General features: G+C 44.4%; 97 protein-coding genes. 47 read left to right on the top strand and 50 right to left on the bottom strand.

Annotated features, from left to right (window positions below; genetic code table 11):
- Nucleotides 1-125 precede the first annotated feature (125 nt).
- Nucleotides 126-533, bottom strand: coding sequence for a hypothetical protein (locus tag JC525_RS12355; RefSeq protein ID WP_198816108.1), 408 nt, complete (start codon nt 531-533; stop codon nt 126-128).
- A 162-nt stretch (nt 534-695) separates the two neighbouring features.
- On the opposite strand from JC525_RS12355, the gene JC525_RS12350 reads away from it, so the two are divergent.
- Nucleotides 696-1,013, top strand: a complete 318-nt coding sequence (locus JC525_RS12350) for a hypothetical protein (RefSeq protein ID WP_198816107.1) — start codon at nt 696-698, stop codon at nt 1,011-1,013.
- Between the two features lie 354 nt (nt 1,014-1,367).
- Here JC525_RS12350 and JC525_RS12345 read toward each other — a convergent pair whose 3' ends face one another.
- Nucleotides 1,368-2,240: an EamA family transporter gene (locus JC525_RS12345; RefSeq protein WP_198816106.1), complete on the bottom strand. Its 873-nt coding sequence runs from the start codon at nt 2,238-2,240 to the stop codon at nt 1,368-1,370.
- A gap of 432 nt (nt 2,241-2,672) precedes the next feature.
- Between JC525_RS12345 and JC525_RS12340 the strand changes: the two genes are divergently transcribed.
- On the top strand, nt 2,673-3,521 hold the full coding sequence (locus JC525_RS12340) for a hypothetical protein (RefSeq protein WP_198816105.1): 849 nt from the start codon (nt 2,673-2,675) through the stop codon (nt 3,519-3,521).
- 2 nt (nt 3,522-3,523) lie between these two features.
- On the opposite strand, the gene JC525_RS12335 is transcribed toward JC525_RS12340, so the two are convergent.
- The 3 genes from JC525_RS12335 to JC525_RS12325 form a co-directional block, all read right to left on the bottom strand.
- Nucleotides 3,524-4,567 carry a methionine synthase gene (locus JC525_RS12335; RefSeq protein ID WP_198816104.1) on the bottom strand — a complete coding sequence of 348 codons (1,044 nt, stop codon included), beginning with the start codon at nt 4,565-4,567 and terminating at the stop codon, nt 3,524-3,526.
- Between the two features lie 139 nt (nt 4,568-4,706).
- The gene (locus JC525_RS12330; RefSeq protein WP_198816113.1) at nt 4,707-5,684 is read right to left on the bottom strand and encodes a DUF1852 domain-containing protein; all 978 of its coding nucleotides are present in this window, start codon (nt 5,682-5,684) and stop codon (nt 4,707-4,709) included.
- A gap of 282 nt (nt 5,685-5,966) precedes the next feature.
- On the bottom strand, nt 5,967-6,230 hold the full coding sequence (locus tag JC525_RS12325) for a DUF7218 family protein (protein WP_012519143.1): 264 nt from the start codon (nt 6,228-6,230) through the stop codon (nt 5,967-5,969).
- A gap of 375 nt (nt 6,231-6,605) precedes the next feature.
- On the opposite strand from JC525_RS12325, the gene JC525_RS12320 reads away from it, so the two are divergent.
- Nucleotides 6,606-7,787, top strand: coding sequence for a pyridoxal phosphate-dependent aminotransferase (locus tag JC525_RS12320; protein ID WP_198816103.1), 1,182 nt, complete (start codon nt 6,606-6,608; stop codon nt 7,785-7,787).
- 226 nt (nt 7,788-8,013) lie between these two features.
- Here the strand turns inward: JC525_RS12320 and JC525_RS12315 are convergent, their stop codons facing one another.
- The 4 genes from JC525_RS12315 to trhP form a co-directional block, all read right to left on the bottom strand.
- Nucleotides 8,014-9,189, bottom strand: coding sequence for a saccharopine dehydrogenase family protein (locus JC525_RS12315; protein ID WP_198816102.1), 1,176 nt, complete (start codon nt 9,187-9,189; stop codon nt 8,014-8,016).
- A gap of 135 nt (nt 9,190-9,324) precedes the next feature.
- Nucleotides 9,325-10,542, bottom strand: coding sequence for an aminotransferase class I/II-fold pyridoxal phosphate-dependent enzyme (locus tag JC525_RS12310; RefSeq protein WP_198816101.1), 1,218 nt, complete (start codon nt 10,540-10,542; stop codon nt 9,325-9,327).
- A gap of 117 nt (nt 10,543-10,659) precedes the next feature.
- Nucleotides 10,660-10,905 (bottom strand): YfhL family 4Fe-4S dicluster ferredoxin, encoded by a 246-nt coding sequence (locus JC525_RS12305; RefSeq protein ID WP_198816100.1) that lies wholly within the window; start codon nt 10,903-10,905, stop codon nt 10,660-10,662.
- A gap of 3 nt (nt 10,906-10,908) precedes the next feature.
- On the bottom strand, nt 10,909-12,405 hold the full coding sequence (trhP, locus tag JC525_RS12300; protein ID WP_198816099.1) for a prephenate-dependent tRNA uridine(34) hydroxylase TrhP: 1,497 nt from the start codon (nt 12,403-12,405) through the stop codon (nt 10,909-10,911).
- A 275-nt stretch (nt 12,406-12,680) separates the two neighbouring features.
- On the opposite strand from trhP, the gene JC525_RS12295 reads away from it, so the two are divergent.
- The 3 genes from JC525_RS12295 (at nt 12,681) to JC525_RS12285 (ending at nt 16,117) form a co-directional block, all read left to right on the top strand.
- Nucleotides 12,681-15,128, top strand: a complete 2,448-nt coding sequence (locus JC525_RS12295; RefSeq protein ID WP_198816098.1) for a zinc-dependent metalloprotease — start codon at nt 12,681-12,683, stop codon at nt 15,126-15,128.
- 444 nt (nt 15,129-15,572) lie between these two features.
- Nucleotides 15,573-15,833: a type II toxin-antitoxin system prevent-host-death family antitoxin gene (locus tag JC525_RS12290; protein ID WP_198816112.1), complete on the top strand. Its 261-nt coding sequence runs from the start codon at nt 15,573-15,575 to the stop codon at nt 15,831-15,833.
- Entirely contained in the window at nt 15,821-16,117 is a 297-nt protein-coding gene (locus JC525_RS12285; RefSeq protein ID WP_198816097.1) for a type II toxin-antitoxin system RelE/ParE family toxin, read from the top strand. Before JC525_RS12290 ends, JC525_RS12285 begins: the two co-directional genes overlap by 13 nt.
- A 317-nt stretch (nt 16,118-16,434) precedes the next feature.
- Here the strand turns inward: JC525_RS12285 and JC525_RS12280 are convergent, their stop codons facing one another.
- On the bottom strand, nt 16,435-17,595 hold the full coding sequence (locus JC525_RS12280) for a serine hydrolase domain-containing protein (RefSeq protein WP_198816096.1): 1,161 nt from the start codon (nt 17,593-17,595) through the stop codon (nt 16,435-16,437).
- Between the two features lie 732 nt (nt 17,596-18,327).
- Here JC525_RS12280 and zapE point away from each other — a divergent pair.
- On the top strand, nt 18,328-19,734 hold the full coding sequence (gene zapE / locus JC525_RS12275; RefSeq protein WP_332874106.1) for a cell division protein ZapE: 1,407 nt from the start codon (nt 18,328-18,330) through the stop codon (nt 19,732-19,734).
- 97 nt (nt 19,735-19,831) lie between these two features.
- Here the strand turns inward: zapE and JC525_RS12270 are convergent, their stop codons facing one another.
- Nucleotides 19,832-20,950, bottom strand: coding sequence for a succinylglutamate desuccinylase/aspartoacylase domain-containing protein (locus tag JC525_RS12270; protein WP_198816095.1), 1,119 nt, complete (start codon nt 20,948-20,950; stop codon nt 19,832-19,834).
- Nucleotides 20,951-21,059: 109 nt separating this feature from the next.
- Nucleotides 21,060-21,830: a HesA/MoeB/ThiF family protein gene (locus JC525_RS12265; protein WP_198816094.1), complete on the bottom strand. Its 771-nt coding sequence runs from the start codon at nt 21,828-21,830 to the stop codon at nt 21,060-21,062.
- Nucleotides 21,831-21,954: 124 nt separating this feature from the next.
- Here JC525_RS12265 and moaB point away from each other — a divergent pair, with 124 nt between their 5' ends.
- The 7 genes from moaB (at nt 21,955) to JC525_RS12230 (ending at nt 26,872) form a co-directional block, all read left to right on the top strand.
- Entirely contained in the window at nt 21,955-22,461 is a 507-nt protein-coding gene (gene moaB, locus JC525_RS12260; protein ID WP_198816093.1) for a molybdenum cofactor biosynthesis protein B, read from the top strand.
- Nucleotides 22,458-22,937 carry a cyclic pyranopterin monophosphate synthase MoaC gene (moaC, locus tag JC525_RS12255; RefSeq protein ID WP_198816092.1) on the top strand — a complete coding sequence of 160 codons (480 nt, stop codon included), beginning with the start codon at nt 22,458-22,460 and terminating at the stop codon, nt 22,935-22,937. The genes moaB and moaC overlap by 4 nt, the downstream gene beginning before the upstream one ends.
- A gap of 160 nt (nt 22,938-23,097) precedes the next feature.
- Nucleotides 23,098-23,346, top strand: a complete 249-nt coding sequence (locus JC525_RS12250; protein ID WP_198816091.1) for a MoaD/ThiS family protein — start codon at nt 23,098-23,100, stop codon at nt 23,344-23,346.
- Between the two features lie 2 nt (nt 23,347-23,348).
- Complete coding sequence (locus tag JC525_RS12245; protein ID WP_198816090.1) at nt 23,349-23,822, top strand: molybdenum cofactor biosynthesis protein MoaE; 474 nt, start codon at nt 23,349-23,351, stop codon at nt 23,820-23,822.
- A complete protein-coding gene (gene modA / locus JC525_RS12240; RefSeq protein WP_198816089.1) occupies nt 23,822-24,961 on the top strand; it encodes a molybdate ABC transporter substrate-binding protein in 1,140 nt (379 codons plus the stop codon). Before JC525_RS12245 ends, modA begins: the two co-directional genes overlap by 1 nt.
- A 2-nt stretch (nt 24,962-24,963) precedes the next feature.
- Nucleotides 24,964-25,659, top strand: coding sequence for a molybdate ABC transporter permease subunit (gene modB / locus JC525_RS12235; RefSeq protein ID WP_198816088.1), 696 nt, complete (start codon nt 24,964-24,966; stop codon nt 25,657-25,659).
- Nucleotide 25,660: 1 nt separating this feature from the next.
- Nucleotides 25,661-26,872: an ATP-binding cassette domain-containing protein gene (locus tag JC525_RS12230; protein ID WP_198816087.1), complete on the top strand. Its 1,212-nt coding sequence runs from the start codon at nt 25,661-25,663 to the stop codon at nt 26,870-26,872.
- On the opposite strand, the gene hemN is transcribed toward JC525_RS12230, so the two are convergent.
- Nucleotides 26,859-28,235: an oxygen-independent coproporphyrinogen III oxidase gene (gene hemN / locus JC525_RS12225; RefSeq protein WP_198816086.1), complete on the bottom strand. Its 1,377-nt coding sequence runs from the start codon at nt 28,233-28,235 to the stop codon at nt 26,859-26,861. The two genes, JC525_RS12230 and hemN, sit on opposite strands and share 14 nt — an antisense overlap.
- A gap of 79 nt (nt 28,236-28,314) precedes the next feature.
- Here hemN and JC525_RS12220 point away from each other — a divergent pair, with 79 nt between their 5' ends.
- The 7 genes from JC525_RS12220 to JC525_RS12190 all read left to right on the top strand — a co-directional run bounded on the left by JC525_RS12220 (nt 28,315) and on the right by JC525_RS12190 (nt 35,245).
- On the top strand, nt 28,315-29,067 hold the full coding sequence (locus JC525_RS12220; protein ID WP_198816085.1) for an SGNH/GDSL hydrolase family protein: 753 nt from the start codon (nt 28,315-28,317) through the stop codon (nt 29,065-29,067).
- A 124-nt stretch (nt 29,068-29,191) separates the two neighbouring features.
- A complete protein-coding gene (locus JC525_RS12215) occupies nt 29,192-29,830 on the top strand; it encodes a DsbA family oxidoreductase (RefSeq protein WP_198816084.1) in 639 nt (212 codons plus the stop codon).
- Nucleotides 29,831-29,857: 27 nt separating this feature from the next.
- The gene (locus JC525_RS12210; protein ID WP_198816083.1) at nt 29,858-30,850 is read left to right on the top strand and encodes an XdhC family protein; all 993 of its coding nucleotides are present in this window, start codon (nt 29,858-29,860) and stop codon (nt 30,848-30,850) included.
- Between the two features lie 345 nt (nt 30,851-31,195).
- Nucleotides 31,196-31,882 carry a histidine phosphatase family protein gene (locus tag JC525_RS12205; protein ID WP_198816082.1) on the top strand — a complete coding sequence of 229 codons (687 nt, stop codon included), beginning with the start codon at nt 31,196-31,198 and terminating at the stop codon, nt 31,880-31,882.
- Between the two features lie 11 nt (nt 31,883-31,893).
- On the top strand, nt 31,894-33,123 hold the full coding sequence (locus JC525_RS12200) for an acyl-CoA dehydrogenase family protein (protein ID WP_105930104.1): 1,230 nt from the start codon (nt 31,894-31,896) through the stop codon (nt 33,121-33,123).
- Between the two features lie 20 nt (nt 33,124-33,143).
- Entirely contained in the window at nt 33,144-34,196 is a 1,053-nt protein-coding gene (locus JC525_RS12195; RefSeq protein ID WP_198816081.1) for a phosphotransferase family protein, read from the top strand.
- Nucleotides 34,197-34,270: 74 nt separating this feature from the next.
- Complete coding sequence (locus JC525_RS12190) at nt 34,271-35,245, top strand: NADPH:quinone oxidoreductase family protein (protein ID WP_159117700.1); 975 nt, start codon at nt 34,271-34,273, stop codon at nt 35,243-35,245.
- Between the two features lie 302 nt (nt 35,246-35,547).
- Here JC525_RS12190 and JC525_RS12185 read toward each other — a convergent pair whose 3' ends face one another.
- Together JC525_RS12185 and JC525_RS12180 are read right to left on the bottom strand one after the other, a co-directional pair.
- The gene (locus JC525_RS12185) at nt 35,548-36,165 is read right to left on the bottom strand and encodes a YchJ family protein (RefSeq protein WP_198816080.1); all 618 of its coding nucleotides are present in this window, start codon (nt 36,163-36,165) and stop codon (nt 35,548-35,550) included.
- A gap of 213 nt (nt 36,166-36,378) precedes the next feature.
- The gene (locus JC525_RS12180; RefSeq protein WP_198816079.1) at nt 36,379-36,789 is read right to left on the bottom strand and encodes a deoxyguanosinetriphosphate triphosphohydrolase; all 411 of its coding nucleotides are present in this window, start codon (nt 36,787-36,789) and stop codon (nt 36,379-36,381) included.
- Nucleotides 36,790-37,117: 328 nt separating this feature from the next.
- On the opposite strand from JC525_RS12180, the gene JC525_RS12175 reads away from it, so the two are divergent.
- Complete coding sequence (locus JC525_RS12175; RefSeq protein ID WP_198816110.1) at nt 37,118-37,516, top strand: YqaA family protein; 399 nt, start codon at nt 37,118-37,120, stop codon at nt 37,514-37,516.
- A 14-nt stretch (nt 37,517-37,530) separates the two neighbouring features.
- On the opposite strand, the gene JC525_RS12170 is transcribed toward JC525_RS12175, so the two are convergent.
- The 5 genes from JC525_RS12170 to JC525_RS12150 all read right to left on the bottom strand — a co-directional run bounded on the left by JC525_RS12170 (nt 37,531) and on the right by JC525_RS12150 (nt 42,751).
- Nucleotides 37,531-38,199 carry a sulfite oxidase heme-binding subunit YedZ gene (locus JC525_RS12170; protein WP_198816078.1) on the bottom strand — a complete coding sequence of 223 codons (669 nt, stop codon included), beginning with the start codon at nt 38,197-38,199 and terminating at the stop codon, nt 37,531-37,533.
- 107 nt (nt 38,200-38,306) lie between these two features.
- Nucleotides 38,307-39,314: a protein-methionine-sulfoxide reductase catalytic subunit MsrP gene (gene msrP, locus JC525_RS12165; protein WP_198816077.1), complete on the bottom strand. Its 1,008-nt coding sequence runs from the start codon at nt 39,312-39,314 to the stop codon at nt 38,307-38,309.
- Nucleotides 39,315-39,511: 197 nt separating this feature from the next.
- Nucleotides 39,512-40,855 carry an anti-phage deoxyguanosine triphosphatase gene (locus JC525_RS12160; protein WP_198816076.1) on the bottom strand — a complete coding sequence of 448 codons (1,344 nt, stop codon included), beginning with the start codon at nt 40,853-40,855 and terminating at the stop codon, nt 39,512-39,514.
- 74 nt (nt 40,856-40,929) lie between these two features.
- Nucleotides 40,930-41,529, bottom strand: coding sequence for a 5'-deoxynucleotidase (gene yfbR, locus JC525_RS12155; RefSeq protein WP_198816075.1), 600 nt, complete (start codon nt 41,527-41,529; stop codon nt 40,930-40,932).
- Nucleotide 41,530: 1 nt separating this feature from the next.
- Nucleotides 41,531-42,751: a pyridoxal phosphate-dependent aminotransferase gene (locus tag JC525_RS12150; RefSeq protein ID WP_014976750.1), complete on the bottom strand. Its 1,221-nt coding sequence runs from the start codon at nt 42,749-42,751 to the stop codon at nt 41,531-41,533.
- 270 nt (nt 42,752-43,021) lie between these two features.
- On the opposite strand from JC525_RS12150, the gene JC525_RS12145 reads away from it, so the two are divergent.
- Nucleotides 43,022-43,816, top strand: a complete 795-nt coding sequence (locus JC525_RS12145) for a DUF2189 domain-containing protein (protein WP_198816074.1) — start codon at nt 43,022-43,024, stop codon at nt 43,814-43,816.
- 417 nt (nt 43,817-44,233) lie between these two features.
- A complete protein-coding gene (locus tag JC525_RS12140; protein WP_183043274.1) occupies nt 44,234-44,563 on the top strand; it encodes a DUF3718 domain-containing protein in 330 nt (109 codons plus the stop codon).
- A 125-nt stretch (nt 44,564-44,688) separates the two neighbouring features.
- Here the strand turns inward: JC525_RS12140 and JC525_RS12135 are convergent, their stop codons facing one another.
- The 5 genes from JC525_RS12135 to JC525_RS12115 form a co-directional block, all read right to left on the bottom strand.
- The gene (locus JC525_RS12135) at nt 44,689-47,856 is read right to left on the bottom strand and encodes an efflux RND transporter permease subunit (RefSeq protein ID WP_198816073.1); all 3,168 of its coding nucleotides are present in this window, start codon (nt 47,854-47,856) and stop codon (nt 44,689-44,691) included.
- Nucleotides 47,853-51,206: an efflux RND transporter permease subunit gene (locus JC525_RS12130; RefSeq protein ID WP_198816072.1), complete on the bottom strand. Its 3,354-nt coding sequence runs from the start codon at nt 51,204-51,206 to the stop codon at nt 47,853-47,855. Before JC525_RS12130 ends, JC525_RS12135 begins: the two co-directional genes overlap by 4 nt.
- A 25-nt stretch (nt 51,207-51,231) precedes the next feature.
- On the bottom strand, nt 51,232-52,365 hold the full coding sequence (locus JC525_RS12125) for an efflux RND transporter periplasmic adaptor subunit (RefSeq protein WP_198816071.1): 1,134 nt from the start codon (nt 52,363-52,365) through the stop codon (nt 51,232-51,234).
- Nucleotides 52,366-52,578: 213 nt separating this feature from the next.
- Entirely contained in the window at nt 52,579-52,971 is a 393-nt protein-coding gene (locus tag JC525_RS12120; RefSeq protein ID WP_198816070.1) for an OsmC family protein, read from the bottom strand.
- A gap of 87 nt (nt 52,972-53,058) precedes the next feature.
- On the bottom strand, nt 53,059-53,943 hold the full coding sequence (locus JC525_RS12115) for a CvfB family protein (RefSeq protein ID WP_198816069.1): 885 nt from the start codon (nt 53,941-53,943) through the stop codon (nt 53,059-53,061).
- A gap of 65 nt (nt 53,944-54,008) precedes the next feature.
- On the opposite strand from JC525_RS12115, the gene JC525_RS12110 reads away from it, so the two are divergent.
- From JC525_RS12110 to JC525_RS12095, 4 genes are read left to right on the top strand one after another with little or no spacing between them, the layout of a single operon-like run.
- Nucleotides 54,009-54,746 carry a 5-oxoprolinase subunit PxpA gene (locus JC525_RS12110; RefSeq protein ID WP_198816068.1) on the top strand — a complete coding sequence of 246 codons (738 nt, stop codon included), beginning with the start codon at nt 54,009-54,011 and terminating at the stop codon, nt 54,744-54,746.
- Nucleotides 54,747-54,802: 56 nt separating this feature from the next.
- A complete protein-coding gene (locus JC525_RS12105; protein WP_198816067.1) occupies nt 54,803-55,579 on the top strand; it encodes a 5-oxoprolinase subunit B family protein in 777 nt (258 codons plus the stop codon).
- On the top strand, nt 55,576-56,523 hold the full coding sequence (locus tag JC525_RS12100; RefSeq protein WP_198816066.1) for a biotin-dependent carboxyltransferase family protein: 948 nt from the start codon (nt 55,576-55,578) through the stop codon (nt 56,521-56,523). Before JC525_RS12105 ends, JC525_RS12100 begins: the two co-directional genes overlap by 4 nt.
- Nucleotides 56,520-57,386, top strand: coding sequence for a D-amino acid aminotransferase (locus JC525_RS12095; RefSeq protein ID WP_198816065.1), 867 nt, complete (start codon nt 56,520-56,522; stop codon nt 57,384-57,386). Before JC525_RS12100 ends, JC525_RS12095 begins: the two co-directional genes overlap by 4 nt.
- A gap of 53 nt (nt 57,387-57,439) precedes the next feature.
- On the opposite strand, the gene fur is transcribed toward JC525_RS12095, so the two are convergent.
- Nucleotides 57,440-57,868, bottom strand: coding sequence for a ferric iron uptake transcriptional regulator (gene fur / locus JC525_RS12090; RefSeq protein ID WP_198816064.1), 429 nt, complete (start codon nt 57,866-57,868; stop codon nt 57,440-57,442).
- Nucleotides 57,869-58,184: 316 nt separating this feature from the next.
- Here fur and JC525_RS12085 point away from each other — a divergent pair, with 316 nt between their 5' ends.
- Nucleotides 58,185-60,191 (top strand): methyl-accepting chemotaxis protein, encoded by a 2,007-nt coding sequence (locus JC525_RS12085; RefSeq protein WP_198816063.1) that lies wholly within the window; start codon nt 58,185-58,187, stop codon nt 60,189-60,191.
- A 122-nt stretch (nt 60,192-60,313) separates the two neighbouring features.
- Here JC525_RS12085 and fldA read toward each other — a convergent pair whose 3' ends face one another.
- The 5 genes from fldA to JC525_RS12060 form a co-directional block, all read right to left on the bottom strand.
- The gene (gene fldA / locus JC525_RS12080; RefSeq protein WP_105930082.1) at nt 60,314-60,838 is read right to left on the bottom strand and encodes a flavodoxin FldA; all 525 of its coding nucleotides are present in this window, start codon (nt 60,836-60,838) and stop codon (nt 60,314-60,316) included.
- 26 nt (nt 60,839-60,864) lie between these two features.
- The gene (locus JC525_RS12075; protein ID WP_014998613.1) at nt 60,865-61,083 is read right to left on the bottom strand and encodes a DUF2788 domain-containing protein; all 219 of its coding nucleotides are present in this window, start codon (nt 61,081-61,083) and stop codon (nt 60,865-60,867) included.
- A 123-nt stretch (nt 61,084-61,206) separates the two neighbouring features.
- Nucleotides 61,207-61,986 (bottom strand): alpha/beta fold hydrolase, encoded by a 780-nt coding sequence (locus JC525_RS12070; RefSeq protein ID WP_159117719.1) that lies wholly within the window; start codon nt 61,984-61,986, stop codon nt 61,207-61,209.
- A gap of 103 nt (nt 61,987-62,089) precedes the next feature.
- A complete protein-coding gene (locus JC525_RS12065; RefSeq protein ID WP_159117720.1) occupies nt 62,090-62,488 on the bottom strand; it encodes an H-NS histone family protein in 399 nt (132 codons plus the stop codon).
- A 145-nt stretch (nt 62,489-62,633) separates the two neighbouring features.
- Complete coding sequence (locus JC525_RS12060; RefSeq protein ID WP_159117721.1) at nt 62,634-64,283, bottom strand: electron transfer flavoprotein-ubiquinone oxidoreductase; 1,650 nt, start codon at nt 64,281-64,283, stop codon at nt 62,634-62,636.
- Nucleotides 64,284-64,653: 370 nt separating this feature from the next.
- On the opposite strand from JC525_RS12060, the gene JC525_RS12055 reads away from it, so the two are divergent.
- Together JC525_RS12055 and JC525_RS12050 are read left to right on the top strand one after the other, a co-directional pair.
- Nucleotides 64,654-65,406, top strand: coding sequence for an electron transfer flavoprotein subunit beta/FixA family protein (locus JC525_RS12055; RefSeq protein WP_039216447.1), 753 nt, complete (start codon nt 64,654-64,656; stop codon nt 65,404-65,406).
- Entirely contained in the window at nt 65,403-66,329 is a 927-nt protein-coding gene (locus tag JC525_RS12050; RefSeq protein WP_159117722.1) for an electron transfer flavoprotein subunit alpha/FixB family protein, read from the top strand. Before JC525_RS12055 ends, JC525_RS12050 begins: the two co-directional genes overlap by 4 nt.
- A gap of 111 nt (nt 66,330-66,440) precedes the next feature.
- On the opposite strand, the gene JC525_RS12045 is transcribed toward JC525_RS12050, so the two are convergent.
- Nucleotides 66,441-66,749, bottom strand: coding sequence for an isoamylase early set domain-containing protein (locus JC525_RS12045; RefSeq protein WP_105930141.1), 309 nt, complete (start codon nt 66,747-66,749; stop codon nt 66,441-66,443).
- Between the two features lie 357 nt (nt 66,750-67,106).
- Between JC525_RS12045 and JC525_RS12040 the strand changes: the two genes are divergently transcribed.
- From JC525_RS12040 to JC525_RS12025, 4 genes are all read left to right on the top strand, one after another.
- The gene (locus tag JC525_RS12040) at nt 67,107-68,339 is read left to right on the top strand and encodes an efflux RND transporter periplasmic adaptor subunit (protein WP_159117723.1); all 1,233 of its coding nucleotides are present in this window, start codon (nt 67,107-67,109) and stop codon (nt 68,337-68,339) included.
- A complete protein-coding gene (locus JC525_RS12035) occupies nt 68,339-71,473 on the top strand; it encodes an efflux RND transporter permease subunit (RefSeq protein WP_198816062.1) in 3,135 nt (1,044 codons plus the stop codon). Before JC525_RS12040 ends, JC525_RS12035 begins: the two co-directional genes overlap by 1 nt.
- Nucleotides 71,474-71,521: 48 nt before the next feature.
- Nucleotides 71,522-73,684, top strand: coding sequence for a prolyl oligopeptidase family serine peptidase (locus tag JC525_RS12030; protein ID WP_198816061.1), 2,163 nt, complete (start codon nt 71,522-71,524; stop codon nt 73,682-73,684).
- A gap of 154 nt (nt 73,685-73,838) precedes the next feature.
- Nucleotides 73,839-74,195 (top strand): hypothetical protein, encoded by a 357-nt coding sequence (locus JC525_RS12025; RefSeq protein ID WP_173359969.1) that lies wholly within the window; start codon nt 73,839-73,841, stop codon nt 74,193-74,195.
- An 83-nt stretch (nt 74,196-74,278) separates the two neighbouring features.
- Here the strand turns inward: JC525_RS12025 and JC525_RS12020 are convergent, their stop codons facing one another.
- Nucleotides 74,279-76,555: a TonB-dependent receptor gene (locus JC525_RS12020; protein WP_198816060.1), complete on the bottom strand. Its 2,277-nt coding sequence runs from the start codon at nt 76,553-76,555 to the stop codon at nt 74,279-74,281.
- A 258-nt stretch (nt 76,556-76,813) separates the two neighbouring features.
- The gene (locus JC525_RS12015; RefSeq protein WP_198816059.1) at nt 76,814-77,803 is read right to left on the bottom strand and encodes a GlxA family transcriptional regulator; all 990 of its coding nucleotides are present in this window, start codon (nt 77,801-77,803) and stop codon (nt 76,814-76,816) included.
- 142 nt (nt 77,804-77,945) lie between these two features.
- On the opposite strand from JC525_RS12015, the gene JC525_RS12010 reads away from it, so the two are divergent.
- The 4 genes from JC525_RS12010 to JC525_RS11995 all read left to right on the top strand — a co-directional run bounded on the left by JC525_RS12010 (nt 77,946) and on the right by JC525_RS11995 (nt 81,992).
- Nucleotides 77,946-79,748, top strand: a complete 1,803-nt coding sequence (locus tag JC525_RS12010; protein ID WP_198816058.1) for an acyl-CoA dehydrogenase — start codon at nt 77,946-77,948, stop codon at nt 79,746-79,748.
- Nucleotides 79,749-79,826: 78 nt separating this feature from the next.
- Nucleotides 79,827-80,594 carry an SDR family NAD(P)-dependent oxidoreductase gene (locus JC525_RS12005; RefSeq protein ID WP_198816057.1) on the top strand — a complete coding sequence of 256 codons (768 nt, stop codon included), beginning with the start codon at nt 79,827-79,829 and terminating at the stop codon, nt 80,592-80,594.
- A gap of 152 nt (nt 80,595-80,746) precedes the next feature.
- Nucleotides 80,747-81,508, top strand: a complete 762-nt coding sequence (locus tag JC525_RS12000; protein WP_120959090.1) for an SDR family oxidoreductase — start codon at nt 80,747-80,749, stop codon at nt 81,506-81,508.
- 25 nt (nt 81,509-81,533) lie between these two features.
- Nucleotides 81,534-81,992 (top strand): YaiI/YqxD family protein, encoded by a 459-nt coding sequence (locus JC525_RS11995; RefSeq protein WP_198816056.1) that lies wholly within the window; start codon nt 81,534-81,536, stop codon nt 81,990-81,992.
- 192 nt (nt 81,993-82,184) lie between these two features.
- Here the strand turns inward: JC525_RS11995 and JC525_RS19925 are convergent, their stop codons facing one another.
- The 5 genes from JC525_RS19925 to JC525_RS11975 form a co-directional block, all read right to left on the bottom strand.
- Complete coding sequence (locus tag JC525_RS19925) at nt 82,185-82,436, bottom strand: transposase (RefSeq protein WP_442859553.1); 252 nt, start codon at nt 82,434-82,436, stop codon at nt 82,185-82,187.
- An 81-nt stretch (nt 82,437-82,517) separates the two neighbouring features.
- The gene (locus tag JC525_RS19920) at nt 82,518-82,913 is read right to left on the bottom strand and encodes a transposase (protein WP_233095153.1); all 396 of its coding nucleotides are present in this window, start codon (nt 82,911-82,913) and stop codon (nt 82,518-82,520) included.
- A 155-nt stretch (nt 82,914-83,068) separates the two neighbouring features.
- Nucleotides 83,069-83,320: a hypothetical protein gene (locus tag JC525_RS11985; RefSeq protein WP_198816055.1), complete on the bottom strand. Its 252-nt coding sequence runs from the start codon at nt 83,318-83,320 to the stop codon at nt 83,069-83,071.
- A gap of 291 nt (nt 83,321-83,611) precedes the next feature.
- Nucleotides 83,612-84,802 (bottom strand): amino acid aminotransferase, encoded by a 1,191-nt coding sequence (locus JC525_RS11980; protein ID WP_198816054.1) that lies wholly within the window; start codon nt 84,800-84,802, stop codon nt 83,612-83,614.
- A gap of 147 nt (nt 84,803-84,949) precedes the next feature.
- The gene (locus JC525_RS11975; protein ID WP_198816053.1) at nt 84,950-85,732 is read right to left on the bottom strand and encodes an NRDE family protein; all 783 of its coding nucleotides are present in this window, start codon (nt 85,730-85,732) and stop codon (nt 84,950-84,952) included.
- A 264-nt stretch (nt 85,733-85,996) separates the two neighbouring features.
- On the opposite strand from JC525_RS11975, the gene JC525_RS11970 reads away from it, so the two are divergent.
- Complete coding sequence (locus JC525_RS11970; protein ID WP_198816052.1) at nt 85,997-86,632, top strand: 1-acyl-sn-glycerol-3-phosphate acyltransferase; 636 nt, start codon at nt 85,997-85,999, stop codon at nt 86,630-86,632.
- 96 nt (nt 86,633-86,728) lie between these two features.
- Nucleotides 86,729-87,970, top strand: a complete 1,242-nt coding sequence (locus JC525_RS11965; protein ID WP_198816109.1) for a cystathionine gamma-synthase family protein — start codon at nt 86,729-86,731, stop codon at nt 87,968-87,970.
- A gap of 105 nt (nt 87,971-88,075) precedes the next feature.
- On the opposite strand, the gene JC525_RS11960 is transcribed toward JC525_RS11965, so the two are convergent.
- Nucleotides 88,076-90,544 (bottom strand): CHRD domain-containing protein, encoded by a 2,469-nt coding sequence (locus tag JC525_RS11960; protein WP_198816051.1) that lies wholly within the window; start codon nt 90,542-90,544, stop codon nt 88,076-88,078.
- A 241-nt stretch (nt 90,545-90,785) separates the two neighbouring features.
- On the opposite strand from JC525_RS11960, the gene JC525_RS11955 reads away from it, so the two are divergent.
- A complete protein-coding gene (locus tag JC525_RS11955) occupies nt 90,786-91,388 on the top strand; it encodes an FMN-dependent NADH-azoreductase (protein WP_159120583.1) in 603 nt (200 codons plus the stop codon).
- A 171-nt stretch (nt 91,389-91,559) separates the two neighbouring features.
- On the opposite strand, the gene JC525_RS11950 is transcribed toward JC525_RS11955, so the two are convergent.
- Complete coding sequence (locus JC525_RS11950) at nt 91,560-92,114, bottom strand: glutathione peroxidase (RefSeq protein ID WP_198816050.1); 555 nt, start codon at nt 92,112-92,114, stop codon at nt 91,560-91,562.
- 179 nt (nt 92,115-92,293) lie between these two features.
- On the opposite strand from JC525_RS11950, the gene JC525_RS11945 reads away from it, so the two are divergent.
- Nucleotides 92,294-94,789, top strand: a complete 2,496-nt coding sequence (locus JC525_RS11945; RefSeq protein ID WP_198816049.1) for a prolyl oligopeptidase family serine peptidase — start codon at nt 92,294-92,296, stop codon at nt 94,787-94,789.
- Nucleotides 94,790-94,992: 203 nt separating this feature from the next.
- On the opposite strand, the gene rrtA is transcribed toward JC525_RS11945, so the two are convergent.
- Nucleotides 94,993-95,577: a rhombosortase gene (rrtA, locus tag JC525_RS11940; RefSeq protein ID WP_198816048.1), complete on the bottom strand. Its 585-nt coding sequence runs from the start codon at nt 95,575-95,577 to the stop codon at nt 94,993-94,995.
- A 112-nt stretch (nt 95,578-95,689) separates the two neighbouring features.
- Here rrtA and JC525_RS11935 point away from each other — a divergent pair, with 112 nt between their 5' ends.
- Nucleotides 95,690-96,454 carry an enoyl-CoA hydratase gene (locus JC525_RS11935; RefSeq protein ID WP_198816047.1) on the top strand — a complete coding sequence of 255 codons (765 nt, stop codon included), beginning with the start codon at nt 95,690-95,692 and terminating at the stop codon, nt 96,452-96,454.
- A gap of 14 nt (nt 96,455-96,468) precedes the next feature.
- The gene (gene ggt / locus JC525_RS11930) at nt 96,469-98,226 is read left to right on the top strand and encodes a gamma-glutamyltransferase (RefSeq protein ID WP_198816046.1); all 1,758 of its coding nucleotides are present in this window, start codon (nt 96,469-96,471) and stop codon (nt 98,224-98,226) included.
- 200 nt (nt 98,227-98,426) lie between these two features.
- Here the strand turns inward: ggt and JC525_RS11925 are convergent, their stop codons facing one another.
- The 8 genes from JC525_RS11925 to JC525_RS11890 all read right to left on the bottom strand — a co-directional run bounded on the left by JC525_RS11925 (nt 98,427) and on the right by JC525_RS11890 (nt 102,936).
- Nucleotides 98,427-99,218, bottom strand: a complete 792-nt coding sequence (locus JC525_RS11925) for a PhzF family phenazine biosynthesis protein (protein ID WP_198816045.1) — start codon at nt 99,216-99,218, stop codon at nt 98,427-98,429.
- Entirely contained in the window at nt 99,208-99,585 is a 378-nt protein-coding gene (locus tag JC525_RS11920; RefSeq protein WP_198816044.1) for a DUF3703 domain-containing protein, read from the bottom strand. Before JC525_RS11920 ends, JC525_RS11925 begins: the two co-directional genes overlap by 11 nt.
- 53 nt (nt 99,586-99,638) lie before the next feature.
- Nucleotides 99,639-100,088, bottom strand: coding sequence for a hypothetical protein (locus JC525_RS11915; RefSeq protein WP_198816043.1), 450 nt, complete (start codon nt 100,086-100,088; stop codon nt 99,639-99,641).
- A gap of 173 nt (nt 100,089-100,261) precedes the next feature.
- Nucleotides 100,262-100,594 carry a hypothetical protein gene (locus JC525_RS11910; protein ID WP_198816042.1) on the bottom strand — a complete coding sequence of 111 codons (333 nt, stop codon included), beginning with the start codon at nt 100,592-100,594 and terminating at the stop codon, nt 100,262-100,264.
- Between the two features lie 101 nt (nt 100,595-100,695).
- Nucleotides 100,696-100,980 carry a hypothetical protein gene (locus JC525_RS11905; protein WP_159120594.1) on the bottom strand — a complete coding sequence of 95 codons (285 nt, stop codon included), beginning with the start codon at nt 100,978-100,980 and terminating at the stop codon, nt 100,696-100,698.
- A gap of 134 nt (nt 100,981-101,114) precedes the next feature.
- Nucleotides 101,115-101,540, bottom strand: coding sequence for a hypothetical protein (locus tag JC525_RS11900; protein WP_198816041.1), 426 nt, complete (start codon nt 101,538-101,540; stop codon nt 101,115-101,117).
- 89 nt (nt 101,541-101,629) lie between these two features.
- Complete coding sequence (locus JC525_RS11895; RefSeq protein WP_198816040.1) at nt 101,630-101,995, bottom strand: hypothetical protein; 366 nt, start codon at nt 101,993-101,995, stop codon at nt 101,630-101,632.
- A gap of 560 nt (nt 101,996-102,555) precedes the next feature.
- The gene (locus JC525_RS11890) at nt 102,556-102,936 is read right to left on the bottom strand and encodes a hypothetical protein (RefSeq protein ID WP_198816039.1); all 381 of its coding nucleotides are present in this window, start codon (nt 102,934-102,936) and stop codon (nt 102,556-102,558) included.
- Between the two features lie 155 nt (nt 102,937-103,091).
- Between JC525_RS11890 and JC525_RS11885 the strand changes: the two genes are divergently transcribed.
- Together JC525_RS11885 and JC525_RS20120 are read left to right on the top strand one after the other, a co-directional pair.
- The gene (locus tag JC525_RS11885) at nt 103,092-103,514 is read left to right on the top strand and encodes a putative toxin-antitoxin system toxin component, PIN family (protein ID WP_198816038.1); all 423 of its coding nucleotides are present in this window, start codon (nt 103,092-103,094) and stop codon (nt 103,512-103,514) included.
- Between the two features lies 1 nt (nt 103,515).
- The coding region (locus tag JC525_RS20120) for a toxin-antitoxin system HicB family antitoxin (RefSeq protein WP_198816037.1) at nt 103,516-103,678 on the top strand (163 nt) is incomplete at its 3' end.

Genomic DNA, 103,678 nt, shown 5'->3' with positions numbered 1-103,678 from the left:
TAAACGTTATTCTGGGCTTTCAGAAGCGATAAAACGAATCACTGCCAAAGAACAGGACCTCGCGCTAGAAGACGATTAGAAATAAGTACTCTGACCCCCTAAAGTTTTATGGGCAGAGTACTTTTCTATCTTACAGGGGTAAAAAGGCACAGGCCGTGTTTGTTGATATCTATGGGTGTTTTGCTTATTAAATAGATGCGGGTAGGTGACGTGACGCGAAGGATCCCGCCTTCTGCTTTTAAAAACTGAGAAGGAAGAATCACTGACTTGTCGTCAGAGTCACTGCTGGTTGTTTCAGTTTTCACCGCAAAGTAAGATAATCCGCCGTGATCGAGCCAGCCTAATATGTTATCTGGCGTCGCCACAAAATTATCGTGTCTCAATACGCTACTGTGCAGCGTAATGTTGGCCCCAAAAACCGGCTTGGTTTCTATCGCCATTTGGGTATTGGGTTTCAGGTGCAGCCGATATAGACCATGAGGTTCTGGTACAATCTCATCGTTTGCATCTGTACTGTTCACTAACGTAAGCATACTAAGTTTCGCATGGTAGTTCTGATGGTTTTATTGTGGTGGACTTATGGCTAGGCTGCATTGACGTGGATCAAGTAGATTCAAAAGCCGTGGCGGGCCGGCATAAATCGACCAAGCCTGTCTTAAAAAGTAGAAATAATTCAGTAATTATTGAGAGACGTAGTGACAGATACCCTAACTAGCGTGCACTTTCGCTTAACAAAGTTGGATGCCATGCAAGCATATACACTAAAACGTGAAATTGAAGGCGCGTACTTCATTAAGCGCGATGGATCTGATGTGTTTGTAGGTATGGTGCCTTTAAAAGAAACGCTGTTCGACGAGCTAAACGATTATGTTATTCGTCAGCAAATTCAATACGATGCATGCGATATACTTGTAGAGGCGAAAAACACAACAGGGGAAGTAGCGGTACCAAGGGTGGTAAACAAACTGCTCAAATATATCGACTGTAAGCTAACTTACACTTGCTCTGCCTAGCATCACACTTTCTAATCTTAATGCTTCAGTACAAATCGCCAGGCAATTTGGCGTCATGCTCGGCATAATCAATACCAATGCGAGGTGAGCTTATAATATTTTCATTGCAAACTGGCGAGGCGTTACTTTCAATCCAAACGGATTAAAACGACTTCTTAAGCTCACTATGGGATTTTAAAACCTTGCTGCCGTTACCCTATTCCCATTCAACTTCTGTGTTTACAGCGTAGTGTTTCATCTCATTATTCCCTATGTTCTTGAAAGTTAGAGCCAGACACTGCTTAAACGATACGGGTAAGCGCTAAGTTCATAAATCAGAGAAAAAGCGGTGAAAAGCACGGCATACTTTAAGAGCTAAGATAGGGTTTCGACCTGTTTTTGCCTCTGAGTAATAGAGCTGCCAGCAGTAGCAATAACCACTAAAGCCACTGCAAACCATTGAGAAAGAGTAAGGGTTTCATCAATAATGATGAATGCTGCTATCGCCGCTACGGCAGGCTCTACGCTCATCATGATACTGAACGTTTGCTTGGGCATATTGCGCATAGCACTCATTTCCAATGTATAGGGGATAGCAGACGAAAATATGCCTACAGCGCAGCCTATAAGAATAACGTCGATGTTTAGTAAAGCACTTCCTTGGCTTATTACGCCGATGGGTACAACACACATAGCGGCTACCAGCATACCTAAGGTAACCGTAATACCGCCTGACCCTTCGTTGCCTGTTTTATTGCCAAATACAATGTAGCCAGCCCAGAAAGCGCCCGCAGTAAGCGCAAAGATAACACCGAGTGGGTCCAAGCTTTCTGCCGAAGCCCCGCCAATATCAGGAAGTAATAAGCAAACGCCAGCTACGGCCAACAGTGCCCAAGCGAAATCACGCTTCTTTCTGGCGCTAAAAAACGCAACAGCTAGCGGCCCTGTGAACTCAAGCGCCACGCCTATACCAAGAGGAATACGTGCAATCGCAAGATAGAAAATGATATTCATTGCTCCTAAGCAAGCGCCGTAAAAAAAGACATTACGCCACCCTTTTGAGCTTAAGCATGCACGCCAGGGCCTAAAAATAACCGTCAAAATCAATGCTGCGAAAAAAGCACGTAAAGCACTGGTACCTTCTGGCCCAACAACAGGAAAAAGTTGTTTAGCAAACGATGCACCGGATTGGATGGTTACCATTGCCAAAAGCACGGCAACGATGGCAAGTAAAAAACGTTGATTCACAATGTATTGCAACTTGAATAAGACAAAATCAAAGTATATTTCTTCTCAAAACGAAAAGCTTGTTGATAAGGGAAAGTATTGAAAATTAATATTTATTAACAGTATATTCAGAATGAGGGTTTACGTTATTTTACGCAAGAAAGTTCGCAGAGCAGCAGTGAGTACAAAAGAACGTTCACAATAGACGTTGAGCACAATGTTAACGGTAACCAAATCGATGTTTACATTGCGGTCGGGTAACGCCTTGTAGCGTTCTACGTTAATTGAGAACGCAGGAGCACGTATAAACTAGTGTGTATCGCTACCATCACCTATACTGAAGTGTGAGCGTAACGCCGCCCATCATTTTTCAAAATATTCTGTTCACCGTATCCACCCATAACGAGGTGTATAATTGTAGTCGGTTGATGTTGCCTAGGTTAAGGAAAACGCTTGTATACACTTACCCAATTACATATCGACATTGCGCGCAACGCCACAGATGATTTTAACTTGTTTCACGACCCTATGCGGTGGCAGCGAGTATCAGACAATCCATTTCAAGGAACCATTGCGCTTGGGTTTCAACTTGGTCTTTTTGTAGAAACCCAAATTCAACAAAGCGCATCTAGCATTGAGCCACGGCGCTATTCAGTTTATGAGTTTACCTTTGTAAACCCCGCAAAAGAGGGGGATGAGCTGAGTTTAGTGGTCAAGACACCCAGGGTTTCAAATACAGAGTTGGGGAAACAAGAATCACAACGCTTGGTTTTGAAAGCGTCGGGTAGGCCTAGCTTGATGGGCTTTTATCGACAGTCAGATTTTATGTCAGTGAAAAGCTCCTTGGTTAAATACAAAAAAGAAGACATTGTTCAACTGGCCGACCGAACGCTATTCGATGGAGATGTGTTTCTAAAACGCAAATGGATGATCGTCGGCAATGCTAAAAATTACCTGTTGAGCGCCTTCGCTGATCAATCACGATATATAGATGAGTTCGCGGATAAAGTGCGCTTTCCACAATTTTATCCGCTTTCTTTGATGTCTTCGGCCATGCTAGAAAGGGCTCAGGCCCTAAATTACGATTTAATTCAGAACCCAATGATCTACTTATCGCAAAATCTGTGCATCGACAACGAACAGCTAGATAAACTCAAAAGCAACGACTGTTTAAACATGCTAGTTGCGCCTATTGAATCTGACTCTGGCCATCTTACCTGCACTGGGTGGGTAAGTAACGATTCACCGCTTTTTTGCGCCGAAGTAAAGCTTATGCCTTTATCCGACATACTTAGCCAATGAGCCTAGATGGCACTTAGCTTTTGCGCTAATTCTTGCCTTACTATTTCAGCACCAGCGCTAAGCGCTTCTAGCTTACCTCGTGCGACAGAACGGGGTAGTGGCGCCATACCACAGTTGGTACACGGGTAAAGTTTATCGGCATCCACGTATTTAAGGGCTTCACGTAATGTAGCGGCGACTTCTTCTGGCGTTTCTATTGTGTTGGTGGCTACATCAATAGCGCCAACCATCACCTTTTTGCCCTTGAGCAATGAAATAAGTTCAATAGGCACGTGGGAGTTATGGCATTCTAACGACACCATATCGATATTCGACTTTGCAAGTTTTGGGAAGCTTTCTTCGTATTGACGCCACTCAGCGCCCAGCGTCTTTTTCCAATCTGTATTGGCCTTAATGCCATATCCATAGCAAATATGAACTGCGGTTTCACATTTTAGCCCTTCAATGGCGCGCTCAAGGGCGGCTATACCCCATTCATTTACTTCATCGAAAAACACGTTAAACGAAGGTTCGTCGAACTGGATTATATCTACACCCACAGCCTCTAGCTCTTTCGCCTCTTGGTTTAGAATTTTTGCAAATTCCCACGCGAGCTTTTCGCGACTTTTATAGTGATCGTCATACAAGGTATCAACCATAGTCATAGGGCCAGGTAGCGCCCACTTAATTGGCTGGTCGGTTTGGCTTATAAGAAACTTAGCATGTTCTACAAATACCGATTTTGGCCGTGTGACCGCTTGTGTTACAACCGGTACGCTAGCATCATAGCGGTTTCTAATTCTTACCGTTTTTCGGTTCTCAAAATCAACACCGTCAAGATGCTCTATAAAGGTGGTTACAAAGTGTTGACGGGTTTGCTCACCGTCACAAACAATATCAATGCCCGACGTAGTTTGCTCTTGTAGCGTAACGCGTAAAGCGTCTTTTTTGCCTTCTTCAAGTGCTTCACCCTCTAACTTCCACGGCGACCATAGGGTCTCTGGCTGTGCGAGCCATGAAGGCTTTGGAAGACTGCCTGATATAGATGTTGGTAGTAGCTTTTTCATGTGATTTATTTTCTTTTAGTCGACAATTTGTATTAGTGCATATGGGGCGAACCGTGCCGCCCCATCAAAATTTGATGGTTCAAACTGAACGCGTTGAACACTGCAATTCGCAAGTTGCGAATTGCCAGTGTCAGAGAATTTATCTGGCGTAACTTGCCGTAAATTGCTCCAGCTTGTGCTGATAGGGCTTTAAAAAGTTCTCTTCAACAAATTTACCCTGTTCTACGGCTAACTGAGAACGTTCTTCGCGGTCGTAGACGATGCGCGTTAGCGAGTGATCGCTGTTTTTTAAGTTAGGCTTATAGTAAAGGCCTGCTTGCGCATTCGCGTTGTAAATCTCAGGGCGATAGATTTTCTGAAATGTTTCCATAGTGGCGATAGTGCTAATAAGCTCTAAGTTTGTGTAATCGTTTAACAAGTCACCAAAGAAATAAAATGCAAAAGGAGCTGCACTGTTAGGCGGCATAAAGTAACGCACGTTTAAGCCCATTTTTTTAAAGTACTGTTCCGTTAGCGACGACTCGTTAGGCTGGTATTCAAACCCCAATACAGGGTGGTGGTTTTCGGTTCTACGGTAGGTTTTGTTGTCTGAAACGCTTAAGCAAATAACTGGCAGCTTAGAAAAGTGTGCTTTATACGCGTCAGAATTCACAAAGTATTTAAATAGCTTACCGTGTAGGTCGCCGAAATCGTTAGGCACACTGAACGAAGACTGGCCGCGGTTGTGATTAGACAGGCGTACGCTGAAGTCATAGTCACGAACATAAGATGAAAAGTTGTTACCCACAATACCTTGTGTGCGCTTGCCGGTCTCGGTGTCGATAATGTTGGTTTGCAAGATTTCGATAGTAGGAAAGGTGTTGCCATTACCTTCTACATCAATATCTACAGATATAATTTCCAGTTCAACAGAATATCTATCGCCACTTAAATTATCCCAGCTAGCCAATGCATTGAAGCGATTATTAATCATGCTTAGGGCGTCCCGTAGGTTCTCCTTACGGCGCTCTCCGCGGGCTAGGTTTGCAAAGTTAGTGGTAATACGCGTGTTATCTGAAGGGCGATAATCTTCATTAAACTTAACGCTGTTAATGGTAAATGAAAAATCAGTGTTCACGTTTTTGTTCATGAGAATGCGATTCTATTCCTAAAGTTAAACTGAGTATCGTCAATGCTGTAAAAGCAATGAGTACGTTATACGTTGTTTTATTTATGAATAAAAATGACTTAATTTCATTTTTACATGAACGTTTTTCATGAGTTTATCGAAACGATAGGGCATTTTCCTAGGCTCAGCATTTTAAACAATAATGCACCCCGCAGGTGTTACTATTCGGTCAGCTGTAAAGTAGCTAGATTTCTGCGTGCGGCCTTCGCTGGAAATGTTGTGCTAAGCGCACTAATGATTTCGCAGTGCATCGATTAACTCGTCTTTGCTCATCGTAGAGCGACCTTCGATACCTACTTCTTTGGCTTTTTGATACAGCTCATCTTTGGTGCGTTCTTCGTATTTATTGGCTTTACCACCATCTTTAGACGGCGTTTGCTGACTATTTGCCTGTGCATTAGCGATACGTGCAGACTTTTCTTTACTGTAGCCCTCGTCACGAAGTGCCTCATACGTGTCATCGTTCTTAATTTGATTACCGTGATCCTTAGCCATGTTTAACTCCTGTTGTACAAAGTAAGTGAATAAAGCATGTGTTGTAGTGGTTCTTACTCGGTACTTGAGCAAATGGTTTGTTTACGTTTAGTTATCCAATAATGAGTATTAGAGATATCACCAAATGAGAGTAGCTTGAGGCGGCAGCTGGGACTGTAAAAAATGTCATTCATCGCAAACAGTAAACTGGTTCAGAAAGCACTGCACCGTAATGTAACGGCTTAACACGTTAAAACTTCTTGTGTTGTCAATTTTAGTGCGTTTCATGCACGTAAAAAGTGCATTCATCTCAACAGTTTAGGCTTTTTTCGCTATTGCACACTTAAAATTAAGCCCTTAGTCTAAAGAGAATATTGATGGAAGGCAGAGCGAAATATGAATAAAAACGTACAACAAACTTCGGTGAATTCTTCACGTCGTAATTGGTTAAAATCAGTGGGCTTAGGAGCAGGTGCGGTAGCGCTAACGACGAGTGTCGACAGTATTATGGGCGACCTACGAGCGGCCGGTATGCCAACCGAACACTTTCCATCTGCCACCCCTAATGTAAATGACGGTCTTGTTCGTTTATCGTCGAATGAAAATGCGTTTGGCCCGTCTAAAAAAGCGGCAAAAGCCATGCAAAGTGAGCTTTTGAATCTTGCTCGCTATACCGACGCTACGGTTGAAGTATTAGCGCAAAAAATTGCAGAGCAAGAGGGTGTCTCTGCCGAACAAATCGTTATTACAAACGGCTCTTCACCTATATTATTTGGTTATGCCGACTGGATCACGAAAAACGGTAATAAGCTGGTAACGTCTATGGCCACTTACGAAGGTGTACCGCGAGGCGCTGAATTTATGGGCGCCGATGTTACTTACGTACCCCTTGCTGCCGATATGACTTTCGACCTAGATGCAATTGAAGCAGCGGTAACTGAAGATACCACTGCTGTTTATGTATGCAATCCAAACAACCCAACGGGCAGCATGGTAGATGCAGCCAAACTTACCGCTTTTGCAAAACGCGTGTCGAAAAAAGCACAGGTATTTATTGATGAAGCCTACATTGAAATGTCTGATGCTTACCCGGCTAATGTGCAGTCGAAGCTAGTCGCAGAGGGGCACAACGTGGTCGTTTGCCGTACCTTCTCGAAAATTCACGCTATGGCAGGCCAGCGCTTAGGTTACGCCATTATGCCGTCTGAGCAAGCTAAAACCATGGGCGGTATGTTGCGAATGGGCGGTGTGAACTACTTGGCACTAGTGGCAGGTATGGCAAGTATGGACGACCATGCAAACCTAAATACCATGCGTTCACGGATTAAAACTGAGCGTGACAAATTAGTAAACGTAGCTAAAGAATTGAAGCAGCCTTATGCGCCGAACCCACAAGGCAATTTCATTTACATGGATACGGGCATGCCGCACGATAAATTCGCGGAAAAAATGAAAGCCCAAGGCATAAAGGTTGTAGGGCGCACATGGCCCGGTTATGACTCGTGGTCGCGCATCAGCGTAGGCACGCCCGCAGAAACAGATGCTTGCGTTAAAGCATTAAAAGCAGTACTTGCTTAAAAAAAATAATAACACCTAGCGCAGAAAAAAGGCTGAGCACAAATTGTGTTCAGCCTTTTTATAAAATCTCCAAAGCGTTAACCAACGCAGCTTTTCGAATTATAGCATCGCGCTTATCACACGAATAAAGCGCTATCTCTAGCGGTTATGCAGCAGCCCAGGTTTTAATCAAAAGCTTATCCACGCTTAAACTGGCCGCCGCTGCTTTTAATTTCGTTCTTAAACCTCATTTCTCGATAGCAAAGGTTAAGCCCGCTTTTTCCTCCAAGCGGCTAATTAGCTTATCGCCAAAGGCTGCCGCTGGTGTAAAAAAGCCGCCTTGCAGGTTAACGTCTTTACACAAGCAAAGGGCCGATTCTGAAATCATTTTGCTGGTAGAGCCATAGCCTGGGTCTTTATCGCCTTTTACCGATACCGCAAGCATATCACCATTTTTTGCAGTCCCCACAAACATTACATCGTAAAAACCGTTTTCACGCTCTTCTTTGCTTGGGCCTTCACCAGGTTTAGGGCCATCATCGCTGGCAAGCGACTTATCTTTTGCCACGTGATTCGCCATGGCTTCGCCTTTCTCGCCAGGCCCCGTCATCATCATTTCATCGTACTGGAAGTTTTTACCGTAAGCATAACCCGCAAGGTAATTTGAGCGGTGTACGTTTTTAGTATTAATGGCCGCCATGATAAATGGCGCTACCCATGTACCTAATTGTTCATCGAAATAAGGCTTGTTGCCGTCTGGCTGTGGCTGATTTGAAACGCCGTCGGTTAACGAATGCGGGTTAACAAGCGCCGCCATTACCGACTTATCTTTGTGCGCTGCCGCCATGGTTGCTTTTAAGCTGGCAGCCGTGCCACCAGAAAAAGTCCCCTGCATTTTGCGAACGCGACCTTTAACGTATTCAATCACCTCGCCAGTTTGCTTTTTCGCGTGTTCTTGTAGGTAGTGAACACCTAAGTCAAACGGCACAGAATCGAAGCCGCAAGAGAACACAATGTTTGCGCCGTTTTCTTTGGCTTTCGCTTCATACTTCTTGATCATTTGGTGCATCCACGCTGGCTCACCGCATAAGTCTGTATAGCCTGTGCCGTTGTCTACACACGCAGAGAGTAATTTTTCGCCATAAATTTGATACGGGCCTACAGTGGTAAGTACCACCGCTGTGCGCTTGGTCATGGCATCAAGTGCTTCAGCGTCGTCACCGTCTGCTACAATGCTGGCAACGCTATCGCTAATGCCTAGTTCTTGTTTTACATCATTCAGTTTAGCTTCGTTACGACCTGCCACTGCCCATTTCACACTGCTGTCGCTACCATACTGAGCTTGAAAGTACTCCACCACTAACTTGCCTGTAAAACCTGTAGCACCAAAAATAACTACATCATATTCGCGTTCGTTACTCATTGTTTTATCCTGTTTTATTTCGCTTCGGCATGTCTCGCCAATCTATTATCCCAATATACGCACTAGTGCCGATATCTATCATTTTTTTAGGTAATATTTGTCTATTCACGAAATTAAACGATGGGCATAAAGCCATTAGCCTAATGATTGAACGAACTTTGCCAGCCGCGACAGGCCTTCATTCAAACGTTCAATGCTGGTAGCGAAAGACAGCCTTACGTACTGATCTGCATTGTGTTCGCCAAAATCGTTACCCGGCGTAAGCGCCACATGATATTGCGAGAGCAGGGCATCACAAAATTCAATAGCATTCAGCCCGGTGTGTTTAATATTGATGTAAGCGTAAAACGCGCCGTCGGGCTGGGCATCTAAACGAAGCCCCATAGTTTCAAGTGCATCAAAAACAAGAGTTGCACGCTCTATCAGCGTATTGCGGTTTTGCTCGCACTGCGCCAACGCTTCAGGGGTAAAGCACGCAAGTGCGGCTTTTTGAGAAAGGGTAGAGGGGCAGATAAACAAATTCTGCGCGAGCTTTTCAATGATGGGTGTCATTGCTTCAGGCACTACACACCAGCCAAGACGCCAGCCCGTCATGCCAAAGTACTTAGAGAAACTGTTAATGACTACCACGGTATCTTGCAAGTCTGCGCTGGCAAGTATGGTTTGAAGTTTAGTGTCGGTGTTGTGGGTTGCTTGGGAAGCTGTAGAATCAACATCGGCAGAAAGTGAGAGATCTAAGTAAATTTCGTCAACAATTAAGAAACCGCCTTTGGCTTTGCAGTATTGGCCAATGGTAATTAGCTCGTCTGCATCAATCGCCGTGCCTGTTGGATTGGCTGGCGTGGCTATAAGCACGCCTTTAGTGTTGTGTTTCCAATTATCAGCAACACTTTCGGTAGTTAGTTGAAAGCTATCCTCACTGCGTGTTGGTACTAGCGTTACCTCTGCGCCAAATGCGTTTAAAAAGCGTCGATTACACGGGTAAGACGGGTCGCCCAATATCACGTTGTCGCCCGGCTCAACCAATGCTGCGCTTGCCAAAAGTAACGCACCAGACGCGCCGGCGGTCACTACCACGCGAGAAGGGCTTACCTTTATGCCGTGTTTAGTTTCGTAAAAGCGGGCAATGGCTTCTCGGAGTTCAGGCATACCTAGCGCAGACGTATAAGGAAAATCTGGAGTATTCAAGCTTTCTTTCATTGCCGCGAGTACGGGCGCGGGTGCGCCAAAGTCAGGCTCGCCCAAATTAAGGCGGATTACGTCTTTATCTTGCTGTTCTAATACGGTGGCCTTTTCGCCATAGGCCATGGCAAGAAAAGGAGAAATAGCGGTAGCGCGAGAGGCAAACTTCAAAATAAAACCCTTCTTAGTAGTGCTAGTTCATACAGTACCGTAATTAGGGATCACTCTCGATTATGATTCAAGGGAATTCTTTGAAAAGTATGTTTAACCTGTTGGCTTACTTCTTTACTAAGAATTTAAACGTATGAATTTTTCAGCTAACTCATCTAACGTCTCTTCATTGTTTGGGTCTGGTTTAACAACATCAATAGGGCACACTGCTACGCAGGTAGGGGCATCGTAGTGCCCCACGCATTCGGTACAACGATTAGCATCTATTTCGTACACGTTATTTCCCATGCTAATTGCCGAATTAGGGCACTCAGGCTCGCACATATCGCAGTTAATGCAGCTATCAAGAATACGTAGTGCCATGAATTATGCCTCGCTCACGCTCTGGTTTTTTACGACACTCCCCGTTTTTCGAAACGGGTTACGGGTATCAACGCCTTCATCTAGGTTTCGCAGCAGTAGGGCAAAATCTAGATCCACATCGCAAGGTAGAGGTATTCTAACCTGGTGCCCAGAACCTTTGGCATCGCTGATACACAGGTTTTTCTTATCTAGCATTTCATTCAGCGCAAAGGTAATGTTTCCGCTTGGTGTCATCAATTCTAGCGAGTCCCCCACACAGAATTTGTTTTTAACATCTATAATCGCAAAACCAGTTTCGTCGCAGCGGCCTAGCACTTCACCAACAAATTGCTGTTTATCGCTGACAGAATGCCCGTATTCGTAGTTCTGATACGTTTGGTGCGCGTGACGACGCAGGAAACCCTCCGTGTAACCTCGATGAGCCAAAGTTTCCAAGCTCCCCATTAACGAGTTGTCGAAGGGCTTACCCGCTACTGCGTCGTCAATGGCTTTGCGATAAACTTGCGCTGTTCGAGCGCAGTAGTAGTGTGATTTTGTGCGGCCCTCTATTTTCAAGCTATGCACGCCCATTTTGGCTAGGCGGTCGACATGCTGCACGGCACGCAAGTCTTTCGAGTTCATAATATAAGTGCCATGTTCGTCTTCAAAGGCAGGCATCAATTCGCCGGGCTTTTCTTTTTCTTCTAACATAAACACATGAGTATTTGGCACGCCTTCACCAAGGGTGGGTATGACCGTTTGAGGTGTCGAAACTGCTCTATCAACTTCGGTGGCTGAAACGATATCACCGGTTTCGTTTTCGCTTCCCGGCTTAACATCATAAGACCAGCGACAAGCATTGGTACAAGTGCCTTGGTTAGGATCCCGCTTATTCATGTAGCCTGACAACAAACAGCGCCCGGAATACGCCATGCAAAGCGCGCCATGAACAAATACTTCTAACTCCATGTCAGGCACTTGCTCGCGGATTGTTTCAATTTCTTCAAGAGAAAGCTCTCGTGACAAAATAACGCGCTCAATGCCTTGCTTTTGCCAGAATCTAACCGTGGCATAGTTCACGGCATTAGCCTGAACACTCAAATGAATTGGCATGTGGGGGAATGCATCGCGAACCATCATAATAAGCCCAGGGTCTGACATGATTAGCGCATCAGGTTTCATAGCAATGACCGGCTCAATATCATTAAGGTAGGTACCGAGCTTACTGTTGTGGGGCGCGATATTGCTTACCACATAGAACTTCTTCCCTAGAGCATGCGCTTCTTCTATACCTATCGCTAAGTTTTCGAGGCTAAATTCGTTATTTCTTACGCGCAGCGAGTAGCGGGGTTGACCAGCATAAACAGCGTCTGCTCCATAGGAAAAAGCGTAGCGCATATTGCGCAAGCTACCTGCCGGAGCTAGTAATTCTGGTGCGTTAAACGTTTGGTCGGAAAGTTTTAAAGCTGAATCTTCGCATTGAATTGAAGAACTGCTACAAGAAGAAGTATTTGAACTCATATATAAAAACCGCTACTAGACGCTTTTAACAAAGCGGCGGATTCTATAAGTACCCAATGAAGCCCTCAATCCTAATAAAGCAAGGAATTGATGGAGATCAAACAACTAATGGAAATTCGAATGAGTAGCAAGAAAATCACCCGGAGACCGAATCTACTAAAACCGATAGCAAGATAATGGACCACACAAAGTAAAGCACTAAAACGACGAATTACCATGGGCAAAAGCTACCACATAGGGTAGGCTAGAAATTCACAATAATAAGGACTAACTGCATGCTGCAATTGAACATTTTTCATAGAGCGGCGCGACAAGTAAAAGCTTCGGGCAAATCGGCCATTGCGATTACGGTATTGTTTGTCGTGTCTACGTCTTCAGCTTGGGCAGCGCTGCCAAGCATTGGTGAATTCACCAGCGATATGACCAAAAAAGACGGTCTAATTCCTGTTTACTATGACGATGAAAGTGACAAAGTTTACTTGGCGGTGCCAACAGGTAACGCGGAGTATTTGTTTCAAAGCAGCTTGCCCTATGGTGTAGGCTCGAACGACATTGGCCTCGACCGCGGACAGCTTGGCGATACCCGCTTGGTAAGCTTCGAAAAATTTGGTAACAAGGTTTTGTTAAAGCAGCATAACACCAAATATCGAGCGGCCCACGGCAGCGACGCTGAAAAGCAAAGCATTGATGAAGCCTTTGCTGATTCGATTATTGCAGGTTTTACGCTGGTAGCTAAAAGCGACAACGCCAGCCTTATCGATTACACGCCTTTTTTACTAAGTGATATTCACGGCATTGGTAACCGTATGGCGCGCACCAATCAAGGTAGCTTCAGCGTAGATAAAATGCGAAGTGGCGTGTATTTGCCTAAAACCAAGGGATTTGAAAAGAACACGGAACTAGAGGCTTTAGTCACCTTTGCTGGAAAGAAGCCGGGCGAATACGTGCAGCAAGTTACCCCCGATCCAGAAAGCTTGTCGGTGCACTTGCATCACTCATTTGTAGCACTGCCAGACGACAACTATACGCCTCGGGAGTATCATCCGTACTCAGGTTACTGGAAATTCAGCTACTTTGATTACTCAACACCTATTAGTGAACCTACCGAGCAGCGTTTTATTACCCGCCATCGTTTACACAAAAAAACGCCTCATGCAGTAATGAGCGAAGCGGTAGAGCCTATTGTGTATTACTTAGACCCAGGTATTCCAGAGCCGGTAATGACCGCGCTTAAAGAGGGGGCAAGCTGGTGGAACCAAGCCTATGAAGCTGCAGGATACAAGGACGCGTTTCAGGTAAAAGTACTGCCTGAAGGTGCCGACCCTATGGACGTGCGCTACAACGTAATTAACTGGGTTCATCGCGCAACGCGCGGCTGGTCGTACGGTTCGTCGGTTGTCGACCCGCGTACGGGGGAAATTATCAAAGGTCACGTTACTCTTGGTTCGCTGCGCGTTAGGCAAGACTACCTAATTGCCCTTGGCCTAACTAGCCCGTTTAAAGACGGCAGCACCGATACCACTGTGCAGCAAGAAATGGCGCTAGACCGCATTAGACAGTTGTCGGCGCACGAAGTAGGCCACACGTTAGGAATAGCGCATAACTTTGCGGCAAGTGAAAACGACCGTGCATCGGTGATGGATTATCCTCACCCTAAAATTAGTATTAAAAACGGCAAAGTTGGCCTCGAAGGCGCGTATGATAAAGGCATTGGCGCTTGGGATATTCACGCCGTAGCGTATGGCTATCAAGACTTTGCCAGCAACGTAGAAGAAGCCGAAGCCTTGGCAAAGATTATCGTAAAAGGTCGCAACGAAGGGTTAAGCTTCAAGTCAGACCCAGATACCCGCAGCAGCCGACATGCATCAGCAAATGGTCATATGTGGGAAAACGGTAGTAACCCGCTAGATGCCTTCGATGAAATTTCACAAGTGCGTGAACTGGCGTTAGCCAATTTAGGTTTAGATACGTTAAGCCCAAACAGCAGCTTGTCGTCGCTCGAAAATGCTTTAGTGCCTATTTACTTATTGCATCGCTATCAGCTAGAAGCCGTGGCGAAACAAGTAGGCGGCTTAGTGTATGAATATGAACGCAAAGGTGACTATACCCAAGCGCAGGGCCAGCAATTTGTAGCACCTGCGTTGCAGCAGCGCGCTATGCAGCAGTTAATTACCGCTACCACTGCCAGTTACCTTACTATTCCAGAATCGGTATTAGCGCTTATTCCACCCACTGCCTACGGCGACGACATTACCCGCGAGCACTTTAAGGGAAAAATGGGCTTAATGTTAGACCCAGTTTCAGCCGCTGCTTCAGCATCGAACTTTGCATTTGAGTTGTTATTACACCCAGAGCGCTTGAACCGCTTAGAATGGCAAGTAAAAAGCAGTAAAGATAGACGCAAAAAAGTGGGCGTTTCAATGCTGGTGAAGCAAATACTTAGCGTACACTGGTATAAAAATAAATCGCAAAGTCCGCTAGCAAAGCGCTTACAGTTAGTTGCATTAAATGCCGTGATGAAAGCGGTCACTAACGACAAGCTGGCGCCAGAAGTGAGAATGGAAGCTGAACTTGCTTTATTTGAATTTAGCGAGTGGCTAGATGATGAAGCTGACGACAATCAGTATGAGATACTAAAAGAGCAGTTCGATACCTACTGGTCCAGCAAAACGTGGCCAAGTAGCTTTGAAGTAGAACCATTACCGCCAGGTTCGCCTATTTAAGAGTAAGTAAAGGGGCAGTGTAGTGCAATCTTGATGAGTAGCTAGTGCCGCAGAGTAATACTGCGGCACGGCGCAGTCCTGTTATTATTGAGCTACTTTTTTATTCAGCCTAAGTGATGACTTTTTATTTGTTAGTACCAAAGAGCAGGTAATCTGAACCTACTTCATCATGCACGTAACCTGTATGAGCTTGTAAATAATTAACCACGCCGTAAAAACACTATGAACTAAAATTGATTGAAAAAAATTGGGTATGGGAACTAGAGCTTAAAACTTCTGAGGATGGTTTTGATTTATTCAATCAACATGGTGAGTTTGGGGATTGGGTTAATTTTAGTGGCGTAGGTTGTGGTTATTCTTTTCAAATCTGCATTCAGCAAATGAAATCTTGTGTGGTAATTATTAAGTGAAACTATAGTGATACATTTGAAAGCTGGAACCTGCATCGTCAAAGTAGAACTAGTTACTACATTGAAGAGACAAGCCACAAAAACTTTTCAAGACCTGCACACTTCAAAAGAGCCTGTTTTGATTACTGAACATGGTCAGCAATCGGCTTACTTAGTTGATGTTGATGATTATGAGATGATGCAAAAGCGCATGTCGATATTGGAAGGTATTGCAAAAGGTGAGCAGGCAATAAGAAATGATGACGTTTTAACTAACCTGCAGGCCAAAGAGAAAATGGATAAATGGCTGAAATAATATGGACAGAGCCCGCTCTAAATGACTTAGACAAGATTGCTGAATACATAGCGGTATCTAATTTGGTTGCGGCAAAGAAACTGGTTAAAGAAGCCTTCGCCAAAGTAGATATGCCTGAGGAATATCCTAAATCAGGAAAGTCAGTTTCTGAATTACCATCTCTAAATTACCGCGAGCTTTATGTGAAGCCCTGTCGAATTTTTTGTAAATTCGAGGACAGCAAAGCCTTTATTTTGCATGTGATGCGGCAAGAAGCAGATCTTAGGCGCTTTCTGTTAGATTAACGTCGTTACTATTTAATTACGTTTGAGTGGTTTAGCTATCTTCTTAAACTAAACGGGCTAAAAACCAATGGCAGCTAAGTTTGTTTGACCTATTTTTTCTGAGCCGTCTGCATTCGAGCAGGTTTCTGAAAATTCGCAATCTTTCGCACAGTACATTTTTCGATTTTTAGTTTATATACCAGTATTAAGGTTTTATGAAGTATCTATTGCGACATGTTAATGATCGTTTGCCTATTGACGGTAATGTTGACCTTCTCAGCATATAGAAGAGTTAAATCTCAAAACTTCACGTATAACAAAATAATTTAGGTAGGTCTCTATTTATTGAAATACCACTTATCTATCTCATCAGCAATATTCGTAGCATTAATTGATGTATTACTGCACATTACTAAATTCATAAATTGATTGTCAGGGTAGCGACGATACATGATACTTGCCCCTAACCATCCCCCAGAGTGAGATACCAAAAGACCATTTTCACTCTTAGAAATGCCCTGGCCATTTGCGTAAAATATGTCAGCCCCACTATCTGGATTAACGGGAAGAGAACTATTTGGTAGCATGAACTCTTCCATAAAAGTTTCCGGATTCTTACCTAGTTTAGGTGTATAAAACTGCGCATCCCACTTTTGCATATCATTAATGGTTGTATGTAGCCCCCCATCTCCTACGACGAATAAGTTTGTCATATCGTTTACATAGTTACCGTCCACATCCTTGGAATATCCGTAAGCTCTATTTTTAATCAACTCTACCGCATCGTCTGCAAAAAACGTGTTATCCATACCAAGTGGTTTGAATACATATTTATCGGTATATTCCCGAAGTGTTAATCCGCTTACTTCCTCAACGAGAATGGCTAACATAATGTAACCCATATTGCTGTAACGCCACTCAGTGTCAGGTTCGACTACTAAGGGAAGCTTTTTAACTACTTCATGGAATTCTGATACGCTTAAATAATCTTCATTGCCGATTCGCATTGGATGACCGGAAATTGCTTTCAAATTAAGAGCTCCTTCCTTTGCTTTAAAATCTTCAGGGTAGCCATATGTCGAAATTAAATCATAATCGCCCATCCCTCCCGTATGCCCAATAATACTATTTATTGAAACCTTGATACCGTAATCAGGTAAATTTTCAACGTAGTCAGAGATGCCGTTCTCTAATTTTATTGCGCCTTGATCGGCCAATAAACGAACCGCCATTGCTACGAATTGTTTAGAAACTGATGCCATGCGATGCACATTATCATTAGACATAGCAACATTTAGTTCAACGTTTGCCAAACCGTAACCGTCTTTAATTAATGCATTTCCATTTTCAAAAACACCTATCGAACAGCCCGCCTCATTCGCGGGTATCAGCGATTTAAGTTTTTCGTCTAACGAGCCAATCTGGTGTGACTCCGCATAAGAAGACGCATTCAGAACTAGAAAAGGAAGAACAAAAACTAAGAGAGTAAATTTTTTCATACAAATGCTTTCCCTAGATCTAACTGATGAAAGTGAGTTTAACTTTTGATGTACTTTAGCTTAGTTTATGACTCTAAAAGATCAAACTCCTACTTTTTTACGGCATTATTCAGATTCAAGTACGCTTGAATATATAAAAATATAAAAACTATGCACTACCCGCTGTGTTGGCTGTATTTAATGTTTGTTGTACGAGTGTCTAAATGGATTACACTTTTTAAACTTTGTGCCCATGACACACTTCGCGCCTGATAAGGCATATCTAAATCTTTCAGATGTTCTAACAATCGAGGACTATTCTTGCCCTCTCGTGAGACAGTCAATTCTGCACGTACATGAGCATTTGGGGGGAACACGCAATGGCCGGTCACCTGAACCCTTTAAGGCTCAGCCTGGAAGGGGGCACAATGCAGCGAGGCTGCCGAGGAAATCAAAATATGAGGCGTCATGTACTTTAAGTTAATGAAAAATAACGCATTATTTCACCTCTATCCTAAAGCTTCTGCGTTGCCCCATTGCACTAAACAAATTGCCGACTCGAATATCGACGGGTGAGAGCAAAGCTGTTGTTAAAAATAGAAGTGGGTGTATATCGATATCCATTGATACTCATGCAGAAATCCAGCGTACATACTTTCTAGTTAATAGACGCATGAGGCCATGATGAAGACGGTGATGAAGAATATGGTAGTACAACATCGCGTCGCTCGGCGGTGCCTCCGGACAGGCCCCGTGACAGCGGCGTATGAACGCAAGGTGGATGCGGGAGAGGTGCGACGAGATGACGCTCAAGTCGCTCTGGCGGCAAAACTCGATGCCCTGCACGAGTCTCTTGCTTCGCTCCCACCAGTACCCATGCGCACCGACCATCAGAAAGAGGGCAGCACCACAAGCAGCGGTCCGCTGTTACTGGCGCGATCCCTAGCATCCACCCAGTCCTTTCTTCGAAAGAAGTTTTATTTGTGGTCTTTTGGTCCACCACCGCGAGGTATTTACATTCATGGGCCAGTCGGGGTCGGCAAAAGCTTTCTAATGGATCTCTTTTACGCCTTGGTTAATGTTCCTAATGATGATTCTTGCTGTAATAGTGACAGCCACAGCCACGCAAAAATTTCCAAACGCCGCGTCCACTTTCATGAATTTATGCTAGACGTCCATCATCGAATCTTTGTCTACAAACAGGAGCACCCACGAGGTGATGCGATCCCCATCATTGCGCAACAATTGGCGCAAGAAGCCCAACTCCTTTGCTTCGATGAATTTCAAGTGACAGACGTTGCTGATGCCATGATTTTGAAACGACTTTTTTTATTTTTATCGGATTGGAATGTCGTGGTGGTGGCCACCTCGAATCGCGCCCCCGATGCCTTGTATGAGGGAGGCATTAACCGCTCCCTCTTTTTGCCATTCATAGACATGTTAAAACACACGTTTGACATTTTTTCCATGGAGGATTCCCAGAAGGATTATCGACTCGAGAGTCGGGCGGATGGCCAATCCTATTTTTGGTCAAACAAGGATATTCATGGCGATAATAATATTTACAACAACATACAGGCGCAATTGGAAGAAATATTTGGCGGCACTGCATACACAGCTGAGGCCGAGAGCATTTCCGTCCTCTTTGGTCGCACCGTCCAGGTCGCCCGATTTAATGACCGATGCGCCTGGTTTGACTTTTCCGAGTTGTGCAACCAACCGCTCGGGGCGGCCGATTATATTTCCCTCTGCCGGAGATTTCCGGTCATCATCATGGAACGCGTCCCGCAACTGGACTCCAATCACCTCAACGAAGCACGACGATTTGTGACCCTTATTGACGCGTGTTATGAGTCTCGCACCCGCTTGGTGCTGGCGGCACAAGTCCCGCTCGACGAATTGTTTGTTGATTTTGAAGCGCAAGTCGAAAGCAGTGACGGCGATGGCGAATTGATTGTCAATGACAAGGGAGGAAACTCGAGTTCCTTTGCGACCACCATGATCCGCACCAAAGAGGGGAAATATTATGAGTGGTCGGCGACGGGTCGAATTGGCGTGTCACTGGCACAATTTTCGTCTGCCAATGATCTCGCCTTTTCCTTTCGACGAGCCACGTCTCGGTTGGTAGAAATGGGTGGAAAGGGATGGGGACGGCAATAACGACTTGCGGTATTGAACGGCGGGACGAAGCACAGAGAATAAACCAATAGCGTACTTGAGACTTTTCTACATGCTTTATCTATCTGCACACACAACACTACAACTTCTTATAATTAGTAAATACCTTGTAAAGCTGCGTTCCGCTTAACACTGAAGCGGAAGGGAAGTGCAGAATAGGGATCAAATCGCAAGGGGCTTCTAGCGTCCTGCTGCCGTTGTCGGTATCTAGGTCGTCAATATTTAAAATTTGCGCCAGTGGTTCGCCTTTTTTAACGGTTTGGCCTGGTTTCGCTATGTACTCCACCATGCCGCCCCAGTTAGTGAACAGGGTTTTATAGTCTTTTAAATACACGCCTAAACGCTGCATCTCTTTGGGTTTAATATCACATTCGTGTAATACACCTTTCGCGTTTAGGTAGCTAAGAATACTGGTGGCGTCTATATTACCTTCGTTAAAATCTATCACTTCTTGGCTACCCATTTCCAGGGTAAAGGCTTCAACGTTAAAGCTAATTTCACGCTCTAAATTGTTCTTGATACTTTCCTGCAGTGTCCACCACGGGCAAAAGGTCGCTTCGTCTAGTGCGCCTGCAAATACATTAGGAATAAAAATACAGTGGGGAATATTAAACAACTTGGCGCTATCTTTGGCATATTCTGGAATGTAAACGTGGCGGGTAGATACCGGGCCGTTATGAAGATCTAATACAAAATCGGCGTTTACGGCCATTTGCTGAAGCTTTAAGTTTAACTGCTGCGCTAGGCCCAGCCCCCAAGGTTCAGCCAGTTTGTTGTCGATAGCGTTAGACAAGTGCGCGCGAAAACGTTGTTTTATGCCTTCAATTGACTCTTCGCGAGTGACGGTTTTGGCAAAATGTTCTACTGCACCTTTGTCGAAGAAGTAACCCCGGTTCCAGTTTGTGCCGTTTACAGGGTCGAAACGGCCTAACGTGTATTCACCAGCTTTAATGTTGGTACCAATGGGATTACAGTTGGGCACTAAGATAATTTCGCCGCATATATCCATGTCTTTAAGGCGCTGAATGAGGTGGTAAATAACCACATTACCTTGCACTTCAGCACCGTGAATAGAGCTTTGAATGTACACGGTAGGGCCAGGGCGCGCGCCCTTCATGCGATAAATTGGAACGTTCATGTTACGGCCCGACGCGTTTTGCGCCACTACCATGTGTTTTTTTACTACTTGGGTTGTCATGTAAATCAACCTATTTTCTGTCTGTTTTGTTTGACGTTTGTCATTTTGTTTTTAGTACGCTGTTTTATAAGTGCAGTTTTTAGCGTTCATGCTACGAAAGTGCATAATCTTAGCAAGCGCATAGCTCACAACCCATGCTTGTAGGTAGCTTCCAGCTTCGCCACTCGTGCGACAGAGCATCAAACGTCATTAACGTGTTTTTAGGAATGTTATCGAAATCCATCAATACTTGCATAGCTAGCATTGCTTGGTAAGTACCAACAATATTTACCACAGGCGAAAATATACCTGCCTCAACGCAGCTTAAGTCAGGAGATTCGAACAGCTTGCGTAAGCATGCATAGCAACGGCTTTCACCGGGTATTGCCACAAACAGTTGACCTTCAAAGCGAATAGCAGCGCCCGATACCAGCGGAGTATTTAATTTAAAACACAATACGTTGATTAAATCTCGCGAGTCCGTATTGTCGGTGCAATCTAACACCACGTCGGCACCTTCTAGAGCCTGTTTTAACGTTGGGGATAGCTTAGCTGCGTTAGGCGCTGAAAACGGTTCTGCTATTGCGGTAATGTCACAGTCGCTATTTATTGCGTGAAGTCGTGCTTTTGCAGCTTCTACTTTATTTACGCCGACATCTTGCTCGCTAAACAAGGTTTGCCTTGGAAGGTTGGTGGCTTCAACCGTGTCGTGGTCGATAAGCGTAAGCGAGCCCACGCCGCTTGCGCAAAGGCTAGTCGCAGCGGCTGTGCCCAGCCCGCCAACGCCAATAACACAAATATGAGCGTTTAACAGCGCTTCTTGGCCGTTCAGGTCTACTTTAGGAAGCACTATTTGGCGGTTATAGCGCATAGCCTGCTGATTAGTTAGGCTTTTAAACATAGTTTATGCCAACTTAGTTGTTGAATTCATGGCATGCACCCTTATAAAGTGATTACCAAATAGTATTTTGGCTGGTACTTTATCAAAAACCGCCAAAATGTCGCATATCAAATTAGGATTTTATATGTCAGCTGTCAGCCAACCCCTTAATATTGCCGTACTCACTATTTCCGATACGCGCACCCTCGAAAACGACAAGTCGGGAGACTACTTGAAAGAGGCACTGAACTCGGTTGGCCATAACCTTTACGACCGCGATTTGGTGAAAGACGATATTTATCAGCAGCGCGCTGTCGTGTCGAAGTGGATTGCTGATAAAAACATTCACGCGGTATTGATTACCGGCGGTACAGGCTTTACCCACCGCGACTCAACGCCAGAAGCCATCAGCGTGTTGTTCGACAAAGAAGTCGACGGTTTTGGTGAGCTATTCCGCCAAATTAGCTATGAAGAAATTGGTACCTCCACTATTCAGTCTCGTGCTGTAGCCGGCTTTGCAAACAATACTGTCATTTTCTGCTTGCCAGGCTCAACCGGCGCGTGTCGTACGGCGTGGGAAAAAATCATTTCTAGCCAGCTTGATGCTGACTTTAGACCGTGTAATTTCGTGAAGCACCTGGTAGAAGCATGAGTACGTTTAGTCATTTAAACGCTGGCGGTGAAGCCAACATGGTAGACGTTAGCGACAAGGACGTTACTAAACGCGAAGCCACCGCGGAGGGTTTTTTGTATGTAAGCGAAGAGGTAATTCGCCAAATCTCTGAAGCGAAAATTGCCAAAGGGGATGTTTTTGCGGTTGCCCGAGTGGCGGGTATTCAAGGGGCAAAACGCTGCGCCGATCTTATTCCTCTTTGTCACCCATTGGCACTGTCTAAGGTGGATATCGATTTTGATATTCAAGCCGATCAAAACCGTATTAAAGCCACCTGCTTTTGCAAGCTAAGCGGTAAAACCGGCGTTGAAATGGAAGCACTCACGGGGGTAAATGTAGCGTTGTTAACCTTGTTTGATATGTGCAAAGCCATCGACCCTGGCATGCATATGGAAGGGGTGAGGGTACTGGAGAAAAAGGGCGGGAAAACTGGCCATTGGCAGTCTGCTAACTAGTGGGCAAGAAGAAAGGCGCACTTTAAAAGTAACTTGCATAACGTGTTCGCGCGCTCAATAGAAAAGGTGTTTTAGAATTAACGTCTTTCAGAAAATTAAGACAAACCAGTCAGCATACGCGAACAATGCGTCGTTAAGAATTTATAAAAAAAGGCAGAACATGCAGATAACGCTTAAAACATTTGCGCAAACCCGAGAGATTACGGGCGAAGACAATATCACGCTTAATCTAAGCGACAACAGCACCATTGAAACCGTGTTATCGCGGCTTAAAACTCGTAGCGACAAATGGGCGTTAGCATTAGAGGGCAGTGTGCTGACTGCCCGTAACCAAGAACTTTGTGATACTGAAACTGTACTTAGCGATGGTGACGAACTTGCGCTCTTTCCTCCTGTGACTGGGGGATAGCTATGTTCGCGCTAGTTCAAGTTGAAGATTTTGACCAAGGCGAGTTGTACGCTAGGCTAAAACAGTCGGCAGACGAGAAGGCCTGCGGCAACACCGGCGCTATTGTTACTTTTACTGGACTGGTGCGAGATTTTAATAGCGCTGGTGATATAGACGGTATTGAGCTAGAGCACTACCCGGGCATGACTGAAAAAGCGTTAATGCTGCTGGTTGAACAAGCTATTGATCGTTTTTCACTTAACGGTGCTGGCGCGCTGCACAGGGTAGGGCGTATATATAATAATGAGCAAATTGTATGGGTAGGTGCTGCGGCCCCCCATCGCCAAGCGGCGTTTGATGCTGCGAGCTATTTAATGGATATGCTTAAACAGTCTGTTCCTCTATGGAAGAAAGAGTTCAAGGGCGATATATCTGAATGGGTTGCGGCAAAAGCGTCTGACGATAAAGCTGCACTCAAGTGGATGCATAAAAAGTAATGGCTTTTTCTTTAGCAACGGGACATGCAAGCTTTTTCAAGTCTGTTATGTTCCTTTTGACGAGCCTTAGTTTGCTTACAGGAGCCATGGTTTTTACGAGCTGTGCAGCGCAGGCGAGTGGTTTTGGGGCAGCGGATGCGCCTGTAAGTGAAAGCAGCGGTAGTAATGCCAATGAGCAGAGCCATCCTCACGCGTTTAAGCGGGACGAAAAAATCAACGTGGCTGTTGCAGCAAACTTTGCAAAACCGCTTAGAAACATAGCCGAGCAGTTTACCCTGCTCACAGGCATAGATGTAGCGGTAACCGTGTCTTCTAGCGGTACCTTGTATGCGCAAATTCAACATGGTGCGACGTTCGATGTGTTTTTATCGGCAGATCGCGCTAGGCCACAAGCGTTGGCGGAGAATAACCTAGTACACAAAAACAATGTGGTGGATTACGCGAAAGGCAAGCTCGCGTTTGTTTATTCTGGCGACTTGTCTGATGCACAAAGCTGTGAGCATGCTGCTGGAGAGACAAAAGAACAACGAAATGTACAGCGTACTGACTGCTTGTCTAAGCAGCTTATTCAGTTGATCGAAAATCCACAAAACAAGTTGGCTATTGCTAATCCAAAACTTGCGCCCTATGGCATTGCTGCACAGCAAACATTGCAGAATTTGTCCCTTTGGCAACCGTTTTTACCGCACAGAGTAATGGGCAAGAACGTCCTACAAACCCTTCAGTTTTATACCACGGGTAGTGTTAAAGGAGCCTTTGTCGCGTATTCGCTCGCCCTCGACTTACCTTCTAATTTTGCGAGTACCGTTGATGTAAATAATGTCGCCTCCACGACGGTTATTAGTCCCGTACCAGAAATCTTGTACCAACCCATCATTCAGTCGTTAGTGGTTAACAGTAAAACAGCAGCAGCGCTCACGCCGAATCTGTTCGATGTGCTGGCGACTAGTGAACCACAGGCTTTAGAAGAGCTTGGTAACAAACACAAACAAGAAGCTACTAAGCAGTTCAATTTAAGTGACGCTAATGGCGTGTCATCTGCTAGCCTTTTTGTGCAATATTTGATGTCGCAAGGGGTTCAGCACAGCTTTATTGAATGGGGTTATGAGCCAGTGAATACAATTGGTGTTGGTCAATAGATATGCTAAATGAATTCTTTGGAGAGTCGACCCTTGAAGCCATATTACTTACTTTAAAACTGGCGTTTATCACCAGCGGTGTGCTGTTGTTCATTGCATTGCCGCTAGCGTGGTTTTTAGCGAATTGGCAGAGCAAAGCCAAGCCTTTTATTATGTCGGTACTCGCGTTGCCGTTGGTACTACCACCTACGGTACTTGGGTTTTATCTGCTTGTTGCGTTTTCGCCGCAAAGTGCGCTAGGGCAGGGATGGCAAAGCCTAACGGGCAGCAATTTAGCATTTAGCTTTGAAGGTTTGGTATTGGGCTCAGTAATCTACTCACTTCCATTTGCTTTACAGCCTTTGTACAGCGGCTTTTCACAATTAGACAATCGTTATTTAGATGTGGCAAAAACGCTGGGGTTTTCGGCTACCGAGGCTTTCATGAAAATAGTGCTGCCTTTAAGCAAAGCGCCCATTGTCGTGGCGTTAGGCTTAAGCTTTGCCCATACCATTGGTGAGTTTGGCGTGGTGCTAATGATAGGCGGTAACATTCCTGGGGAAACCCAAGTACTATCTATAGCGCTCTATGAACAGGTAGAGGCGTTGGAATACGACAGCGCTCATAACCTCTCTATTGCCCTTTTGGTATTTTCATTCCTAATGCTCGCTGCACTGTATCGCTTTAATGGCACGACTCGTAGTGGAGAAGGGCGTTAACATGAGAATATCAGCGCATTTACCAAATCGCATTGATGCACAAATCACACTGCAACCGGAAAGCCATTTTACCGGCGTTACCGGTCCATCAGGTGCGGGCAAAAGCAGTTTGTTTCGGGCACTGGCTGGCGTGGAAAAAAGCGCAAAGGTCGGGACACCATGGGCGTCTCAAAAAGTCGGCATCGTGTTTCAGCAGCCTATGTTGTTTCCTCATACCGATGTTCGGGGTAATTTAGCCTTAGCGCAGCGTCACGCAAGCCCCAATGCAATGCCTATCGATGTGTGTTTGCGCGCTTGCTATTGCGAACATTTAATCGATAAGCCGATTCATGCACTATCTGGTGGTGAAGCGCAGAGAGTCGCGATTGCGCGGGCGCTGGTCAATGGGCCAGATGTGCTGTTACTCGATGAATCGTTAAGCGCCATCGATGTCTTTACCCGTCGTAAGATTTATCAGTTTTTGAAACGTTTATGTGGGTCGGGCCAGCTTATCTGCTTTGTAATTTCTCACGACTTAGACGATCTTGCCCTGTTCAGCGATGAGTTGATTTATATTGATCGCGGCCGTGCGGAACTCTGTGGCCAAACGCGGGATGTGCTGGCTCGAATGTTCGAACGAGAAAGTTTTACAACACCGTCTAGCGTGCTTGAAGGAGAGTCGGTAGTCACGCAACGCAAAGTCGACGGTAATAACCAGAATCAAAACGCCGATAGCAATCACAATAGCAGCAGCGTCAGCCAAGAAGGTCAATACGGCACTGCAATTTTGCGCCATGACAATAGTCAAGCTGACAACGGAATCGTGCGAGTATTAGTAGCGGGGCACGAGATTTATGTTAGTGAGGAATCTGTATCGTATTTACCCCAACATGGCAGTGAACAGCTATCTGTCCGATTCGCGGTTAAGGCCTGTGATGTCAGTATCGATACCAACATTACTGATTTTGGTAATGCCAGCACAATTAGCATTTTAAATGCGCTGCCCTGCGTTATATCCAGCGTTGAACCCATGCCAACGCCGCAAAGCCCTGCAGGGGAGGGGCCTGAAACGGTTCAACGCCGCCAAAGCAAGGCTCATAGTGCAAAGGTACTGCTAACGCTCACTGTTATAGACAGCAACCAAACCCTATATGCCAGTATTAGCCATATTTCTCTAACGCGCCTTAACCTTAAAACGGGTATGCAGGTGATAGCTCGATTTAAATTGCTTTAGAGTAGCTGGCTAATGTTTCACTTACATTGAAGTACGCATCGAAGCGAGCACAAATAGCACGTATATAAATGCGGGCTGATTCTGGAACGCGAATGTATTCAGGTGTAATTTCAACAAGGCCATCTTCACGTAGCCCCGCTAAGTTTTCCAACGATTGTGAAAAATACTCATCAAAGATGATGTGATGCTCATTTGAAATCTGCTGTTTGTCTACGAACAAGTTGCACATCAAACTTGATATTACGTCTCGGCGAATAAGGTCGTCTTGTGTTAGTGAAAGCCCAACTTTGGCTGAAGGCAAATGGTTGTCTAATCGTTGATAGTACTCTTTTAGATCTTTCGCATTTTGTGCGAAGGCATTACCAATTGTACTGATTGCCGATACGCCGACCCCAATTAAGTCAGTATCCCCCCGCAGCGTATAGCCTTGAAAATTTCGGTGAAGCTCACCTTTGTTTTTGGCAATGGCTAACGCGTCATTGCTTAATGCAAAATGATCAAGGCCAATCATCTCATATCCCACGCCAGTAAAGCTATTTACCGCAAGGGTATAAAGCGCCGCTTTTTCTTCGCTGGTAGGCAGTGTTTCTTCTGCAAACTTTCGCTGCGCCGCGAATCGTTCAGGTAAATGAGCGTAACTAAAAAGTGAGATACGATCGGGCATCATGGCTTTCGTTGCAGCTATAGTCGATTTAAACGTTTCTAGGGTTTGGTTCGGCAGACCGTAAATGAGATCTAAGTTTACTGAATCGAAGCCTAGCGTGCGGGCTTCAAACACCAAATCAGCGATGTGTGACGTGCTCTGTACTCTGTTAATGATTTTCTGCACATTGTAGTCGGTGTCTTGAAGGCCAAAGCTTATGCGAGTGTAGCCTAAGCGTTTAAGACATTTCAAATAGGCTTTATTCACGTTCCTAGGGTCTAATTCAATAGACAATTCTGCTCCCAGTTCAAACGTAAAATGTTTCTTCAAAAGATACATCAAAAATGTGTGCTGTACTTCGCTCAGAAAACTGGGCGAACCACCCCCTAAGTGCAGCGAAACCACGCGCTTGCCCTTTGCCAAATAACGCTTAGACAACATTTCTTTCTCTATGTAATCTAAATAGTCGTCGGCTTTTTCATTATGGCGAGTTACCAATTTGTTGCACCCGCAGTAATAACAAAGCGTTTTACAAAAAGGGATATGCACGTACAAACTCACGGCTGGTGCTTTGGATACAGCCAGTGCTTGTGGGTATATATCTTCTTCTAGCGGTTCGAATTTAAGTGCAGTAGGGTAAGATGTGTAGCGCGGGGCGTGTTGGGCATATTTTTTTACGGTAGATGCATCGTGGCTTTGCTTTACAGCATTGGTGTTCATTTTTTTATACCCTAATGAGGTGGCTTAGCGCTTATTAAGTGAAACACGTTGAGTATATCGTATTGGGTGAAGGACGAATTTGATCTATTTCAAAGTTTTATGGTTAAACGCGGCAATTATTCTTTTGCTTCCAATCGTTTTCTTACAAGCGTTATGGGTAAGAAGGATAACCGCGGTGTTGCCTGAGCCTAGCGGAGACAGGGTGCTTTCCTCAACAGGTGGCAAAACAGTGCCGAAAATTAACATATTAGTCATTGGGGATTCGGCCGCAGCAGGTGTAGGGGCGGCAACGCAAGAAGGAGCGTTAGCTGGGCTGATTTACTCAAGCCTTTCACAACGCGGTCCAACCCGTGTTTTGTTACACGCTAAAACAGGCTATAAGAGCGAAGACGTGCTTAACCTTTTACAACAATTGCCAAAGCAACACTTTTCGACAACGCTCATTTCCATTGGCGTTAATGATGTCACGAAATTTGTCTCGCTAAGACGCTGGCAACGTAATATCTCAGCAATTGAGTCTCTTTTAAGCCAAAAGTTTGGCTGCCAAAATATTTTGTTTACCGCATTGCCACCAATACACGCATTTCCTGCTTTACCTCAACCCTTAAGAGGCTTACTCGGCTTTAGAGCGTTTTTGCTAAATAAAGCGATGGCAGCGCGTATTGCCAGCAGCCCGAGTTCTGAAATGCTTTACGTTCGTGCATTAAAGCTAGGAGGAACTGCAAAGGACGTAAAACAAAGCGGCTTGATGGCAGAGGATGGCTTTCATCCATCTTCCAAAGGCTATGATATTTGGGCGCGATCAGCGCTAACGCGATTTCGATCATCTTAGCTTTCCTATACGTATATTTATTGAATATAGGGTTGAAGTTTCTTTTTGTAACCTCATCTACAGTGGCTTTAGTCAGTGAACACAAAGAGAACACGGATAAGCGGGTTCTAAAAGGGGAGTTGTTATGCAAAAAGTAACGGTAAACATGGTATCTGACGTTGTGTGTCCATGGTGCATTGTTGGGTATCAGCGATTACAAGAAGCAATAAAAACTCTCGATAACATTGAGGTGGATATCAAGTTTCACCCGTTCGAGCTGAACCCCAATATGCCAGAACAAGGGCAAAATCTTCGCGAACATATAATGGAAAAGTATGGCATTAGCGAACAGCAAAGCGCTGAGAACCGAGCTCGTCTTGTTGAAGCGGGTGAGGCGTTGGGGTTTGTGTTCAACTTTACTGACGATTCGCGTATGCAAAACACGTTTAAAGCTCATCAGCTTATTCATGTGGCGGCAAAAAAGGGCCTTGAAGAAGAGGTGAAACTGAGCTTGTTTAAAGCGTATTTCACTGATGGTAAAGATGTGAATGATCAAAATGTGTTGGTCGATATTGCTAACGCTGTAGGTCTTGATGCATCAGAAGTTGAAGAGGTACTTCAAAACGGTAAATACGCACAAGCAGTGCGCGAAGAAGAAGCCATTTGGATGCAACGAGGTATTCAGAGTGTACCCACGTTCGTTATAGGCAACCAAGGGATAGCCGGTGCGCAAGAACCAGCAACCCTCGCGGCATTTATCACCCAAGCGGTAACGCAGCAGTGAGCAGGTCACACGGGGTTTGAGGTAGTTATGAGTAATCACGTTAACCACTTGCTGGCGCAATGGCTGCCGCTAAAAGACAAGCATAAGTGGGTGCTGGGGTGTATTTTTAAAACCGAGGGCTCATGTTATCGCAAAGCGGGCGCCATGATGCTATTTAGTGATGCCGGGCACCAACTGGGTATTCTAAGCGGTGGTTGCTTGGAAAGCGATATCGTTAAAAAAGCCCAGCGCGTAATGGCAGACGGCGTTAGTCGCACTGCGGTTTACGATGATGAGGATGAGGAAGACATCGCTTTCAAGCTAGGTGTAGGCTGTGGTGGCGTGGTGCACTTAGCGCTTGTACCAGTCAACAACGACAATAACTACTTGTCTCTGGATGAAGTAAGCCAGATACTTTCGAAGGGCCATGCATGTGAGTGGAATGTTGCGGTAGATGGTTCAGAGGGCGCTTGTACGGTATTGGAAAAAGATACGGGTACTCCCAGAAAAGCCGTGTTGGACACCATCGGCGGTAAGCGCAGGTTATCTGTTCTAATGTTGCCGCCCATTCATTTACTTGTTGTTGGTGGTGGTTACGATGCAACTTTCATGACGAAACTGGCTAGTTTGCAAGGCTACTTGGTCAGTGTTTGGGATCCTCGGCCTGCGCAAGCAAGAGTTGAACACTTCCCCGAGGTTAATTATTTAATTGACGACCCAACTACTGAGGGGGTGCGTGTACACCTTGACGAACATAACATTCAAGCGGCGGTACTTATGTCTCATCACCGCGAGATTGACGCCAAGGCGCTTCAGTTACTCAGTATGCAGTCGCTAACTTATACAGCAATGCTTGGGCCGCTTCATCGGAAGCAAGAAATTATGGATTTAGCTGGGCTTAGCGATACTAACTTTACGCAATATTTTGCCAGCCCCGCAGGCTTTGATATTGGTGGAGAACTTCCTGAGCATATCGCGCTGTCTGTGATAGCGCAATGTCACGCAGTATTCCATACGAAGCCTACGCATCTGAAGCGTTAAACACACGCTCGCACTGTTGCATCAATGTTCTTGGTGCAACGGTTCCTGTGACAACGAGTGTCAAGCGATGCAGCAAAGTCTTGCTTAAACGTTCCTCTAAAACTCAGTCTTGTTTCTTTTCGATAAAGTTTAACGCAATCTGATCTTCTCGTTATAGGCGCAACAAAACAACCTTCGTCTCAATTTTTAACAAGGGATGCATTGTATCGAGTCGGCTTGATATGACATCAAGCTACATAGTTTCACATGATGCATACTCATTCAAAATATCAATTAAACTTATAACGTTGTTTTCCTTAGTATGTGATTTGACAAGTTAACATATTAATAACATCAGGCAGCGGTATGACAGACATCTATCTAGTACGCCATGGCCAAGCGTCTTTTGGTAAAGCGAACTACGACAAACTGAGCGAATTGGGTGGGCAGCAAGCCATCTGGCTTGGTGATTATTTTAAGCATCGAAATATTCAGTTCGATGCGGTTTTCTCTGGTGATATGGTGCGGCATCATGAAACCAAAGATGGCATTGCCGAAGGTATTGCAACAAACACCTATTCTCTTCCAGAAGTCACAGTCAATAGCGCGTTGAATGAATTTAATTTTCAAGCCGTAGCCAAAGCATATTTAACACGTCACCCAGACGCCAAGGTGCCAGAAGGCGCATCACCTGCCGAGTATTATCGACTGCTTAAAAAAGCCATGCTGGCGTGGTCGCAAGACGAACTAGCGCATGATCTTCTCGATGAAACATGGCGCGAGTTTGAAGGGCGCGTTTATTCAATGCTTACTCATCTTCAAAGTACCGATGCGAAGCGCGTGCTGGTCGTCAGCTCCGGTGGTGCTATTGCCATGATGCTCAAACACATTCTTGGCTATGACGCCGCCACGGTTATTAATATGAATTTGCAAATACGCAACGCCAGTTTTTCACAATGCTTCGCTAACCCGCGGGGCGTTCACCTAAATAACTTCAACAGCGTACCTCACCTGGATGTGATTGACAGGTTGCACGCCATTACCTACAGCTAAATGGGGCAATTATGAACTTTGAATATAATGAAAAGACCCAAGCACTTTTAGAAAAGCTAAAAGCGTTTATGAAAGAAGAAGTGTATCCAATTGAAAAGGAATATATTCACGCCGTAGAAGGTGGTTCTGCGAACAACGGTGAAGGTCGTTGGAAAACGCCTGAAATGATGCAAACGCTTAAGCAACGAGCCAAAGATGCGGGCCTTTGGAACCTGTTTTTGCCAGAAGAGTATAAGCCTTATGGTGCAGGCCTGACAAATGCCGAGTATGCGCCGCTGTGCGAAGAAATGGGCCGTGTGTTGTTTAGTGCTGAGATTTTTAACTGTAGTGCGCCTGATACCGGCAATATGGAAGTACTTGCTAAGTATGGCAATGAAGCGCATAAAAAGCAGTGGCTAGAGCCGTTACTTAACGGTGAAATTCGCTCCGCGTTCGCAATGACTGAGCCTGCGGTAGCTTCGAGTGATGCGACTAACATTGAAACCTCAATTAAGCGCGATGGTGACGAGTACGTTATTAATGGTCGTAAGTGGTATACCAGCGGTGCCATGAACGAAAACTGCAAAATTATGGTGGTGATGGGTAAAACGGATTTCGATGCACCTCGTCACCAGCAGCAGTCGCAAATCTTGGTCCCAATGGATACAAAAGGCGTAACTATTGTTCGCCCCATGGCGGCGATGGGTTATTACGATGAGCCGGTGGGTCATGCGGAGGTCTTGTTTGAAGATGTACGTGTTCCAGCTGAGAACTTATTGCTAGGTGAAGGTCGTGGTTTCGAAATTGCGCAAGGGCGTTTAGGACCGGGTCGAATTCACCACTGCATGCGCCTTATTGGGTGTGCACAGCGCGCGCTTGATATGGCATGCGAGCGAGTTGAACAGCGCGTAGCATTCGGAAAGCCTTTGTCAAAGCAGCAGTCAATTAGGGAAAATATTGCCCAGATGCACTGTGATATTGAGCAGGCTCGTCTACTTACGCTGAAAGCCGCTGACAAGATGGATCGCTATGGCAATAAGATATCTCGCGATCTTATTGCTGCTATCAAAATTGTAGCGCCAAGTATGGCATGCAAAGTCATTGACCAAGCCATTCAGATGCATGGCGCAGCTGGCACCAGTCAAGACTTCGTGTTATCTGCTATGTACGCCTATGCACGCACAATTAAGTTAGCTGATGGTCCTGACGAAGTTCACATGATGCAGTTAGGCCGTAATTTGATTGCCGAAAAAAACGCATAGAAAGTGCATAAGGAGTGAGTGTGTCAAAAGATAATGCCCCACATGCAATTGATTTAGTGGCGCTAAACAACTATCTATCTACAGCGTGCCCCAGCATTGGGCACGTTGAAAGCGCAGAAAAGTTCGCGGGTGGACAGTCGAACCCTACGTTTAAGCTCACCACAGATAACGGCGTATACGTCTTGCGCCGCCAACCCCCTGGTAAATTACTAAAGTCTGCTCATGCGGTAGACAGAGAGTTTCGCGTTATCAACGCGCTACACGACTCTGAGGTGCCAGTGCCTAAAGCTCATCATTTGTGTGAAGATACAAGTGTTATCGGCAGCATGTTTTACATCATGGCGTTTGTTGAGGGCGAAATATATTGGAATAGCGCATTACCTGAAATAGCGTCTTCTGATACCCGCGGTGCCATGTATGACGAGATGAATCGCGTGTTGGCTGCACTTCACAGTGTTGATATTGAAAGCGCCGGGTTGAGTGATTATGGCAAGCCTGGTAGTTACTTTGAACGTCAACTAAGCCGTTGGACAAAGCAGTATCGGGCATCTGAACTTGAGCATATTGAAGAAATTGAAAGCCTTATCCAGTACCTCGAAGCAAACCTGCCAGAGGATGACGGACAAGTGTCATTGGTTCATGGTGATTTTCGATTAGATAACATGATGTTTGATATGTCTGATACCGACAAACCGCAAGTGGTTGCTGTATTAGACTGGGAGCTCTCAACCCTGGGTCATCCGTATGCCGACTTGGCCTATCAGTGCATGCAGCTGCGCCTTCCTTCTGATATTGCACATGCAGCGGGATTAGGCGGGCTTGATAGAAAGCAGTTGGGTATTCCGAGCGAACAAGAATACATCAAGGCTTATTGCGAGCGAAGAGGCATTGATGCCATAAGCAACTGGACGTTCTACCTCGCATTTAGTTTTTTCCGCTTAGCCGCTATTTTACAAGGTGTTGTAAAGCGCGCCCACGATGGCAACGCGTCAAGCGAGAAGGCCATGCAATTAGGCGCGATGGTGCGTCCTTTGGCGCAAATTGCGAACCAAACTATACACCAAAGCGAATAAACGCCATATAACGTATTTAATGACCTGCCATGCTGTATGAAGCGTGCAGGTCGAACAAATTAACTGGAGACAGTATGAAAGCAATTGTATGCGAATCTTTTGGGCCGCTTGACGATCTTCAATTTAAAGATGTGGCAGATCCAGAAGTAAAAAAAGGCCATGTTGTAGTAAACGTTGAAGCTGCAGGGGTCAACTTTCCAGATGGGCTGTTGGTGCAAGGACTGTATCAAATGCAGCCAGACTTTCCGTTTATTCCTGGTAACGAAGTCGCTGGTACCATTGCTCAGGTGGGTGAAGGCGTGAGTCACTTAAAAGAAGGCCAACGTGTTATCGCGTTGTCGAATTTAGGTGGTTATGCAGAAAAAGCATTAATCCCAGCCACTCATGTAATGCCGCTGCCCGATCCCATTCATGTTAACGAAGGCGCAGCCCTTGTAACTGCGCATGCGACTGCTCATCACGCATTAAAACAACGGGCGAAGCTGCAAGCAGGTGAAACGCTGGTTGTTACTGGTGCGGCTGGCGGTACAGGCCTGGCTGCAGTGCAAATAGGCAAGATCATGGGCGCCAAAGTTATTGCGGTATGCTCAACAGAAGAAAAGTTAGCGCTCGCTAAAGAGTATGGTGCTGATGTTCTAATTAATTATAAAGAGAAAGATTTAAAGGAAACACTTAAAGAAGTGACGGGTGGCAAAGGCGTAGACGTTGTCTACGAATGTGTTGGCGGCGATACCTTCCACGCATGCAGTCGAAGTATGGCTTGGGAAGGGCGTTTGCTTGTTGTTGGCTTTGCAGGCGGTGAGATCCCGAAATTCCCAGTTAATCTAGCGCTGGTAAAAGGCTACTCGGTTATGGGCGTATTTTGGGGCTCATTTACTCAGCACGATCCGAAAGGCTTTGCTGAAAACATGCAAGAGCTTTTAACGTGGTACGTGCAAGGCAAAGTTAAAGTTGTGGTAGATGAAGCACTGCCACTCGAACAAGCAACGAAGGCCATGGCTAAAGTCATGAACCGCGAGGTTAAAGGCAAGATGGTGCTTGTTCCATAACGTAGCTCGCTAGCTAAGTCTCTACGTTAAATTGCATAATTCGCTGCGTAAAAGAGCCTGAACACAATAATATTCAGGCTTCTTTTGTGTGCATTAAACTGCCAAAGCTATTCAGGTATTAACTCTAGATTAAGCTCTCTGGTTAATACATGGCATAGGTCTAATACCAATGCCTAAGTTTTCCATTTGAAAGTCTTTATAGCCTTGCTTTTGAACTGATAGCGTATAAAAGCCAGCGCGCTCGTCTAGCATGGCTGTTGAGCAATGGCTTGTCAGTAATAAATTTTTGAGATGTCGAGTTATCAGCGGTTTTTTAGAGCACAGCACTGTTTAAATTTCTTATTGCTACCGCAAACACAAGGAAGGTTTCTTCCATACTTAATTTTGCCGCAGTCTTCGTGAAGCTCACCATCGTGATAACGCCATTTACCATCTTCGACAATAAAGTTTGATGTTTCGTGAAGCTGATACATGCTTTTATTTTCAAAATAGAACGCAGTGAATTCGACAACCGCATTGTTGGCATTGACATTAGGCTTGGTGCTTTGCTCAGTGTCAGTCGCCACCTCAACATTCGTATTAGCGTACACCGAGCTATTTATCGAACTATCTACAGGTTTATTTACCGAGTCATCTACCAAGCATTTTACGGTGCTATCTACGGAGCTAGCCGCAAGAGTGGGGTGAACTTTCAGCGCGAACCACTTAGCTCCTTGTGCGCTTCTGGCCAAGTCCTCTACACAGAGAGCCTGCTTCTTTTCTTTGGTGTAGGTGTCTAAAATATAGTGATAATGTGCTGTAGCGTAGGCCGAAAAGCGTGAACGCATAAGTTGCTCTGCAGAATGAGGTAATGCCTCACCTTTAATGAAAGGCTCGCAGCATTCTTCGAAGGGTTTTGATGAGCAGCAGTAACAGCGCATAGGAAGACTCACAGCTTAAGAGAATAACAAAGCGCCACAGTATAAGTATAAGTTACGTAAGCCCCAACTTTTTTGAATGTAAAAAGTTGAGCTATTCATTACGTTCGGGCGATCCGTGCCCAAGTAGTAAGTATTAATGTTGGGACATTGCTTCGCTTACTTGTTAGATAGCGTAATGATTAGCTAGGTATTTGAGCGTTAACAGAGCACGTTTTACCAGGGGCCTAATGCAACATTCTTTTCGTCGTTAATACTGTCAACGCGAACATTAACCAAGCTTACCGAGTAAAGCTTGCAAAGTTTTCTGATCATTTCACTGTCTGTTGGCTGAAGATCCAAGTCGATGTTTTCTACATACAGTGTTTTACACTGTCCACCAGTAATAAGTTTGCTGATCCACTCTGGCATTTTTTCTTTTTCAGGCTTTTGAATACGAATAGCGTGATCTACGGTTTTTGAAAACGACACCGAGTTTGAAAGCAGATAATTCCAACCTTTGTCGTTACTTCCTTTTCCATTACCTTGTTTTTCGCCAGGAAACCCTTCAATAGGTAGAGGAAGTTGAACTACATTTGAAACCGAAGCGCGCAAAGCATTGAATCGTGAAACTGAAGATGTGTTCATTGTAAAACCCCTTGTGTATTTGCCCTTAAGCTTATGAAGTAGACTTAAGAAATACCGTTATTTAAAAATGCTGTTCGTATATACAGTGTGTATGTGTATACAGTATTAATAAAAGTGCGCTTTGGCAAGTATTAAGTTGTACTTTTTTCACACAAATTGGTGGTTTTCCAGTAACTATCTAAAAGATAATGATTTTTTCGTTGTATCGAACTCTTAAGGAAGCATTCATACGCGTATTAAGGTAAGATGCGCGCGAATTTCACATAGAAAACTACTGTATAAAGCTGGAGGAGCGTTGAGCGCGTTAATACATTTAGGCTATGTAGGCATGTTCTTGTCGGCATTTTTAGCTGCCACTATTTTGCCTTTTAGTTCTGAGGTCGTCCTGAGCGCTTTATACGGTAGTGGCTTAAATGGCCTGTTGCTGCTCATTATAGCTTCTGTCGGAAATGTACTTGGCTCGGTGGTTAATTATGTATTGGGCTTTAGGTTCGGAAAAGAAATTGCGACGCAAAAGTTAAAAGTGAGCGACGCGGCGTTTAAACGTGCAAGTGATACTTTTACAAAGTGGGGAAAGTGGAGCTTGTTTTTTTGCTGGGTACCTATTATTGGCGACCCGATTACGCTTGTAGCGGGTGTACTCAGAAGCCCACTATGGTTCTTTATGCTTGCCGTGACCATAAGTAAAACAGCACGCTATGCCGCGCTGCTTTATGTACTTGTTTAATAAGTTTTGCGGCTTTAATGTTCTCTCGCCACTGCACTTTTGTCTTTAGACTTCTTTTTGCTTTTCTTCTGGTACACCACAAACCAATTTTTCATTCTTGGACTCATTAGAAGCAACCCCGCCATCCAATACCAAACCGGCTCTTGCCAAAACGTTTTCTGCGACCAACTGAAATGAAGAAGTGCGAGGGGCAGTATCAGGTAAATGCTGTTGTGAAGCTTCTGCCACTTTCTTCCCATGTTGCGCTGGATACGCTTAAATGACGTAGCGGTGAGTGCAAAAAGAAGAAGTAATGCTACCATGCCAACGATTATGTAGGGCCTGCTTACTATCTCGCTTGCGACTAGCGCCATATCAAGCTGTAATTCAAAGAATACATAAGTGAATAGGTGAGCAAAGGCGTACACGAAGGTATAAACGCCAATCATGCGCCTGAATTGCATTGGTTCAGGGCTTGGGAGCCATTTGGCAAGTGGGCTTAGGGTAAGTGTTAGCAACAGAAAGTGAATTGCCCAGGTTCCCGTTTCGTTTATAAGCGTATTGACCGGATCTGGACCAAGCTGGTCGGTAACGCCTGCAAAAAACAGCCATGTGATATAACCCAGAGCAAAAAGGTGGATGAAGGCCTTTAGCCCGCGACGCTGCCAAAGGGTAAATCGAAAGGGCTTTTTTCTAAATGTCATTAATGATGAAACCTACTAGTGTCGTGGCAGGCATATCGCAAAAACAACGCTAATTCAGCATACATGCCCGTGCAAATTGATGGGGTTATTATCGAGCTACCGCGACGTTAATAATAACGCGCTAAGTCCATGTCTTTGTATAGCGGTGCAACTTCGCTGTAGCCGTTAAACATTTGCGTGTCTATACGATTTCGGGCAAGTAATCCGCCAGTAGTTATCCTGCGTTCACTAGCCTGGCTCCATCTAGGGTGGGATACATTTGGATTTACGTTGGCGTAAAAACCATATTCGTTGGCGGCAAGTCTATTCCATGTGGTCGGAGGTTTTTTGTCGGTAAGACGAATTCTCACAATAGACTTAATGCTCTTAAAGCCATACTTCCATGGAACAACCAACCTAATTGGCGCGCCGTTTTGAGGTGGCAGCGTTTTCCCATATAGACCAACTGACATAAGCGTTAACGGGTGCATGGCCTCATCAAGACGCAAACCTTCCACATAAGGGTAGTCAATACCGCCACCGGCGAAGCGGCTTCGCTGGCCAGGCATTTGTTTCGGATCATATAAGGTTTCAAACGCTACATATTTTGCAGACATCAACGGGTCGGCTTGTTTGAGTAAAGCCCCCAATTCAAACCCAATCCATGGCACTACCATCGACCATGCTTCAACACAGCGCAAACGGTAAATGCGCTCTTCTAATGGAAAGCGTTTTGTTAAGGCATCGTGGTCAAGCTCAATAGGCTTTTTCACCATACCGTCAATTTTCAACGTCCACGGATTAGTTTGAAATTCAGTCGCATTTTTGGCTGGCGCATCTTTAGATGTGCCGAATTCATAAAAATTATTATAGCTGATCACTTTATCTTCAGGCGTTCGGGTTTCCGCTATTTGAAACTTGGGCGGTTGGCTAAACTCAAGCGCTTTTCCTTTGAATGCTGCTTTTTCTTCCTCATCTTCCCAAAACCAACCCGCAGCACCTGCTGACTTTGCTAACAGTGTAGACGCGCCCACAAAGCCCATAGATTTGAGCAATGAACGACGATTCATATAAACGCTTTCATCAGTCACATGGTTTTCGTTCAATTTCACTGAGGGTTTAAATGGTTTTGGCATTACATCACCTTTCTATTGGAAAATAGCAGACTTACTTTAACGTCGTTTAGACAACGGAATACTGTTCTTTACGTAAATGGTGAGAGTAAGTTTCAATAAAGTTGCTATTTACTAAATTCGATATAGTAAAAAGACCGATAGTTCGGCCTTTTTATTTCAACTTCTTTAGCAAAGGTAAAATTTAGGAGTAAACAAGCTTACATATGCAAACTATCTTGAATACCGCCCTGTTTAGGGGAAAAGATATTGCTGTATAAGCGAGAGGCAAATTCATCCGTCATACCTGATATATAGTCGGCGAGAACGCGCATCCCATTGTCGTGTTCGCACGCTTTACGCCAGCGCTCTTGTGTGTTTTCAGGTAGCAGGCGGTCTGGGTCTGATGCAAACGCTTCAAATAGCTCCATAACCACCAGTTGCCCTTTATATTCAAGAAGCTGAACGTCAGGACGGCGTATCACTTTGTTAAACACAAAGCGTTTGAAAAGTTCTAGGGCTTCCGCAAATTCTTCAGGCATCACGGCGTTGAACGCAAGTAACGGATGAGCGAAGCCATCCACACCTTTTATTTCAATGGCCGTGATGAAGCTATTTACCAGTGCCCCAATAGCATTCTTTCTTTCGTGATGTGCTGCGCTAAATAGTTTGTTGGTTAGCGTTTCAATATTGTCTGATAACCACGGCACGTCAAGGGCCTTCAATGGTGTGGTGACATCATCGATAAAATGATGCTTGCTAACCATGTCCATAACAATGGCATCTTCTAAATCGTGAATGCCATAGGCAATATCGTCAGATAACTCCATAATTGAGCAGTCGAAAGATTTAAACTGCGTTTTGCTGTGGCCAGTGGCTTTGGGCGTAAACTGCATAAACGCATCTTTATCTTCATTGCTAAATGGCGCAAGCAGCCAGTCGAATAGAGACTCATCGCAGCGAAACAGCCCCTTGGGCGGGTGCCAGTCGTGTGCCTTAACCTGACGCAGTGATACAGGGCGTTCAGGCACGGGGCCCTGACTATGAAGGGCATCAATAAAGTTAGGGTATTTTACCAAGCCTAATACGCTTCTTCTGCATAAATTCATGCCGTGCTCGGCAGTATAGGGCTCAAGCTGAGAGATGATCCTAAAGGTTTGTCCGTTTCCTTCAAACCCGCCGTGTTGATGCATCATATAATTGAGCGCAATTTCACCGCCGTGCCCAAAGGGCGGGTGGCCAATATCGTGAGCTAAACACAGGGTTTCAATAAGTGTGGGGTCGAGAGCCAAAGAACTAGCGATATCGGGAAATTTCACCCATAGCTGTGCGGTAATTCCAGTACCAATTTGGGCGGCTTCCAGAGAATGTGTAAGGCGTGTACGATAAAAGTCGCTTAGTCCCACGCCCAATACTTGGGTCTTCGCCTGCAAGCGACGGAATGCAGCGCTGTGGAGCACGCGCGCTTTATCTCGCTGATACGGATTACGATGATCGCCGTCTCGTGTTTCACTTCGTGGTAAACGGCGCTCGTGTAGTGCTAGTTCCCATTCGCTTGTTGCCAAAAAAACCTCGCTGCTTTGCTGTTTACTGCTCTCGTAACGACAATATTATGGATTTCACGCCATTGTTTATTTTCTTACAAATCGTCTAGCGTAATTTCGTCAAGACTCAAAGAAAAGCTAGGAACGTAACGCGTCAAAAAGTAATCCACCTCTTCAGACTGATACTCTTTCAGCGTTTTATCTAACCGTTTTTTAGCCAGTTTAAATTCTTGGTTGCCAGCAGCAAGCTCTTCAAGGGTTTTCAGGTAAGCACAAAGCACATCTGCCGCTTTTACAATAAAGGCTTCTTCTTCACTGTGGTAGTGGTGGTCTATAAGTGCAGCATAGTCCTCGCGAAATGCTTCAGGCGCCATTTCAATGAGCTTGTTCTCGGCTATTTTTTCAATCTTTTTGTATTCTTCTTTTATAGCAGGGTTAAAGTATTTCACTGGGGTAGGGAGGTCGCCCGTAAGCACCTCTGATACGTCGTGAAAAATCGCCATGGTTGCGATTCGATCTGGATTAAGTGTACCGCCAAAAAACTTATTTTTAATTAAGGCAAGGGCATGCGCTACCATAGCCACCTGCAAACTGTGCTCTTGAACATTTTCCGTGCGCACATTGTGCATCAGCGGCCAGCGATTGATTAGCTTCAAACGTGCTAAATGGGCGAAGAAGTGGCTTTTATCAGACACGTTATGCCCCTTGCTTATAGGTTCTAAAGAAGTTTCCAATTCGATGAAGTGCTGGAACTAATACATCGCTGTGAGGCAAAAACACTAACCTAAAATACGTGCCTTCGGTTAAGTTAAATGCGCGGCCATGTACCAGTAAAATCTTTTCAGAGCTCAATAAGTCCAGCACCATCTGCTCATCGTTTTGGATATTGAACTTCTTCTCATCCACCTTGGCGAAACAATACATAGCACCTTTAGGTTTGACGCAAGAAATGCCATCAATACCATTCAGCATATCTGTGGTTACATCACGTTGAATGCGCAAGCGCCCGTTTTCTTTCACTAAATCGTCAATGCTCTGATAGCCGCCTAGTGCTGTCTGGATCGCGCTTTGGCATGGAACGTTTGCGCACATTCGCATTGAAGACAGTATGTTAAGCCCTTCTATATAGTCAGACGCCAAACGTTTATTACCGCTCACGACGAGCCAACCTGAGCGAAAACCGGCTACCCGGTAGTTCTTGCTTAAACCGCCAAAGGTAACAAAAAATACGTCGTCAGCCAGTGACGCAATACTGGTGTGCTTTGCTTCATCGTAAAGTATTTTATCGTAAATCTCGTCACTAAATACTACTAGGCCGTGCTCGCGGGCCACTTCAACCACGTCTTGCAGCAGGGCTTTGTCGTACACCGCGCCGGTAGGGTTATTAGGGTTAATCAGCACAATTGCGCGGGTTTTGCTAGTGATTTTACTTTTTATATCGTCAATGTCTGGGAACCAGCCCGCTTGCTCGTCGCAGCGATAGTGAACCGGTGAGCCAGACGACAGACTTACAGCTGCGGTCCAAAGCGGGTAGTCAGGGCTTGGAATAAGCACTTCATCGCCATGATTAAGTAACGCTTGCATCGCCATCATGATTAACTCAGATACGCCATTACCGATGTAAACATCGTCTACACGAATATCTTTGATATTGCGCTGCTGATAATACTGCATTACGGCTACACGGGCGGCATAAATTCCTGTCGAGTCTGAATATCCTTGAGACGTGGGCAGGTTATGGATCACGTCTTTTACGATGTCGTCAGGGGCTTCGAACCCAAACGGGGCTGGGTTACCGATATTTAATTTTAATATGCGGTGTCCTTCATCTTCCATTTTACGTGCTTGCGCAGCAATGGGGCCTCTGATGTCGTAACAAACGTTATCTAATTTATGTGAGCGAGATACAGTTTTCATGGTCTATCTGGTTGATTTACATACCCTGAGATTATCGCAATACACAGCCTTATGCGATGGCATTTTTGCAGTATTTCTCTCTTAATCACGACTTTTTTTGTCAAGTGATTAATTATTGTACGCCAAACGAGATAGATCTTTCTTTTGTCACTTAAGTATAAAATTTATGTTAATAGGTTGTGAACTTTTCATTCTAGGCCTATCGTAGTAGTAAGGCGTGTAAAAAACGCGTTAGTAACAAACAGGCTAACAAGCAGAGGTGATTAGAATATGTCGCACCATTTCAAAGAAACACCAGAGAATGCGATCACGCAAAGCGGTATAGCGCGCGTTATTCCATGTAAAGAGTTAGACGTTGGCGATCCCATAAAATGGGTGTCGCTAGCATTAAGAGACGCTATGCGCGCACCGGGGCTCACCCTGTTTTATGGCGTGCTGTTCGCAATTATTCCGTGGTTCATTATGTATCTCGTTGAGATGACAGGTTGGCATCTGGTGATTTTACCTGCCATTGTCTGTTTCATGTTAGTTGGCCCTTTTTTGGCGGCTGGCCTTTACGACATAAGTTGGGAAATGGAAAAAGGCCATAAACCAACGCTTCGTCATTCTTTACGCGCTATGCGTAGAAACGCGTTTAACGAATGGGGCTTCGCGATACTGCTAATGGTCATGATGATTTTTTGGTTACGCGTTGCTTCACTTATCCACGCGCTTTATCCACCTTATATAGAAAACGATTTAGAAAGCCTTTTGCCTTTCTTGATGTTGGGAACCATGGTAGGTGCAGGTTTTACACTTGCAATGTTGTTTGTAACCGCTTTTACTCAGCCCATTCTTATGGAACGCAAAGTTGACCTTGCCACAGCAGTTTTGACCAGTGTAAATGCTGTGTGGCTGAACAAGGTTCCCATGCTGATATGGGGAGCGATAATCTTCAGCACCGTTGCCATTGGTTTTGTTACCGGATTTATTGGTTTTATCTTTTTAATGCCTATTATTGGTTATGCATCATGGCACGCTTATATTGACGCAATAGAAACCAAACGTGAGCGCAAATATGAGTAGATTTAACCGCTTTCTGTAATTTAATTACGAAAAACAGGCTCGTTACTGCACATAAAATAAGCTAAAACGTCATTTATTTTGTTAAAATTACATTTTAAAAGCCCCAGAAGGGGCTTTTTTATACTTAAGTCTTATATTACTTTATTCCTATAATCTTCTTTGCTATACAAATTTGTAATATATAATTTCCGTTAGTCTCATAAATTCAAGGGCTTACATTGCTAACAGTAATGTAACAACCTGATTTACCTGACATTTACCGCCGTTACACAATCTTTCAACAGAAAACTTTTTATTCTTGATGCATAAATAAAGGGCGTTGAGCAGGTTGATGATTTATTCAATGTTGCTCATACGAGACAAAGAGTTTGCCACAAACTTGTTTAGTACCTTTATCCACATATTGAGGATTTTAAAATGAAATTATCTAAAGCACTTAACCTTTTAGCTGCTACAGCAACGGTTGCTTTTACTATCAATGCAAATGCTGCTGCACCACAAAAAGATATTCGCTTTGTTGGTGAGACCCAGTTTGCGGGTTTTTGTAAAGCAATCGTCAATGATGACGTAAGAGTACTACGCTCAAGCCTTTCACGTAACGTGGGTCGTATTGGAGCCAGCCAACGTGAAGTATTGCGCATGGTAACGTCAGAAGAAGGTTTGACTTGTAATGGAAGCAGTCTGATTGAGTTTTCAGTAGAGCGTGATGCTAACGCGGTACATGAGTACCTAACGTCGCGTAGCTAAGGCATTGACTGCGGTTACGTTAAATCCAGAAAAAGCGGGCTAGTCTTATCGCCTCATCGATTATCACGACGAGTATGATAAAAACTAGACCCGCTTTTTGTCTTCTTACTTTTCAACTTTATTTATTAGTTCGCTATTTTTATGTATGTCGCCACGCGCGCCTTACTGGTTTTGAACAATCGCTGTGTTTTAAACCTAAGCTTTAAAAGCAGCACATAAGCAAGAGGCACCAAAAATAAGCTGGTTAAGGTAGAGAATACCAATCCACCAATAATTGCGATTGCCATTGGTGAGTAGGGCGGGCCATCACCGCCAATACGGGTGCTACCCATGGCAAGTGGTATAAGCCCTAAAACAGTTGTAGCTACTGTCATCAGAATTGGCCTGATACGGGTCATACACCCTTCGATTACGGCGTCGTACAACGACAAGCCTTCGTTGATAAGCTGATTAATTCTGTCAACCAACACAATGCCATTGTTAACCACGATACCCATCAGTATCAGCATGCCAATCATCCCCATGATAGACATAGAGGTTCCAGTAACCATGAATGCCCAAAAAACGCCTGTGAAGGAAAATAGTAATGAAGTGATTACAGACGTTGGAAGAATAAGCGACTCAAATAGCGCTGCCATCACAACGTATATCATACAAAGGGCCAACAGCATGTTCATTTGCATCACGCCGTTAGCTTCGTCTTGGCGAGAGAAACTGCCGTCTAGCGTCCACTTATAACCGGTAGGTAGTTCAATGTTTGCCAAAGCTTTCTCGATGCGCTCGCGAGCTTGTTCGGTGGTGGTTTCCCCCTCTAGGTTTGCACCGATAGCGAGAGCGGTTTGACGATAGTTGCGGTTAATTTGCGACAGTTGAGGTACCACAGAGAAATCTGCAATCATGTTCAGTGTTACCGATTGCCCCTGCGTAAATCCAATATTGATATTCTTAAGCTCGCTCAGCGATGCTTGAATATCGCTACCGAATTTAAGCTGCACTGCCACTTCGCCCGCATCACCATAACGGAATGTACGTAAATTACTGCCTCGTAGGGCCGTAGAGATGAGTTTTGCCACATCATTAACTTGAATGCCAAAGCGGTTTGCTTTCTCTCTGTCTATGCGTATTTGAACTTCATCGCGGGTCGAGCCCGTGTCGGCTTTTACATCCTTAAGCCCTTCAACGGTTGAAAGAATAGGAATGATCTGCTGAGAAATAGTCAGCAAGGTTTCTGAAGACTCGCCCAACAAGGTAACTCTCACGCCACCACCATTGCCACTATCCCATTGAAAAGAGGGGCGAGCACGCACAAACGAAGGCATGGTTTCACGTATATCCTCTTTGATTTGCCCTACGCTTACTGGCAACTCATCGTTTAGCGTAATACCACTTACCGCATGACCGGCAGTAAAATAAGTGTAAACCTGTTTGATGTGAAAACGTTCTTGATTTTCATAAAGGTAAGCTTCCATTTTATCTACGGTTTTTTCCACTTCTTCTAGGGTAAAGTTTTGCGTAACGTGATAATTAAGCCAAATACGCTCTTGGTTGTTATTACCTTCATCGTCTGATGTCACTGCCTGCATGGGCACAAAAGTCGACGCCAGAATAAGTAACGCAATGACGCAAGTTATTCCCTGGTGTTTCAACATCCAGTTAAGTGCTCGGCCATAGCCTTTAATATAGGATGGCGCTTTAGGTGTTTTTACTACTGGAATTTTTACTTTTGTTGTCAGCAATGGAATAAGTGTTTTAGCAATAAAAAGCGACGCAAACAGAGATATGCAGATAGCTACGGCTACGTGTTCTAAGAAAATAGTCACGTCTATTTTTACCCCAATAATATTGGGCAAAAACACAATCGCAGTGGTGGCAGTACCAGCAATGACTGCAAGACTCACTTTGTTTACACCAATTTGGGTGGCCCGTTTGATATCACCTTCTTGTTGGCGCTCTTGAAATACGCTTTCGGTTATTACAACGGCATTATCAACCAGCATACCAACGGCAAGCATCAGGCCCATTAGGGATAAAATATTAAGGGTATAGCCCAAAAGATACATTACACCTAAAGTAATACAAATCGAGAAGGGGACTGAGAGCACCACAATTAAGGTAGTGGTGAGCTGGCGTAAAAACAAATACAGCACAATAACTGAAAGTAACGCCCCTAAAAGACCAGCATTTAGCAAGTCGCTTAGCGATGAGGTTACACTTTTGGCAGTGTCGTCCATTACAAACAAACTAATACCTGTAAACTCAGGGTCTTCTTTGGCTTTTTCGATAACTTTCATCACCGCATCAGAAACTTCAACGAGGTTGCTGCCCGATTCGCGAAATACGTTAAAACCTACTGCAAAGGTTCGATCTAAGTGACGTCCTTCGTTGCGCTGAGGCAGTTCGTAGGTGACGCTGGCAATATCTGACAGACGAACGCTGCGGGTAACCCACATGTCTTTAAAGTCGTTTACATCGGTAAACTCGCCAGTTGGGTTAACCAGAATTTTTTCACCGTTGTTATACATGTAGCCCGCGGTTAGCGAAAAGTTTGCGCTTTGAAGCTGCTGCTCTAACCGTGTACCGTCTATTTGATATGCCGCCATTTTTTTTGGGTCTAAGCGAATGGTGATTTGGCGCTTCATGGTGCCGTATAGCTCAACTTTAGATACCCCCGGTACTCGCTCTAGCGGGCGCTTGAGGTTGCGCTCTAGCAAGTCATAGGCATTCGCTAAGTCGCGGTCGCTTGATACGCGCAGCTGAAATATAGGCATATCATTGGTGTTAAATTTATACACCATAATTCGTTCTATATCGTCAGGAAGCTCGTGGCGAATCGCATCAATTTTTTCGCGGGCTTCAATGCTTTTGGCTTTAAGGTTTTCATCCCAGTCGAACTCTACAATAACCTCGGCCATATTGTCATACGAGCGGGCTCTTAACCGCTTTATTCCCGACATGGTAGCAACAGCCTCTTCTACCGGTCGGGTGATCATGGTTTCAATTTCAACTGGCGTCGCATCAGGATAGGGGATCTGCACCACCATTTCTGGAATATCGATTCCCGGGAACTTCTCAAGAGGAAGCAAGCGCCCAGATACAATACCGAACAACAACATAGACAAAAACAGCATTCCAATGGTAACAGGCTTATTTAGCGCAAAGCGCGCCAGCGAAGCGCCTATTCCTGCAATGTTGGAAAGCTGAGCTTGTGACGCTTCGTTCTTATCGTGTTTATTCGCATCGCGTGCTCGGCCGCTTACGGCGTTGTTTTTAGAGGTGTTAAAAGGCGAACTCATAGTACACCGCCTTTCGACATGGCTTCTTCGTCATCAAAGCGCGCGTTCGTCTTTGCGTTAACAGGCGTTTTTTGCTCAACGTTTTTCTTAACGTCAAACAAGCTGTAAAGCACAGGCAGTAGGATTAGGGTAAGTAAGCTTGCAAACAGAAGACCGTAAATTACCGTGATGGCCATTGGGGTGCGAATTTCAGATCCTTCGCCATAACCAAACGCCATAGGCAATAAACCTAACACCGTCGTTAGTGTGGTCATTACGATAGGGCGCAAACGCGTTTTAGCCGCATCTAAAATGGCCGCGTCTTTACCTACCCCTTGACGGCGTAGCTGATTAATACGGTCAACTAATACAATGGCGTTGTTTACTACAATACCGCACAGCATTATTAAGCCGATAAATACCACTACATTAATCGGCGTATTGGTAAGCCATAAGCCATACACCGAACCCGCTCCGGCTAAGGGTACTGCGAATAAAATAAGTAGAGGGTGTAGCAATGACTCAAATTGCGACGCCATAACCAAGTACACCATAAATACTGCAAGAGCTAATGCAAACTGTAGCGAACGGAAGCTGCTTTGCATGTCTTCGCTCTGACCCGTTACTGTTGCGCTTAACGACAAAGGAAGCTGGGTCTCACTAATGACCTTGTTGGCAACGGCAACGGCTTCATCGAGCTTACCTTTGGCAAGGTTTGCTGTTACCAGTGCTACACGTTGTTGGCCCACGCGGGTAATCTCGCTTGGCCCTACGCTCATGTAAACGTCGGCGACGGCACTTAATGGGATAGGTTGAGCCGAGCCCGGGTTAACCACAATGGCGCGAACACTTGCGATATCGTCTCGCTGGTTTTCTTGCGTTCTTACCAGTACGTCCACCTTTCTGTCTTCAACGCTATATTGCGTTGCAACGCGTCCGCCTACTTTAGCGGCTATAAGCTGAGAAACGGTAGACGCATCAAGTTCAAGTCGAGCAAGTTTTGCGTGATGGAAGGCAATCTTAAGCTCTGGGTTGCCATCTCGAATACTGGTGGTAACGTCTGCAAAATTACTGTAACTGGCAAGTTTGGTCGCAATGGCGTCCCCATATTGCTGAAGCTGGTTTAGATCGTAACCTGCAATTTCAATTTGAATAGGTGATGCAAAGCTGAATAGTTCTGGCTCTGAAAACGTTGCCTGAACCTGGGGCTTGAAGGCTAAGTGGTCGCGAAGCGCACGCTTCACCTCGTCAATATCAGCCGCTGTTGCTGCTGGCTGCATAACAATGTTCAAGCGACCCCAATGATCGCCACCTTGGTTTGGCGCAGCACTGATAAGACTACCCGTACCAGACATGGCATAGGTACGTAATACTTTTGTGTCGCCGCTACTAGAATCATTAACTGCAACAGCAGCAAGCTCGCTAATTACGGCGTCGGTACTAGCTAGTGGCGAGCCCGCAGGAAGGGTGACTTCTACCGAAAATTCACCTTGTGACAGAGTTGGAATAAGTTCCATGCCAAGTCTTGGTATAAGGGCTATCGCGCCGGCAGCAAGGGCAAAGGCAGTGGCTAGCACCAGTGTTTTTGCTCGAAGGCTTGCACGCAGCAGCTTTTCATAGGCTGAAGCGAGAAGGTCGAACGCTTTATTAAATGCCCATACAATTGGTTTAAACGCAACGCCCAGTAATTTACTGACGATATGCCATGCACCAATAAACAAGGTAACCAAAGCCGCAGGTAGAAATACAAAGATAAGCCTGAATACCCAACGAATTGGCAGAGTAATAAAGTACATGATTTTGCCGAACGTCGACGAAGGTGCCGTGGGCGCAGGAGAGGCAAAGACATCTTCGTGATCAAGCTGTTGCTTTTTCTTCTTGTGTGCCATTGCAGGAATAAGTGTAAGTGCGACGACAAGTGACGCTGCGAGCGCGAACGATACGGTCAAAGCTTGATCTTTAAACAGTTGCCCTGCTATGCCTTCTACAAATATCAGAGGCACAAACACGGCCATAGTAGTTAGTGTTGAAGCTACAATCGCGCCAGAGACTTCTTTTGTTCCTTCGCTGGCGGCAGAGCTCTCGACCAACGTTTCGCTTTCTTCCCCTTTTAATTTTTTGTGGCGGTCGATGTTCTCAAGCACAACAATGCTATTGTCCACCAGTAGACCGACGGCAAGTGCAATACCACCTAAGCTCATCATATTTAGGCTTATGTCGTTGGCATACATCAAATTAAAAGTTGCAATGACCGACACTGGAATAGACACCGAGATGATGACGGTAGCCCAGAAATCTTTTAGGAAGAGGTAAAGCACCAGCATGGCTAAAATGCCCCCCATGACTGCTGCAGATTTCACGTTGTCTATGGCTTGCTTAATGAACACACTTTGGTCGTAAATTCCGCTGAGCGTGTAATTTTCAGGAAGGTTATTGTTTACTTCGTTTAATCGGTTAGCCACTTTTTGCGCGACGTTTACCGCGTTAGCGTCGCCTTCCTTGTAAATGGCAATTTCAATGCCTTCGCTGCCGTTGAAGCGGGTTACCACGTCACGGTCTTTATAAGCACTTTCTACCTTAGCAATATCTTTAAGCTGAATGTTTCTGCCTTCGAAGCGACCAACAAAAAGGTTCTCAATATCATTTAACGATTCAAACTGGTTCAGCGTTCTAACTAAAAACGCCTGCGCTGCGTTATCAATTCGACCGCCAGCTGCATTAATATTCTCAGCACTCACCCGGTCAATGATGCGGGTAATAGGAATAGACAGCTGACTGGCTTTTTGCTGGTCAATAAGAATATGAATTTCGTTTTCTAAACCACCGCCTACACGTACTGCAGCCACACCTTCTACGGATTCCAAAGCGCGCTTTACTTGTTGTTCGGCATATAAACGCAGTCGCTTCATTTGCGCTACGCTCAAACTTGATGTGTCGCTTTGTGCCGTAAGACCTAACTTAATAACAGGGTCTAGACTAGGGTTGAAACGAAGAAGTCGTGGTTTTTCTATATCTAGGGGAAGTTGCAACACATCGAGCTTTTCTCGCACTTCCAAGCTTGCGAAATCCATGTCTGTGCCCCAGGCGAAAGACAAAACCACGTCAGACTGACCTGCGCGGGAAGTGGAGGTGACTTTACGTACTCCTTTTACTACGCCAATGGCTTCTTCAATGGGCTTTGAAACCAGTTGCTCTACTTCGCCTGGCGCAGCGCCGTCGTAATCGGTGCGAATGGTGAGGGTGGGGTAAGACAAATCAGGCAGTAAGTTTACCGACAGCCGGCCTAACGACACCATACCAAATAATAATACCGCAAACGTGAACATGCTAACGGCTACAGGGCGCTTTACAGCGAGATCTACAATACGCATTGTGTGAATTCCTTGTAAGGCCGAATTAGCTGTTAACTACTTCAACGGGGGCGCTGTCTTTCAAGTTTTGGTGGCCTGCAGTAACGACTTCTTCGTTTCCGCTTAATCCATTGATAACCTCAATGACGTCGTTATTTTCAAATCCAGTAGCGATATCAACTTTTTTCACCTTGCCATTATCGACCACGAATACGCTGTGGCTGTTATCAATGGTTACCAGCGCTCTGCGAGGTAGCAAGGTCGCGTTAGCATGAGTAGCATATTCAAGTGATACATCGGTAAACATGCCTGCTTTAAGCTGGTTGTCTTCGTTCGGTACTTTTAAGGTAACTTTGAACGTGCCGGTGGTTGCATCGATAACTGGGCTTATACGTTCCACGTTGGCCGTGATAGTTCTATCGCCTAACGCGGCAACAGTAAGTATTGCGCCTTGTCCAACCACCACGTTAGGTAATTCGTTTTCTGGCAAGTAAACAACGCCTTGAAGATTGCGCTGTTGAACAATATGGAACATTCTTTCACGTTGGAACGACTCGGTGAGGTTGCCGACTTTGGCGTTTCTCTCTGCAATATATCCGTCAATAGGCGCGGTAATCGTTGCCTCTTTTAAGTCAAGCTCAGCCAAACGGACAGACGCTTTTGCTGATTCAAATTGCGAGGTAAGTTTGTCGTAGGTATCGTCGCTTATGAGCTTTTTAGAATAAACTTTATTAACCTTATCAAGCTCGCTTTCAATACCGGCTAAGTCAGCCAGTGCTTTAGATAAGTTCAGCTCGTAGCGGCGCTTATCAAGTTGCGCCAGTACTTGGCCCTTTTTAACATAGTCACCTTCTTCAACGAAGATCTCTTCAATGATCCCCGAGGCGCGCGCAACGACAAAGGCTTCTTCACGCGCTTCTAAAATAGCAGTAGTGTCGTAGGTTGAGGTTATGTCGCCAGTAATGATGGTTTGAGTTTCAACAGGAATAGCAAAGGCCGTTTCCTCTGCTGACTCCGACTGGGCGTTGGCGTCGATAGCATCGGCATCAGAGCATGCGGTTATCGAAAGCGAGAGGGCAACAATACCGCTTCCAAGAAGAAGTTTAAGCGATGTTGGCGAAAACGGTAGTGAGGAACGTAGTGGCGAAATAGAGGTGCTGCTTTGCGTTGATGTTTCCATGGTCAATAACCCTAACGTGTGTGTCGTTATATAGTAATGACCCAGTACAGCAGCTAATATGCCAAAGATGTTAAATAATGTTAATTTTAAATAAATTCAGTAGCTTACATACGTAACAAGTGGTTTCAATGAAAAGGCCAACATTTGCAGTTGGCCTTTTGCACTAATGCTTAGCGAAAAATGCTAATAACCGGCTAGTTCCACTATAGTCTATTAAACCAAAGTATAGCTAGTGGTGATATCAACGTTGCCCGTAAGCATAAGCATAACGGAACAGTATTTTTCTGCAGAAAGCTGCACAGCGCGACCCAGCGCTTTTTCACTGATCCCTTCACCAGAAACCGTATAATGCGCATGAATTTTAGTAAAAACTCGCGGCGGCTCTTCGGCTCGCTCTGCTTCTAATTCACAATTACACGCTTCGATATTAAAACGGCCTTTTTTCAGAATGTCGACCACATCAACGCTTGAGCAGGCTCCAACGGCTAGGAGTACCGACTCCATTGGAGATACTGCGTTGCCGCTACCATCCATCACGGTTTTGTAACCGCTGTCTGTGGTGCCAGTAAAAGTGAGATCTTTGTCCCAAGAAACACGTGCTTTCATTGTTTGTCCTAATATCATAAAGCTATCGAAAGAGGCTGCAAGCCACTGTTGTAAGTAACACACCATTACAGCAGCGACATGTTGTTCTTACTTATTCAGACGGATTGCGTCTGGGCTTAGCGTTATTTTCTTTTGCTTGTACAATGCGCCTAACGCTTTTTTATAAGCCGCTTTACTCACGTTAAAATGAGAATATATAGCCTCCGGTGCACTCTTATCTGTTAACGTAGAAATACCACCATGGGCATCCAAGTCATCTAGAATTGCCTGTTGAAGAGCATCACGGCCGCCTTTGTCAACGCGCTGAAGGGCTACATCAACTTTGCCGTCCTCGCGGATAGTTTTGATAACACCCTCTGTCGCCTGACCGATTTTAAGCGGTTTAAAGGCGTCGCTGTGGAAAATGAGACCTAAACTTTTCTCGTTGATGACCACTTTAAAGCCTAAATCGGTCTTAGCATAAACCAAGCAATCTACCGCATCGCCTTCGTTGAGATAGGCGCTACTTTCTTTTAGAAAATAGTGAAGCTTGGTTGCACCTAAAATACGTTGTGTCTTGTCGTCAAAAAAAGCGTGAACGACGTAATACATACCTGGATTAACAGGCTGGGCTTGGTAGTCGTTAGGCATCAATAAATCGTTGTCCAAACCCCAATCGAAAAATGCACCAAAATTCGTTGCCGAGACTGCTTTAAGTACTTTGGTTTCGCCAACTTGAATAAGTGGCTTTTTTATAGTGGCATAAAGGTCGCCGCGCTGATCAGTGGCAACAAAGACTTCAACCTCTTGACCATCAGCCAGTGACGTTTCCACTTCGTCAATGGCAAGTGTGACAGTTTGCATTTCATCAGCGTCATCAATTTCTATGACACCGTCGTTCGCATCATCATTGTCGACAAGTGGCGCAAGTGCGTAGCCAAAGGGGTATTGGGCTACCACGCGTAATGTATTAATTTTTCCAATATTTATCATCAGCACTGACTTTTTAAAAAGAACAGGTAACATGATACTGGAATGAAGGTGAGAGCTAAACCATTATGAAGTTAAATTGCGATTTAGGTGAAAGTTACGGTGCGTGGTCTATGCCCATAGAGTCGGCTATTATGGCGGAGATTGATCAGGCCAACATAGCGTGTGGGTTTCATGCAGGCGACCCACTGGTGATGAAACAGGCGATATTTCTTGCGAAAACACACGATGTTGCGATAGGGGCACATCCGGCTTACCCAGATCTTCAGGGCTTCGGCCGACGAACCATGGCGATAGCGTCCGATGAACTCATAGCCATGGTCCAATATCAGGTTAGCGCACTAAGTGGTATGGCAGCGCTTTCTGGAACAAAGGTGAGCTATGTTAAGCCTCACGGTGCGTTATATAACGATATGATGAAAAGCCTCAAGGTTCGACGAGCAGTGATGCAAAGCGTGGCTGAAATAAACGCGCAATCTTCGCAGGAACCATTGACGCTAATGGTGCAAGCGACAGCAAGAAATGACGTGATTAAAGAAGAGGCAAAAGAGTGGGCGTTGCCATTATACTTTGAAGCTTTTTCTGATAGACGTTACACCGATGAAGGGTTGTTGCAATCGCGCACAATAGAAGGTGCAGTATTAAATGAAGATGAAGCCTTAGCCCAGGCTGAGCAGCTTATAGAATCAGGTACTGTTACCACTGCGTCTGGCAATACGTTGAACGTAGACGCGGATACGTTATGCGTGCATGGTGACACTAAAGGCGCAGTGAGTATTGCGCAAAGGATCAGGAAGTTTCTATAAACTCGCCTCATAAAAGACACATTTACTAAGAATAATAACGGTATCAAGGACAGCAGATGCAAGCTTTCGGGTGTATTAAGCGAATTGTGACAGCAGGTGCTGACGCCATAATAGTGTATTTTGACGGCGCGAACTTGGATGAAGCAAATAACGCGTGTCACCGAATGCTTGCGGCTATCGACGCGAAAAAGGGGCCTATCACTCATAATGGTGTTGGTAAAAAGCCAGATGGTGATACAAGTACCCGATGGAGGTGGTTACGCGAATGCGTGCCGTCTTACGACAGCCTGCTTATCATTTTTGACATGGCATTAATTGACAGTCACGGTGTGTACCGAGCGTTAAAAGGCTTAGGTGATGACATAAATACGCCACGCGCCGGAAAAGAACAACGCGGTAACAACGCGCTGGTTGAAATTCCTGTGTGGTATGGCGCGCCAAGTGCGAGCGACTTAAGCCTAGTCAGCAAGAAAACGTCGCTGTCTATTGAAGAGATTATCAAGCTGCACACAAGTGCAATTTATAAAGTGTACGCAGTGGGTTTTTCACCGGGGTTTGCCTACATGGGCGATATACCAGAGGCGCTGAAATGTGCGCGCTTAGGTACACCCCGCAAGCGGGTTCCGAAAGGAGCCGTCGCAATAGCGGATAGGCAAACGGCGGTTTACCCGAGCGAGTCACCCGGAGGATGGAATTTATTAGGGCTGACTGCGTATGACATGCTGCTGCATAGTGACCAGCACAGTGAGTCTCGATTGAAAGCAGGCGATGTCGTTAAGTTTGTCTCGATTACAGAGCAAGAATACAAAGCAGGGTTGCAGGTTGAACGATGAGAATTGAAGTACTTCGCAAGGGACTGTTTAGCCTTATTATTGATAAGGGCAGAGTAGGAAGACAGAGGGATGGTTTCTGTCAGTCAGGCCCCATGGACAATAACGCCTATGATTGGGCCAATTTTCTTGCCTTAAATTTAGACGGCACGCCCTGCATTGAAGCGATTGGCGAGATGCAGATACGCGTTGATCAAGATTGTATCATTGCGGTTACTGGAAGAGAGCCTTCGCTCGATGTGGATGGGGTCGCTAGAGCGACTTATCAGAGCCAAAAAGTAGCGGCTGGTGCAACAATAACCTTCAAAAGTGCGCTTTTAGGTAGCAAAGCATACCTGGCCGTTTATGGGAACTGGCAGGTACCAAAAGCAGTGGGCAGTGCCTGTACTGTGGTCCGCGAACAACTGGGTGGATTAGACGGTAAGGGACGCGTGCTAAAAGATGGCGATTGCATAGAAGTTTTAGCTAACACAAGAATGAAAGACAACGTTAAAATGCGAACGCTAGCGCAGCAGTTCATAGATGACTATGGCTTTCTAGAATCTATCCGGGTTGTTCCAGGTTATCAGTTTTCAAGCTTTAGTAATGTTGCCATACGCACGTTTGAAACCAGCACCTATACGGTTTCATCATCAATCGACCGTATGGGCTTCAGGTTTACCGGTGAGTCAGTTGCCTCCGATATGGTAGGTATGCGTTCTGAGGCCATTCATCTTGGCGCTATTCAAGTTCCGGGCGACGGTCAGCCTATTGTAATGATGCGCGATAGGCAAACTTTAGGGGGCTATCCGAAATTAGGCTGCGTGAGCCCCTGTGATATTAGTCGTTTGGCGCAAGCCGTGCCTGGCGAAAAAGTAAATTTTGTTTTTCAAAATGAAGAAGAGGCAAGGGCCGACTGGCTACTAACGACAAGTAGACGCCGCCGTTTGCAAGGAGAAATAGTGTGACAATTGCATTTTTAAATGGTGAGTATATGCCTCTTGCTGAGGCCAAAATTTCTCCGATGGATAGGGGCTTTCTTTTTGGTGATGGTATTTATGAAGTCATACCAACCTACGCTGGCATTCCTGTTGGGTTTAAGGGGCACACCACGCGAATGGCCCAAGGTCTACAAGCTATAGAGATCACTAATCCCTATACGGCAGAACAATGGCAAGATATTCTGTCGAACTTGGTGACAAAGAATACAACATTTTTTGAAAGCGGAAACATTGGTGTTTACTTTCACGTAAGCCGAGGTACCGATACTAAGCGTTTCCACGCTTATCCTAAGCATATAGCGCCAACGGTATTTGGTTTTGCTTTTGAAATCGCACCACCTCAACCTACGTCCAAGACTGATGCCAAACCTTTTAAAGTGGCACTCCAGCGGGATAAAAGATGGCAGCGATGCCATATAAAATCTACGTCATTATTAGGTAACGTAATGCATTATCAAGCTGGCGTAGACGCGGGCGTTAACGAAACTATTTTGTACAACGGCGACGGTATGATAACCGAAGCAAGCTCATGTAATGTGTTTATGGTAAAAGACGGCGCTATTTCGACGCCGCCGTTAAATCACGAGCTTCTACCCGGCATTACTCGCGCTATAGCCATTGAAGCGTTTAAGCAAGCTGGGCTGGTAGTCACCGAAACCTGGTTTAGTAAAGAAGAGCTTTTGAATGCGGATGAAGTATGGCTTACCTCTTCGAGTAAAGAAGTTGCACCTGTGGTAGAGGTAGACGGGCACGTCATTGGAAATGGTGAAGTAGGGGATGTGTGGGAGAAGGCCATTGCGGCTTATCACGCCTACAAGTTTAAAGCGTAGTTAACGAAAGAGGCCCGCAAAAAGCGGGCCTCTTAGTATCAAATAAATATAACTTACTCTGGTACGTTATCGCAGTTACCCTCGGTACACTCGCCATATAGATATAGGCTGTGATGAGTTAACTTCATCTTATGCTTTTTAGCAATCATCTCTTGACGTTCTTCGATAATTTCGTCTTCAAACTCAATAACTTTGCCACACTTGAGACATACCAAGTGGTCATGGTGATCTTTATGACTTATTTCGAATACCGATTTCCCGCCTTCAAAGTGATGGCGGTTTAGAATACCTGCGTCGTCAAACTGGTTTAAAACGCGATATACCGTCGCTAAACCAATTTCTTCACCCTGTTCAATGAGTATTTTGTACACGTCTTCAGCACTGATGTGTTGGTTTTCTGGCTCTTGCAGAATTTGTAAAATTTTAAGGCGAGGCAGAGTGACTTTAAGCCCTGCTTTTTTCAATTCTTTATTTTGATCCATTACAACCTACTGAGAACGAGTGAATAAGTATTTGGAGGTTATTATAGGTAAGTTAAAACAATTTAAAAGGAAAACCGTGGAAACTTTATTTACTCGCTGAAAATTTACCCATTGCCTCTTTATTGTCTCAGTCTGCGCGTACTTAGCTTAATGAATTGCGCAGGCCTGACCAGTGTGTAAGTCTCAGATAATGTTACTAAATAACTAAAATAAATAAAACTTTTGACGTATTGCATTAACATCCTGTTAAACTAAACTTAATGGGGAATCATAATGCTCCATATATTTTTGGCATGCAGTTTTAATGGAAGTGCCCATGCAGTTAACAATTATAAATAAAATTACATTAGGCTTCGGTCTATTCGGCTGCTTACTTTTACTTACCAGTACGCTCTCCTACTTTGGACTCAGTAGTATAAAAGACTCTGCGTTAGATGTTGTAGAACAGAAAATGCCGGTGCAAACCAGTATGGTAAAGGTGAAAACCGAGATTCTCTCGTTATCGGTGATTACGGCCAATGGCTATCACGTTATGGACATCGCCGAGTTAAATGCTAATAAAGCGACTTTTGATTCACTCTCGTCAGCATTCGAGGAAGACTTGTCGCGTTTAACTTCTCTTATGCCTAAAAATATAATTGCATCTAATGCCGTTGAGGTCAGTTTGGCCTATGTTGATAGCAGCAATAACATGTATGCGGCAATTAATGAGAGGATGAATATTGAAAAGGCACTTGCCACCCAGCTTGAGAAGGTTCTGATGACCGCCGACGAAGCCAGTGCTCTTATGCTTGATCTTTCTTATTTAGAAGGTAATAACCCTAGCATCGAAACGCTTATTGGGGCTGGAACGGCTATCGATAATAAGCTACTCACAATGAACGACTCTTTTGTTGAATTGGCGGAAACAAACGATGCGGCACAAAGTGCCAATATTATCGAAGATTTAAATTATCAATTGAGCAATTTGCAAGTTGATAAGGACTACGTTAACCGCTTAGCAACAGATGTTGATGACGGTGGCACAATAGAGGCGTTTAACGAGCAGTATGACCTGCTTATTGAGGCGGTAAACGGGGCAAATGGCCTGATTGCTCTTCAACGTCAGAAACTGTTAGAGGTAGAAAAAGCTGCGGTTGCGCAAAAGCAAGCAAAAGAGGCGTTACAGACGGCACTTACCGATATTAATACCTTGTTCGATTCAGTACAGACGCAGTCGCTTGATGGACAAAACGCCATTCTCGAATCCGTTCAGGAAAATTTAGTTCGCAATATTATTGTTGCAGTCTTAGGGCTAACCGCAGCGATATTCTTAGCGGTAATTGTGACGCGTAGTATTTCAAAGCCTTTAGGTCGAATAAACCAAGGGCTGAGCCTGCTGAGTAAAGGCGATTTAAGTACGAAACTATCTGAAGAAGGCAACGATGAGTTTTCAGCACTATCAGCAAAGGTGAACAGTTTAACTGACAGTTTAAGAGAGCTGGTGGGTAATATTTTAGAACAAGAAAAGCGGCTGATTGAAATTACAAAAGAAAGCGTTGAGCTAGGTAACAAAAGCCTTTCGGAGGTGGATAAGCAGCGAGAGCAAGTCACTGTTACCTCAACGAACACGAAAAATGTCCAGGATAAGAGCCGCAGCAACCTTGCTCAAATTCACGATGCAATGGATGCGCTTAGAGAAATAACCCAACAGAGCACAGACATCGGTCATTTAGTCGATAAGAACCGTCAGCAAGTAGGAAATCAAGCTAGACAAGCTGAATCATCTTCACAAATTATAAGCAGGCTAGACGATAACTCTCGCAGTATTGGCAGTATTTTAGACGTCATTAAGACAATAGCTGAACAAACTAACTTGTTAGCGCTGAATGCTGCCATAGAAGCAGCCAGAGCCGGTGAGCAGGGCAGGGGATTTGCTGTGGTTGCTGATGAAGTACGAACGTTGGCAAATCGCACACACGACTCAACGGAAGAGATAGAGCAAATGATAGGTAATTTGCAAAAAGATGCTGCTGAGGCCGTTAAAGCGATTAATGCAGGGCGTGAGCAAGCGCAAGAAGGGGTGCAAATTACGCAGCAAGTTTCACAACAAGTTGAAAGCATTCGCCAGATTATTGAACGCTTAAGCGATATCAACGAACATATTGTCACGGATACTCAGCAACAAGACATACTGCTTGGTGATGTTGCCGAGAGTTTGAATAAAATTGTGGCCTTGGCAGATTCGAGTGCACAGAGCACTAGGCAGTCTAATGAATCAACGATGATGCTGGATGCACAAACTGAAAGCCTAAGAAAGGCAGTAGAGCGTTTCCACTTGTGATTTTCATTAGGTACTGTCTTGTACGCAACGCAATTCGCTTGAATGTAAATCAAATAAAAAAACCGCTCGTCTGAGCGGTTTTTTGTATGCCTATTTGTGCACGCTAATGTATCGCGTTCAAACTAGGCCAGTTCTGCCAAGCATAATTCGTCGTGAATTTGCTTACACCACGCTTTAACGCGAGACTCTGTTAGTTCAGGTTGGCGGTCTTCATCAATTCCTAGACCAACAAAATGATTGTCGTCAGCCATACCTTTAGATGCTTCGAAGTCATAGCCATCAGTTGACCATTGACCAACTAAAATCGCGCCTTTGGCTTCAACGATGTCTCTAACCATACCCATCGCATCTAAGAAGTATTCAGCATAATCTTCTTGATCGCCACAACCAAAAATTGCAACCAACTTATCATTAAAGTCGATTTGCTCTAACTCTGGGAAAAAGTCATCCCAGTCGCATTGCGCTTCACCGTAGTACCACGTAGGGATACCAAAGATAAGCAAATCAAAATCAGCGATGTCTTCTTTACTGCTCTTGGCAATGTCTTTAACATCAATTAGCTGTTTACCCAATTCCTTCTGGATCATTTTCGCAACATGTTCGGTATTACCCGTGTCACTTCCGAAAAATAGGCCAACGCTTGCCATATCTAACCTCTATTAATCGTTACTAATTAAACGCCTGTGCTTAACCAAAACCATTCAATAATGCCTTTCGCAAGAAACCCCAAGGCTCCTAAACCTAGCACACCATAGGTGACGACACGCCCTATGAGCGGTACATCGTTCTTACGCAGTACATCGTGTACAGCGAAACCCATCAATACGAAAAGTATAAATAAGCCGCCATACAACATGATGGACTCAATGAGTTCGTAATTTTCTGCAAGCATAGTGTTGTTACTTCAAAATTCTGGCGCAATGATACCACAGTATATACGCCTGTAAGAGCCTAAAACGTTCAAAAAAATGTAATAATAGTCATTCTCATCTTTTATGATGACGAAACCTTATTTTTAGGACGATTTCTTGAGCGTTCTCTCAACTATCGAATTAAATGCCGCAGGCTTTTCTGCATGCAACCAATGGCCCGTACCCTCGATAATATGTGCTTTCGCATTAGGGAAATAACGACTTATCTCATCGCGGTAAGCAGATGTTATGTAGTCAGACTCACTTCCCTTAATAAATAATGTTATGCCATCAAACGTCTGATTAGTTTGTTCCCAGTCAATAATATGGGAATAACTTGCCATGAGACCTTCTACATTAAATCGCCATTTCCATGCGCCGCTATTATCCTGATACAGGCTCTTCAAAAGAAACTGGCGCACGCCAGGTTCTTTTACATGCGCCGCCATTTCTTTTTCTGCGTCCTTTCTACTTTGGATGGTGTTTAACGGAACAGAATTCAAGCCGTCAAATACCGCTTGATGACTATGATCGTATTTAACCGGGGCAATGTCGGCAACAATTAAATGGGATATTACAGCACTGTGACTTAAGGCTAATCTCATTGCAACTTTGCCACCTAAAGAATGGCCCAATACCGCACTGCGACTTATTTCAAGCGATTGCATTAGTTCGAACACCGCTTCAGCTGCATCGACTATTGAAAACAATGAAGTCCACGGTGATTCACCATGATCCGGTAAATCAATGCTAAGGACATTAAAATCTGATTCAAAATGGCGTTTAATTCCCGCTAAATTATCGGCATTGCCAAAAAGACCGTGAATTAATATTAACCACGGAGAAGATGTTTGGCTTTTTGAAAGTTTATAGTTTAACTCCACAGCTTTATACCTATTTTCCATTTAAAAATGCGCTAACTGACGTGTGGTCAAAATAAAATAAGGCCTGTAAAACAGGCCCCATTATAATGGTTAAGCAGATAATTTAATTTATAGCGTAATCGTCAAGTGACTTGCCGCTGTCGAGCGCATCTTTATAAACGCGAGGCATACGACCTATGCCTGTCCATAAATGCTCTTCGCCTTTTTCATCTACCAGCTTATATTTGATTGGGCGCTTTTTTCCGGCTTTTTTATTTGTGTCGAAATTTAACGCCTGTAAATCTTCTACATTTAAGCCAGCTTCTTCCATTTGCTTTTTAATTGACGCTAGCTTTTCTAACTTTTCTTTTTCTAGTTTTTCTTGCTCAAGGGCTTTTTCTTTTCTTTTTTCTATTATGCCGCTAAGTTTTTCTTGAACTTGTTCAAGTTCTTCTATGCTTAATTCCTTAACAGCACCTTGTAAACGTCTTCCATGGGTTAAAATATCTAAAAATTCGCTCATTAATTAACCTTAATACGTTGTACTAAATTTCAATTAGATAATAATTAAAAGTAGCACAAAAAAAAAGCGAGCTACGCTCGCTTTTAAAAATTATCCGTTTAATTGCAGAAACTATTAAAAATTGTTTCGCAAAGGTAGAGGGAATTTACATATTTGGATAATTGGGGCCGCCTGCACCCTCTGGTACAACCCATTTAATATTTTGGCTGGGATCCTTGATATCGCAGGTTTTACAGTGAACGCAGTTCTGTGCGTTAATTTGAAAACGAGGTTGTCCTTCTTCTTCAATTACCTCATACACCCCAGCAGGACAGTAGCGCTGAGCAGGCTCAGCAAATTTAGGTAAATTAATTTGAATAGGAATAGAAGGGTCTTTCAGTTTTAAGTGACAGGGCTGATCTTCTTCGTGGTTGGTGTTAGATAAAAATACCGATGATAATTTATCAAAACTCAACACGCCATCTGGTTTCGGGTAGGAAATCTCTCTCGCATCTTTTGCTTCTTTAAGTTGAGCATAATCTTTGTGTTCATCTTTCATAGTGAAAAACAAATTGCCGTTAAAGAAATTTTGCTCAAGGGTATTGAATGCGCCGCCCCAAAAATTACCAAGCTTATGAATTGCTGGACCAAAATTACGAGAGCGGAACAATTCATCATAAAGCCACGATGATTTAAATTTCTCTGTAAAGCTGGTTAACTCTTTTATGGGGGCTTCAGAATTCTCTACAATTGCATCAAAAATACTTTCAGCGGCTAACATGCCCGACTTCATTGCAGTGTGATTACCCTTTATCTTCGCAAAATTAAGGGTACCTGCTTCACAGCCAACTAATAAGCCACCAGGAAAGGTCATTTTAGGCAGCGAATTAAAGCCACCCTTTGCAATTGCACGAGCGCCGTAAGAAACGCGCTTACCACCTTCAAGGTACTGTTTAAAAACAGGGTGATGTTTGAGGCGCTGAAATTCATCAAACGGGCTTAAATAGGGATTGTCATAATTAAGATCGACGATTAGGCCAACGAACACCTGATTGTCCTCAGCATGATAAAGATAGCTTCCGCCGGTGGCATCATCAAGGGGCCAACCCGCGCTGTGAACAACCAAACCTGGCTGATGCTTGGATGGATCTATGTCCCAGATTTCTTTAAAACCAATGGCGTAGTGTTGAGGAGAGGCATCTTGATCTAACTTAAAGTGAGAAATGAGCTCTTTGCCTAAATGGCCGCGACAGCCCTCAGCAAACACGGTGTATTTAGCACGTAACTCCATGCCTGGCATATAGCCGTCTTTAGGTTCGCCATTTTCGCCAACACCCATGTCTCCGGTAAGCACACCGCCAACACTGCCGTCTTCATTATAGATAACTTCAGACGCAGCGAACCCTGGAAATACTTCAACCCCTAACTGTTCAGCTTGTTCTGCTAACCAGCGGCTAACGTTCCCCATTGAGACAATATAATTGCCGTCATTGTGCATGGTTTTTGGCGTTATGCCGTTTGGTAGCTTTCTCGATGACGTTTCATCGTTGAGTAAATAGATATGGTCTTCAGTGACTGGCGTGTTGAGTGGTGCACCTTTTTCTTTCCAGTCAGGAAAAAGCTCGTTGAGTGCGCGAGGTTCGAACACCGCGCCAGAAAGAATATGCGCGCCTACTTCGGAGCCTTTTTCGACCACACAGACCATTAGCTCTTGGTCTTTCTCATTTGCAAGCTGCATAAGCTTGCAAGCCGTTGATAATCCAGCTGGGCCGGCACCGACGATGACTACGTCAAACTCCATCGATTCTCGTTCCACGGGAGGCTCCTTATGTTTGTATTTTTATAGTGCACTATTGATGAAACAAATAATGCTTTGTGTCAAAAACATGTAAATTAATTGTCGTTTTGCAAGGTAATGCAGGTTGACGTTTACGTCAACAGTAAGTACATTGCAAAGCAGTTTACGTTAACGTTAACTGGCGGTTCATTATAACTGCTCGTAAACGTGGTGTTAACGTCGTTTTAAGGCTAGCCTTTTAAAAACGTACGTTCCACAGTTTCTTTTTTAACGTAGAAGCATTGTTAAAGTTTCAAAAAGCGTGGTGATGTAATACGTTTTTAATTATTAATAGTTAATTATTAATGAAACGTAATTAGCACCGACGAACTCAACAATTGAGGTAAATATGAAAATACTCGTACCGGTCAAACGCGCGATCGACTACAACGTTAAGGTAAGAGTGAAGGCCGATGAATCAGGCGTAGATCTTACTAACGCGAAAATGGCCATTAACCCTTTCTGTGAAATTGCTGTTGAAGAAGCCGTTCGTTTAAAAGAAAAGGGCGTGGCCACTGAAATCGTTGTCGTTTCAATTGGTGACAAAAGCTGCCAAGAACAAATACGTACAGCACTAGCCCTAGGTGCTGATCGCGGTATCCAAATCGATACCGATCAAAATCTTGATTCACTTCAAGTGGCAAAGCTATTAGCCAAAGTGGTAGAAGAAGAGCAGCCTCAGCTTGTTATTCTTGGTAAACAGAGCATCGATTCTGACAACAACCAAACAGGCCAGATGCTTGCCGCATTAACTGGTATGCCTCAGGGAACTTTTGCCTCTGAAGTGGTTGTAGATGGCGAAAAAGTGAATGTAACTCGTGAAATCGACGGTGGTCTTCAAACTGTTGCGCTCTCGCTTCCAGCTGTAGTCACAACAGACCTTCGTTTGAACGAACCGCGTTACGCCTCGCTTCCAAATATTATGAAAGCAAAGCGTAAGCCTCTTGATGTTAAAGCGGCCGCAGACTTTGGTGTTGCATTAGAGTCAAACGTAAAAGTGCTTAAAGTCACGCCTCCGCCTCAGCGTGAGGGTGGCATTAAAGTGGCAGACGTTGCTGAGTTAGTAGATAAGTTAAAAAATGAAGCAAAGGTGATCTCATGAGCGTACTCGTATATGCAGAACACGATAACACAAGCTTAAAGACGGAAACGCATAAGCTTGTGAACGCGGCACAGAAAATGGGCGGCGATATCCACGTTTTAGTGGCAGGCGAAGGTTGCCAAGCGGTTGCTGAAGCTGCTGCTCAGATTGATGGGGTTGCGAAGGTACTTGTTGCTGATAATGCAGCTTATAAGCATCAACTGGCCGAAAATACGGCTGACTTGGTTCTTGAACTAGCGGGCGACTATAGCCATGTCATTGCAGCTGCAACAACTACAGGTAAAAACTTTATGCCTCGCGTAGCGGCATTGTTAGATGTTGCCCAAATCTCTGACATTATTGGCGTAGAAAGTGAAGATACTTTTGTACGTCCAATTTATGCAGGTAACGCAATTGCTACCGTTCAATCATCTGACGCAAAAAAGGTGATTACCGTTCGTGCAGCATCATTCGATGCAGCTGCAACTGGTGGTAGTGCTGAAGTAACCGCAATTGATGTGGTTAAAGGCAGTGAGAAATCTGACTTCGTTTCAGCAGAGCTTACTGAATCTGAGCGCCCAGAACTCACAGCAGCAGAAGTAGTTATTTCAGGCGGTCGTGGTATGCAAAATGGCGACAACTTCAAGCTTCTTGAAGGTATTGCAGACAAGCTTGGTGCAGCTATTGGCGCATCGCGCGCTGCGGTAGATGCTGGCTTTGTTCCTAACGATATGCAGGTTGGTCAAACGGGCAAGATTGTTGCGCCTCAATTGTATATCGCTGTAGGTATTTCAGGCGCTATTCAGCACCTTGCGGGTATGAAAGACTCTAAAGTTATTGTTGCTATTAACAAAGACGAAGAAGCGCCAATTTTCCAAGTTGCTGACTATGGTTTAGTGGGAGACCTATTCGACGTTCTTCCAGAGCTTGAAGGCTCACTTTAGTCATATCGCTTAAACGACAAAAGGCTGCATTAATGCAGCCTTTTTTGTAGGGATTGGTTTTTCAATACGCGCGGTATCTTATAGGTATAATGCTTGGATTTGAGCTAGTTGTTATACTCGAACAACAGAGTTGTCCTCAATGCTCACCGGTGAGGGGATGTACGCATCGGCATCCCAGTCATTTTCCCATTTTTCCCCGTCAAGAAGATATCTGAATTGGTATTCATTATCTTTTTCTAGGTCTACCGTTAACGTAAAGTCGCCGCTTTTTAGCTTTTTCATTGTTAATGGTTGGGTTTTCCAATCAGTGAAATCTCCACATAGAGATGCTTCTTTGGCGTCTTTTGCCGCTTCCGCATTTAGTCGAAATGTCACTTTACACAGAGGTTTTGATTTAAGGTATTGTTTCTTAAGGCTCATAATCTGTTTTCCCTTCAACGTTGCGAATTCAATCCCGAGGCGAATGAGCATGCAAGGCAGTGCTCAAGTGATAGCCGCCGGTTAACTCATAACCAATGAGTGCTTAAATAATCAACGAAAACCTCATAATTATCAATCATACTTTGTATTCTTTTGATATTTTTTTATATTAGTAACGCTTGATTTTTTTGTGCTCTTTTTTTTAATAATTCGAAATAAATTTTAACAATCTTAAATGAGTACTCTACCAATAAATTCAGTACACTAGTGTTGATACAATAATAATAGAAATTTTGGGGTATCTGAGTGGCAAGACATTGCTTTTACTTTGGTTACCTTCGTTCCTAGGGATAGTAAATGAAAAACTCCATGTTAATGAAAAGTGGTATTCCACTGTTCATAGTATTAATCGCGTTTGTTGCAGCGGCGGTTATGATTAAATCGCGCAAGCCACCTGAGCAAGTCCCCGTAGAGATCCCTGCTTTCTTAGTTGATGCAAAAGCAGTGAACGCAGAGCAAGTAAGCTTCATTGTAAAATCTCAAGGTAATGTGGTACCCCGAAATAAAACCGGGCTAAGTGCACAGGTCAGTGGCAAGGTAGTGAGTCTTTCCGATGCGTTTATCGCGGGAGGAACATTTCAGAAGGGCGACATACTCGCCACGCTAGAGCAAGATGACTATCGCACAGATTTAAAGCTTGCAGAAGCTGAACTCGCTCAAGCGCAAGCTGCCTTACAGGAGGAAATAGCGCGAGGAAAGGTTGCAGAACAAGAATGGCGCTCAGTAAGCAGCGTCGCGCCACCTGAGTTGGGCTTAAGAAAGCCCCAATTGGCAAAAGAACAGGCAAACGTTAAAGCCGCAGAGGCTAAACTAGAGCGTGCAAAGCGCAATTTAGAACGAACTAAAATCACAGCGCCATACAACGGTATCGTTGTAGAGCGAAATATTGATCTTGGACAGTTTGTGGCTGCGGGTTCAATGCTGGGCACTGTATATTCTACCGATACGGCGGAAGTAAGATTACCTATTCCAGATAGCGACCTCATGTTTATCGATATAGCTGGGCAGTCGAGCGAAAGCGCCCCCGTTTCTCTCTTTGCGTCGGTTGGTGGCGTTAAGCGCACATGGGAAGGCAAGCTAGTTCGTTCAGAAGGAATTTTAGATACGGGTAGTCGAGTAGTCTACGCCATTGTTGAAGTTAAAGACCCTTATAATCTTAACGATTCTCACCCTTCGCCACTGCGTTTCGGTCAATTTGTGGAAGCAGAAATTACCTCTCGCCAAAACGAAGAGCTTGTGGTGCTACCTCGCAGTATTTTGCGGTTAGATAATACCGTAGTTACCGTTAACGATAATCGAGAAATTGATATTAAGCCGGTTGAAATTGCTCGTACCACCGCGAAAGATGTGTTTATTCGCTCTGGTATCGAAGAAGGTTCATTGGTCGTCACCAGTGCGGTTCCAAACCCTTATAACGGTATGAAAGTCCGTTTGCCAGGTGATGAGCCTGTGTTATCTGAAGCAGCTGAATCTGATACGTCGAAAAACACTGACAAAGTGGAAAGCAAGTCCTCTGAAGGAGGCAACTAATGAGTCGCATTGATACAAACAAAGGCTTAATTGCCTGGTTTGCAAAAAATAATGTTGCCGCTAATCTACTAATGATATTGCTTGTTGTTGGCGGTATATTCAGTGCGTTCAGTATTCAAAAGCAAGTTTTTCCAAGCTTTGAAATAGACGTCATTAGTGTACGGGTTCCCTACTTAGGTGCTGCGCCACAGGAAGTAGAAGAAGGCGTACTGCTAAAAATAGAAGAGGCAATTAAAGACTTAGAGGGCATTAAGCAAATTAACGCTACCGCCGTTGAAGGGATGGGAACGGTAAGCATCCAAGTCGAAGAAGATTATGATGTGCAGTCGTTGCTTGATGAGGTAAAGGTACAGGTGGATGCAATACCAAGCTTCCCCGCTGATACTGAAAAACCAGTAATTTATCGCCAAAAAATTCAACAGGATGTGATTTGGATTTCAGTTTATGGTGACGCGTCAGAGCGAGAGTTGAAAGAGTTTGCCAAAAATTTACGCGATGACATTGCTAATTTGTCAGGAATTTCCAGTGTTCAAGTAGTGGGCGCGCGCGACTACGAAATATCGGTAGAGCTGTCTGAAGTCGATTTACAAAAGTACAATCTTACCTTTGCTGATGTTGTAGGGCGCTTAAGCCAGTCTAGTGTGGACTTACCTGGTGGTTCAATTCGCACCGAAAACGGCGATATCTTGCTAAGAACAAAGGGGCAAGCCTATACCGGCTGGGACTTTTCTCAAATTGTACTGGTCACTAATTCGAATGGAACGCGAGTAACTTTGGGCGATGTTGCATATATAAACGACGGCTTCATCGAAAATAATCAATACGCCTTATTTGACGGTAAGCCAGCCGTTAGCTTGCGGGTACAAGCCGTTGGTGATCAGAATGCGTTAGAGATATCTGAACAAGTAAACAATTACATCGATAGTCAAAAGGCAGAATTTCCAGCCCACATTACGGCCGATACATGGGGAGATAGCTCATTCTATCTTGCTGATAGACTTAATATGATGCTCGAAAATATGTTTTTCGGCGCGCTTCTTGTTTTTCTGGTTCTGTCTCTATTTTTAAAAATAAAGCTCGCATTTTGGGTTATTGTAGGGCTACCGGTGTGTTTCCTTGGCACTTTATTTGTCATGCCCTTAGATGTAGTGGGTGTATCTATTAATATGCTCAGCTTGTTCGCCTTTATCCTTGTCTTAGGGATAGTGGTAGACGATGCCATCATCATGGGCGAGTCAGCTTACTCTGAAATAGATAAAAAGGGTCACAGCGCTGACAACGTCATTGCCGGTGTTAAAAAGGTTGCTATGCCCGCCACTTTCGGCGTACTGACTACTATCGCTGCATTTATGCCAATGCTTATGGTTTCTGGCCCTTTCGGTATTATTTGGAAGACCATCGGCATGGTGGTGATTGTCTGTCTAATATTCTCACTTATAGAGTCTAAGCTTATATTGCCTGCCCACCTTGTGCATATGAAGCTGAAGCCCTATGACCCAGCAAAAGCTAATAGCTTTCAAAAGTTTAGAGACTTTTTCAGTGAAGGTATAAAGACCTTCATTCAAAATAAATATGCACCTTTTTTAGCTAAAGCCATACGCAATAGGTATACCACGGTTTCCGTTTTTGTCGCGATGCTGATCTTAACAGTTGGTTTATTTGGCGGTGGTATCGTGCGTTTTGTATTTTTCCCTAATATCCCAAGCGACTTTATGGTTGCCAGCTTCGAGCTAGAACCAGGCTCGTCACTACAGCAGCGTGATAATGTGCTTACAACGCTTCGTGAAGCTATGCATCGCATGGACGAAAAGATTGCTGAAGAATCTGGAGAAAATGTAATTAAACACGCCATTGCATTTGATAATGGCAATTTAGGCGGAGAGATTTTTGCGGAGCTTACAAAAGGGGAAACACGAACGCTGACTGATTTTGAAATTCAGGACATGTGGCGTCAGGAGCTTCCTGAAATACCTGGTGTTAAGTCATTCAATATTAGTTCTCCTGGCGGTCCGGGTGGTGGTGCAGACCTTAGCTTTGAGTTTAGTTCAGGCGATATCAAAGCGCTGCGTGCTATTAGCGAAGAGCTAAAAGAAGCGTTAGATCAATACGAAGGCGTAACCGATATTAACGATACTTTCTCTGGTGGCAGTGATGAAATTCAGTTAGCGCTTAAGCCACAAGCTGATGCACTTGGTATTTCGTTACGAGACCTTGGTCAACAGGTACGTTTTGGCTTTTATGGCGCAGAAGTTCAGCGTATTCAGCGAGACGACGAAGAAATAAAAGTTATGGTACGCTACCCTAAAACCGAGCGAAGCTCCGTAGAGCATCTTGAAAATATGCGTATTCGCGCACCAAATGGACAAGAAATACCTTTTGAGCAAGTGGCGACCTTCACTGTTGGCCAAGGCTTTGACTCTATTATTCGCGTAGACGGAAAGCGTTCTGTTACCGTTACGGGTGTAGTTGATAAAGCATTACTCGACCCATCAGAAGTGACCAATGACGTAATTGAAAACCTAATGCCAGACTTGTTGGCTCGTTATCCAAAAGTTGACTTTCAGCTGCAGGGGAACTCAAAGGAACAAGCCGAAGCTATGTTTAGTCTGATGCAAGGGTTGTTGTTTGCATTGTTCGCTATCTACACATTACTTGCTATTCCGCTCAAATCTTATAGCCAACCTCTGATCATAATGTCAGTAATTCCTTTTGGCATAGTGGGCGCTATTATCGGCCACTTGGTGCTTGGCATGGCGGTAAGTGTATTGTCTGTCTGCGGCATTATTGCGTTATCTGGGGTTGTGGTAAACGACAGCTTGATCATGGTGGATTTTGTAAACCGTGCGCGCAAAGAAGGAATGTCTCTAATGGAGGCGGCAATTAGCGCTGGTACGCAGCGTTTTAGAGCGATAATTCTAACGTCATTAACTACCTTTATGGGGTTGATGCCAATTGTATTTGAACGCAGTCTGCAAGCACAGGTTGTCATACCTATGGCTATTTCCTTGGCCTTCGGTATTTTGTTTGCAACGGTGATAACGCTGCTACTCGTTCCTGCACTTTATCTAATTCTTAACGACCTTAAGAATGTATTTAAAGGCAGAAGACAAGCTCAAGTTACGACAGAAAGTTAAATAGATAATGCCGGGTAAAACCGGCATTTTTCTTTTAGGGAATAAAAAATGAAGAAAAATCTAATATACGCAGCCGTGGTTGCAGCTTCCGCAGGCTTAACTTTGGCTTGCACTAGCTCGTATACCGAATCTACTCCTTCGGTGCAAGGTAATGCACAAAGCGGCGGCATGCCGAAAGTGTCTGGTTACCCAGAAACGAAAACCGTTGCGCAGCAGGATAACTACCATGGCACTATGGTTAGCGATCCCTATCGCTGGTTAGAGGAAGAGAAAAGCGAAGAAGTAAAAACGTGGGTTGAGTCGCAAAACACGCTTGCTCGCCCTTACTTGGCCGAATTACCCTCTAGAGAGCGTTACAAAGAACGTTTAACCGCGCTTTGGGATTATGAGAAGTATTCAACGCCCTACATGGTAAACGGCAAGCTATTTTATTCCTACAACAACGGTTTACAAAATCAGTACGTGCTTTATATGGCAGACGGCGTAAACGGTGAGCCTGAAGTTCTGATTGACCCAAATACATTGAGTGAAGATGGCACAGTGTCTATGGCGTCAACAGAGCTCAGCCCCAAAGCCTCGTGCCTTGCATATATGCTATCTGATGGTGGTACTGACTGGAAAACTATTCACGTTCGCGACACCAACAGCAAGTCGGATTTAACTGATACTCTTAAAGGCATTAAGTTTTCAAATATCGCGTGGTTGCCCGACGAAAGAGGATTCTTTTATTCTCGTTACCCAAAAAATGAAGAGGGCAAATACGATGATAGTCAAACTGTAGCAATATACTTTCATGCGATAGGTACAGCGCAAAGTGAAGACAAAAAGGTCTTTGCGTTTGAAGGTAAACCTACATGGAACCCGTATCCATCTGTTGTGCAAGATGGCGAGACATTGCTTATATCTGTGTTCGAGGGGTATCAGGCTAACGGTGTTTACGCTAAATCGCTAAAAGAGGACAACAGTGAGCTTGTTGCTGTTTTTGACAAGTGGGATGGTCGATACGATTTGATTGGCGAGCATGGCGATGCACTGTTCTTCACTTCTACGGCAGATGCCCCAACCGGCAAGGTTGTTAAAGTTACCTTTGATAATGGTGTTAAAGCTACCGAAACCGTTATTGAAAGTACACCTGATACCTTATCTAGCGTTTCTCTTCTAGGTGAGAAGCTTTTTGCACAGTATCTAAAAGACGTGAAAGGTCAGGTGAGTGTATTTGATTTAACTGGCGAAAAAGTTGATGAAATCACGTTTTCTGACATAGGTAGTGTAAGCGGCTTTTTCGGTGGTAAAAATGCCGATACAACCTTTTATAAACTGACTGGATTTACAAACCCAGGTCAGGTGTATGCCTACAATATAAAAAATGGTGAGTCTTCGTTATTTAAAACCATTGATACCGGTATTAATTATGACGATTACGAAACGAAGCAGATTTTCTATACCAGTAAAGATGGAACGAAAGTGCCCATGTTTATTGTACATAAGAAAGGCTTAAAGTTAGATGGCAATAACAAAACCCTGCTGTACGGGTATGGTGGTTTTAATATTTCTTTAGTACCACGGTATTCAGTATCGCGTATGGTATGGGTAGAGCAGGGCAATGTACTGGCCATAGCTAACCTGCGCGGTGGGGGCGAGTATGGGCAGAAATGGCACAAAGCTGGTACTAAGCTAGATAAGCAAAACGTATTCGATGACTTTATCGCAGCCGGTGAGTATTTAGTTGAAAGCGGCTACACCACACCTGAGAAAATGGGTATTCAAGGTGGCTCGAATGGCGGCTTGCTTGTAGGCGCGACCTTAACTCAGCGTCCGGACCTTTTCTCTGCGGCCTTACCTGCAGTCGGTGTGTTGGATATGCTTCGCTATCACACGCCAAGTGCGAACGCACGCGCTTGGTCTTCTGATTATGGGTTAAGTGAAAACAAAGACGAATTTGAAGCGCTTTACGCTTATTCGCCACTTCACAACACTAAGCCTGGCACCTGTTACCCAGCTACATTAGTCACTACAGGTGATCACGATGACCGTGTTGTGCCGTGGCACAGCTATAAGTTTGCAGCCCAACTACAGGCAGATCAAAGCTGTGATAACCCGGTTCTGCTTCGTGTAGAAACCCGCGCAGGTCACGGTGCAGGTACGCCAACGTGGATGCAAATTGAGGGGTATGCCGACCAGTGGGCCTTTTTAGAGTCTGCTCTTAACTAACTTCCTATTATTTTCAACAAAAACAAGCCGCTGTGAAAAAGCGGCTTTTTTGTTTGCATTTTAAACAAATGACCATATACTGTATAAATATCAGTATGGTTTATTTTGAATCTTATTTAGGCGTGCGACTTTGCACAACCTTTAGGAGAAAATTATGCAAACAGGCATTAAAGCGGTTGATCAACTTATATCGAAACACGGCATTATGGCTGAATTCGGAGCCGACACGTTTCAACGCCGCACTCGCTTAACCGGTGGCGATGAACGCGCGAACACACTGCCTTTTTGTATGTATCAAAAAGTGGCAAACGCTCCTTTATCAAAGCAATTTACCGTGCACCATTTTTACATGCCGGGGAACAAAGGAAAGTTAGCGAGCTTTTTGTTTGATGAAAAAGGGCAGTTAATAGAGCAGGTCTACTATCAAAAAGTCGCGCGGTGGGTGCAGGTGTGCAGAAAACTACAGCAGTTAGTGGAAGTGCCAACCTCAGACGTTCATATGGCGGCGTAAAAAAAAGCGGTAGCGTTTTTAAACGCTACCGCTTTTGATAAACCAAATCGCTACCCTACATGAAAGTAGCTACCTATATTGGCTTAGAAATAAGTGTACTTAAATTCAACACCCCAAACGCATGGCTCGTTTACGATACCCGTTAGGTTGTTAAAGTCGATTGCACCTTTAACGTTATCTTCGTCAGTAATGTTACGGCCAAATAGCGCTACTGTGTAGTTGTGCGCGAAGTTTTCGTAACCAATACGTAGACCACCTTCGAAGTTGTCGTCAGTAGTGAATTCAACCGCTTCGTATAGGAAGATGTTAGTTTCACCTTGGAACGCCCAATCGGTAAACACGAAGAACTCACCGTCATCACCCATAGGAATGGTGTAACGCGCAGTAAAGTTGAAGATTGACTCTGGTGCTTGTGGGAATGGGTTGCCGTCGATTGAAGCAACAAATCCATCTGGACGAGGGTCGGTTACCGTACAGTTGCCTGTAGAACCAAACGCTGGGTTAGTACCACATGGCGAAACCGTTAACGTATCGTCTTTGATTTCTGTGTGGTTGTAGCTATAACCTGCAGTAAACGTTAGTTCATCAGTTGCAAGCCATTGTGCATCTACTTCAAAACCGTACGCTTCACCTTTGTCAGCATTTACTAGTGCTGTAAAGTTGTTGCCACCACCAATCGCAGAGAACTGCATATCATCTACTGTGTAGTAGAATGCAGCTGCGTTTAAGCGAAGTGTGTCGTCTAGAAGGTCAGATTTAACGCCTACTTCAAATGAATTGATAGTTTCAGCATCAGCAACAGAAGGTGCGCCTTCAAACGCAACGTCACGGCCTTGAATAGTTTGTGCGCGGAAGCCGTTTGCATAACGTGCGAAAACAGACATGTCGTCAGTAACGCGGTAGTTTGCACTAAGTTCAAAGCTAGCTTGACCATCATCTACATCAATATCGTCGTAGTCCTGAATTTGAGCATCTCCGGTAACCAACGCAAAACCATTCACGTTTTGATCGCCAACCACTAAACTCTTAGAGTCGTGCGTATAGCGAATACCACCGGTAACGTTTAGTTTTTCGTTAACTTGGTAAGAGGTTTGACCAAATACCGCCCATGTTTGGTTTTCGTGGAATACGGTTGTTGCACCAAAGTAGCCGTCGATACTGGTTACATTGAACGATGCATCATAGTAGAAGGCTCCAACCTGCCAGTTCATCGCATCACGGCTGTTGCTTGCAAGTCTAAATTCTTGAGTGTATTGCTCTAGGTCATCAAGGTTATCTTGCGTTACCGCCGAGAAAGGAATGAAACCAGGACCTGAAGTACCGTCTGCACGGTTAAAACCACCATCAACATCGCCTAAGCTTGAGCCATCAGCTGTTTCGATAGCCGAGATAGACGTGAAGGTAACTTCATCCATATCGTATTCAAGTTTTAGTGACGCACCAAAACCGTCATACTCTTGTGGGTTATTGTCGATGCCGTCGCCTTGAAGGTCGCCATCATAGAAAACAGTTTCGCGATCGTAGTTTTCGTTAAGCTCGTTACTGCCTTTGGTGAATACGTTGGCACGGAAAATAGACGCTGTACCTTCAAGCTCGCGACCGTGTACGTTTAATAGTGCAGAGAAGTCAGCAGACGGTTCCCAGAGAAGCTGTAGACGATAGGCTTTCTCATCGTAGCCACCGATTGCATCGTTTTCGCCTGTGAATGCGTTATCGATGTAGTCGTCACGTTCTTGTGACAATACAGAAAGACGAGCAGAAAGTTCGTCAGTGAGGCCCCCGCTAATAGCTCCTTCGAAGTTCATTGTTCCGTAAGAACCAAAACCAGCTTTCGCGTAACCTTCAAGGTCTTGTGTCGGTTTTACAGTATCAAACTTAATAATACCTGCAGTGGTGTTACGACCAAATAATGTGCCTTGTGGACCGCGAAGAACTTCAACTTGTTGAACGTCGAAAAGCGGGAAGCTCTTAAGTACTACGTTTTCCATTACCACTTCGTCCATGATAATAGAAACAGGTTGTGACGCCGCTAGGTCAAAGTCGGTGTTGCCAAGACCACGGATATAAAAGCGTGGAGCGACACGACCGTTTGACGACTCGGCGTAAAGACCAGGTACACGTACCGCTAGTGCAAGAATGTCTTCACCACCAGAGAAAATGCTTTCGAATTTTTCACCGCTTAACGTCGCTACAGAGATTGGTACTTCTTGAATTGACTGAGTACGCTTTTGCGCAGTAACGGTAATTTGTTCAAGTGAGGCTTCTTTTTTTTCTGTCGTTGCGGCCTCTTGTGCAAGAACTGAAGAGCTGAACGCGGCACTAACAGCTAGTGCTAGCGTGGCGATTTTGTGTGTTCTCATGTTTCCACCAAGATGATTTTGAAATTATACTTTTGTAGTGTTTTAAGCACATAAATTTTCAATCTATGCTTGGCGCTGCATTTTACACAAAGTTTGGAATAAAAACTTCAAATTTGTGCAAAACAGGACTTATTTCATCTAATGTGCACTATATTGGCAAACTTGCATATATTTTAAAGGTCCTAATTGCACCGCCGTGAGCCAATTATTTATTGAAACCAACTTTACTGGTGCAGCTTCCTTGTAAAACGGGAAAAGCTAGTTTCGCTTAAACTTCGCTCGATACTGAGAAGGGGACATGCCTGTCGCTTTTTTAAATAGTCGAGTGAATGAACTTAGGTCTTCGTAACCTACGGCGCTTATCAGGCTTTCTAATGGAGTATTTGAGGTTTCTAACAACTTTCTTGCCTGTTCAATCCGCAATGACTGTAAATATTGACCCGGAGTGGTATTGCATGCATTTTTAAACCGGCGTATTAACGTTCGCTCGGTCATATTGTGCTGTGTTGCCACGTCAGAAATTGTGACTTTGCTTTGCAGATGCTTTTCCAAAAATGACTGAACCTCCATAATATCTTTATCCGAATGGAAACGCCGTTGGCGACTGCTCGCATAAATAGTTTGGCTTGTCCTCGACACATCTAACACATGAGATTTCGCAGTATCGCTTGCCACTTGATGACCACAATATCGCTCTATCAATAAAATGGACAAATCAATCCATGCCATCCCTCCACCTGCACAATAGATTTCATTGTCTTCCGTCACCATTTTTTCAGGCTGTAAATTGACTAAGGGAAACATAGCATTAAATTTTTCGGCATATCCCCAGTGCGTTGTGGCAATCTTATCTGTAAGTAACCCTGTATTTGCCAATAAGAAAGTGCCAGTGCAGTTTGCAGCAATATCGGCGCCCACCTTTTGCAATCTTTTTATATGAACAAGTAATGGCAGTGTTTCAATGAGAACTTGGTCTATATCCCCACCAATAGTAGGGATCAATAAAATATCCGTGTGAGAGACGTCTTCAATAGCGATATTCGGCTGCAATGTAACCTGATTCGAGCAAAGAAATGCTTGGCCGTGATGACTGGCTAACTGCACTTTAAACTGCGGTGAGGTTGGTAATTTGTGAATGCGCTGCCAACTGATACCAGCAAACGCAAATACATCCAACGCTCCAGTTATTGCTGAAGCGAGAGCCTGATCAAAGCCGAGCACGGTAACGGTAAACTTCGGTTTATTCATAAAAGTAATTCAGGTTATTAATCCGGATAAAAGCTGCTTATTGTTGGCGGTATTGACCATTATTGTGTCATTAATGACAATAATGGCACGATAACGAATATGACACAATGTGTTAACAAGTATTTGTAAAGGACAAAACACCATGGCCGACCAACTCATTCCTCGTCGTGAAATGCAATTTCAGCTGTATGAAGTATTAGACACTGCTGCTCTTTGCGAGAAGGCGCGATTTGAAGAGCACAACGTTGAAACCTTTAATGCCGTTATCGATATGGCTGAGAAGATGGCAGAAGAGCTTTTTCTTCCTCACAACGCTGTTGCTGATAAAAATGAGCCCACATTTGATGGCACCAAAGTCTCAATGATCGATGACGTGAAAGTGGCATTCGACACATACAGAGAGTCAGGCTTTATTGCAGGTCACTTTGATTTTGAAGATGGTGGTATGCAGCTACCCGTTACTGTCATGAATGCTTGTGCAGGTTATTTCTTAGCAGCGAATCCTTCATCCACTGCCTATCCATTTTTAACGGCTGCTGCAGCGAATGTTATAAAACATTTTGCATCAGAGGACATTAAAAACGCGTTTTTACCCAAAATGCTAAGCGGTGACTTTACGGGAACCATGGCACTTACCGAGCCTCATGCCGGATCATCGCTTGCAGATATTCGCACCTCTGCAAGACTTCAAGAAGACGGTACGTATCGCGTCAAAGGTAGCAAAATTTATATCTCGGGCGGAGAACATGAGCTTTCTGACAATATTGTACATCTAGTGCTGGCTAAAATTCCTGGTGGTCCGGCTGGTGTAAAAGGTATTTCATTATTTGCTGTGCCCAAATATCGTTTAGATGCTAATGGCAACCCAGATGCGCGTAATGATGTGACCCTTGCCGGCCTTATTCACAAAATGGGCTATCGGGGCACCACATCTACGGCATTAACGTTTGGTGAGAATGGTGATTGTCATGGTTATCTTATCGGCGAACCACACCAAGGTCTGCGCTATATGTTCATGATGATGAATGAGGCACGCATAGGCGTGGGCTACGGTGCTGCGATGATTGGCTATCGCGGTTATCGTTATTCAATAGAATATGCAAAAGATCGCACGCAGGGGCGAGCTGCACCCAATTTAGCGCCAGAAGACGACCCAACACCAATTATTAATCACGGTGACGTTCGTCGTATGCTCCTGGCTCAAAAAGCATATTGCGAGGGCGGTATGGCGCTCTGTTTATATGGCAGCATGCTGATAGACGAAATGGAAACGGAAACCGATAGTGAAAAGCGTACCGAGCTTTCTCAACTTCTGGATTTATTAACGCCCGTGTTCAAAGCTTGGCCATCAGAGTTCGGACCTAAAGCAAACGACTTAGCTATACAGATATTGGGTGGCGCGGGTTACACCCGAGAATACCCTGTTGAACAATGCTGGCGCGACAATCGCTTAAACCCTATTCATGAGGGAACTAACGGTATTCAGGCGCTTGACTTGTTAGGTAGAAAGTTATGGCAGCATGACGGGAAAGGACTTCAAGTGTTACTTACTCGAGTAACCGCGGACATGAAGCGCGCTGAAACACCGAGAGCACGGGCGCTCGCTGCTAAGCTTAAGCCCTACTTAGACAAACTCGGCGTACTTATTCAGCAAGCGGCGGGAGATTTACGCTCAGATAAGCAGTCTGTACTGCTTACTAATGCCAGCTGTTTTTTGAACATATTCTCAAGCTGCGTTGTAAGTTGGATTTGGTTACGCCAAGCCAATGTTGCTGAGCAAGCGTTGGCTCGTGAGGTAGGTGAGCAAGATGTCGATTTTTACGAAGGTAAGCTAGCTGCCGCAGAATACTTCCTTAATTGGGAACTACCGTTGGTAAGCCGTGACATCGAAGTACTGAGTACGCGTGACACAACATGTAACGATGTTAAGGCAAGCTATTTCTAGTTAAAAACTCGATTTATAAAAAGCGATGACGTGCAAGTTCCCGTCATCCCGATGACTTAATTACTTGGAGTACAGCTAATGAACGTAGCTGCAAATGTTGAAGGCAAACATATTCTTATTACTGGCGGTGGTTCAGGCATTGGGGCTGCATCTGCCCGCGTGTTAAGTGCCCGAGGCGCAATAGTGGGCATCGCTGACCTAAATGAAGATAACGCAAAAGCGCTTGCTGATGAAATTTCCGCTGCGGGAGGCAAAGCCTATGCTGTGGCGGTGGATGTGACCCAGCCTTCTCAGGTTAAAGCGATGTTTGATACCGCCTTTTCTCATAATGAAAAAATTGACGTCATTATAAATAACGCGGGCATAGATCATTTTCCTGCGCCTCTTACCGAAGTTGATGACGCTATGTTTATGAAAAACATTCAGGTCAATTTAGCTGGCGTCTGGTATTGCATGAAAAATGCGCTGAAACATATGACGGCAACAGGTGGTGGCCATATTATCAATATTGCTTCTGTGGCTGGGCTGCGCTCTGCGCCTATGATAAGTGCTTACAGTGCGTCTAAGCATGGAGTGATAGGTTTAACAAAATCAGCGGCGGTAGAATACGCGCGAGCAAACGTTCGAATTAATGCGGTATGCCCCAGTTTTGTGGACACACCAATGGTACAGGGCGTGTTATCTAAACTAGATGAACGTGGCCAAAAGAGTCTAATTGGCGCAAACCCTATGAAGCGCCTTGGTAAACCTGAAGAAATTGCAAATGCTATCGCATGGCTCTGTAGCGACGAATCATCGTTTATGACTGGCCAGTCGGTCGTACTGGATGGAGGCATGCTGGCATAAGAAATTAATGATTCGATGCCTCAGGGCTGGCTTTCTATCCATAGAATTCGAGCCTTTGATTTTTTATTTTTTACCAGATTTCGCAACTAACGTAGGTAGTTAAAAAGCTATTCAACTGGTTAGTTCACAAACAGCAAGAGAAGGAATATTTGATGAAGAACTTGTTCGATTTAACAGGAAAAGTGGCACTGGTCACTGGCGCTAGCCGTGGTATTGGGGAATCTATTGCCCGTTTGCTTGCCCAGTACGGAGCGCATGTAATTGTGTCAAGCCGTAAAATTGACGGCTGTGAAGCGGTTGCGTCATCTATTCGTGACGCAGGCGGTAAAGCTACCGCATTGGCGTGCCACGTAGGCGAAATGGAACAAATTACTGAAGCCTTCAATGTAATCAAACGCGATTTTGGCAAACTGGACATTCTTGTAAATAATGCGGCAGCCAATCCGTATTTCGGTCACATCCTAGATACCGACCTAGGCGCGTACAACAAAACTGTAGACGTAAATATCCGTGGTTATTTCTTCATGTCGATTGAAGCGGGCAAAATGATGAAAGAGCAGGGCGGTGGCGTAATTTTAAATACAGCGTCTGTAAACGGTGTCACCCCGGGCGATATGCAGGGAATCTACTCTATTACTAAAGCGGCGGTTATCAGCATGACGAAATCGTTCGCGAAAGAATGCGGTAGCCTGAACATTCGCGTAAACGCGCTTCTACCTGGATTAACAGATACTAAATTTGCATCGGCGCTAACAACCAATGAGCAAATTCTTAAACATGCGCTTAAAGTCATTCCTCTTGGTCGTGTTGCCGATCCCGATGAAATGGCGGGTACTGTACTGTATCTAGTATCAGATGCTTCAAGCTACACCACGGGCACGACAGTGGTGGTAGATGGTGGTATGCTAGCGTAATAGGATTTAATTACGAGATACGACCATGCATATATGGGTTGACGCCGACGCGTGCCCTGCAGTAATCAAAGACATTCTTTTTAAGGCAGCCAGACGAACAAAGCTGCCTTTGTCTTTGGTGGCTAACCATTCTATGTCTGTTCCACCAGACAAACATATAACATTGACCCAGGTGCCGTCTGGCTTCGATGCCGCAGATGATTATATTGTGGAGAAGTGCGAAGCCGGTGATCTGGTGATTACTAACGACATTCCCTTAGCGGCTGATGTGCTGGCGAAAAATGCCCTAGCGCTTAACAATCGTGGTGAAGAATACGATAAGTCGTCTATCAAGCAGATATTGGGTATGCGAGATTTTATGGATACCATGCGCTCAAGCGGCGAACACACCGGAGGGCCCAAAGCCTTTTCACAGCGCGACAAGCAAAACTTCGCCAACGCACTAGACCGACTCCTCACCCAAGGCCTCCGCGCCCTCAAATAAAATAATGGGGTCAGAGTCTGAGGGATCCCCACGAATTTAATTTCATGTGGCTCCGGCTCAGACAGCGTCAACGATGGAGCTGTACCATTGGAGTGCAGCTTTCCACAGTCGCATAGTGAATCGTATTCGGCAAGCGACAGCCCTGAGTCCAAGGTAATGGAATGACAGCACGCTTCTGGTTTCGGTATTGGCTTAGAAGCGCCGATGTTTGTGGGAAGAGACGAGCACCATACTCAGTAGTATAGCCACTAGTGACGCTAACGTAGTCAGCAATATTAGGATTGTTAAACGCTGCTTCTTAACACTTTTATCTTGCTTATATCCAAGCCCGAACTTCGTGCTTTTCATGTCTCTAGAGCCTTCTTCAATCTGCATGCGCTGGCGATAAATAGCAACGACCTGTTTCGACAAGCTTCGGTGAGATTCTAGTGAAGTCGCTAACAGCCACGGATCTTTCGCTCCTTACGCATGGACTTTTGAGCATTTTGAAGCATTGCGCGTACCATCTGGGTTTAAAGCATGACGTCATTTCGTTTTCTGTTTGAACAGAACTAGCGTACGGGCAAAAGGATTACCTCTTACTATTTGGCTGTTATCAAAACTCTTAGGCCGACAGGTTGCTTGAGCATAAAGGTGTCGAATACTCTGCCACGTATTTCCTCTATCAAGCGAGTAAAAATGTGGCTTGCGGATACGCCCAACAATATCCCATCCTAGTGCCTTAACTTCTCTAAACCAAGGCGATTTATACCCTGCGTCAGTGACGATAATAGGGCGACAGTGAGAAGGTAATATAGCGTGCAACCTCTTTAAAAATGTTTTGTGTGTGGCTGGTTTCTCTTTCGTCTTGTTGCAATGTAATTCTTGATGACGCACCCCGACAAGTTTTATGCATTTTATAGCTGACAAGCGATACGACATTGTTCACAAGAGATAGGGTATTCATGGCTGTTTGGCCTCGGTGAAGTTTGGCGATTGATCTGATCACCAAACGTCATGAATGTTCCTATCTTTTTTATCTCACTGACATCGTTATATTATTTGTGGGGATACCTCAGACTCTGACCCATTTGGTTTTAGCAGTCACCGCCGCCGGCATCACTGCCGCAAGATGAGCTTGAGTTGCTTGTTGGTGTGTAAAGCGCAGCGCTACTGTCTGCGTTAGAACCGGATGTGCTGCTGCGAGTTTTTGTGGCAAATGATACTAAAAACACCAATGCACAAAGAGCAACGATAGCGACAGATGCTTTCCATTCGCCGGTTATAGCCCCACTGTAACAGGCGTATGCAGCGACGGCTAAACTCAAAAGTCTTATTATCAACCTCATAACGATCTCCTTTTCAACTAAAGGGATTAGAGCAATACATGCACACTAGCCTATTTTCAAAGTTAATGTGCACGTCAACCTTGTTCCAGTGTAATTATTATTGCTTATTCAGCTTAGTAAAAAGTGCATGTAGAGAACGGCGTAAATTTATTAGGAAGTGTAACCAACTGCCTTTAATGGCATGGTAAGGCTGTTTACCGCACATATAGAAAGCGAGATTAATCTGAGGTAAACAAAAAAGGCAGAGTTTTCACTCTGCCTTTATAAGTTCTTAAAACGGTCAGCTTTCGCTTAAAGCACTGATACTAATGCTTTCGCTAGCGTTTCTACGTTTTCTTGGTTGATGCCTGCAATGTTTACGCGGCTCGAATCAACAAAATACACACTGTGCTTTTCACGTACTTCGCGTACTTGCTCAGGTGTAATACACAAGAACGAGAACATACCTTTTTGGTCGTTCACGAAACTAAAGTCTTTAGGTGAACCATTGTCGTGAAGGTTTTGAACAAGCATGGCACGTAGAGACTTCATGCGATCGCGCATTTCGTTCACCTCAGATACCCATTCGTTGTTAAGGGCCTCGTCAGCTAGGATTATGTCAACCAATGCACCGCCGTAGCTTGGCGGCATAGAGTAGATACCGCGTGCGATTGATTGAATCTGACCCTGTGCAATTTTACGGGTTGCTGAATCTTCAGTGATAATAGCTGCAAGACCAACGCGCTCGCGGTATAGGCCAAAGTTTTTAGAACACGATGCTGCAACGATAACTTCTGGCAGATTTTCTACCAACAAACGCATGCCGTAAGCGTCTTCTTCTAAGCCTTCACCAAAACCCAGATAAGCCACGTCGATGAAAGGCAGGAACTCGCGCTCTTTCGCTACTTCTAGTACTTCATCCCATTGTGCATTGGTAAGGTCAGCACCTGTTGGGTTGTGACAGCAACCGTGTAAAAGCACGATATCGCCCTTTTCAGCTTTGCGAAGGGTTTCCATCATGGCGTCAAAGCGAATGCTTGCTGACGCCTTATCGAAGTACGGGTAGGTTTCAATTTTAAGGCCCGCAGAGCCGATAAGTGGAATGTGGTTTGCCCATGTTGGGTCACTTACCCATACCTTGCCGTTTTCGTTACAGCGAACGAGTAGCTCTGAAAGGATACGCAGCGCACCGCAACCGCCTGGCGCTTGAACCGCAGCTACGCGGTCTGCAAGAAGAACTGGGCTATTCTTACCTAACAGCAAAGACAACATACCATCGATGAAACCTTGGTTGCCCTGAGGCGTGATATAGGTTTTGCTGGTTTCTGTGTCTAAAAGCACTTTTTGCGCTTTAGCAACACTTGAAAGAATAGGGGTATTACCTTGCTCATCTTTGTAAACGCCAACACCTAAATCGATTTTATTTGGGTTGGTGTCTTCGCGAAAAGCAGCAGACAGGCCAAGAATTGGATCTGGGGCGAGATGGGGTAATACTTCAAACACGATATGTCCTCACGTTACGTTGGTGTGCAAAAGATAGCAGGCAGGCATTATGCCACCGATGGTAGAAAAAACGACCCCTAAAGATTGAAAATATTTCAATTAATCGGCTAAAGAAAACGTAAACGAAAGTTTCATTTCAAAAACACCCTAAATTGCAAAGGAAAATTTACGGGTTTCAAGTGTTTCGCCTTTATCTGAAAAGCGTCGTTCTTTCCAAGTCAGCGTTTTGTTTTTATCTACCAGCAGCAGGGTAGACGTGCGCGTTCCGTATTTCTCGGTTTGAATAAAAATCGAAGATAGCGCCTTTTCCCATTCATAACCCACTCCCGTATCGGGAAGTAGCGCGTCGTCGGCTTTATTGTCACGGCGCAAAATAGCAAACAAGTCGTCATCATTTATGACGTCTTCATTTATTACATAATGGTTCAATGCCGTTACGCCTTGCGTTACTTTTGGCCAAGGTGTGGCTATATCTGCGTTTGATAAACCGTACACGCCTTTTTCGATAAAATGGGTCGAATTGTTTACGTTATTGTAAACCCTTAGTGCGTCGACATGACCAAATAGCAAGTTATAGCCATTATATTGTGAACGTGTATTTTCGAGTGTTGCCAAGTATTGTGATTGCGCAGCGTGTCTCGTATCAACAGAGTCCTGCTTTAACCAGTTAGCGACTAATTCACCCCGTGATATCGCATTTTTGTTGATATTGTGCGGGTCTCTGACATTGGTGAGTGCCGCCAAGTTTCCATTACGCGTAACGCCCATCCAGGTACCGTTAGCCTCTAAATCCTGCCCGGCAAGTAAATTAGGATGCCCATCCCAAAAGGAAGATGGGGCGGTCGGGCGCGCGTAAAACTCATCCCGATTTGCTGCAATAATTAGCGGGTAGTCCTCTCGCATTTTGTTAGCGATAAATAGAATACACATACTTAAATTTTCGAACCTTTTCTCTTTCGAATGTTCTAACCGGCCCTTCATATTCATGTTAACAATTGTTTTACATGTCTAATTTGATTACTCTTCGCAGAAATAAATACAGCCTTACGGTTTGTCTAAAGCAAAATAATTAGGCCTTTATAGATACTTTGAGAGCGCTAAAAATTGCGACTTATTGAGCACTCACTTGTTAAGCTCTCATTAATCACGTAATTATTGAGCCGCATTAAACCAAGAAAATAGAGCATAATAATAATGACAGAACCCTCACACCCTAGCACGTATTCTCAGTCTGCCAATAATGTTATTGTCGGAAAAAATATTCCTCGAAAATGGCCAAATTGGTTGTCGACATTTGCGGCATGGGTGCTCACAAAGCGAGGTTGGCACGTGGAAGGTGAGCTGATTAATCAGAAAAAAGCCATTTTAGCGGTAGCACCACACACATCTAATTGGGACTTCTTTATTGGTTTATTCATTGTCTTTTCATTTAAGCTGAATATTAATTTTTTTGGAAAACACACTATATTCAAGCCGCCTTTAGGCGCGATAGTGAGAAGACTCGGTGGTATTCCGGTTGAAAGGAGCAAAGCGCACGGTGTGGTAACATCTATAGCGAATAGGATTAAAGAGGCTGACACGCTTATTCTAGCGTTGGCGCCAGAAGGGACAAGAAGCCCCATTTACCCATGGAAAACAGGGTTTATGCATATTGCTCGTGAAGCCGAAATACCTATTCAAGTCATTGGGTTGGACTACGCTAGAAAGGCAATTGTGCTAGGGCCAATTATTCAGAAAGTGACTAACATAGATGAACAAATGCAAACTATCTATACGTTTTATGATAATGTTTGCGCAAAATATCCTAAAAACTGCATAACAAAGCCATAATCATTTCTGGTGAAGTGGTAAGTACGCAACCGTATCAAGTAAGATAGCGGTGAGCGCATGGCAAAGTCGCAAACATCTATTTTCGGAGCTTTACCCGTGACAAAATTGGGATTCACAACCCGTCAGGTTCATTCTGATCGTATGCTAAATACCCCAGAGCATGGCGGTGTTCATAGCAGTACGTCTAATTCCGTTCTTTTTGAGTTTAAAGATGCGCAGGGCATTATAGACGCGTTTCAAGGCAAACGTGCTGCCCATGTTTATTCGCGTTCTTCATCACCTTCTGTCGCGGCGCTACAAAATATGCTCAATGACCTTGAAGGAGGCGTTGGCACACTTTGTTATTCGACGGGTATGGCAGCGATAAGCAGCACTTTATTTGCATTGCTTAAATCGGGCGACCATTTAATTGTTAGCCAATACCTTTTCGGAAATACGCGCAGCTTTTTTGAAACAATTAAAGATTTTGGCGTACAGGTTACCTACACAGATGTGACTGACATTCAGCAGGTGAAAGAAGCCTATCGTCCAAACACTAAAGGTGTTTATACAGAGACTGTAGCTAACCCTGTGACGCAGGTTGCCGACCTTCACGCCATCGGTCTATTCTGCGAAGAAAAACACATGCTGTTTATGATTGATAACACCATGACGCCTCCGCCCGTTTTTTACGCAAAAAACGTAAAGGCGTCGTTAGTATTCTGCTCGCTGACGAAATACATCGCTGGTCACGGCAACGTTTTAGGTGGTGCAGTAGTCGATACGGGTAACTTTGACTGGACAAAGTTTGATAACCTAAAACCTGCTTATCAAGTTGCAGACACTGCACAATGGGGAATTACCCAGATTAAGAAGAAAGGTTTACGGGATTTAGGTGCTACGCTAGCTCCGCAATCTGCTTCTGCCATTGCGTTAGGCATGGAAACCTTAGCTCTGCGTTTGTCACGAAGTCAGCATAACGCAATGCAACTCGCTACATTTTTGGATAATCACGCTAAAGTATCTAAGGTCTTTTATCCTGGGCTTGCCGATCATCCACAGCATTTCATGGCCCGGGAGTATTTGAACGGCGGCTACGGCGCTATTTTAAGTTTCGATCTGATCGAAGGTGCTGATCCGGTGGCATTTTTAAATGAAATGAAGTTGGTGATTTGTGCTACTCACTTGGGCGACAATCGTACGCTGGCGCTACCTGTTGCACCTACTATCTATTTTGAAAATACAGCCGCAGAGCGAGAACTAATGGGAATTTCTGATACCATGCTGCGTATATCGGTAGGTATTGAAGACACGCAGGATCTGATTGAAGATTTTGAAGCAGCGCTGAATACAATTTAGATAACGTTTTTCTTTTTTTAATATACGAGAAAGGGGCCTAGGCCCCTTTATTATTTTGCTTAAGTCTCAGTAAGTGTGAAACGTAATACGTTTGGCTTACTTCGTTTAGTCGAAGCCTAATGTGATCTGACCGCGAATTTCACCACTTGGAAATGCATCTGAGTGGAAGTTAGTGTAAAGACCACCGTCTGCCATAACACCCATTTGCTCAGCCGTTAACGTTGTATTAGTTGGTACTGACCACATACCATCTGCACCGGCAGTGAGTCCCAATAATACATTACCGTTTGCGCCCGCTTCACCTTCGTGGATATGCGCCATATTCGCTGTCATACCGGTAATAGTTACACTACCTGACAATGCGCCTGTAGACGTGTTAAGGGTAAATGCGCCAGCGCCGCTCGCATCGGTAGTCACGGCAGGTACCTCTTGTTGCCCGTTGGCGATAATGCCGTACACTTCAATGTTGTCAGGCGTGATCTGGCCGCGAATTTCGCCACCAGTAAACGCGGCAGTGTGAACATTGACATAGTGACCGCCTGAAAGTAACTGCGTAGCTGTTGCTTCATCTAGCGTTAGGCTTCCATCTGTCATCCAAACACCAGCTGTTTCTTCACTTTCAACAAGCGCTTCTAGCACAGGGCCATTTACACCGGCGAAGCCAGTATGAATATGTGCCATCGTCGCGTTTTCGATGGTGGTTACCGCTACAAGGGAAACATTATTGTTGGTCGTATCGAAAAGCGCATAGCCAGAGCCCATTGCCATTGTATCGACCGCTGGAACCTCTTGGCTGCCACTTAGTGAAAAAGTAACCACCGCTGTCGTGTCAGGAACAATTTGACCACGTACTTCGCCGCTAGGGTTCGCTGTAGTGTGTACATTTAAGTACCATTCACCATTAGTCAGCGCATCTAAGTTGCTAGGTGATATATTAGTTTCAGCTAAAACATAAGTACCGTTGCCAGCATCAGTGAGTGGGAAAGCAACTGGTCCATTCATACCAATGCCACCATCGTGTACGTGCACACCAGTAACGTCGGTTAGGCCTGAAACATCAACACTCACGCTAAACGCTGGTAGATCTTCGTCAATTTCAACTACTGCTGTTGCAGAAGACGTGGTAGTAACAGCGGGCACTTCTTGAGAACCGCTTAGGCTTACATTATAAGTCATGTCGGCGTTAAAAGCTGGCGGAGGTGGAGCCAGACCATCAAGTAATGCTAGTTGAGGTAAGTCGCCCTCCATAGCACCGTCTAGCGCAATCGCAGTATATATTTCGCCATTTTCTAACGAGAGCACGCCCGTTTCTATCGCCGCTGTTTTGGTGCCTGTTGGCGTAACAGTGACTACATAGTCGCCTTCTGCCAAGCTTACATAGCCCGTCTCAACTAATTCGCCAGTTTGATAAGCAATATCGGCAAAAGCTGGTTCAACTGCATCAATTTCACCATCTGCGGTTACATAAATATCCACGTTGCCTGCTGAAGGTGAAGCGTGAACAATACGCACTTTGGCTTCAGTTGCTACAGAGCGAGGCATATCAACAAGAACATCAAGTTCTGGTGCGGCTAAAACGTTGTTTGCTATGGCGGTATATGACATACCCACTTCTAGCGTCAATTCAGCATCGTCAACTGCCACAACACTATTGTCACTATCAGCTACAACATCGATTAGGTAGTCACCTGCAGCAACAGACAAGTAATCGGTGGTTCGCGGAAACTGAATGCCGTCTACCAGTACAATTTCGTTATTTGCTATAACATCAACCGCTGGCGCGTCACTAATACCATGCACTACGCGGATTTCTGAACCCGCTTCTGCATCCCATATTTTGAAACTGCTATCGCCGTCTGCAGCTAGAAGTGTTACGGGTGAATCACCCGTGCCAACATTGTTAGTTGCGGCTATGAGTAAATCAGCACCGTCGGCTAGGTTTACAGTACCAGAATCATACACAACCGTAGTCTCGCCCGCCGGTGTAATACGAATTTGATAATCGCCCGCAGGCACTTGAATCAAATCTGTTGAGTCAGTAAATTCTGCCGTTACAAGTGGCTGTTCCGCAGTAATATCTGCATCGGGCGCGGTAACATAAATATCAACTGTTGGAGCCATGGATGCTGCATGTACAATTTGTACCTGCGCGTTTCCTGCCTCGACCGCGGTTTCCATGCTGGTTACTGTTAACAATGCCAGTGTCTCGTCGCTAACATTTCCTACGGCAAAAATATCGTAGTTCATATCAGCTTCAAGCGTAACGTCAGCCTGTAATACTTCAGCGTCTTCTCCAGGAAGAATACCTGTTACGCCAATGTCGTAGGTTCCTGTTTCTACTTCAAAACGCGATGAAGCAACTTGATAATCAACATTTTCCAAACCGTTTAGTATGGCATCGTTAGCGGTAATATTAACCATCGGAGCGTCAGATGCTGCGTGAACAACGCGTACATTTGAATACTCGATAACGGGGGCGGGGACTTCAACTACTTCATCATCGTCATCATCAGAGCAACCAATTAGAAATAGTGGTAATATTGAACATGCAAGGAGAGCCTTGGTCCTTCTCATTTTTCGTATCCTCTTAATTGTGTTGTAGCAGACTCGATTACGCTAGGGAATTGTGGGAAGATCATCCTTCTTGCAACATTAACGCAATGTAATGTTTTCATTATTTTTACAATGCGTCTCGAACACGTAAGATCATGTTCTACAAAATAGAACGCACCCTTCATCTTTTTGATATTTTCATTCAATCTAATTGCTCTAATATAACTTCGCATCATCGAAACAACGAATATTGGAGTTCGGCATGAAAAAAGTTTTAGCGATATTTTCCAGCCTTAATGGCAGTGAAGGTAATTCTTCAAAGCTTGCAAACGAGTACCTTTCTAAAATGGGAAAGGATGACTCGGTACGTATCAACCGCGTCGATGTAGCCTCGCTAGCGCTACCTCACCTAACGGGTGAAGAAATGCAGGCTTGGATGACTGAGGCTTCTGAACGAAATGAATCGCAGCAAGCGTTGGCTAAAGTGTCTGACGATATCGTAGAAGCGGTAAAGGAAGCTGATGAGATTGTGTTAGCAGTGCCAATGTATAACTTTGGCATTCCTTCAAGTCTAAAAGCATATTTTGACCGTGTGGCTCGAGCTGGTATAACGTTTAAATATACTGAAACGGGTCCTGTGGGCTTGTTAGAGAATAAATCAGCTACGGTTTTTGCAGCCCGTGGTGGTGTTTATGCAGGTTCAGACTTCGATACGCAAACGCCATACTTAAAACACTTTTTAAATTTCGTTGGCATTAACAATGTAAAATTCGTTTATGCTGAGGGACTTAACATGGGTGAAGAGCAAGCAAACGAAGCTTTTTCAGCTGCAAGTGAAAAAATTATTGAACTTACCAACGGCTAAACACACTAAATTAATGCAGTTAGCTAAAACGTAGGAAGTATGTTTCAGCTAAAAGTGTGTTCCAAGTTGAGTGTGCTTGATTGCCCCGCGTATAACGCGGGGCTTTTTTATGTGCGTTAACATCGTAGACGTTATCAACAGCTCAAAGAGCGCTTATGAACGCAACAATACTTATTCACTTTTTAATAGCGCTTCAACATCAGCAATAAAGGCAGGATCGGTAGGCTTTGTTGAACTAGGGTAGTGAGTGATTTGCTTGCCCGTGCTATCTATCAGGTATTTGTTGAAATTCCAAGATGGCGCTTTGCCAGTAGCAGTTTTAAGCATTTGATACATAGGGTCCGCGTCTTCACCTTTTACCGATATTGGTTCAAACATCGGAAACTTTACGCCGTAGGTTAATTCGCAAAGTTCGGCGGTTTTACCTTCATCATTATCTTCCTGATTGAAATCATGAGATGGAAAACCAAGTACTACGAAATCTTTGTCTTTGTAGTCACTGTAAAGTGCCTCTAAGCCTTCAAACTGTGGTGTATAACCGCAATAGCTAGCTGTGTTAACCACTAACAGCGTTTTGCCACCGTATTCGTTACACAGATTGACCGTTTCTTGAGAATTGAGTTTGCGCTTCATAAATTTAAGTACACTAGGGCATTCATTTGCAAAGCTAGTAGACGTTAAAAAGGTAAGCGTAAGCAACGCCGGTACAAATCTTTTTGCTTTCATAGTGTTTTACCTCGAGAGTTAATTTTTGTTATTTTGAAAGGGTAAGAGACCCAATGTAGACAAACCATAAACGGGGATGCTTTACGTTTGGTTCACTATCACAATCGATGAACGTTAGCGCTTTGATAAATGCTCTGGGTATAATGTTAACGCTTTTTACATAACAACGACTTAAAATAATGAAAAAATATTCTTCTTTACTCATCGCGGCCAGCGTAACGTTTGCGCTTGGTGGATGTGCAAGCACAACGAACGACACGTCAATTACAACAACCTCTTTGCCATTGCCTGCGACGAGTATTCAACAATCGGTCACACCTGATGTAGCGCCGTCAGCCAGCCAAACAAACGGTGAAATCACGCTCAAACAAATCATGTCAGATCCTCAATGGATAGGCGCGCTGCCCGAGGGTATGGGCTGGTCAGTTAATGGCGACAAAATTGTGTTTGAAAGGGAAAAGCAAAATAGTGCACTCAAAGATGTTTATATTGCTGACCTATCAAATCCTGAGAATGTGATTAAAGCGCCGCTATCCGACTTACACAAATATCGTTTCAAAGAGCGCGTAGTAAGGAACGATGGTGTCATCGCTTATTCCTTTGAAGACAGTGTTTATGTGCAATTTACCAATGGCGAAACTGTGCGTATTGCTCGTGGCGGTAACGCACTCTCAACGCTTTCTTTCATGACAGATGGCCGCCTAATGGCGTTAAGTGGTGACCGGTTCATTGCTATCGACCTATCAAACGGCACCCGTGAAGAGCTGTTGAGTTGGAAATTTAGTGACGAGCCAACGGCAGTAGAGCCACCTAAAGATTATATTGCTGAACAGCAACAGTCGCTGGTGGAATACATCAAGCTACAGCGTAAAAACAAAAAAGATAAAGACGATGCAAAAAAAGCACTGGCTGAAAAGAACGACAGCGTTGCACCTTCGCCGTTTTATTTCGACAAGTCGCATCGACTAGCAGGGATCAGTGTATCGCCTGCGGGTAACTTTGCTGTGGTTGCAACTACTGAAAGTAAGCCGACCCGCGATGACAGCGACATCATGCCCCATTACATTCAAGAAGACAGCCGTATCGCGGCAAAGCCGGTACGCCAACGTGTGGCAGATGCAGAATCAGTAAATCACGTACTGTGGCTGCTTAATTTGAAAACAGGTGAGAAGAGTGAACTTAAATACTTTAATTTGCCTGGCTACAATGACGACGTACTTGCAGATGTAAAAGCAGAGAACGCGAAGGCAAGAGGCGAGACTTATGAAGTGAATCGTCTGCCCCGAGATATTACCTTACTGCAAAGCTGGTACTGGACCAAACCTTCGATTCGCTGGCACAAAAACGGTAACGCTGTCGCGGTTATGCTAGAAGCGTGGGACAACAAAGACCGCTGGATTGCGACCGTCGACCTTGCAAATAAAACGCTGGAAAACCAACACAGGCTTCATGACGATGCGTGGGTAAACTATCGTTTCAACGCGTTTGATTGGCTGAATGACAGCGAGACCCTTTACTATCAGTCTGAGCATACTGGCTACTCGCATTTATATATTCAAAAACCTGGTGAGAAGCCTGTCGCGCTGACCAGTGGCCGTTTTATTGTTGACGATTTAACGCTTTCCAACGATGACAACTATATCTACTTTAAAGCTAACATAGAGCATCCTGGTCTTTACGAAGTTTATCGTGCTGATTTAAGTGACAATACCATCGACACCATGACTGATTTGAATGGTATGACCGACTATTCACTTAGCCCTGATGGTAAAAACTTGCTGCTAAGCCATAGCAAAGTTAATAAGCCACAAGAGCTTTATATTAAGCCAGCAGATGAAGCAACAGCAGCAAAGCAGATTACGCGAAGCGCCAGTGCTGAATTTAATGCACTCCCTTGGGCAGTGCCGAATATCGTTGCTATTGACTCATCGCATACCGACGCGCCAATTTACGCTCGCGTTTATCTACCAGAAAATTACGACAAATCAGCACCAAACAAAGCGGTAGTGTTTAACCACGGCGCAGGCTATTTACAAAACGCCCACATGGGGTGGTCTGGGTATTTCAGAGAATACATGTTCCACAGTATGCTAGTGCAGCAAGGCTATGTTGTGCTTGATATGGATTACCGTGCAAGCGCTGGCTACGGGCGTGATTGGCGTACCGCGATTTATCGCCAAATGGGTACGCCTGAAGTGCAGGACTTACGTGACGGTGTGAATTGGTTGGTAGACAACGCAAATGTAGATCGCGAGCGCATAGGCACATATGGCGGATCGTACGGCGGTTTCTTAACCTTTATGTCTATGTTTACCGCTCCTGACCTATTCGCGGCGGGTGCAGCACTCCGTCCAGTAACCGACTGGGCACATTACAACACACCCTATACGGCAAACATTTTAAACACTCCTGATATCGATCCCATCGCGTTTGAGCGTAGCTCACCAATCTATTTCGCAGATGGACTCGAAAAGCCCTTGCTTATCAACGCGCCAATGGTTGATGACAATGTGTTTTTCCATGATACCGTGCGATTGGTGCAGCGCCTTATCGAGTTAGAGAAGGAAGATTTTGAAACGGCGATTTATCCAGTAGAGCCACACGGGTTTGTTCAGCCTAGTTCATGGCTTGATGAATACCGCCGTATCTACAAGCTATTCGAGGAAAATTTATAACTGAAACGGTTAATTCGTGAAAAGCTCAGTGTTTAAAAACAACCGCTTTTCATATCGTATTAGTTTCAAAGGCTACGAAAAAAGGCCCGAATTCAACTGAATTCGGGCCTTTCTATTGTCATTAGCTTTTTCGTTTACGCGCTTTTTATCTACCGTAGGCGGCTGTAATACATGGAAAGAGCGCCGCTGTATAGCAAGGGCGTTTATTTTCTTTTAGCGGTGATAAACATAAGCAAAAAGATAACCATGCCTGTCAGCGCCCCAAATAAATGCGCATCTACCGCAACTTTCGCACCAATAAGGTTTGCTATTTCCTCACTGCTACCATCAATTTGTTCGTATCCCACTTTAATCGCTAAACCGATAAGTAGTAACCAACCCGACTTCATTTTCTCTTTTATATCAACACAGGCGCCCCATGCGAAAATACCGTGTAACGCGCCAGACAAACCTGCGTACCAAATCAGGTCTGGAGAGAAAAAATAAAGCCCGACACTGGTTCCTAAGCAGCACCACACAAAAACCTTTAAGTACAAGCCAATGCGATAATGTTCACCGTGCAGCGCCCACAAAAGCGCGAGGCCCGCTAAATTTAAAACTAAGTGGTAGCCATTGGTGTGAACGATATTTCCGCTGATAATGCGCCAGGTTTCTAAACCTTGGATGGCGTACCGGTCGTAAGCCAAATAGTTGCCAGACATGGGCTCAAAGAAAAATGCAATAACAGAGCATAGCGCTACAAATAAAGGACCAGCGCTATACTTAAGCGAAAACGGCAGTGACATCATCAGTGTTAGTTATTTTTGAATTTCGAATTTGCTGGCTATGATACAGAAATTGCCGACAGGGTGAAAACTGAAGTACACCTAATATAAAATAGACGACAGTAAAGGAGTAATTATGTCTTACATCATTACCGAAAATAATCAGCAGTGCTTAACAATTACACTCAACCGTAAAGAGAAAAAGAATGCATTAACACGGGATATGTACCAAGCAATGGCGAATGCTATTTTGGGTGTTAAAAATGATGGTTCAACAAAAGTGGTTGTCATTAAAGGTGCGGGTGATTGTTTTACTGCAGGTAATGATATAGGCGACTTTGCACAGCAACAAGATCACGCTCAGGTGCCGGAAACCGCAGCGTTTATGCGCGCTCTGGCTGCATGTAACATACCTGTCATCGCGCAAGTTCATGGGTTAGCGGTGGGAATAGGAACTACCTTGCTGCTTCACTGCGATTTTGTTTACGCCACTCCAGATACCCGATTTGTTCTACCGTTCATCAATTTAGGGCTTGTTCCTGAATATGCATCAAGTTATCTTTTGCCTAAGGTTGCAGGGCATATCAAAGCAGCAGAGTGGCTAATGTTGGGCGAACCATTCTCTGCTGCCGACGCATATCAATTCGGAATTTTGACCAAAATTACTGATGCCAATGAAATCGATCAGACAGTTCAAGCTACGGTTGATAAACTCATCGCCAAGCCTTCATTTTCGCTTAGACAAACAAAAGCGCTATTAAAAGGCGATGGAGAGCATATTAATCAGCAAATGAACGAAGAATTTGATATTTTTTTAGAAGCATTGGGTACTACTGCGGCCCAAGAAGCGTTCGATGCGTTTCTTAAAAAACGCCCCATTAACCCCGAAAAGTTTAAATAAGAGGAAAATATATTTTGAGACGCAGTGCTTTGTTCAGAGCTTGGGTAGTTACCTTTGCATTAACTAGCTGTTTTGTTTTTGGTGCGACCGCGAAGCAAACGCGCGAAGTAGGTGAGCCAGAGGCAGCCACAGGCTACATTGAGAAAAAAGCGTTTGAGGCTAACGAATATATGGTCGTAGCAGCAAACCCTTACGCGTCTTGGGCGGGGAAGAATATTTTAGAGAGAGGCGGGAGTGCTATCGACGCGGCCGTGGCTGTCCAATCAATGCTTTCTTTGGTTGAACCACAATCGTCGGGCATCGGTGGTGGCGCTTTCATCCTTTATTGGGATAATAAGAACAAAGTACTTCACACCTTTGACGGCCGCGAAACCGCGCCAAAAGCCGTAAATTCTCATTGGTTCATCGAAGGCAGCAAGCCTATGCGCTGGTTAGACGCCGTTGTAGGCGGTAAATCAGTAGGTGTGCCTGGCGCAGTAAAAGCGTTAGAAATGGCACAGGGAGAGTTCGGTAAGCTACCTTGGAATACGCTCTTCGACGATACGATAAAAACCGCTGAAGACGGCTTTAGAGTGTCACCACGTCTGGCAAAGCTGGTGGCTTTAGACTATCACCCTGGTCTAAAAACTTTTCCTGCAAGCTCGACTTACTTCTTTCCAGCGGGTTTGCCATTAAAAGAAGGCACGGTAAAGAAAAATAAAAAGTTAGCCAAAACATTAAAAGGGATTGCCGAAAAGGGCAGCGACTATCTATTGAAAGGTGAGGTTGCTGAAAAAATCGTTGAAGCAGTGAATAGCGCTGAGATTAACCCAGGTCAGATGACGTTAGAAGATTTAGCAAACTATGAACCTGTAAAACGTGAACCTGTTTGTGGCCTTTATCACGAGAAACGTATTTGCGGCATGGCACCGCCTAGTTCTGGTGGTGTAAATGTTTATCAAATTTTGAAAATGCTAGAAGATTTCAATCTTGGCCAATACGCACCGGATTCGGTAGAGTTTGCAAATCTGTATACCCAAGCGAGCGCGCTTTCGTACGCGGATCGGGAGAAGTTTATTGCCGACAGCGATTTCACCAATCTTCCGTTTGCAGCCATGATCAACACGGCTTACCTAGAGCGCCGTGCTGAGAGTATTGGGGTTGATAAAGCGTGGCGCCGCAAACGCGCGGGAAATCCCTACGCTGATGCGAATGTAGCGCTTGGTACATCAATGGAACTGCCTAACACCTCTCATGTTTCTATTGTTGATAAAGAGGGCAACGCGGTATCGATGACAACTAGCATCGAGTTTATGTTTGGTTCTGGAATCATGGTTGAAGGCTTCCTGCTTAATAATCAGCTTACAGACTTCTCATTTTCGCCGACCAAAGACCGTTTTCCAGTGCCTAACCGCGTTGAGCCTGGTAAGCGCCCGAGAAGTGCCATGAGCCCCACAATGGTGTTCGACAAAGAAGGTAACTTAGAGGTGGTTGTCGGCTCACCGGGCGGCTCTAGAATTGTAAGCTATGTCGCTCAAACCCTAATTGGTGTTTTAGATTTTGGCTTGGATATTCAACAGGCCATCAACCTACCTAAAATCACTAATAGAAACGACTATACGGCGTTAGAGAAGGGTACACCAATAGCTGAACTAGAAGAGCCTTTAAAAGCACTTGGACACAACGTTAAAGTGGTAGATTTAAACAGTGGTCTTCACGGAATACAGTTTAAATCAGGCAAACTGATTGGCGGTGCTGACCCTCGTAGAGAAGGTATTGCTGTAGGGCGCTGATTATTAGGGCTGATACACTGAGAATAAATATGCTGACGTAGTTGCCTTAAAGACAGAAAGCGGAAGGCGTGAAGCCTTCCGCTTTTTTTGGGGTCTGACAGCACGGACTATGTCGCAAGTTTATCGTCAGCGTTTACCTTGGAGTATCTGACTTTTTAGAAAAAGTGCTAACAGAGCCAATTTGGGTAAAATACCAATCATCAAATAGTAATGTAACCTTCAAGGTATGACACGGCTTGGCCTGAAATAAATACACGGTCGCCCGCAACTTCACATCTTAAGGTTCCCCCTCGTTTAGAAGCTTGATAGGCCAAAAGTTTTGTCTTACCTAACTTTTTAGCCCAATAGGGGGCTAGACCAGTATGGATTGACCCTGTTACAGGGTCTTCATCTCCACCGTTTGCCGGCCAAAAGTAGCGTGACACAAAATCAAATTGTGTCCCAGGCGCTGTTACTACTACATCATGGGGCGCGAGTGTTTTAAGTTTTTCGCTGTCTTGTATCACGCTTAACACGTCGTCTTCGTCAGAGTAAACTGCAAAATAAGCTTGACCATTTTTCAATACGCTATCGGGCTTAATAGAAAGACCTGCTAGTAATGCCTCGGGGACGTCATCGACAGGAGTTGGCGTTCTGTTTGGAAAGTCCATTTGAATGAAACCGTCGTCTTTTCTAACGACTCTCATTATTCCCACAGACTCTGCTAAAAGTGTAATGTGCGGTAGTTGATAGTTGTCGCTAAAAATCACAAACGCAGAAGCCAAGGTTGCGTGCCCACAGAAGTCAATTTCTGTAAGCGGGGAAAACCAGCGGATAGCAAATACGCCGTTATCATCTTCAACTAAGAAAGCGGTTTCGGAAAGGTTATTCTCGGCGGCAATTTCCTGCATTTTAGCATCGCTAAGCCACGTTCCAGTGATAACCACCGCGGCTGGGTTGCCTTTAAACCTAACGTTGGTAAAGGCATCAACAACATTTATTTTAATTTTCATACGATCGCGCTTTCTCTATTACTCTTTCAAGCTTAGGTTTAATTGGCATTGCTTTAAATGGACTAACGTTAACTCCGCCTGTATTTCCATGAGGTACAAGCCCGAAAACGGTTTTTGTCGCTGCGCCTATTATTCTAAAGATTTGACCACAAAACTCCCCCAAATCACGCTGCCTAACTGCCCATAAAAGCATCATGACATGTACTTTCACGTGGAGTCGGGTGGAAGCTTGACCAAGAACGTGGGCAGTTTCTAGATGTGCAAAAGCGTCTGCCTCATTGTGTTGAAATTGCTTGTTACGAGCTAACGCCAGTTCGGCTTCGACATAGGGACGAATTTTGCGCGTAAAGTTTATAGATTTAAACATAGGAGAGCACCTTCTTAACAAACCACTTGATTACAGAAACTGAATTTTCGTTCTTAGGCCTGTTCATCTAAAATCGTAAGTTGTGAAATGTCCATCAATCTAATATGCGTTTGATAATAATACTTACTTGTGGGCTTGCCTTGTGATAGCAATCTAATTTTAACTCGCTGCGCTTCACCATTAACAACGATTTTCTTACCGATAAAATAGTTTTGTGGCGGCATTCCATATTTTGCAGACAACTGTGAAATAACGCTAGGAGGTAGCGCTACAGTTACGGCTCGCTGGTCGCGGTAGTCTTCTTCTGTATTCAAATAGACAAACTTCCCTTGACTACCCCCGGCCACTATTTGAAGGGTGTACGTACCTGGAGCACCATTTGGAGCAGAGTCAGCAGCGGCTTTTATAATGTCCATCGTATTAGAGAGCGTATGTGTGCTGTGTGACGTTGTTGAGGTACATCCGACGAGCACTAAGATAAAAACAAAAACAATATGTTTCATACTTTATTTCCTTATAAATATCGATAGTTTTAATGTCTTACGAAAACGGATGAGAAGCAATAGCCGTATGCCTTTTTATTAGTCGATATTAGTTAGCAAGGGGAGTACCTTTTGCATAAAGGTTTGGGGGGCCGTCATTTTTTGACAAGTGATAATGTACTGTTACTTGAAGCCTACAGGTACTTAAGCGACCTAGCCATGGCGCAAGTAAAACAACCTGCACAGATTAAAAAGAAGATCCAATAGCTCTTTACTTTTTGTTTCCCTAGCTCGCTTTTGTGGTTTTTTAGCATGTCAGCTCTAGAACCCTTGAATCGTCCGAAACTATTGATAGCGTATTTTGGCTCATCGGGAAGTGCAACGAAATAATCTTTATAGTTTTGTAAGTACTTTCTAAGTTTGTAAATTTCAATTCCTGTCTTTTCAGCTAAAGCAATTGTGCCTATTCCCTTTGGTTGATGCTGTTCTAGGATTTGTAAAACCTTGTTCAAGTCTTCTAGTTTCATTTTAAGTCCATTTAAAGGTGGTACGTAACATTAGATTTAGCGGTGCGAATACAATGACAGTTTTAGGCCGATGTATCTGCGGATAATGTTACTGTTGGTTGTTATGTTTCACTATTTCTTACAAGGTGCTCTGTACGAATACGATAGTTATCCTCAAACGCAACAATTGCTGCCAATAAAGTCGATACCACTAAAACTGTAATTGCAAATGAAAGCAGTACAGTGCCAGATGTTGCTACAATCGCTAAAGAGCTTAAAACTACCATGCTCGCAAAGAGAAATATAAGGCCCGCAGCAAATGCGAAACACCCTGCGTAAGCTAATACCCGAGCAAGAAGTAACATTAACGGTAGGTTTTTAGAACTTAGATTCTTAAATGGCTTCAATTGAAATTCCTTTTTAAATATAACGACCCGCATAACGGGCACAGATACATAGCCTATAATACCGAGCGAAGCGAAGGGAGCAACCGTGTTTTTATTTCAGCAATCTTGCGAGTGATTTTATGTGTTTATTATCTTCACTTGGCAGAAAATTCTTCAAGAATTCGCATAGTAGGTGCAGGTTTTGAAACCCATTTCCCGTTTTCAATAACCTGAATGGTTTCATTAAAGCCACCTTGCGAATTAAAATAATCTACAACTTCTGCATAAAAATCTTCAATTAACTGGTCTTCTCGTTCACTCGTAGGTGGCAGTCTAAAAGCATCTGTAATAAGCACCTTGTGAGATACATGACCTCTTAGAGCTAATCTAGCTTTTTCAATTTCTCCATTTTCGATATGTCTTAACGCGTATAGCATAAACCTGCCGTTATCTACATGTTCTTTAGTGTAGCTAGCAGAATGCAATGATGTAGTTAAATAAATAGAAGAGAAAAAGCCAAGGCTAAACACAACGATGGTGAAAAGGCCACCAGAAACTCCTATTAAAACTTTAGATTTCATAAATCATCCTTATGAACATAATTTTCCATAACGGGCGCAGATGTGTGGGCATAATGGCGAAGCTGCCTGCGGACGACATAATTTTTTTGTTAGGAGACATCGCTGGATACATCCTTGTTTTTATAACCGACTTTGGTTGCTACAACTATAACGATAATTGAAATTAAATTATCAATGGCTAAGGTAGGGGAAATATAGCTCTTACCTACAACCAGCATAAGTACAAAAGTTGCTATTAACGAACTGCAAAGATACACAACGAAAGCATGAAGGTATGGGCTTATACTTACACCTTTAGCAAGCCACCAATAAATCACAAAGACTACAGCTCCACCGGTGATATACGATGTAACCAAGAAGGAAACATCAGTAGTAGATACGCCACTTCTGCCAAAGACCAAAACCAGAGCCGCAATGATTGATGCTGGCAATAGAATTGATAAAGGAATAAACATAAAAATCCTTTTGTACTGCAACATTCCTCTTGTCTCCTAACGGCCCGCATAACGGGCAAATATACGTAGGCTAAAATAGCGAGCGAAGCGAGTGTTGATGCGATTGTTAGGTGCGTAGCTTGAAACTAATAAAATGTTTCTGCCTATCCAGCGTTATGAAGCTCATAAATACAAATGTAGGCAATAAGATAAGCCATGAACCTTCTAATAAAAAGACTAGCGGCAAATACATTACAGTTGAGAATATTAGTTTTTTAGGGCGTGACCAAGTGACGTAGCTAATTTGAATCCATTTAGGCTCAAGTATCATTATCGCCGCTATACCTAAGCATACCGAGATAACTATAAAAGTGCCTATAGTGATGATGTCCATTTCTATCTCCGGATAGTCTATTAGTTGTATAGTAATTAGTCGACTTGATTTGTCAATTAACAGGAAGTACCTAACACCCAACTTTGGGGCACAAATACGTAGGCTAAAATACGGAGCGAAGCGACGGGAGGCTACGTGTTTGTGTCCCAGCGAACGCAGTGAGCGCCAACAGTTGTTTGTTATGTTTTTACTCTAAAACAACCGGTAAAGTTACGGAAATACCACAACCTTCCCCGTACGTGAATGTTACAAAATGCCTTCTTACAAGCTCGCGGCTGAGTATGTAGGCGACAATATAACTATTTTTAGCTTTAGTCGCGTGTATAGGGATAAAAAATGTTGGATCGTCAATGCTGTCCATTAAGACCGCCCCTATAACATACTCCTTACCTTCCAAAGAGACCGGGATATGAATAGAAATAACAGCTGAGCCTTCTTGAATTTCCGTTTCAAATTCAAACAGTGATTTATATTTTTCCGTTGTCTCAAGTTCTGTTGATGAATCAGAGAAGCATGAAGACGCATGGGAAAAAGAAGTGAAAAGACAAAATAATATAACAGCCTTCATGCTGAAATTCCCCAAAACATAACGCCCTAATTTGGCGGCACAAACGCGTGGGCTATACTGCGAAGCAGAGCCCGCGTGTTTGTATCCCCAACATTTATTTGTTAACTGCCACTGTCAAATTGAAAAATGATAGCATATACGCTAGCATACAAAGTATGAATAAAGTAGTTATTGACACCAGTGTACTTATTAGCGCCCTGATTGGCAAAACAGGCCCAGCCCGTGAAGTGATACGGCGTTGCTTGTTGGGTCAGCTAAAACCGCTGATTAGCACAACCCTATTTTTGGAATACGAAGCAGTTAGTAAGCGAAACAAAATCAAAGAGCTGTGCCCGCTTACCGAGGCCGAAGTGAACGAGTTGCTAGCAGCATTTTTTAGTGTTTGCGAATGGGTGCAAATACATTATTTGTGGCGGCCAAATTTAAAAGATGAAGGCGATAACTTTCTTATTGAACTTGCAGTAGCCGGTAATGCCGAGAGCATTATTACGAATAACCTAAAAGACCTGCGAAATGCGGAATTACAATTTGATGGTTTGAGAGTGTTAGCGCCTGAAGATTATTTGAGAGGAGTTTGATATGTCTACTTTAACCGTACGTTTACCAGACGATAAGCATAATCGATTGAAGGCTTTGGCTGCGCATAAAAAGTTGAGCTTAAACAAATTGATAGAAGAATTGACTACACAAGCGATAGCTGAATTTGATACTGAGGTAAGATTTAAGGCGATTGCTGCTACTG

Source organism: Alteromonas sp. IB21 (assembly GCF_016405965.1).
In the GTDB taxonomy this organism is placed as follows: Bacteria; Pseudomonadota; Gammaproteobacteria; order Enterobacterales; family Alteromonadaceae; genus Alteromonas.
This window is presented reverse-complemented; position numbering and strand designations above follow the sequence as displayed.

What these genes read in the sequence shown, in the direction of transcription:
- JC525_RS12025 (WP_173359969.1), top strand. Translation starts at nt 73,839, where the DNA reads ATGCAAACAGGCATTAAAGCGGTTGATCAACTTATATCGAAACACGGC.
- JC525_RS12215 (WP_198816084.1), top strand. Translation starts at nt 29,192, where the DNA reads ATGCAAAAAGTAACGGTAAACATGGTATCTGACGTTGTGTGTCCATGG.
- JC525_RS12105 (WP_198816067.1), top strand. Translation starts at nt 54,803, where the DNA reads ATGCAAGCTTTCGGGTGTATTAAGCGAATTGTGACAGCAGGTGCTGAC.
- JC525_RS11955 (WP_159120583.1), top strand. Translation starts at nt 90,786, where the DNA reads ATGAAAAAAGTTTTAGCGATATTTTCCAGCCTTAATGGCAGTGAAGGT.
- fldA (WP_105930082.1), bottom strand. Translation starts at nt 60,838, where the DNA reads ATGGCAAGCGTTGGCCTATTTTTCGGAAGTGACACGGGTAATACCGAA.
- JC525_RS12135 (WP_198816073.1), bottom strand. Translation starts at nt 47,856, where the DNA reads ATGAGTTCGCCTTTTAACACCTCTAAAAACAACGCCGTAAGCGGCCGA.
- JC525_RS12140 (WP_183043274.1), top strand. Translation starts at nt 44,234, where the DNA reads ATGAAATTATCTAAAGCACTTAACCTTTTAGCTGCTACAGCAACGGTT.
- JC525_RS12285 (WP_198816097.1), top strand. Translation starts at nt 15,821, where the DNA reads ATGGCTGAAATAATATGGACAGAGCCCGCTCTAAATGACTTAGACAAG.
- JC525_RS11995 (WP_198816056.1), top strand. Translation starts at nt 81,534, where the DNA reads ATGCATATATGGGTTGACGCCGACGCGTGCCCTGCAGTAATCAAAGAC.
- JC525_RS12115 (WP_198816069.1), bottom strand. Translation starts at nt 53,943, where the DNA reads ATGATAAATATTGGAAAAATTAATACATTACGCGTGGTAGCCCAATAC.
- JC525_RS12110 (WP_198816068.1), top strand. Translation starts at nt 54,009, where the DNA reads ATGAAGTTAAATTGCGATTTAGGTGAAAGTTACGGTGCGTGGTCTATG.
- JC525_RS12245 (WP_198816090.1), top strand. Translation starts at nt 23,349, where the DNA reads ATGTTCGCGCTAGTTCAAGTTGAAGATTTTGACCAAGGCGAGTTGTAC.
- JC525_RS12205 (WP_198816082.1), top strand. Translation starts at nt 31,196, where the DNA reads ATGACAGACATCTATCTAGTACGCCATGGCCAAGCGTCTTTTGGTAAA.
- modA (WP_198816089.1), top strand. Translation starts at nt 23,822, where the DNA reads ATGGCTTTTTCTTTAGCAACGGGACATGCAAGCTTTTTCAAGTCTGTT.
- JC525_RS11950 (WP_198816050.1), bottom strand. Translation starts at nt 92,114, where the DNA reads ATGAAAGCAAAAAGATTTGTACCGGCGTTGCTTACGCTTACCTTTTTA.
- JC525_RS12335 (WP_198816104.1), bottom strand. Translation starts at nt 4,567, where the DNA reads ATGAAAAAGCTACTACCAACATCTATATCAGGCAGTCTTCCAAAGCCT.
- JC525_RS12305 (WP_198816100.1), bottom strand. Translation starts at nt 10,905, where the DNA reads ATGGCACTACGTATTCTTGATAGCTGCATTAACTGCGATATGTGCGAG.
- JC525_RS11935 (WP_198816047.1), top strand. Translation starts at nt 95,690, where the DNA reads ATGTCTTACATCATTACCGAAAATAATCAGCAGTGCTTAACAATTACA.
- JC525_RS11925 (WP_198816045.1), bottom strand. Translation starts at nt 99,218, where the DNA reads ATGAAAATTAAAATAAATGTTGTTGATGCCTTTACCAACGTTAGGTTT.
- JC525_RS12315 (WP_198816102.1), bottom strand. Translation starts at nt 9,189, where the DNA reads ATGAGTAACGAACGCGAATATGATGTAGTTATTTTTGGTGCTACAGGT.
- msrP (WP_198816077.1), bottom strand. Translation starts at nt 39,314, where the DNA reads ATGCCAAAACCATTTAAACCCTCAGTGAAATTGAACGAAAACCATGTG.
- JC525_RS12230 (WP_198816087.1), top strand. Translation starts at nt 25,661, where the DNA reads ATGAGAATATCAGCGCATTTACCAAATCGCATTGATGCACAAATCACA.
- moaB (WP_198816093.1), top strand. Translation starts at nt 21,955, where the DNA reads ATGTCAGCTGTCAGCCAACCCCTTAATATTGCCGTACTCACTATTTCC.
- JC525_RS19920 (WP_233095153.1), bottom strand. Translation starts at nt 82,913, where the DNA reads ATGTCGTATCGCTTGTCAGCTATAAAATGCATAAAACTTGTCGGGGTG.
- hemN (WP_198816086.1), bottom strand. Translation starts at nt 28,235, where the DNA reads ATGAACACCAATGCTGTAAAGCAAAGCCACGATGCATCTACCGTAAAA.
- JC525_RS12015 (WP_198816059.1), bottom strand. Translation starts at nt 77,803, where the DNA reads ATGAATAAACCGAAGTTTACCGTTACCGTGCTCGGCTTTGATCAGGCT.
- JC525_RS11975 (WP_198816053.1), bottom strand. Translation starts at nt 85,732, where the DNA reads ATGTGTATTCTATTTATCGCTAACAAAATGCGAGAGGACTACCCGCTA.
- JC525_RS11890 (WP_198816039.1), bottom strand. Translation starts at nt 102,936, where the DNA reads ATGAAGGCTGTTATATTATTTTGTCTTTTCACTTCTTTTTCCCATGCG.
- modB (WP_198816088.1), top strand. Translation starts at nt 24,964, where the DNA reads ATGCTAAATGAATTCTTTGGAGAGTCGACCCTTGAAGCCATATTACTT.
- JC525_RS12145 (WP_198816074.1), top strand. Translation starts at nt 43,022, where the DNA reads ATGTCGCACCATTTCAAAGAAACACCAGAGAATGCGATCACGCAAAGC.
- JC525_RS12000 (WP_120959090.1), top strand. Translation starts at nt 80,747, where the DNA reads ATGAAGAACTTGTTCGATTTAACAGGAAAAGTGGCACTGGTCACTGGC.
- JC525_RS12120 (WP_198816070.1), bottom strand. Translation starts at nt 52,971, where the DNA reads ATGAAAGCACGTGTTTCTTGGGACAAAGATCTCACTTTTACTGGCACC.
- JC525_RS12185 (WP_198816080.1), bottom strand. Translation starts at nt 36,165, where the DNA reads ATGCGCTGTTACTGCTGCTCATCAAAACCCTTCGAAGAATGCTGCGAG.
- JC525_RS12320 (WP_198816103.1), top strand. Translation starts at nt 6,606, where the DNA reads ATGAATAAAAACGTACAACAAACTTCGGTGAATTCTTCACGTCGTAAT.
- JC525_RS12325 (WP_012519143.1), bottom strand. Translation starts at nt 6,230, where the DNA reads ATGGCTAAGGATCACGGTAATCAAATTAAGAACGATGACACGTATGAG.
- JC525_RS12180 (WP_198816079.1), bottom strand. Translation starts at nt 36,789, where the DNA reads ATGAACACATCTTCAGTTTCACGATTCAATGCTTTGCGCGCTTCGGTT.
- JC525_RS12055 (WP_039216447.1), top strand. Translation starts at nt 64,654, where the DNA reads ATGAAAATACTCGTACCGGTCAAACGCGCGATCGACTACAACGTTAAG.
- JC525_RS12250 (WP_198816091.1), top strand. Translation starts at nt 23,098, where the DNA reads ATGCAGATAACGCTTAAAACATTTGCGCAAACCCGAGAGATTACGGGC.
- JC525_RS12200 (WP_105930104.1), top strand. Translation starts at nt 31,894, where the DNA reads ATGAACTTTGAATATAATGAAAAGACCCAAGCACTTTTAGAAAAGCTA.
- JC525_RS12035 (WP_198816062.1), top strand. Translation starts at nt 68,339, where the DNA reads ATGAGTCGCATTGATACAAACAAAGGCTTAATTGCCTGGTTTGCAAAA.
- JC525_RS11900 (WP_198816041.1), bottom strand. Translation starts at nt 101,540, where the DNA reads ATGAAATCTAAAGTTTTAATAGGAGTTTCTGGTGGCCTTTTCACCATC.
- JC525_RS12280 (WP_198816096.1), bottom strand. Translation starts at nt 17,595, where the DNA reads ATGAAAAAATTTACTCTCTTAGTTTTTGTTCTTCCTTTTCTAGTTCTG.
- JC525_RS12050 (WP_159117722.1), top strand. Translation starts at nt 65,403, where the DNA reads ATGAGCGTACTCGTATATGCAGAACACGATAACACAAGCTTAAAGACG.
- JC525_RS12270 (WP_198816095.1), bottom strand. Translation starts at nt 20,950, where the DNA reads ATGACAACCCAAGTAGTAAAAAAACACATGGTAGTGGCGCAAAACGCG.
- JC525_RS12150 (WP_014976750.1), bottom strand. Translation starts at nt 42,751, where the DNA reads ATGAAAACTGTATCTCGCTCACATAAATTAGATAACGTTTGTTACGAC.
- JC525_RS11970 (WP_198816052.1), top strand. Translation starts at nt 85,997, where the DNA reads ATGACAGAACCCTCACACCCTAGCACGTATTCTCAGTCTGCCAATAAT.
- JC525_RS12265 (WP_198816094.1), bottom strand. Translation starts at nt 21,830, where the DNA reads ATGTTTAAAAGCCTAACTAATCAGCAGGCTATGCGCTATAACCGCCAA.
- JC525_RS12190 (WP_159117700.1), top strand. Translation starts at nt 34,271, where the DNA reads ATGAAAGCAATTGTATGCGAATCTTTTGGGCCGCTTGACGATCTTCAA.
- JC525_RS12065 (WP_159117720.1), bottom strand. Translation starts at nt 62,488, where the DNA reads ATGAGCGAATTTTTAGATATTTTAACCCATGGAAGACGTTTACAAGGT.
- fur (WP_198816064.1), bottom strand. Translation starts at nt 57,868, where the DNA reads ATGGATCAAAATAAAGAATTGAAAAAAGCAGGGCTTAAAGTCACTCTG.
- moaC (WP_198816092.1), top strand. Translation starts at nt 22,458, where the DNA reads ATGAGTACGTTTAGTCATTTAAACGCTGGCGGTGAAGCCAACATGGTA.
- JC525_RS12030 (WP_198816061.1), top strand. Translation starts at nt 71,522, where the DNA reads ATGAAGAAAAATCTAATATACGCAGCCGTGGTTGCAGCTTCCGCAGGC.
- JC525_RS11895 (WP_198816040.1), bottom strand. Translation starts at nt 101,995, where the DNA reads ATGTTTATTCCTTTATCAATTCTATTGCCAGCATCAATCATTGCGGCT.
- JC525_RS12040 (WP_159117723.1), top strand. Translation starts at nt 67,107, where the DNA reads ATGAAAAACTCCATGTTAATGAAAAGTGGTATTCCACTGTTCATAGTA.
- JC525_RS11915 (WP_198816043.1), bottom strand. Translation starts at nt 100,088, where the DNA reads ATGAAACATATTGTTTTTGTTTTTATCTTAGTGCTCGTCGGATGTACC.
- JC525_RS12125 (WP_198816071.1), bottom strand. Translation starts at nt 52,365, where the DNA reads ATGGAAACATCAACGCAAAGCAGCACCTCTATTTCGCCACTACGTTCC.
- JC525_RS11910 (WP_198816042.1), bottom strand. Translation starts at nt 100,594, where the DNA reads ATGAAACTAGAAGACTTGAACAAGGTTTTACAAATCCTAGAACAGCAT.
- JC525_RS12100 (WP_198816066.1), top strand. Translation starts at nt 55,576, where the DNA reads ATGAGAATTGAAGTACTTCGCAAGGGACTGTTTAGCCTTATTATTGAT.
- JC525_RS11960 (WP_198816051.1), bottom strand. Translation starts at nt 90,544, where the DNA reads ATGAGAAGGACCAAGGCTCTCCTTGCATGTTCAATATTACCACTATTT.
- JC525_RS12020 (WP_198816060.1), bottom strand. Translation starts at nt 76,555, where the DNA reads ATGAGAACACACAAAATCGCCACGCTAGCACTAGCTGTTAGTGCCGCG.
- JC525_RS11945 (WP_198816049.1), top strand. Translation starts at nt 92,294, where the DNA reads ATGAAAAAATATTCTTCTTTACTCATCGCGGCCAGCGTAACGTTTGCG.
- JC525_RS12170 (WP_198816078.1), bottom strand. Translation starts at nt 38,199, where the DNA reads ATGACATTTAGAAAAAAGCCCTTTCGATTTACCCTTTGGCAGCGTCGC.
- JC525_RS12210 (WP_198816083.1), top strand. Translation starts at nt 29,858, where the DNA reads ATGAGTAATCACGTTAACCACTTGCTGGCGCAATGGCTGCCGCTAAAA.
- JC525_RS12005 (WP_198816057.1), top strand. Translation starts at nt 79,827, where the DNA reads ATGAACGTAGCTGCAAATGTTGAAGGCAAACATATTCTTATTACTGGC.
- JC525_RS12130 (WP_198816072.1), bottom strand. Translation starts at nt 51,206, where the DNA reads ATGCGTATTGTAGATCTCGCTGTAAAGCGCCCTGTAGCCGTTAGCATG.
- JC525_RS11885 (WP_198816038.1), top strand. Translation starts at nt 103,092, where the DNA reads ATGAATAAAGTAGTTATTGACACCAGTGTACTTATTAGCGCCCTGATT.
- JC525_RS12175 (WP_198816110.1), top strand. Translation starts at nt 37,118, where the DNA reads ATGTTCTTGTCGGCATTTTTAGCTGCCACTATTTTGCCTTTTAGTTCT.
- JC525_RS12295 (WP_198816098.1), top strand. Translation starts at nt 12,681, where the DNA reads ATGCTGCAATTGAACATTTTTCATAGAGCGGCGCGACAAGTAAAAGCT.
- JC525_RS12355 (WP_198816108.1), bottom strand. Translation starts at nt 533, where the DNA reads ATGCTTACGTTAGTGAACAGTACAGATGCAAACGATGAGATTGTACCA.
- JC525_RS12075 (WP_014998613.1), bottom strand. Translation starts at nt 61,083, where the DNA reads ATGCTTGCAGAAAATTACGAACTCATTGAGTCCATCATGTTGTATGGC.
- JC525_RS11920 (WP_198816044.1), bottom strand. Translation starts at nt 99,585, where the DNA reads ATGTTTAAATCTATAAACTTTACGCGCAAAATTCGTCCCTATGTCGAA.
- JC525_RS12010 (WP_198816058.1), top strand. Translation starts at nt 77,946, where the DNA reads ATGGCCGACCAACTCATTCCTCGTCGTGAAATGCAATTTCAGCTGTAT.
- trhP (WP_198816099.1), bottom strand. Translation starts at nt 12,405, where the DNA reads ATGAGTTCAAATACTTCTTCTTGTAGCAGTTCTTCAATTCAATGCGAA.
- rrtA (WP_198816048.1), bottom strand. Translation starts at nt 95,577, where the DNA reads ATGATGTCACTGCCGTTTTCGCTTAAGTATAGCGCTGGTCCTTTATTT.
- JC525_RS11985 (WP_198816055.1), bottom strand. Translation starts at nt 83,320, where the DNA reads ATGAGGTTGATAATAAGACTTTTGAGTTTAGCCGTCGCTGCATACGCC.
- JC525_RS12085 (WP_198816063.1), top strand. Translation starts at nt 58,185, where the DNA reads ATGCAGTTAACAATTATAAATAAAATTACATTAGGCTTCGGTCTATTC.
- JC525_RS12045 (WP_105930141.1), bottom strand. Translation starts at nt 66,749, where the DNA reads ATGAGCCTTAAGAAACAATACCTTAAATCAAAACCTCTGTGTAAAGTG.